Source organism: Labrys sp. (in: a-proteobacteria), assembly GCF_047605565.1.
Lineage (GTDB): Bacteria > Pseudomonadota > Alphaproteobacteria > Rhizobiales > Labraceae > Labrys > Labrys neptuniae.
On sequence record NZ_JASGFM010000003.1, the window covers coordinates 229,155 to 343,109 of the forward strand.

Sequence of the window (113,955 nt, forward strand, 5' to 3'; positions counted from 1 at the left end):
TGGACGACCTTTCCTATGGCGCGCGCAACAAGCGCGGCGACTGGGCTCCGAACGAGCCGGCCTCAACGGCGCCCGTCTTCACATTCCCGCCGCAGCCGCTGAAGTTCCTGAAGTGGCTTCCGCACTATTTTCTTCCCTACAACGTCCTGTTCGCGCTCTCGGCCGTTGCCTGGTGGTATTTTGTCCTGCCGGAGCCCGAGGTGATGAAGGCCTTGGCCTGGGGCTGGGTGTTGAAGCTCTTCGCCGCCAACGCCATCGCCGTCTTCCTGTTCTTCGGCGCCTTCGAACTGAAGCTCTATATTCTGCGTTCGCAGGGCAACCGCTTCAAATATAACGGGAAATTTCCGGCCGAGCAGCGTTCGAAAGCCTTCTTCTTCGAGCGCCAGAATGTCGACAACATGCTGCGCACCTTCGGAACCGGGCTGCCGATCTGGACGGGCATCGAGGTGTTCGTGCTCATGGCCTTCGCCAATGGCTGGGTGCCGTGGCTCGCCTTCGCGCAGAACCCGGTCTATCTGTTCGTGCTCGCGCTCCTGGTGCCGATCATTCACGAGACCCATTTCTTCCTGCTGCATCGGGCGATCCATTGGGGACCGCTCTACAAATGGGTGCACTCCGTCCACCACAATTCGGTGAATCCCTCGCCGTGGTCGTCCCTCTCGATGCATCCCGTCGAGCAGTTCTTCTATCTCGGCACCATGTTCTGGCACCTGATCATCCCATCCAACCCGATCATGGCGCTCTACCAGCTGCATTTCGCCGGATTTGGTGCCATTCCCGGCCATGTCGGCTTCGACAAGGTGGAACTGGGCGAGGACACCGCCGTCGATAGCCACGCCTATATCCACTACCTCCACCACAAATATTTCGAGGTGAACTATGGCGACGGGCTGATCCCCTTCGACAAGTGGTTCGGCACGTTCCACGACGGCAGCAAGGAGGGGGAGAAGCAGATGCAGGTCCGCTACGAAAAGAAGAAGGCCCGCCTCAATGCGAAGGCCGAGGCCAAGAAATCCGATGAAACCGACCGGGCGGGAGCATAGAGATGGCCGACTGGATCACCGCCTGCAAGCTGGCCGACATCGAAACCGAGGGTGTCATTCGCTTCGACCATGGCGGCAGGACCTACGCGATCTATCGCTCGCCCAGTGACGAGGTCTTCTGCACCGACGGGCTCTGCACCCATGAGGCCATTCATCTGGCCGATGGCCTGGTCATGGACTACGAGATCGAATGTCCGAAGCATTCGGGCGCCTTCGACTATCGAACCGGCGAGGCGTTGCGCATGCCGCCCTGCGTCAATCTCAAGACATACCGGGCCGAGACGGATGGCACCGATGTGAGGGTGTGCCTGTAGGGTCGGCAGCGCCTCGCACCTTTCCGTCGAACGATGACGGGCCGGCACCTTGCGTGACCGGCCCTTTTCAATGGCGCCGTCCCTTGCCCGCCGTCGGAACCTCCGGCAGTCATCCGGGCAAGATCAAATTTGATCAAATCATGCGTTGAGCAGCCTTGGAGCCCCTCTAAACTGAACAACAGAGCGCGGCTCCACACGGAACACAAGGCGAGCCGGCTGATCCAAGGGAGGGTTCAATGAAGGCATGGCTCAAGGCCACTCTCGGCGCTTGCGCGCTGTTGATGTCGACCGCATCCGGTTTTGCCGCGGAACGGATCGTGTTCGTCGGCCACTGGTCGGAATCGGATTCGTTCTTCAACGTCATCCGGAACTCGGCCCAGCTGGCCGCGGATCAGCTCGGTGTGAAGATCGAGTTTCGCAATCCGACCGGCGGCGATCTCTCCGAAATGGGGCGGCTGATCGATCAGGCGGCGGCATCGAAGCCGACGGCCATCATCGCCACGGTTCCCGACGAGAATATCGTCAACGATCCGCTTTCCAATGCCGTTGCGGCCGGCATTCCCGTGGTGATCGTGAATTCCGGCTCGGCCGAGATCGCCAAGAAGATCGGTGCGCTGCGCTATATCGGCCAGGCCGAATATGACGCGGGCAAGGCTGCCGGCGAGCAGGCCAAGGCCGCGCAGGTCAAGAGCTTCCTGTGCGTGAACCATTTCTACCAGCACCCGGTCTCGCACCAGCGCTGCAAGGGCTTCGCAGACGGGCTCGGCGTGCCGCTGGGCGACCAGGAGATCGATTCCGGCACCGATCCCAACGATGTCGTCAATCGTTCGGCGGCCTTCCTCAAGGCACATCCCGACACCCAGGCCATCCTGACACTCGGCCCGACCAGTGCCGATCCGATGATCAAATGGGTGAAGGACCAGGGCGCCGGCGACAAGTATTTCTTCGCAAGCTTCGATCTCAGCAAGGACATCGTCGCGGCCATGAAGGATGGCACGGTCAAGGTCGCCATCGACCAGCAACCCTTCCTGCAGGGCTATGATGCGGTCACCGTGCTGACCAACTATGCGCGCTATGGCGTGCTGCAGGCGAACGACGTCGCCTCGGGCCCCGGCCTGATCACCAAGGCCAATATCGACCAGGTCCTGGCGCTGGCCGGCAAGTATCGCTGACAAGCCATCGCTGACAAGCCATCGCTGACAAACCATCGCGCAAAGAGCGGGGGCGCGTGATGCCCCCGTTTGATTTCGACCTCGCTCCACGCCTGGCGCTAAAGGTTCTCGGCAGTGATCGTATAGAAGCGCACGGGTTCGGAGCTGACCTCGACCGTGATGAAGCCGATCTTCCTCAGGACCGTATCGATGGCGCGCCGGGCCTGCGTCTCCGGGGCCTGATCCAGGACGATATCCATCAAGCCCGATCGCAGCCAAAGCCGGGATTCATCCGTCAGCTCATGGCCGACCCACATCAGGGGTTGGCCGGATTTGCGCCGTTCCAGGACGGAGGCCACGCCGGCATTGGCGCCGCCCGCATTGTAGAGGCCGATGATCCCAGGATCGCGCTTCAACGCCGTATCGAGAACCTCGGCCGATCGCTGGTCCTGGTCGAGCCCGAACAGCGTCTGCGAGAACAGCAGGCCATCTCCCGCATGCTCGGCAAGGTAGTCCGAGAAACCGCGGATGCGCTCCCGGTGCACTTCGTAGACGCCGCTGTGGCAAAGCGCGGCCAAATGCCCGGACGCGCCTCTCAGCATTCTCGCCATCAGCATGGCGGCCGTCCGGCCCGCCGCATAATTGTCGATGCCGACGAAGGCATCGTGGGAGCCGTCGATCCGGGACACGATCTGGACGATGGCGACGCCCTTTTCGCGCTCCTGGGCGAGCCTGGCCCTGACCTCGGGATGGTCGGGAGCGACGATGATCAGCCCGACCCGGCGAAAGCCGGGCTCGGCGATCCGCTGGGCCACGCTGGCAGGGGCGTTCTCGTCCACGAAGGTGCGGTGTAGCAGGATGCTCGGATCGAGCGACTCCGAGATGCGGATGAAAGCTTCGTTCAACCGCGTGAAGAAGGGCGTTTCGCGACGCACCATCAGGACCTCGACACGCAGGACACCGCTATATTTCTGCGGGAGGGCCCGGGTGCTGCCGAGCTGGCGCATGGCCTGCACGACTTTTTCAATGGTGGCAGGCGTGACATTGCCGCGCGAGTTCAGGACGCGCTCGACCGTCGCGGTTCCGACCCCGGCTTCGCGCGCAATGTCCGCCAACGTCGCCTTTTTCATCGCAGCTCCCGGATTGACGGGCTGTTCCGTGTCTCTTGATCAAATATGATCATAATTGTTGTCGCCTGGGAAGGGGCCTCTCCCTACCATGATCCCATGCCCGGACAGGAAGATCTCAGCAGGCAAACTGCAGCGAACCGGGCATCCATGGTGGGATGCGAGGATCCTGGAAGATGTTTCGGGCTGACGTTCCGTACAGCTCCAAAGCAAACTCGACTGATTACAGCCGAACGCCGTTCCGACCGGCAAAAATTACAAGGCTGAACTTTCGAAGGTTCAGACGGCTCGTCCGCCTGACGGATCAGGGAGGAAGGAATGAACGACCCCAAGGGGGCCACGCCGCTCATGGCCGATGCCCGACTGCGTCGCGTCTCGCCATTTCGCAGGGCCTTGATCAGGCCCGAACTCGGAGCGATCTGCGGCACGATCGCCGTGTTCTTGTTCTTTCTGATTCTCGCGCCTGCCTCCGGAATGTTCTCCCTGGAAGGGGTGATGAATTGGGGCACGGTCTCGGCTCAGTTCATGATCATTGCCGTCGGCGCTTGTCTCTTGATGATTGCGGGCGAGTTCGATCTTTCCGTCGGCTCGATGATCGGCTTCTCTGGCATCGTGATCGCCTTGCTGTCGACCTCGTTCGGCTTTCCGATGTGGCTGGCAATTCTCGCGGCCTTCGCCGTTTCGCTGGCGATCGGGGCGCTCAACGGCTTCCTGATCCTGCGCACGGGACTGCCCTCCTTCATCGTCACCCTGGCAGCACTTTTCATCCTGCGCGGCCTGACGACCTACATCCCGATCCTGACCAACGGCTCGACCATCATCGGCGGGCTCAAGGCCGCATCCGCCGGCGACTGGCTGGCGCCGGTCTTCGGAGGCAAGATCTTGCAAGGCCTGTTTGTTTGGCTGGCCGAGCATGGCGCGATCGGCACCTTCAAGGCAGGCCCCAAGGCCGGCCAACCGATCGTTGACGGCATCCCGATGCTGATGGTCTGGGCGCTTGGCCTGGCCATCGTCGCCCATGTCGTTCTCACCCGCACCGTGTTCGGAAGCTGGATCTTTGCCGCCGGCGGTGATGCCAATGCCGCGCGCAATGTCGGTGTTCCCGTCGGGCGCGTGAAGATCTGCATGTTCATGCTCACGGCCTTCTGCGCCACGGTTCTGGCGGCCTGCCAGGTGCTCGAATTCGGGTCCGCGGCGGCCGATCGCGGGCTTCTCAAGGAATTCGAGGCCATCATCGCCGCAGTGATCGGCGGCACGCTGCTGACAGGTGGCTACGGCACCGTGGCCGGTGCGGCCCTGGGCGCCATCATCTTCGGCGTCGTTCAGCAGGGGCTTTTCTTTGCGGGCGTCGAAAGCTCCCTGTTCCGGGTTTTCCTGGGGCTCATCCTGTTGGTGGCGGTCGTCCTCAACACCTATATCCGCCGCATCATCACCGGGGAGCGCTGAATATGGCGAACACGATCCTCGAGCTGAAGAACATCGAGAAGCATTTCGGTATGGTGATCGCGCTGGCCGGTGTCAGCATCGCCATCAAGGAAGGCGAGGTGCATTGCCTGCTCGGCGACAATGGCGCAGGCAAATCGACACTGATCAAGACGATGTCCGGCGTGCACAGGCCGACAAAGGGAGAGATCCTGCTCGACGGCAAGTCCGTTGCCTTCGCCGGTGCCCGCGATGCCATCGATGGGGGCATTGCCACCGTTTTCCAGGACCTGGCGATGATCCCCCTGATGTCCGTGACCCGCAATTTCTTCCTGGGCCGGGAACCCAGGAAGAGGTTCGGCCCGTTTCGCTTCTATGATTTCGAGACGGCCAATCGCGTCACCATGGAGGAAATGACGCGGATGGGCATTCGTCTGCGCGAGCCGGGGCAGGCGGTCGGGACGCTCTCGGGAGGCGAACGGCAATCGGTTGCAATCGCCAGGGCGGTCTATTTCGGTGCCCGTGTCCTGATCCTGGACGAGCCCACCTCCGCATTGGGCGTAAGGCAGACCGCGAACGTCCTGGCGACCATCGACAGGGTGCGGTCCAAGGGGGTGGGCGTGGTGTTCATCACCCATAACGTCCGCCATGCCCTGGCGATCGGCGACCGCTTTACGGTGCTCAATCACGGCAAGACCTTGGGTACCGCCCTTCGCGGCGAGGTCAGCCACGACGAATTGCAGAACCTGATGGCCGGGGGGCAGGAACTCGTCGAGCTCGAGAGCTCCCTGCGGGGCCGCGTCTGAGCGGGATCGATGTCGCTGCGCTTCCCTCGATCGCAAGCAAATAGCCAATTCGCGGGGCAGGACATGGAACGACCTGAGCATCCAAGAGACCTTGCCGAACTGTGCCAGCGGTTTGCGGAGATGCGCGTCGGGTTGAAACCCTGGGCGCAAACGGCCATGGACTATGCCCTCGACAATCGCCTTCAGGTCGCCTTGGGGTCGGCGTGCGACATGGCAAAGGCTTGCGGCATCCCGACCTCGGCCGTCAGCCGCTTGGTGAAACTGTTCGGATTCCGCTGCTTTGCGGATTTCCGCGACGTCTTCAAGCAGGAGATCCGCTTCCATCTCCGTCTTCGACGCCGATGTTTTGTCGAACGTTCCTGATCAGTCTCCGTCCGTCGACATCGATGGCCGGCAGGAGAATGCGTAAACAGGTACTTGGGTCGAGTTTGGGTGCCGGTGATGGCGTGCCCGCTTCGTTGCCGCTGCTCAGACCGCTCGACCTCCGCCGTCTAGGCCCGTGTTTCTGCTGCCAGGGGAAAGTCTCTCGGGCCTCGCCAGCGCAGCGCTTCGATAAAAAGGGTAAAAGCAGCCGAGTGTTGCCGCCGGCTCGGATAATAAAGGTGATAGCCGGGAAAGGGAGGACACCAGTCTTCGAGGACCCGGATAAGCTGTCCGGCACAGATGGGGTCTTTCACCATGTCATCCGGCAGGCAGGCAAGCCCAAGCCCATTCGATGCTGCGTTGATGATCAACAGAACGTCGTTACAGGTGAATTGCCCCTCCACCCTGACATTGAGCGGCCTGCCATTCTTTTCGAATTCCCAGGCATAGAGCCCGCCTTTGGTGGGCAAGCGCAGGTTGATGCAGTTGTGGCCGGTCAGGTCATGGGGTGTTTTGGGTTTGGGGTGCACCTCAAAATAACCCGGCGACCCCACGACCGCCATCCGCAAGTCCGGCGAGATCCGCACGGCAATCATGTCCTTCTCGACCTGCTCGCCCAGGCGGATGCCGGCATCGAAACCGTCCCCGACAATGTCCGTCAGCCTTTGGTCGATTGAAATCTCGATGTTGAGGTCGGGGTAATCCGCCATCAGCTTGCGCGCCGCAGGCATCAGGATGGCATCGGAGGCACTTCGACTCGAGGTGATGCGGATCGTGCCGGCCGGCTTCTCACGCAATTCGTCCAAGGCGGCCAAGCTGCCGCGAATATCGTCGAAGGCGGGAGCCAATGCGGCATATAGCTTGGCCCCGGCCTCGGTCATCGAAATATTCCGGGTGGTTCGACTGAGGAGGCGCAGCCCCAGCCGTTCCTCCAAGCGCCGAACGGTATGGCTCAGCGCAGACTGGGACGTGCCCAATTGTGCAGCCGCGCGAGTGAAACTGCCTTCCTCGGCGACGGTCAGGAAAGCGGCAAGATCGCCGTATTCGCTGCGATGCATTCATGAAAATCCGATATAGACCTATGCACAATTTTGCATCTAACGGAGGCAATGCACCAGTCCTATTCTTGGAGAAACGGGAACGTGCTTCCACCTGCTGGCGCCGAGCGGGCTCTTGCCATCGCGGCGGCCGAGCGCGGGCCAATGGCGCGTTCCCTTTCGAAAAGGAGAAAAGACATGCAAAAGCGGATGCTTGGCAAAAGCGGCCTTGAGGTTTCGGCTCTCGGCTATGGCTGCATGGGGTTGGATTTCGGCTACGCCCACAAGCTCGGCAAGCAGGAGGGCATCACCTTGATCCGCCAGGCGGTGGATCGCGGCGTCACCTTCTTCGACACGGCGGAGGTTTACGGACCATTCACAAACGAGGAAATGGTCGGCGAAGCGCTGCGTGCGGTTCGCGACCAGGTCGTGATCGCCACGAAGTTCGGCTTCAACATCGTCGATGGCAAGCAGTCGGGGCTGAACAGCAGGCCCGACCACATCAAGGCGGTCGCCGATGCATCCCTCAAGCGACTTGGCGTCGAACAGATCGACCTCTTCTACCAGCATCGGGTCGATCCGGGCGTGCCGATCGAAGACGTGGCGGGCGCGGTGAAGGAACTGATCGCAGCCGGCAAGGTGAAGCACTTCGGACTGTCGGAACCGGGTGCGCAGACGGCTCGTCGCGCCCATGCGGTTCAGCCTGTGAGCGCCTTGCAGAACGAATATTCCCTCTGGACGCGGGGCGTCGAAACGAACGGCATCCTGGAGATCTGCCAGGAGTTGGGGATTGGCCTCGTGCCCTATAGCCCGCTCGGCAAGGGCTTCCTGACGGGAGCGATGGATAAGGACACCAAGCTCGCTGATGGCGATTTTCGCAGTATTTTGCCGCGCTTCACGCCCGATGCGATGGCAAAGAACCAAGCTTTGGTGGATCTTCTGAAACGGATCGCAGCCGACAAGAACGCCACGCCCGCGCAGGTTGCGCTTTCGTGGCTGCTGGCACAAAGGCCCTGGATCGTGCCGATCCCCGGTACCACCAAGCTCAATCGTCTCGAAGAGAATCTCGGTGCTGTCGATGTCGATCTGACGGCGGCAGACCTTTCCGAAATCCAGGCTGCCGCAGCCGCAATCCGGATCGAAGGCGAGCGCTATCCCGAGCAGCTTCTCAAGACGACGGGTCTTTGAGGGGCACCCTGCACAATCGAGCGGAGAACGGTCGTCGTCATCACGGGCGCTGCGAGCGGCCTTGGGAACAAGACCGCGCTCCACCCGCCAGGGCGGGCGTCGAGGTCGGCGTAGCCGGTACTCCGCATTGGATAACAACGAGGTCCTTCCATGAAGAAGATCGCCGCATCCATCGCAATTTCAACGCTGGCCGCGACCGGTGCCGAGGCCCAGGAACCTCGTCGTGAGCGTGTTGCACCTGCAGCCGTTTACGAGGTCGCCCCAGGCCTTGGTCATTTCACGGACGACGTGTTGTTCGGCGAGGTCTGGAAACGTGGCGAACTGCCCCCGCGTGATCGTAGCCTGATTACGGTCGCGGCCCTGGTTTCGACTGGGAAGGCGGCGCAGATCGGCAGCCATGTCGCTCGCGCGCTGGACAATGGCGTGAAGCCGGAGGAGATCGGCGAACTCATCACCCAGCTCGCCTTCTATTCCGGCTGGCCGAATGCGATATCGGCCGTCGGCGAGGCAAAGAAGGTTTTCGACGCGCGCGGGATCGGCGCTGTCGCCAACAGCCACGCCGCACGGATTGAGCTCGATGCAGCGGCGGAAGCGGCTCGTGTCGGCACGGTGAACAGCGCGGTGGGACCGACGTCTCCAATCTTGGCTGAGTTGACCAACCGCGTCCTGTTCGGCGATCTGTGGCGGCGGCCCGATCTATCGCCGCGCGATCGCAGCCTCGTCACCATTGCCGCGCTCATCGCCATCGGGCAACCCGAACAGCTTCCCTTCCACGCCAATCGCGCCATGGACAATGGCCTGACACAGGCGGAAACCGCCGAGATACCTGCGCATCTCGGTTTCTACGCTGGCTGGCCTCGCGCCATGTCAGCCATTCCCGTGCTGGAAAAGGTGTTTGCTTCCCGCCGGAAAGAGCAGCGCTGAGCGGCAGGGAAGGGCCTGCCGCATTTTGCCGGACAGGCGGGATGCCGGATCTCATCGAGGCCGCAGGCCTGCGATATCTGCCCTGCCTCCCTTGATATCGCCGCCGACACGGGCGTGCCGCAAAAATAATCCGCATTGCTTGTTGACAATCTGTATTTTTTGCAATGATCATTGCAAAAAATCAGGGAGGATTTCCGTGCTCAGGATTGCCGTATTGGGATGCGGGCGTATCGGACGGATGCATGCTGCCAACATCGGGGCTCATCCCCGGACCCGGCTCGCCGGTGTCTTCGACGTTTCGAGAGAAGCTGCCGCCGAGGTCGGAGCCCGAGAGGCGACGCCCGTCTTCGCGACCGATGAGGAGGTCTTCGCCTCCAGGGAAGTCGACGCCGTGCTCATCGCCAGTTCCACCAGCACGCATGCCGACTATATCGAAAAGGCCGTGGCGGCCGGCAAGCCGGTGTTGTGCGAGAAGCCGATCGACCTGAGCCTGGAAAGGGTCGATCGCTGTGCCAGCACGATCGGCAAGACGTCCCTGCCCATCATGCTCGGCTTCGTCAGGCGTTTCGACCCCACGCACAGGGCGACCAAGGCTGCCATCGCGAATGGCGATATCGGTGACGTACACCAGATCGTCATCACCTCCCGCGACCCGGGAATGGCGCCGGCCGCCTATATGGAGGTGTCGGGCGGTATTTTCCGCGACATGACGATCCACGATTTCGACATGGCCCGCTTCCTGCTGGGCGAGGAACCGCAAACGGTGAGCGCGGTCGGAAGCCGGCTGGTCAATCCGGCTCTGATGGCCCGCTGCGAGGACTGGGATACCGTCTCGGTGGTTCTGACCACGCCGTCGGGGAAGCAGTGCGTGATCTTGAATTCCAGGCAGGCTGCCTATGGCTACGACCAACGCGTCGAGGTGTTCGGCAACAGGGGCATGGCCATCTCGGAAAACCGCAGGACGCATGACTGCGTGCGTTTTGCCGCGGAGTTCACATCCCGCGGGGCGCCTTACCTCAATTTCTTCATCGAACGCTATGCGGAGGCCTTCAACGCCGAGATCGGCGCCTTCGTCGACGCGGTCGAAAACGGCACGACGCCGGAGGTCGGCTTTGCCGATGGCCGTGCGGCCCTGGTCCTGGCCGAAGCGGCCGGCCGGTCGATCCGCGAAGGACGGCCGGTAAACGCCGGCGAGGTCGGGTGAGCATGTATCAGGATTTCGGCCTTTTCATCGACGGCCAATGGCGCCAGGCCTCCGACAAGGGCAGCTCTCCAGTCATCAGCCCCGTGCACGAGCGCGCGCTGGGTGAAGTCCCGCTGGCGACCCTCGCCGATACGGAAGAGGCCCTGGACAGCGCCGCCAAGGGTTTTGCGCTGTGGCGATCGAAGACGGCATTCGAGCGCGCAGATGCCCTGCATCGGATCGCCGATGAGATGCGCCGCCGCAAGGACGATGCCGTTCGCATGATCTCGAGCGAAACCGGAAAGCCCCTTGGGCAGGCCGAGCGTGAATGGGGCCTCGCCACCGACCAGTTCCGCTGGTACGCCGAAGAGGCGCGCCGCATCTATGGCCGCATCATCGAGAGTCGGGTCCCTGGTGGACGCTTCGAGGTTCTGCACGAGCCTGTCGGCATCGCTGCCGCCTTCACGGCCTGGAACTTCCCGGCGGCCCTGGTCGCGCGCAAGGCCGCACCGGCACTTGCCGCTGGCTGTTCGATCATCGTCAGGCCTTCCAGCCAGACGCCGGGGACGGCCATGCTCATGGTCGACTGCACCCGGGCGGCGGGTATCCCCGCCGGCGTGGTGAGCCTCGTCGTCGGCCCGACCGCCACGACCTATGGTCCGATCATGGCCTCCTCGGCGGTGCGCAAGGTCTCGCTGACGGGCTCGACGCGCGTCGGGCAGCAGATGATCAGGGATGCCGCCGAAACGGTGAAGAAGGTCTCGATGGAGCTCGGCGGCAACGCACCCCTGATCATCTATGAGGATGCCGACCTCGAACTGGCCCTCAACACCTCGGTGCCGACCAAATACGCCAATGCTGGCCAGGTCTGCGTGACTCCCGATCGCTTCTTCGTCCATGAAAGCCTGCATGATGCCTTTGTGCGGGGCTTCGTGGCCAGGGCGAGTGCCCTCAGGCTCGGCGACGGTCTCGACGGCGAGACGCAGATGGGGCCGCTCATCAATGCAAGGCGTCGTGGCGAGATCGAGGCCATCGTCGCCGAGGCCGAGAAGGCCGGCGCCAGGCTGGTTTGCGGCGGGCGCGCGCCTCCTTCCTTCAACGCCGGCTTTTTCTTCGAGCCGACGGTGCTTACCGAGGTCGAGGACGGCATGCGCGTGTTCGCCGAGGAGAATTTCGGGCCGATCGCCGCCATAGCCTCGTTTGCCACCGATGACGAGGTTATTGCGCGGGCCAATGCCAGCGACATGGGATTGTCCGCCTATGCCTTCACGCGCAGCCCTGCGCGCGCCAGGCGGACCGTCGCCGAGCTGAAGGCGGGCATGGTCGGTATCAACAGCTTCGCCCTGGCCGCCGCCGAGGCCCCTTTTGGCGGCACCCGGTATTCGGGCATGGGCCGCGAGGGGGGCACCGAGGGCATTGCCGATTATCTCGATACCAAGCTGGCCCAGATCGTATTTTGAGGAGGCGCCGTTGATCAGGAACAAGCTGAAGCAGAGCTGGGCCGAAGGGCGGCCCACCATCAACGGATGGCTCTCGATCGGCAACCCGTTCACTGCGGAAATCATGGCGGCGCAAGGCTATGACAGCCTTACGGTGGACGTGCAGCACGGGGCTCTCGACTATTCCATGCTGCTGCCGATGCTGCAGGCCATGCGCGCATCGGGTGTCGTGCCGATGGCGCGCGTGCCCTGGCTCGAACCCGGCATCATCATGAAGGCGCTGGACGCCGGCGCCTATGGCATCATCTGCCCGATGGTGAACACGGCCGAACAGGCGGCCGAGTTCGTCAGCTATATCCGCTATCCACCGCACGGCCAGCGCAGCTTCGGCCCGACGCGGGCCAACTTCTCGGCCGGCGCCAACTATGCGGCCGAAGCCAATGACGAGATCCTCGGTTTCGCCATGGTCGAAACCGCCCAGGCCATGGCCAATCTTGAGGCGATCGCCGCCACGCCCGGACTGGACGGTATCTATGTCGGGCCGGCCGATCTCACCTTCAGCCTGCACCAGGGGCGCCTGGCGCCGGGTTTCGACCGCGAGGAGCCGGAGATGATCGAGGCGCTGCAGGCGATCGTCGCGGCATGCAAGAAATCGGGCAAGATCGCCGCCCTGCATTGCGGCACGCCCGACTATGCCACGCGCGCCATCGCCTGGGGCTTCGACATGACCACGGTGTCGGGCGATTCCAGGCTGCTCGCCGCTGCCGCGCAGGCCAGCGTCTCCCGCTTTCGCGAGCTCAACGGCAAACCGGCCACGGCATCCCCGGCGGTGAAATCGGCCTATTGATCGCGTGCCTGCAAAGGTCTCATGCCAGGGCACATAAAGGCTGACCCCTCATTGCGAGCGAAGCGAAGCAATCCAGGGACTTGAAGGCACAAAGTCTACGGCCCTTGGATTGCTTCGCTTCGCTCGCAATGACAGAGGTGGTGAGCGAGGCTCTATGCAAGTTGGTATCAGCCATAGAGGCCGGGCATGGGCGTAGTGGATATCTCTTCCCGACGCCCGGATCCGAGCGACCGCAGTCCCGCCTCGGCCACGAGGGTGGCGGCATATCCGTCCCAGGCACTCGCACCGGTGGGCTTGCCGTCCCTGATGCCGTCGATCCACCCCTGCGCCTGCAGGCGATAGGCATCCTGGAAGCGCGGGCGCCAGTCCAGCGGATAGCTCGCCCCCTGCGACAAGGCGTGGTTGACGAGCGCATGCACCGGCCGCTGCAGCTCGATCGTGCCCTTCTCGCACACGAGTTCGCCCCTGACGTCGTAGCCATAGACGGCATCGTTGAAGACCTCGATGGTCGCCAGGGTGCCACCCGGCCCGTCCAGCACCAGAAAGACGGGCGCGCCGGGCGTTTGGGTGGAAACTTCGCCGGGCCGGAACACCGAAATGGCGGTCAGGTCGCCGGCAAGCATCCAGCGTATGATGTCGAATTCGTGCACGGCCGAATTGGCAAGGGCCATGCCGCCATCGAACCAGGGTGGCGCGGCGACATTGCGATGGATGCAATGAAACAGCAGAGGCTTGCCGAGCCTGCCCGCCAGGAGTTGCTCCTTCATCGCGACATAGGCGGGATCGAACCGGCGCATATAGCCCACCTGGACCAGACGCACGCCTGCCGCTATCTCGGCATCGATCAGTTCGAGGCATTCCTGCGAGGTCGAGGCCAGAGGCTTTTCGCACAGCACCGGCTTGCGGGCCATGATGCAGGCAAGGGACAGCTCCTTGTGGGTGCTGTCCGGCGAGGCGATCAGCACGGCATCGACCTGAGGATCGCCAATGAGACGGAGAGGGTCGCCGGCAACATCGGTAGCGCCGACCTCGTCGGCAATCTGCCTGGCGCGCTCGGCATTGGCATCGTAGATGCTGCGAATGCTGGCGCCGGCCACCTGCGATGCGATCGTGCGGGCATGATCGGCGCCCATCACGCCAACGCCGACGATCCCCAATTTGACGCTCATTTCTTCCTCCCGATTTTCGATAGCAGGGCGCTAGGTCAGCCAGCACGGCGTCCAGACACCGCCCTTTTCATGGGATTCCACCGCGGCCTGAATGAAGTTCACGCCGCGCGCGCCATCCTGCACTGTAGGAAATTCGAGCATGCCCGCCGGCAGGGAACGCCTGGCGGCTCTCGCTTCGATCGCCACGGCGAATTCGGTGTAGAGATTGGCCCAGGCATTGCTGAGCGCCTCGCCATGCCCGCTCGGCAGCGTGGACATTTTCCCGACGCCAGGCAGCATCACGCCTTTCTTGCCGCGGACGATCACCTCGTCCGGTTGCCCGAGATAACTGACCCGAAGATATTCGGGCTTTTCCTGGTCCCATTCGATGCCGCCGCGCTCGCCATAGACCCGCAAGCGCAGGGCGCAATAATTGCCGGGCGCGACCTGCGTGACCAGGAGCGTGCCGGGGGCGCCGCCGGCAAGGCGGATATTGATGAAGGCTGTGTCCTCCAGGCCGCGCGCGGGGCCGCAGACATGCAGATCTGCTCTCAGCTCGACGATCGGTTCGGCCGTGACATAGCTCGCCAGATGAAAGGCGTGCGTACCGATGTCGCTGATCGCCGACGCCTTGCCGACCCTTGCCGGATCCTGGCGCCAGGGCAGCTCTCCGCCAGCCGGCTTTTCTTCCAGGCAGGACCATTCCTGGAAATACTCGACATGGACCTGGCGGACCCGCCCGATCCGGCCTGCGAGGATCATGTGCCGCGCCTGCCGTACCATGGCGTGAAACGCGAAGGCATAAGTCACGCCGAAGACCAATCCCGTATCCCTCTCGAGGGTCATCAGGGCCTTGGCTTCGTCCAGGCTCGTCGTCAGGGGCTTGTCGCAGATGACGTTGACGCCCGCCTCGAGGAAGGCACGGGCGATCTCGTAGTGGGTGTGGTTGGGCGTACAGATCGAAACTGCATCGATGCCATCAGGGCGGGCGGCTTCGTGCCGCGCCATGATGCGATAATCGTCGTAGATGCGGTCGTCGGCCAGGAACCAGTCCCGGCCCGATGCCCGGGCCGTGGCCGGATCGGCCGAGAGCGCTCCTGCGACGATGTCCCACCGGTTGGAGAGACGAGCGCCGGCGGCGTGCCAAGCGCCGACCTGGCCACCGCGCCCGCCGCCGACGAAGCCAAGCCTCAGTCGACGATCGGCCCTGGGATAGGCCTCCATCCGAGATTGCCTGGCTGTCATGACTTCCTCTCCCTGCACCTACCGGTGCGATTTTTTGCAATGATTATTGATAAAAATAATTTTAGTCAATTATCATTTCAATAGCCCTTGACGGCCGCGCCGGCTTTGCAATAATTGTTGCAATCACAATGAAAATGAAATAGAAATTGCAAAAAAGAAGCAAGCACCAGCGGCAGGACGGGGAAATTCGCAATGCGTGCCAGGCGTCACGAAAGCATCCTTGCTTGCAGCAGGATCGCCGGGCGACGGATCTTTCGATCCCAATGAAGTCGATGCTCTTCCAGCGCGGGCGGCCGCCTTTTTTCCGGTGGCATCTGCCGGCTGATGCGTCATGAATAGAGCAACAAGAAAAGAAAGAGGGAGCGAGGCATGACATTGCTGCAGCTGAAGTCAGTCTCAAAGAGCTTCGGCGCCATCAAGGCATTGACAGACGTCGAATTGACGATTGGCAGGGCCGAGATCGTCGGCTTGATGGGCGACAACGGCGCCGGCAAATCCACCTTGGTCAAACTGATCGCCGGCAACTTCCCTCCCACTTCCGGTGAAATCAAGCTCGACGACGAGGTGGTGCATTTCCACAAGCCGGTGGAGGCCCGGGCCAAGGGGATCGAGGTCGTCTATCAGGACCTTGCCCTGTGCAACAACCTCTCGGCCGCCGCCAACGTATTCCTCGGCCGCGAGATCAAGAAGGGCGTCGGTCCTTTGCGCTGGCTCGATCACGGGGCGATGATCAAGAAGGCCGGTGAGCTCTTCGCCGAGCTCAAATCGGAAACCCGCCCCCGCGACCTGGTCCGACAGATGTCGGGAGGGCAGCGCCAGGCGGTGGCCATTGCACGCACGCGCCTGTCGCAGGCCAAGATCGTGTTGATGGACGAACCCACCGCCGCCATCAGCGTGCGGCAGGTTGCCGAGGTCCTGGGGCTGATCCATCGCCTGCGCGACGCCGGCATTTCGGTGGTGCTGATTTCCCATCGCATGCCCGACGTCTTCGAAGTCTGCGACCGCGTCGTCGTCATGCGGCGCGGCCATAAAGTGGCGGACAAGCCCATAGCCGCAACCTCGCCCGAAGAGGTTACGGGTCTCATCACCGGCGCAATCCAGGCAGCGTGAGGTTGCGATGACGGATGCTTCCAACCATTCCAAGCAGGCCAATGCGCCTGTGTCCGCCAATGTTTCCATCGAGTCGGTCCTGACGACGAAGGAAAAATCATTGTGGCAGTCGCTCGTCTCCAGCCAGGCCTTCTGGGTGACGGTCGCACTGCTCGTCATCTGCATCGTGATGTCGATCCGCGAGCCGCGCTTCGCCACCGAGGACAATTTCTACAACATCACCCGCAACTTCGCCTTTATCGGCATCATGGCGCTCGGTGCCACCGCCGTGATCGTCACCGGCGGTATCGATTTGTCCGTCGGCTCGATCATGGGCCTGGTCGCAGTCGTCTGCGGATTGACGCTGGAGGCGGGTAATCCCTGGTATGCGGCCGTGCTGGCCGGCCTCGTCGCCGGCGGCATAGCCGGTGCCGTGAATGGCGGGCTCATCGCCTATGTCGGCCTGTCCCCCTTCGTGGTGACGCTCGGCATGCTCTCGGCCGCCCGCTCGGTCGCCGTCGTCCTGTCCGGCAACAAGATGCTCTACAATTTCGGTCCCGGCGGCCCGACCTTCAAGGCCATCGGCGCCGGCGCGATTTTCGGTATCGCCAATCCCGTCTGGGTGCTGCTCGTACTCACTTTCGCGCTCTTCGTGGTCATGCGCATGACGACATGGGGCCGGCATCTGATCGCCATAGGCGGCAATGAACAGGCCGCCAACCTTACAGGCGTCCCGGTCAAGCGCATCAAGCTGCAGGCCTATGTCGTTTCCGGCGTCAGCGGTGCCATCGCCGCGATTCTGAGCGTCGGCTGGGCCGGTTCGGCCATCAACTCCCTGGGCACGGGTTATGAACTGCGCGCCATCGCCTCCACGGTGATCGGCGGCGCCAATCTCATGGGCGGGGAGGGCGGTGCCTTCGGTGCGCTGATCGGCTCGGCTTTGCTCGAAGTGATCCGCAATTCCCTGCTCATGGCCGGCGTCGATTCCAACTGGCAGGGCGTTTTCGTCGGCAGCTTCCTGGTTCTTGCGGTCCTGCTCGAGCGGATCCGCGGCAAGAGACGCGAATGACCGGTCGAACCGGCATCGTGTGAACGCCCCAAGGGCGTGTCGCGGACACGTCCCGGAGGGCACAACATCCGGAGGAGACAATGCTCAAATATCTGCTGACCTCGGCGGCCCTTGCCGTTGGTCTTGCCGCGACGGCCGGTGGCGCCCATGCCGCCGACAAGCTGACCTTCGCGCTCGTCCCCAAGAACACCAACAATCCCTTCTTCGACCAGGCGCAGGCCGGCTGCAAGAAGGCGGAGAAGGAACTCAACGGCGCCATCGAATGCCTCTATGTCGGCCCGGGCGAACATGGCGGCGGCGACGAACAGGCGCAGATGGTGCAGGACCTCATCACCAAGGGCGTCGACGGCATCGCCGTCTCGGTGGCCAATGCACCGGCGATCGCCGCTGCGCTGCAGGGCGCGGCCGGGGCCAAGATTCCGGTGCTGACCTGGGACTCCGACTTGCTTCCCGACGCCAAGGGCGAGCGTGTCGCCTATGTCGGTACGCACAATTACGAGATCGGCGTGAATCTCGCCAAGATTGCCATGAAGATCAAGCCGAAGGGCGGCAAGATCTGCATCCAGTCCGGCGGTGCGGCAGCCGCCAACCACAATGAACGCATGCAGGGAATTCGCGATACTCTTGCCGGCAAGCCGAGCGCCCAGTCGCCGGGCGATCGCCTGACCGGCCAGAACGGCTGGACCGAAGTCGACGGGTGCCCGCTCTATACCGATGACGATTTCCCGAAATCGGTGCAGCAGCTCGAAGACACGCTCGGCAAATATCCCGATCTCGATGCGTTCATCCCGACGGGCGGCTTCCCCGAATTCCTGCCCGACGCCTATCGGCAGGTGGCGACCAAATATAAGAGCAAGATCGCCTCCGGCGCCCTTGCCCTGGTGGTTGCCGATACGCTGCCCGTGCAGATCGACCTTCTCAAGGAAGGCCTGGCTTCCGGCAATGTCGGCCAGCGTCCCTTCGAGATGGGCTATAAGGCGATGTATTTCCTCAAGGACATCAAGGACGGCAAGGCCCCGCCCAAGGATCCCAGCTATACCGGCCTGGACGTCTGCACACCCGAAAACGTCGCCACCTGCATCGGCGGTGGCAACTGACGGAGCCAGGTCGCTCCATACAGCCTGCAAGGCCCGTCGATCTTCCGGGCCATCCTGCGGGCAGTCCGGACATGCCGCGTGGCTAACGCTGCGCGGCATACCTGTGATAAAGCGCGATTTGCATGCGGCATTTTCCCAAGCTGCCGGTGATTGGAGAAGGATATATTCATGGGCGCCGACAGTGTCCCGCAAGACTACGAGGACCTAATTCGGGTCATCCACGACAAGTATGACGGGATGAGCAAGGCCTATCAGAATATAGCCGTTTACCTGACCCAAAATCCCAATGATGTCGCGGTGATGTCGCTCAACGCCATCGCGGACACCTGCGGCATCCATGCCTCCAGTTTCGTTCGTTTCGCCCAGATGCTGGGCTATAAGGGCTTCAAGGAGGTGCAGGCGGTCTTCCAGCGACGCCTGTCGACGGCCGCCCCTGGCTTCCAGGCCAGAATCAAAGCCCTGGAGTCGGAGCTGAGCGACCGGGAGAATGTCGGCGGCTGGGGCTTCCTGCACGATCTGGTCCTGCGCGACATCGACGCCTTGCAGGAGCTGCTGAACCTGACGACGGGAGAGACCATCGAAAAGGCCGTCGACCTGATGGAGAAGGCCGACACCATCTATCTGGTCGGCCAGCTTCGCTCGGCGCCGATCGTCGATCTCACCCGCTACATCCTGACCATGCTGGGAAAGCGCACCGTTCTCCTCGATGCGAGCGGCGGCCTTTCCACCCATATCGCCGGCACCATGCGGCCCACGGATCTGCTCTTTGCCGTCTCTTTCCGGTTTTATGCGACCGAAGTCGTCAATATCGTCGAGCAGGCGGCTGCCCGGGACATGCCCATCCTGGCGATAACGGATTCAACCCTTTCGCCCCTCGCCAAGAACGCAACCGTTCTGTTCGCGGTGCCCGAGCATCAATATACGTTTTCACGATCGCTGGCGGCTCCCATGTGTCTGGCGCAGTCCCTGACGGCGGCGCTGGCGGCACGCCTGCAGAAGGCTCCCGACCCCCGCATCCCGATCGTGACGCAACCCTAGGCGAGTGTTTGCACAGAGCAGCGGCCCACGAGGGGCCGCTTCCGGTCGCCCATACACCTCCGCGTGGGGCGATCATGCCAGGGAAAGGGCTTCATTGGGTACCGGCATCATGCCGGCTGATCCGCCCCACACCGTCTGGTCATAGTTGATGACGGCACCCGTCATCAGCCCGGCATCGTCGGAGACGATGAAGTTGACAGCCCTGGCCGCCTCGGCGGGATCGACGAGCCGCCCGAAAGGAAGGGCTGCCGCGGCCTTGGCCTCCCAGTCGGGATCGCCGCTGGAAGCCGCCTGCAGTTCGCGCTCATGATCGGACGACATCCAGCCGACATTGAGCTGGTTCACGCGGATGCGGTTCTTCATCACCGAAAAGGCGGTATTGCGGGTCAGCGTCGCCAGGGCGCCCTTGGAAGCGCAATAGGCGTTGATGAAAGGCTGTCCCGCATGTTCGGAAATCGAACCGATATTGCAGACCGATCCGGCGATGCTGTCGCGGATCATCAGCTTCATCGCCTCCTGCATCAGGAAGTAGGGCCCGCGGACATTGGTGGCAAAGAGCTGGTCGAACAACTCGGGCGAGGTATCGAGGATCGTGCCGCGATCGGTGCAGGCGGCGGCATTCACGAGGACATCCACCCGGCCATAGACGCGGTCGGCCTCGGCAATGGCGTGCCGGCACTGTCCGACATCGGCGACATCGGCCTTGACGAAGTGAACGGGAACGCCGGTCCGCGCCCTGATTTCATCGGCCACCGCCTGGCCCTTGGCGGCATTGCGGCCGAGCGTGACCAGGCCGGCGGCCCCGGCGGCGGCGAGCTCATGCGCGATCGCAGCCCCCAGCCCCTGCGTCGAGCCGGTCACGACGCAGATCTTTCCATCCATGCGGTTCATGGCATCAATTCTCCACCGAATAGCCGGCTGCGGCCATCACCCGCAGCAATTCCTTGTGCCCGATCCTGGCCATCTGCAGCGGCGGGCTCTTGACGGGGTCCTGCTCCGCCTCGACGACGAACCATCCTTCATAGCCGTGGGCGGCCAGCCGCTTCACGATCGCCTCGAAATCGAGGGATCCGTCTCCGGGAACGGTAAAGGCCCCCTTCACCACGGCATCGAGAAAGCTCTCTTTGGTGCGATCGAGGCCTTCGACCACCGCGGCGCGGATATCCTTGGTGTGGACATGGGAAATGCGGGCATGGTGCTTGTCGATCACCCGCAGCACGTCGCCGCCGGCGAAAGCCATGTGACCGGCATCGTAGAGCAGGGGCAAGGCGTCTCCCGAGTGCTTCATCAGGAGATCGAGTTCGGCTTCGGTCTCGATCGGCGCCGCCATGTGATGATGGTAGCTGATCGGCATGCCCTGTCCGGCGCACCATTCGGCGAAGATCGTCATCTTGCGCCCATAGGCCTTGATCTCTTCCTCGCTCAACCGCCGTTTGGTCGACAGGGGCGCCGAGCGATTGCCCTGGATGGTACCGGCGGTTTCGCCATAGACGATGCACGGTGCTCCAACCGCCTTGAAGAGGGCCATCTGTCCGGCGATGCGTTCCTTTTCCACCTCGAGATCGCCGTCAAGCAGCAGGCCCGAGAACCAGCCGCCGCAAACGCTCATGCCGTGTTTGTCCAGGACGGGCTTGAGCGCCGCGGGATCCATCGGAAAACGACGGCCCGTCTCCATTCCTGTAAAGCCCGCCTCGCGGGCCTGACGCAGGCACTCGTCGAGCGACACGTCGTCACTGAGTTCGGGCAGGTCATCATTCCACCAGGCAATCGGTGCGATGCCAAGTCGGGCTTTCATGAGGTTCTCCAAATCTGCATCGATGGAAATCGAGGTCGATCACATCCAAAGGACAGCCCTGGGAAGCAGGATAGTCCCGGCTGCTCGCAATATGCGTCCGTCATACCCCGACACGCTGGCGCTTGCGCCCGTCAAGCTGAGAGGCATGCGCCTCGCGTACCTCGCTCCTCTCGCTCGTGGCGGGAACCCCGACATCCCACCAGGCATCGCCCGGCGTCCAGGTGAAGGCGTCCGAAACGATGGAGATGACCGTGGTCCGGTCGTTGTTCTGCGCCCATTCGATGGCGGGGCCGAGATCGGCAAGGCTGTCCACCTGCCGGGTCAGGGCGCCCATCGCCTCGGCGTGCTTGGCGAAGTCGACCGCAAAGGGCTCCTTCACCCGGCAATCCTTGATCAGATTGTTGAAGGAAGCTCCGCCCTTGGCATTCTGCAGCCGGTTGATCACGGCATAGCCGCCATTGTCGCAGACGATCACAATGATCTTGTGGCCGCTCAGAACGGTCGAATAGATGTCCGAGTTCATCATCATGTAGGTGCCGTCGCCGACCATGACGATCGGCGTGCGCGTCGGATCGGCCATTGCCGCGCCCCAGCCCGCGGCGATCTCATAGCCCATGCAGGAAAAGCCGAACTCGCAGTCGAAGGTGTTGGGCTCCTTGACCCGCCAGTTCTTCATGACTTCGCCGGGCAGGCCGCCGGCAGCGGTGATGAGCAGGTCCCGGTTGCCGGCCTTGGCATTCACCACCCCGACGACCTGTGCGTAGGTGGGGACCGGCTCGTTGGTAGGCTTTTGGAAGCCATCGAGCATGGCATTCCATTTGGCGAATTCCGCCACGCCCTTCTGCGTCCAGGCCGCCGGCGCCGTCCAATCGCCAAGTGCATCCGCCAATTCCCCGACGGTTTCCAGGGCATCGCCGACCACCGCCAGCGCCCGATGCTTGGTGGCATCCCAGCGCGCCGCGTTGATCGAGATGAATTTCGCCGTCTGCGAGAAGGCGGTCCAGGAGCCGGTGGTGAAATCCATCAGGCGCGTGCCGATGGCGAGGATCACATCGGCCTCGCTGGCCAGGGCATTGGCGGAAGTCGAACCGACGATGCCGATCGGCCCGACATGGGCGGGATGGTCATGGGTGAGCGCGCCCTTGCCGGCAATGGTCTCGGCGAGCGGAATGCCCCGCTTCGCGGCAAACTCGGCCAGGGCCTTTTCGGCGCCGGAATAGCGCACGCCGCCGCCTGAAATGATGAGCGGCCGCTTTGCCTGTTGCAGGATCTTCACGGCTTCCTGGAGGCGATCGCGATCCGGGCGCGGCCTTGGGATCTTGTGCACGGCAGGCTCGAAGAACGCTTCCGGATAGTCCCAGGCCATTTCCTGGACGTCCTGCGGCAGCGCGACAAAGGCGGGCCCGCAATCGGCCGGATCCAGCAGCACGCCGACGGCCTGCGGCAGCGAGGAGATGATCTGCTCGGGATGGACGATGCGGTCCCAATAGCGCGTCACGGCCTTGAAGGCGTCGTTGACGTTGATGGTGGGGTCACCGAAATGCTCCACCTGCTGCATGACGGGATCGGGGCGGCGATTGACGAAAGTGTCGCCGGAGAGCAGCAGCACCGGCAGGCGGTTGGAATGGGCGACGCCGGCCGCGGTGACCATGTTGAGCGCACCGGGGCCGATCGAGCTCGCCGCCACCATGATCTGGCGTCGGCGTTTGGCCTTGGCGAAGCCGATTGCCGCCAGGGCCATCGATTGCTCGTTCTGGCCGCGCCAGGTCGGCAAAGTGTCCTTGACCGCCTCCAGGGCCTCCGACAGGCAGGTGACGTTGCCATGCCCGAAGATCGCGAAAACACCTGGAAAGAGCGGAACTTTCGCGCCCTCTACGACTGTAAACTGATTGCACAGATAACGGACCAGGGCCTGGGCCATGGTGAGGCGGAGTGTTGCCGGCATCGTGTTCCTCCCACGCAACCGCGATTTTTCCATTGCTTACGAAATGATTATTGACAATGCAACATATTTGCAATCACCATTGCGAAATGCCTTGCAGGAGGCAGGCTCCCGCTCATGAGCGAGCATGATGGCGCTCCCCCCATCGCGGGCATGAAACGTTCGACAGAACCAGCCACCAGCGCTGGGCCGGAGGAAACGATGCCGCACGTACTCGTCGCCGGCAAATTGCATCCGAGCGGAATCGCATTGCTGCGTGATGCTCCCGAGGTGACGTTCGACTATGTCGAAGAGGTCTCGGAGGAAAGCTACGCCCCTTTCATCGCCGCTGCGGACGGCCTGGTCATTCGCACGCAACCTCTCTCGGCCCCCATCATCGCGCAGGCCGACAGGCTCAAGATCGTTTCGCGGCACGGCGTCGGCTATGACGCCGTCGACCTGCCCGCACTGAACGGCAGGGGCATCGCGCTTGCGATCGTGGGCGATGTCAATTCGGTCTCGGTGGCCGAGCACGCGATGCTGCTGCTGCTCGCCTGCGCCAAGAAGCTGCTGCGGGCCGATGCCAGCGTGCGCGAAGGCAACTGGACCTGGCGCAACAGGCTCGAAGCGACCGAACTATCCGGAAAACGCCTTCTCATCATGGGATTTGGCCGGACGGGGCGCCAGCTTGCCCGATATGCCGGAGTCTTCGGCATGGAGATCAGGGCATATGACCCGTACCTGCAGGCCGCCGGCTGGCCGGAGGGGCCGGTTGCTCCCGTCGATGACCTTGCCGTCGGATTGGGCTGGGCCGACGCCATATCGGTGCATGTGCCCAAGGCCGCCTGCCCGACGATCGGTGCCGGGGAACTCGCGGCAATGAAACCCTCCGCAATTGTCGTCAATACTGCGCGCGGAGGCGTGGTTGACGAGGCGGCCCTGCTGGAGGCACTGCGCCAGGGAAGGATTTCGGCCGCCGGTCTTGATGTTTTCGATGACGAACCTCCTCTTGCCGATCACCCCTTGTTCGGGCTCGATGAGGTCATCCTGACGCCGCACATCGCCGGCCTGACGGCTGAGTGCGCCGAGCGGATGGCCATTTCTTCGGTGCAGAACGTGCTCGATTTCTTTTCCGGCACCATCGACCCGGCCCTTGTCGTCAACAAAGAACAGCTCAATGCCAACTCCTAAGCAGCAACTCAGAATCGGCCTCATCGGCACGGGTTTCATGGGCAAGACCCATGTTTTCGGCTTTGCAGCCGCACAGCGGGTCTTCGACCTCGACTATGACATCGTGCTGCACACGGTCGCCGACCGCAGCGAGGAACTGGCCGCCGCTGCGGCGCAGACGCTCGGCTTCAGCACGTCGTCGGGCGACTGGAAAACCCTGATCGCCGATCCCGATATCGACGTGATCGACATCACCGCTCCCAATGCGCTGCACAAGCGGATGGCGCTCGCCGCGTTGGCGGCCGGCAAGCACGTCTATTGCGAAAAACCCCTTGCCACCACCGCGGCCGATGCCGCCGAGATGGCGCAGGCCGCACAAGCTGCCGGTGTCCGTACCCAGGTCGGCTTCAACTATCTGTGCAATCCCTTGTTCTCGCTCGCCCGCGAGATGATCCGTGGCGGTGAGTTGGGCGAGATCCGCAGCTATCGGGGCATTCACGCCGAGGACTACATGGCCGACGCCGAAAGCCCTTTCACCTTCCGGCACGATCCGGCCGGCGGCGGAGCCCTGGCGGATCTGGGCAGTCATGCGTTGGCGACGGCGGAGTTCCTGCTCGGACCGATCGAACGTGTGCAGGGCGACAGCGTTACCGTGATCGCCAGCCGGCCCGATGGCAAGGGAGGCCGACGGAATGTCGAGGTCGACGATCTCGGCCGCGCCTTCCTGCGGTTCGCCAGCGGCGCGTCCGGCAGTCTGGAGGCGAGCTGGATCGCCACGGGCCGCAAGATGCAGCATGACTTCGAAGTCTATGGCACCAAAGGAGCCCTGATTTTCAGCCAGGAGCGCTTCAACGAGCTCCATTTCTTCGATACGTCCGACCGGCAGGGGCGCCGTGGCTTCCGCCGCATCGAGGCCGGCCCAGACCACGCCCCCTATGGAGCGTTCTGCGTTGCTCCTGGCCACCAGCTCGGCTTCAACGACCTCAAGGCGATCGAGATCGCGGGCTTCGTCGACGCCATTGCCGGCAAACGGCCCGAGCCCTTCGGTTTCAAGGCCGGCCATCGCATCCAGTCGCTGGTCGAGGCGATACAAAGATCCGGCGTCGAAGGGCGCTGGATCGATACGTCCCAATGATTGCGGGCGGAATGGCCTAGGCCGGGCTTGGTTGCCTTCCTCCCGTGAGCCATCCAGCAGCTGTTCCGGCGGAGAAGCGATACCATCGTGATTGCAGTTGAAATGTTACGACTGTTTCATCAAAATGAGCTCCATGGTTTCGCTTTCCTGGTTGTTGCTAACGTACAAGGTGCCACCCGAGCCGGCTGCCCGGCGTATCGCGCTCTGGCGGCGGCTCAAGGGGATGGGGGCGGTCTATCTGCAGAACGGCGTGTGTCTCCTGCCCAAGACCAATGACCACATCCGCCGCCTGAAGATGATCGAGAACGATATCGCCGACCTGTCGGGGGATTGCGTGATCCTGGAGACGGTTGCGCTCGATCAAGGGCAGGAAGAGAAAGTCGTAAGCCGCTTCAAGGACGATCGGGACGAGCAATATCGCGAATTCCTGGGGCGATGCGCCGATTTCGAAAAGGAAATCGCCAAGGAAATTGCGATCAACAAGTTCACCTATGCCGAACTGGAGGAAGAGGACACCGACCTCAAGAAGCTCCAGGGGTGGCTCGAGAAGATCAGGAAACTCGATTTCTACGGTGCGTCGCTCGCCGGGGAGGCGGCCGAGCGCCTGCATGCCTGCGAGGCGCTGCTCGACAGCTACGCCCAGCGCGTCTTCGAGGCACAGGACGAGAACCGCTGAGATGGCCGATCGGAGGACAGCCCAAACCATGACGCCTTCTCCGCCGCGCAGCGGTATTCCAGCCGGCATCTGGGCGCTCGGCTTCGTGTCGCTGCTGATGGATGTCTCGTCCGAGATGATCCACGCGCTCCTGCCGGTCTACATGGTCACGGTGCTCGGCGCGTCCACGCTTGCCGTCGGCCTCATCGAGGGCATCGCGGAAGCGACGGCCTCGATCACCAAGGTGTTCTCGGGCGCTCTCAGCGACTGGCTGGGAAAGCGAAAATTCCTGGCTGCTCTCGGCTATGGTCTGGCCGCTCTCACCAAGCCGGTCTTTCCCCTGGCGAATTCGATCGACTGGCTGGTCGCGGCGCGGTTCGTCGATCGTATCGGCAAGGGTATCCGGGGTGCACCCCGCGATGCCCTGGTCGCCGATCTTGCGCCGCCGCATCTGCGCGGCGCGAGCTTCGGTCTGCGCCAATCACTGGATACCATCGGCGCCTTTGCAGGCCCGCTCCTGGCGATCGGCCTGATGTGGATGACGGCCAATCACTTCCAGCTCGTGTTCTGGATTGCCGTCGTGCCGGCGTTCCTGTCCGTCGGCCTCCTCTTGGTCGTGGTCAAAGAGCCCGAGCGACCGCAGGACCTGCGCCGTGTCCGCATGCCACTGCGGCGCGACGAGGTGCGCCGCCTCGGAACGGCTTATTGGTGGGTGGTTGCCGTCGCGGCGATCTTCACGCTTGCCCGCTTTTCCGAAGCGTTTCTCGTCCTGCGCGCCCAGTCGGCCGGTCTGCCCCTGGCGCTTGTGCCGATTGTGCTGGTGATCATGGCCTTTGCCTATTCGCTCTCGGCCTATCCGGCCGGCATCCTTTCCGATCGGATGGACCGGGTGGCGATCCTCGCCATCGGCCTCGTGCTGCTGGTTGTTGCCGACCTAGTGCTCGCCTTCGCTTCCGGCGTCATGGGCGTGTGCCTGGGTGTGGCGCTCTGGGGGCTGCATATGGGGTTCACTCAGGGGCTGCTGGCCACCTTGATTGCCGAAGCCGCGCCCGCCGAACTGCGCGGCACCGCCTTCGGCCTGTTCAATCTGGTTACCGGCCTCGCGCTGCTCGTCGCCAGCGTGATAGCAGGAGCCCTATGGGACCTGGCCGGACCGCAAGCCACTTTTCTCGCAGGAGCTGTTTTCTCGCTTGTGACCCTCATCGTCTTGCTGCCGGTTCGCGCGCAGCTCTCCGGGACGCGTGAATGATCGGAGCTTTATTGGGTGGGCATATGGCGACGCATGAGACGGTATTCGTGCCAGATCAGCCCCATCACCACGACGTCCAGGATGGTGAGGACGATCAGCCCGGCACCATGCGTGTAGGAGAAACGATAGAGCTGGTAGACGATGAAAAGCCCGAGCACGATCAGCGATGCCGGATACGACCAAAGCTTGCCCTTCAACAAGCCGATGACCAGCGCCAGTTTCACCACGCCATGGCCCAGTAGATAGAATGCGTAGAAATGCTTCGTCTCGATGGAAAAATTCTGGGCGAAGGCGGATAGGTGGCCCGCGATGAAGTCATGCGGGTTTTCGATCAGCTCCTCTTGCGTGACCCAGTTGACGAAAGCCCGAATTGTATTGGTGCTGATCAGAGCAAGGGCGATGCCGCCGACGCATTCTATCAGTGCATGTGCCCCTTTCAGGAGAATGCCGATCTGGAAGATCTTGTGAACCTGATGTTCATTCATGAGATGGTCTAGCCAGCATCAGCAGGGAGAATACGAACAGACACATGCGAGCTGCAATTCGAGCCTTGTCGTTGGCGGTCGTGTGGATCACCAGCTCTGTCGTGCACGAGGCGGCAGCATCGCCTTGTTGTAGTCCTCGATCATGGCGGCGGATAGAGGATTGGCATCTGCGCGCGTGGCGGGTCCAGGAGACCGGCGCTCTTGAGGTTAGCGCTCTCGCTGCTCATCTTGCGGATCGATTGGTGGTGGCCTGGAGCAACGTTCGCAGTCTTGGCGAGGCGGGGGACCGCGCATAGTTAGGCTCGATGGGTCAGGTCGCGCAGCAAGCGGGCAAGACCTGGTTCGGCGACGAGAAGCGCCGCTTCCTCCAGCGGCACCCATTGAACCTCGCGTTGGCCCTGCTCCTTCCATTTCTTCAAGGTCGCCTTGACCTCGACGCGATAGACGGTGGTTTCGACCAGGGCAAAATGGGTATCGAGGCGTTTCCAGTAGGGATAGGTGCCGATCGGCTTTTTGTCGGCCTTGCCGACAAGGCCGGCTTCCTGCTTTGCTTCGATCCTTGCCGCCTGGGGATCCTTGCGCCCTTTGATCGGCCAGCCCTTCGGCAAGGTCCACCGCCTTGTCGTGCGGGTCGTCACAAGGCAGGTCTCCAGGCGTCCGGCCTTGATCCGGACGGGCAGGGCCGCCACCTGGCGCAATGAGGGCGAGGGCCTTGCAAGGTCCTGCGTCACCTCGACATCACCCTGCTCGAGATACGCGTCAAGGTGATCAGCACGATCAGGGTCGCGGCACCCAAGATCGTCGTCAGCGTGGCAGCATCAAAGATCGCGCCGCGGTCCGATAGCGAGAAGATGCGAACCGGCAGGGTGACCCAGCCCGGCGGATAGACCATGACGGTTGCCCCGAGCTCTCCCATCGACAGGGCGAAGGAGAGGCTGAAGGCGGCGATCAGATAGGGCGTGAGCAAGGGCAGCGTCACGCGCCGCAGTCGGTAGAAGGGGCGGGCGCCCAGGCTCTCGGCAACCTGTTCGCAGTCGATCGGAAGGCGGGCAAGGCCGGCAGTGACCGTGCCGTAGGTGAAGGCCGCAATCAGCATGAAATGTGCGATCAGGACGATCAGCCGCGTGCCGTTGAGCAGGAAGGGCGGCTGGCTGAAGGCGACCAGCAGGCCGAGGCCGATGGAGACGGAGGGAACCGCGCTCGGCACGAAGAAGAAGAGGTCGAGCACGCGCTTGGGCAAGGGCTTGAAACGGCGAAGCGCCAGGGCCGCCCAGGTGCCGCAGACGAGCGCCGCCAGGCTGGCGATGATGCCTGTGAGGATGCTGGCCTTGAGCGAAGCGAAGGATGCCGTGCGAAAGGCGTCGGCATAATGCTGGGTGGTCAGGTGCGAGGGCAGGATGTCGTTCCACTGCCCGCTGAAGCTGGCGAGGACGATCACTCCGATCGGCAGGCCGTAGACGAGGAGGAAGAGCGGCACCACGGCCGCCCAAACGGCCCCACGCTCGGCTTTAGACCACACCAGCATTGCTGCCTCCGAAGTGAGCGACGATGATGCGATAGAGCGTGTAGAGGCCGAGCGAGAGCGCGATGTTCACCACGGCAATGACGCAGGCGGTCGCATAGTCGAACTCCTGGATCGCCTTGCTGTAGATCAGCAGCGGCAGGGTGATGACGTCCTTGGCGCCGATGAACAGCACGATGCCGAATTCATTGACGGTGAGCAGCAGGCATAGGCTCCCGCCGGCGACCAGGGCCGGCAGGGCGGCCGGGAAGATGACCTTCCGCACGATGCGCAGGGGCCGGGCGCCGAGGCTGCTTGCCACCTCGATCTGGGCATGATCGATCTGCGAGAAGGTGGCGAGGAGCGGGCGCATGACGAAGGGCGTGTAAACAGTCACCTCCGCCAGCACGACCCCCCATTGCGAATAGAGAAAGTCGATGGGGGGCAGCTGCAGGGCGAAGGCGTGCATCAGCGTTTCGTTGAGAATGCCGGCCGAGCCATATATGAAGGTGAAGGCAAGGGTAACGAGGAAGGTCGGCAGTGCGATCACCGTGTCGATCAGACGGCCTGCAAGTTTGGCGCCGGGAAAGGGCACGAAGGCGAACACCACCGACAGGACGAAGCCCAGCAGCAGGCAGCCGATGGTGGAGCAGATCGCGATGACGATGGTGTGGTAGAGCCCGTCGACGAACTGGCGCGAGCCGAGGACCTGCTCGAAGGTGGCGAGCGAGGGCGGACCGTCCCCGAGCGAGGCGCGGATGATGAGGGCGAGGGGGTAGAAGAACAGCAGCGCCAGCACGAGAAGAGGCGGCAGGATCCAGAACCCGTCGAGATTGCGCCGCGCCGGGGCCGCGCCGAGCGCAATGTCAGCCATGGGCGGGATCCTCTGGAACCAGCGTGACGTCACCGGGCTCGAAATGGATGCGCACGCTCTCGCCGGCCTGCGGCGGATCGGCCATCGGCGGCGTCGTCATGCGAACCGTGTGCCCGCCCGTTTCGAAGGTGATGTTCTGGACATCGCCCTGCCATTGCACGCTCAGTACGGTAGCCTTGAGGGCATTGGGCTCGGAGGTCGCCCGGGTAAAGCGGAAATCGTGCGGCCGGACGCAGAGCAGGCAGTCGCTACCGCCGGCGAGACGGTGATGGTTGCGGGCGAAGAGAAAGGTGTCGCCGAAACTCACCCGGGCATGCCCGTTCTCGGTCGGCTGCAGGTCCTTGACCGGCATCAGATTCGCCCGGCCCAGGAATTCCGCCGCAAAACGGTTCGGGGGATTGCGGAACAGGGACTGGGACGTGCCGAAGGCGCGCAATTTGCCGTCCCGCATGATGCCGATATGGTTGGCCAGCGTAAGGGCTTCGGACTGGTCATGCGTGACGTAGAGCACCGTCAGGTTGGGCAGGCTGGTATGAAGCTTGGCGATTTCGTCGATCATGGCGCGGCGGATCTGGGCATCGAGGGCCGAAAGCGGCTCGTCGAGCAGCAGGACCTGCGGCCGTGGCGCCAGGGCACGGGCGATGGCGACACGCTGCTGCTGCCCGCCCGAAAGCTCGCGCGGAAAGCGCCGCGCATAGGCGGACATGCCCACCATCGCCAGGCATTCGGGCACGCGCTGGCGGATGACGTCTTCGCGGGCGCCATGGGCCCGCAGGCCGAAGGCGACGTTCTCGTCGACGCGCATATGCGGGAACAGGGCATAGTTCTGCACCACCATGCCGATCTTGCGATCATAGGGGGCGAGATGCGTCACGTTGCGCTCGCCGATCATGATCCGGCCCGAGGAGGGCCGTACGAAGCCTGCAACGGCGCGCAGCGCCGTTGTCTTGCCTGAGCCCGAGGGGCCGATCAGGGCGACGACCTCGCCCGGATTCACGGTCAGCGTGAGGGAATGCAGAACCGTCAGATTACCATAGGTAACCGAGACGTCCTCGAAGCCGATGCGACTGCCGCCGGGAGCGGCGGTCTTGGCTTCGGTGCCCGGACCGGTTTTCAACTGCGCGCTCGCCATCGCCCTGTCGGCTCTCAATTGCTCGAAATGGCTGAATTGTAGGCAGCGACATTGTCCTTCAATCCGGACAGCACGCCCACCCAGTCCGGGCTCCAGATCTCGACACCCTGCAGCATGGCCTGGAGCTTCTTGTAGTTCTCGTCCTCGGGCTTGACGTCATTGCGCACGGGCAGGCCCTTGGCGACGACGCTGACCTGCTTCTGCGCTTCCGCGGACAGCAGGAAGTCGATGAGTTTCTTGCCATTTTCCGAGTTGGGCGCGCCCTTCACCAAGGCGATGTAATAGGGCAGGGCGAACAACGTCTTCTTGCCGTCGGGGCCTGCCGGCACGAAGATCTGGATGTTGGGATTGTCAGCCTGCTGGGACAGGTTCATCTGCATGTCGCCATTGGCGACGTAGAGCTCGCCCTTGTTGACCAGCGCAGTCAATTTGCCGGTCGAGGCGGAAGGGCCGAGATTGTTGGCCTGGAGCTTCTTGAGAAAGTCGAGCCCCTTCTCCTTGCTGCCGAAGGCATGAAAGGTCTGCAGCATGAAGGCCGTGCCGTCACCGGCCTGTCCCGGTGTCGAATATTGCAGCTTCTGCTTGAATTTGGGATCGAGGAGATCCTCATATTTCGCCGGAGGCTGCTTGAGGACCTCGGCGTTGTAGATGAAGTTGGGGTAGTTGTTCACCAGGGCATAGAAGCGGCCGCCGGCGTCCTTGTCGCGGGCCTCGATCTTGTCGGCTCCGGCCGGGTTATAGGCTTCGATCAGGCTGTCGGCAGCGGCCTTCTGCATGAAGGGCGGCAGCGTCACCAGCACGTCGGCCTGGGTGTTGGACTTTTCCTTGGCCAGGCGATCGACCACGCCGCTCGATCCCGCTTCGACATATTGGACCTCGATGCCGGTCGCCTTGGTGAAGGCTTCGAACTGATCGCCGAACCAGCTCGGCGTGCCGTCGTGCAGCCCATCGGCGCTGTAGATGGTGACCACGCCATCGGCATGGGCCGGAACGGCCATGCCGGCTAACATCAGGGCTGCAATCAGGGCGAACCTGGATTTCATGACGTTCTCCTCTCGGGACGGATGTGAGCGTTTGGCGGCTTTCTTCGCTTTTGCCTGTCTCTTGCCGCGGCCGGAGCCGAACGCCTTAGCGAAATGTGTTTTCAAGCGTCCGATAAGTAAAATCTATTTATCTTATGCAATGAAAGGTCAGGCTTATGGTTGGGTCGAGGCCGCAATTTCACGCGTTTCCACGAGCAAGGCACGCCCCAGCACGAGCGTGCTCTTGCCCCCAACTCTTTGTTTCGACAGGTCTTTGCGATTGCCGCCGGATCGCAAAATGCTTCAGGCAAACCGAATGCCGGCGCGCTGTGCTCGCAGGCGGGGGTCGTTGGAACGAACCGTCACCGGCCGGCCCTGAAGGATCTCCTCGCAGCGGGTCAAGGTGTCCGCTTCCAGGCGCTGCATGGCTTCGACCGTGAAGAAAGCAAGATGCGGAAGCAGGATGACGTTGTCATGACGATAGAGCGGGCTCATCGGGTGGCCGGCCTTGCGCAAGGGTTCGAGCGAATAGGTATCGAGGCCGACGCCGCCCAGGCGCTCTTCCATCACCGCATCGACCAGGGCTGCTTCGTCGACCAGTGCGCCGCGCGACACGTTGATCAGGATGGCGGTCCGCTTCATGCAGGCGAGTTCCGCCGCTCCGATCATGCCCCGCGTGCTCTGGTTGAGCACGGTGTGGATCGAGATGAAATCGCTTGCGGCCAACAGGTCAGGCAAGGCATCGACCTTTTCGATACCGGCCCCGCGCATGGCTGCGGCGTCGAGATAGGGATCATAGCCGAGGACGCGGGCGCGAAAGCCGGCCCCGGCCATGCGGGCAAGGCTGCGGCCGATCCTGCCGCAGCCGACCAGGCCCAGCGTCGCGCCGGCGATATCGCGCCCGAGCCAGCGCGCCTCCGGCCAGACCCAGCCTTGTTCGGCAACCGCATGGGTGATGGCCGGCAAGCGTCTGGCGAGCGCGATCATCAGGGCGAAGGCGGCTTCGGCCACCGTTTCCTCGGCATAATCGGGTATGTTGACCACGGGGATGCCCCGCGCCATGGCCGCCGGGATGTCGATCGCATCGATGCCGACGCCATATTTGACGATGCCCTTCAGCCGGGGCGCGGCTTCGATCACCCGGGCGGTGATCGGCGTGTAGCACATCAGCAAGAGGTCGGCGTCGGCAATGGCCGCGCATAGATCGCCTTCCGAAATGCCTTCCGGCAGGATGGCGAGCTCGACGCCATGAGCCCTGAGCCCCGCATCGACGGCGGGGCATTCGAGTTCCCCGTCGGTCCTGACCGCCTTCACCATCGCGCCCTCATCCCGCCAGGACCGCCTCTTCGACGATGCCGAGCGCGCGGTCGAGGTCTGCCCTGGCGATGGTCAGCGGCGGCGACAGCGTCAGCACATTGCCCTGGCTGATCTTGAAAGAGAGGCCGTTTTCCAGGCAGCGATAATAGACCCGCTCGGCCAGGGCGTGATTGGGCTGAAGCCCCTGCCGGTCCTCGACGAGCTCGACGCCGAAGATCAATCCTCGGCCGCGCACGTCGCCGACATGCGGGGAGCGGGCGATCAGCTCGCGCATGCGGTTCATGGCGTGATCGCCCAGTTCCCTGGCGCGTTCGGGGAGGCCCTCCTCGCGGATGATGGCGATGGTGGTCAGCGCGGCCCGGGTGGTGACCGGGTTCTTTTCATGGGTGTAGTGGCCGATCGCATAGTCGCCGGCGACATCGAGGCCGCGACGGGCGATGACGGCGGCGATGGGCAGGATGCCGCCACCCAGCGACTTGCCGAGCACCAGGATGTCGGGGGTGACGCCGTCATGTTCGGAGGCGAAGAATTTGCCGGTCTTGCCGAGGCCGGTCGGAATCTCGTCGAAGATCAGCAGCGTGCCATGCCGGTCGCAGGCTTCGCGCACGCTTTTCCAGAACCCCGGCGCGGGAACGAGCGGGGTCGCGCGCATGGGTTCGGCGATGAAGGCGGCGATGTCGCCTTCGCGGGCCAGGACATAGGAGATCATGCTGGCGCAGGCGCGGGCCGACTCCTCCAGCGAATTCGTGCCATAGGGGCAGTGATGCAGGGCCCACGGCGCGACATGTTCGCTGCCCGGCAGGAGGGGCCCGGCAATACCCGAACGGAACGTCGCCTCGCCGCCGACGCTGGAGGCACCGAAACCGGCGCCGTGGAATGCATCCCAGAAGGACAAGGTCTTGAACCGGCCGGTCGCGGCACGTGCCAGCTTGAGCGCGACCTCGATGGCATCCGAGCCGCCCGTGGTGAACAGCACCTTGCCGAGATCGCCCGGCGTGAGTTCGGCCAGCGTTTCGGCCAGTTCGACCGCCGTCTCGCAGGTAAAGCGCCGGGGGGCGAAGGGCAGCTCATCCATCTGCGCCCGGATCGCTTCCTTGAGGCGCGGATGCCCATAGCCGACGTGATGGACGCTGTTGCCGTGGAAATCCATGTAGCGCCGGCCGGCGAGGTCCTCGATCCAGATGCCCTCGGCCTTGGCGATGGTCGACACGCAGGGGCTGGACAGGCTCTGATGCAGGAAGACGTCGGCATCGCGCTGCAGCAGCGCGGCCGAGGCAGCGTGATGCTGCCGGGCGTTCCAGTCATGCCGCGCCTGGGCGGTATTGGATTCGCCCTCGGTATGGATCAGGGTCATGGCGCTTCACAGCCGGGCCGAGCCCGCTCCCTCTTCAGTCTCCAAAAAGCTCGGCAATCGTCTCCTCGCCGAGAGCAAAACCGGTGCTCGCACCCGTGCCGCTGGTCACGATCACCAGCCTTACGCCGTCGCAGGGGTTCAGGCGCAGCGCCTCGTCTTTCGACGAGGACGCGTAGGTGCCGACCCAATGGGCGGTGACACGGGGAGGCGACGCGCGGAACAGAGCCTCGTATTCGGCCAGGATCAGGGCGTCGACTTCGGTGGAGGCGAAGGGATCCGGCGTGGTGCCGTAATGATGTGAATCGCCCACGACCAGGGAGCCATCGGCCGATTGGGTGACGATGAGATGAACGCCATTCTCCAGGGCGCTTGCCCGCTCGCTTTCGAGCCGCCGGCGCAGCGCCGCCGTTTCCGGCATTGCGGCAAAGGCACCGTAGCGCAGGAGGCTGAGATCGGACATCAGCGCCGAATTGAGCCTGAAGCCGGGATCGGCGAGGCGCAGCATCTGCAGCTTGCAGCGCCGCACCCTGTATTCTGCGATCGTCTCGCTGAAAAGGGTGGCAAGATCATCGCCCGGGCAGATCGCGATGCGCGAGGCCGCAATATCCCCCACGCTGGTGCGAAGCCGGCCGGGTTCGACCCCCCGTACCGCCGTGCCGAAGCGGAAGCTGACGTCGTGACGCGTCCGGAGCCATTCGACGAGGCGGGGCAAGGCGAGGGAGGATTCGACCCGCAATTCATGCGGGCTGAAGAAGCCGCCGATTGCGCCGGAACCGGCGAGGGAGGGCTCGCGCTCCGCCAGTTCGGCTGCCGTCAAGGCCTGGCATGAGGCGCCTTCGGGCGTGGTGCAGAACGCCGCGATGGCGTCGAGCGCCTCGGGGCGCTGGGCGGCGATCACCATGCCGCGATGGAGGATGTCGATCCCGGCCTCGGCCGCCGTCGCAAGCCAGACCTCCCGGCTGCGCCGGGCGCGTCGATAGGAAAGACCCGGCGTCTGGCCGCTGACGACGACCAGGCCGAAATTGCGGATGGAGGCACCATTGGCCGCGCTGTCGCGATCGACGACCACGACCCGCAGCCCGCGCCGGGCGGCTGCCAGCGCATGGCCGAGGCCGACAATGCCGGCCCCGACCACGGCAAGATCAAAGGTCTCGGGCATGAAGCGCTACCACGGCAATGAGAAGGTCTTGACGTTGGTGAAGGACTTCATCGCCTCGATCACGCCTTCCTTGTAGCCGTTGCCCGAATCCTTGATGCCGCCGAAGGGGCTCATCTCGATGCGATAGCCCGGCACTTCCCAGATATTGACGGTGCCGACCCGGAGGCCGGTGATGAAGGCCTGCATGCGCCGGAAGTCGTTGGTGCATACGCCCGAGGACAGGCCGAAGGCCGTCGAGTTCGACAGTGCGATCAAGGCCTCGTCGTCATCGGGGGCGCGAATGATCGGGACGATCGGGCCAAAGGTTTCCTCCATGACGAGCTCGCTCGCATGCGGCACCCTGTCGACGACGATCGGCGGCAGCAGTGCGCCCTGGCGGCCGGGATCGTAAAGGATCTCGGCGCCGGCCTCAGCCGCCATATGGACGCGCTTTTCGAACAGGGCGGCCGCCTTCTCATGCACCACCGTGCCGAGCTGGGTGGCTGGATCGAAGGGGTCGCCGAAGCGGATGGCCTTGGCGCGTTCGAGCACCAGGGGCACGAAGCGATCGGCGACCTTCTCCTGCACCAGGATGCGCTTGACGGCGGTGCAGCGCTGGCCGGAATTCTTGGTGGCGCCGGCGACGGCGAGATCCGCCGCCCTGGCGAGGTCGGCGTCATCGAGATCGTTGAGGACGATCAGCGGGTCGTTGCCGCCGAGCTCCAGGACCTGGCGCTTGTAGCCGGCCTTGGAGGCGATCATCTTGCCGACGGGCACGCCGCCGGTGAAGGTGATCAGGTCGATATGGGGATTGGTGATCATTTCATCACCGATCTCGGCGGGCCATCCCGTCACCACCGAGAGCATCTGCGGCGGCAGGCCGGCCTCGTAGAGAATGTCCGCCAGGACCAGCGCCGTCATCGGCGTGAGTTCCGTCGGCTTCACCACCACGCAATTGTTGGTGGCGATGGCCGGTGCCACCTTGTGCGCAACCATGTTGAGCGGGTGGTTGAAGGGCGTGATCGCCGAAATCGCCGTGAGGGGCTCGCGCTGGGTGAAGATCCGCCGTTGCTTGCCATGCGGGGTGAGGTCGCAGGAGAAGATCTGGCCATCGTCGTGGATGCACATCTGGCCGGCGAGGGTGAAGACATCGAAGGCGCGCCCGACCTCATAGAGCGAGTCCTGCTTGGAAATGCCGAGTTCGCTGGTGACGAGATCGGAAATCTCGTCCTTGCGGGCGTTGATGAGCTCGGCCGTCTTCAACAGGATCTTCTGGCGGTCGTAGCGCGTCAGCTTCGACTGGTAGCCGGCTGCGATCTCGAAGGCCTGGCTGGCATGTTCGGCCCGCCCGGCCGGCACGGTGCCGACGACCGTATCGGTATAGGGATAGCGCACCTCGAGGATTGCCTCGGCCTCGACCAGGCCGCCGGCGATCCGCATCGGTTCATGGCGGACCTTGATGGTTTTCTCGGGTGTGTTCATTTTGGCTGAGCCGCTGCGAGGGTGGCGTAGTAGAAGGCGTCGAAATTGCGCAGGGCCGGCGCCTGCGGCAGGTCGGGCAGGGGGCGGTTCACGATGAAGGGTACCGCCTGCTCGGTCAGGCCGCCATGCGAGCGTAGCGGTTCGTCGAGCGCGGCAAGGTCGTGGCGGTGCTCGGACGTGCCGATCGTCTTGTTCTCGCCCGAGACCATGACGATGTCGCCGATGCGGTCCTCCGGCAGTTCGAAGCGCCGGCAGCCCTCCTCGCGCCCGAGCACCAGCGTCATGTCCTGGATAGCACGCAGCCTGGCGATGATGGCCTCCCGGTCCGCGCCCTTGGGCAGATAGGCGGTGGCGAACGAGCCCAGTGCGCCGTGATGCACCACATAGGGGTCGGTGATCGGCAGGATGACGCGGGCGGCATCCTTGCCGAGCCATTCATCCAGCAGGTCCTGGACATAGACCACGTTGGGCGAGCCGTCCGCATGATGCTTCGGCTTCATGCCGTGGTCGGCAGTTACGACGATGGCGGCACCCAACGCGTCGAGCTCGGCGAGATATCTGTCAAACATGGCGTAGAAGGCGTTCGCCTGCGGCACGCCGGGGGCGTATTTGTGCTGAATGTAGTCTGTCGTCGTCAGATACATGACGTCGGGGCGGAATTCGCGCAGAAGCTTGACGCCGGCGGCGAACACGAATTCCGACAGTTCCGCCGAATAGACGTCCGGCACCGGGCGCCCCAGCCATTTGGAGGCATCCTCGATGCCGTTGGCAGCCTTGGTGGTGGTGCTGGCCTTTTCCGAGGAGAAGCAGATGGCACGGTCGTCGTCATAGGACAGGCCGTGGCCCAGGAGGGCGCGCAACTTGTCCTTGGCGGTGACCACGGCAACCTTGGCCCCGGCATCGTAGAATGCCTTGAACACCGTCGGCGCGCGCAGGAATTTGGGATCGTTCATCATCACCTCCTCGCCCGTTTCGGGGTTGTAGAGGTAGTTGCCGCAGATGCCGTGCACGGCGGGCGGGCGCCCGGTGACGATCGACAAATTGTTGGGGTTGGTGAAGCTGGGAATGACGCTGTGCGCGGTGCTGGCCGTTCCCTTCCGCAGGATGCGCTCGAGGGCCGGCATCAAGCCGGCCTTGATGGCTTCGTCGAGATAGGCTGGCTCGCAGCCGTCGAGACAGATGGCGATGGCCGGCACGCGCGGCCAGGCGTAATTGCGCTCGTTGGCGGAGACCGAGACGGGGGACATTTGGTTCATCGAGGATCGATCCTTCAATAAGGGCCGCCTCAGGCGGCGAGCTTTGCGCGTTCGGCAATGGCGTCGGCGGGCGGGGCGGCGGAAGCAACCTTCATCTCGGCGAGGGACTGGCGGGCCGCCTCGACCACCTTGCGCATGACATGCTCATCCATCCGTCCGATGCAGCCGACGCGGAAGGACTCGACCACCGTCAGCTTGCCGGGATAGATGATGAACCCCTTTTGTTTCATCTGTTCGTAGAAGCGGCCGAAAACGAAATTCGGATCGGCGGGGCAGAAGAAGGTCACGATGATGGGCGAGAGCCAGGTGTCGGAGAGCAGCGTCTCGAAGCCGAGCTCGCGCATGCCGGCTACCATCACATCGCGGTTCCTGATATAGCGGGCACCCCGCCCTGCCACGCCGCCCTCGGCGGTATGCATGCGCAGGGCCTGGAGGAAGGCCGCGACCACATGGGTGGGTGGCGTATAGCGCCACTGCCCGGTCTTTTCCATCGTGGCCCATTGCGCGTGGACGTCGAGGCTGAGCGAGTGGCTGTTGCCCTCAGCCGCCTTCAGCGCATCCTTGCGGGCAATCACGAAGCCGAAGCCCGGCACGCCCTCGATGCATTTGTTGGCGGAGGACACCATGGCCTCGAAGGCGATCTCGTTGACGTCGAGGCGGATGGCGCCGAAGGCACTCATGGAATCGATGAGGAGTTTGCGTCCCTTGCTCTCGACCACGGCGGCGATCTCGGCCACCGGGTTGAGAATGCCGGAGGAGGTTTCGCAATGGATGGCGAGGACGTGGGTGATCCCCGGATCCGCGTCGAGCGCGGCCGCAACTTCCTCGCCGCGCGGAGGCAGGTAGTCGCCCTTGTCGATCAGGGTGTAGGGGCGGCCAATATAGCGCATGGTTTCGGCGGCCCGCAGACCATAGGCGCCATTGGCCAGGACAAGGACCTTGCCGTCCTTGGGGACGAATGAACCGAGCATGGCCTCGACGCAGAACGAGCCGGACCCCTGCATGGGCACGCAATCATAGTCGCCCCTGCGGTCGCCGGTCAAAGCGAGCAGGCCCCGCCGAAGCTCGACGGTCATGGCACGGAAATCGGCATCCCAGGAGCCCCAGTCGCGCAGCATGGCCTGTTTCACCTCGGCTGAAGTGGTCAGCGGGCCGGGGGTCAGCAGATAGGGCTCACCGAGCAGGGGAGGGGCAAAAGCTTGCGTCGACGCACCATCGTGCATGGGCCGGTCCTCATCAGATGCCGTTCGTTCGGCGACCATATAGGACCGGCACAATCTATTCTAAAAATCGTTATTTTGTATCCGTATATAAGCTGTGATTATATGTGGACGATATCGAGCCCTGGGGATGATTGCCGATGCGCTATGTTCAACTCCGCGCCTTTCACTATGTGGCGATCTCGGGCGGCTTTTCGCGGGCCGCCAGCGAATTGCTGCTGACCCAGCCGGCGATCTCCGACCAGGTTCGCAAGCTGGAGGAGGAATATGACACGCTTCTGTTCAATCGGCAGCGCAAGCAGGTCGTGCTGACGGAGGCCGGAGAACGACTTCTGGCTGTGACGCGGCGCATGTTCGAAATGGAGAATCAGGCTCTCGAGCTCTTGTCGGAATCCCGTTCTCTTCGGGCCGGGACGCTGCGCATCGTCGCCGATGCGGCCCACCACGTGCTGCATATCATGGGCGAGTTCCGCCGGCGTTATCAGGGGGTCCACGTCACCGTCCGGTCCGGCAACACCGAAACGGTCATCAAGAGCCTGTTCAACTATGAAGCGGATATCGGTGTCGTGGGGGAGGTGCCGGCGGGCCGCGACTTCGAGATCATCGCCCTCAACGCCACGCCGATCGTCGCCTTTGCCGCGGCAGATTTCGACCTTGGTGGACGCAAGAGCCTTTCCTTTGCCGATCTGGCCACGATGCCCCTCGTCATTCGCGAGCGTGGCTCCAAGACCCGCAAGCGCCTGGAGGACGGGGCGGCCGATGCCGGCATCAGGCTGAAATATGCCATCGAGGCGGAGGGACGCGAAGCTGTCCGTGAGATCGTGGCTTCGGGCGCCGGCCTTGGTTTCGTTTCCGAGGCCGAGTTCGGCAACGACGGCCGGCTCATGAGAATCCCGATCTCGGGCCCTCCAATGCTGATGGAAGAGGCGCTGGTCTGCCTGAGCGAGCGAAGCGATGCCAAAGCCATCCGCGCTTTTCTGGGCATTGCGAGGGAACTTGCCAACCGGATCCCAATGAGCGGTTAGGCCCTCCTTCTTCTCGACAGCGGCATTGGCCGGCCGCGACGAGGCATCGCTCCGGGGACGCGTCAGGAAAATCGCTGTCGCAGAGCCAACTCGACGTTTTCCGGCAATCGGACGGTGCGGTGGCAGGTGGCCCGGTCGCTGAGGTTTGGGTGGGGCGACCGGGCCTGTTGACCAAGCGTTGCGGGGCTCGGTCGATTTGGCTTCCGCTGGGGGCAGCAGAAGCAGGGAACACGCTAGGCCGGCTTCTTGCTGATCAGAAGTTTTGTTATGTTAAATGTTGTTTCGCGAGGCCAGGAAGCGAGGCTTCTTGTGGTCGTGGAGCGTGATTCAGTCGGCCTGTCGTCGAGCGCTGTCTCGATGGAGAATGGCAGCATGAATGCGCGGCGGGATCAGGTTGACTTCGCCGCAAGCCGCCAAAGCAGGCGAGACTGCCTCGGCCGTCCATCAAGCCCATGACCAGGATCGAAATGACGCGCGTGCGAGGAGTTGGCGGGATGACCAAACGATTTGAGATCGGCGATCACGTGACCTGGAATTCCGAGGCAGGCCGCGTATCGGGGACAATTATCGCGATCCACACACGTGATTTCGACTATAAGGGACATACCCACCGTGCGACGGAAGACGATCCCCAATATGAGATCAAGAGCGACAAGACCGACCATGTCGCCGCTCACAAGGGCAGTGCCCTCGACCATGTGTGAAGCAGGCGCGTGAAGCCGCCCTTCTTCACCATCGGCCATTCCAACCGGCGCATCGAAGAGTTTGTCGACCTTCTGCGTCAGGCGCAGGTTGAGCTGCTCGTCGATATCAGGAAGATCCCGATGTCGAGAGCCAACCCGCAATTCAATCAGGATCGCTTGCCCGGCTCCCTCTCGGCTTTCCAGATTTCATACGATTACATTGCTGCGCTTGGTGGCCTTCGCGGCAAGTTCGGAGCATTCCCTCGGGATCGCAATGGCTTTTGGACAAACGAGAGCTTCCACAATTACGCCGACTATGCACTTTCGGGTGAGTTTCACGAAGGCTTGGAGCGCCTGCGCAGCGAGGGACACAAGAAGCGCTCGGCGATCATGTGTTCGGAAGCGGTGTGGTGGCGATGTCACCGCCGCATCGTGGCGGACTATTTGATCGCCGAGGGAGAGATCGTTTTCCACATCATGGGAGAGGGGCGCCTTGAGCGTGCGCAACTCACGACGGGTGCCATGGTCGAAGCAGACGCGACGATTATCTATCCGGCACCCCGCAATAGCCCAGCCGCGGAGCAGCCATGAAGGCCGTGCGGTGACCATTCAATGAAATCAGTGACGCCCCTCGAGCCCCACGTTTCAAAGACGAGCGACCAGGCCTCCCCGTTTGAGGCACTGCTGAGCAGTATCCGCGCCTGCCGCATCTGCCGCGATGACCCCCGGTACGGCATGCCGCTGGCTCATGAGCCAAGGCCGGTCATTCAGGCATCGCAAGATGCGCGTATCTGCATAGCCGGCCAGGCACCGGGAACCAGAGTGTACAAGAGCGGTCGTCCCTTCGACGACCCGTCCGGCGTGCGTTTGAGGCGGTGGCTGGGAGTTGACGAAGCGAGCTTCTACGATCCGTCGAAGGTTGCCATTCTGCCGATGGGATTTTGCTTTCCGGGATTGACGTCGAACGGCGGCGATCTGCCGCCCCGCCGGGAGTGCGCAGAGCTCTGGCGCTCCCGGCTGTTCTCTCAAATGCCGAATGTGAGGCTGTTGCTGGTCATCGGTTCCTATGCCCAGCGTTGGCACCTCGGACCGGAAGCCGGACGATGGGGTGTCAATGAAACGGTCAGGCGGTGGCGCGAGGTCTATCAAAGCGACCCGCGGATGCGCAGGTTTCCGTTGCCTCATCCGTCCTGGCACAACAACAAATGGCTGAGCCAGAATCCGTGGTTCGAGACCGATGTGTTGCCTGTGCTGCAGGCGGACATACGGGATGTTCTGCTGTGATGATGGAATACCGTGACCCAAAATGGATACGGGCTTCCAGCAGCAAGCGAAGCGATAGCGGGGACTCTTACGGCATCAGGCCTGATTTGGAGGCCAGCCTCAGCTCACCTCAAGCTTCGTCATGAACGCCTTCAATTCATCTGGCGGCATATGCACGATGTGCCGTTCCTGCGGATAGGCATTGGCGCCCACATCCGACACATATTCGCGGAAGGCCGCAACGCGCTCGGCCTGCAGGCGATCATACTCGGCAGCGAAATTGCGATAGACCTTGGAGTGCCTGGGCATGTGGCCGCGGTTCATGCCGAGGATATCCTCGGCGAACAGATATTGCGCGTCACAGCCGGCGCCGGCCCCCATCGACAGCATGAAGAGGCCGGTGCGCTGCGCGATCGCCTCGGCGACCTCCACCGGCACCACCTCGATCTCGGCTCCGAAGGCGCCGGCCACTTCGAGCTGCTTGACGGCCTCGAAAATTTGCAGGGCGCTGTCGGCCGTCTTGCCGACGGCCTTGAAGCCGCCTGTCCAGGTCTTGCGCGAGGGGATCAGGCCGACATGGCCGATGACGGGGACCGCCTCGTCCGCCATGCGCTTGATCGTGGCATAGGAGGCGCTGCAATAGACCGCATCGGCGGAGGCCTTGATCATGCGGAACGACCAGCGCACGAAGTCGTCGGCCGTGCCGATCTCGTAGAAGTTCTCGCCCGGCATGGAGAACAGGCTCGGCGCGGCATCGCGATAGCGCGGGTCGAGGATCAGCTCGGGCGGAATGGAGACGATGTCCACGCCCGCCCGCTCGGCGGCCTCGGCTTCCTCCAGCGTGGTGACGCGGAGCATGGTCAGCTGCTTCCGGCCCTTGAGGGCGCGCAGGTCGGCAATCGTGGGTCTGGTGCGGGTCATTGCGTGGTTCTCACTCGGCGGCCGCGGCCACGGCCAATTCATGGAATTCGGCGCGATAGGGCCGGGCGGTGGGCGGCAGCTCCCGCAGCAGGAAATAATCCTCGTTGCGAAGCTGGCGCAGCACGACCGGAAACACCTCGCGATAGGCGTGCCACATCGACGGGTTCGGTGCGGGCAGGTCATGCTTGATCAGGTCATGCAGCCTGGGCAGGGCATGATAGGGCACCATCGGGAACATGTGGTGTTCCACATGGTAGTTCATGTTCCAGTAGATGAAGCGGCTGATCGGGTTCATGTAGACGGTGCGGGTGTTGAGCCGGTGGTCCGTCACATTGTCGGCAAGGCCGATATGCTGAAGCAGGCCGGTCATCACCATGTGCCAGCAGCCATAGAGGCGCGGCAGGCCGATCAGCATCAGCGGCAGCCAGGACCAGGCGGCGAGCGCAGCGACGATGGCGGCAAGATAGATCGCCATATGCCAGCGTGCCGCCGTCACGGCCTTGTGCCGCTCCATCTCGGGAATGAAACTCTGCTCGTCGGGCGTCAGGATGCCCAGCGCGTTGCGGCCGAGGGCGATCAGCGAATACCAGGCGTCGATGATGCCGATGAAGTTCAGCACCAGCCGGATCAGGTCCGGCGGCCTCATCACGGCGATCTCGGCATCGCGCCCGACGATGATGGTGTCGGTGTGGTGGCGGGCGTGGCTCCAGCGCCAGGTGACGGGATTGCGCATCAGCATGAAGCTGGCGATCTGGTAGACCACATCGTTCATCCAGCGGGTGCGAAAGGCGGTACCGTGACCGCATTCGTGCCAGCGCGAGTCGCTGGAGGAACCGTAGAGCACGCCATAGACGAAGAAGAAGGGCAGGCACCACCAGCTGCCCCAGAACCAGATGCCGCCGGCCGCGGATAGGAGGATGGCGGCAATCCAGATCACGGTGTCGCGGATGGCAGGTCCATCGGAGCGCTGCATCAACTCCTTCATGACCTTGCGGGGGATGTCGGTGTGGTACCACTCCGCGGATGCCAATCCCGTCTCGATGGCCTGGCGCGTGCTGTCGCCGACCAGGCTGTAATCCCGTTTCCTATGCATCGTCGCCATGGCCATGCCGTTCATTTCGTGTGGTTTTCCGGGCCTCGGCCCACATCTTTCCCGCTTGATCCCCTCGTCACGAGCGTCCCTCCAGGTGCGGGAACAGTCCGGATGGCGGGGGGAAGTCCTCCGAGGGTTGGCGGGCGATACCGGTGATGAGGCCTTCCGCCGCCACGATCTCGGCGCTGCCGTCGAGGACCTTGAAGGTCGCCTGGTAGCGGCGCTCCTCGCCATGCTCCAGCCAGATCATCTCGCCGCGCTCGCGCGCGGCGAGATCGCCGAGAACGTGATGCGTCGAGGGTTCGATGCCGAGGACATATTCGCCGGGCTGGAAGTTCTGCCATTGATAGAGGCAGGGCAGTTGGTCCTGCCGCGTCACCACCATCAGCCCTAGGCCGATGCGGTCATTGACGAGGGCCACCGGTTGTTCGCCAGCGGCATTGGCAGCGAGCCTGTGCTGCCAGACCTGCTCGCGGAAGCCGGCCTGGGGGGCGGGGGCCACGCGATAGCCGATCTCCTGTTGGCGATAGGCCTCGCCGTCATGGGCAGCCCAGGCGACATCCTCGATGGGGGCGAGGTAGCGCGAGCCCTGGTCGAGCACGGGATGGCCAATATTGATATGATAGAAATACATATGCGGCGTGCGCCGGAAGCCGTGATTGACCACGCGGTCGCGGATGCGGATCTCGTTGCCGCCGAGATCGGCCTCGATGCGCCGCAGGAGATGCAGGTCCTCGCCGAACACGGCCGATTGCTGCACGATGCCCTCCGCCCAGAGCACGCAGTGCTCGCCGTTCCAGCTCTCGCCATAGCCAGTCAGGCGGGCGGGAATGGTGCCGATGCGGCCATGCAGCGAATGCTTGATGCTCTTCTTGCCGGGATAATTGTAGCTGTCGGCCGGCGTTTCCTCGGGACCGAGGATATGGTCGAGGCCGCAGGTCACCGTGAGGCCGGAGAAGGAACGGGCCCAGGCAAGGCCGTTCTCCCCCTCATATTCATGCAGGCCCGGATGCCTGAAACCGGTCGGGGAATGCCAGCCGATGGATTGCCCCCGATACTCGCAGTCGGCGATGTCGAGCGCGCGGTCGACCAGCACGGTGAAACGCAGGCCCGTGCCGGTGCGGAACTCCAGCAGGCGGATGCCGCGCTCGACGCCGTCGCCCAATGTCATCAGCCGCACGCCGGCGAATTGCGACAGCATGCCGGCCCGTTCGCCGATCTGGCGGCGCGTGAGGGAGCGTCCGAACAGTTCGACCATTCTCAATGCGCCTTCGCATCCTTGAGCAGCGCCTTGATGTCGACGCCCATGATGATGCCCTCGACCGTGAGGAGATCGGTCTCCGCCACCGTCTTCTCCGCGACGACCTCGCCGCGACGCATCACCACCAGGCGGTCGCAGACTTCGAAGACGTGGTGGATGTTGTGGGTGATGAACAGCACGCTGTGGCCTGCATCGCGCATCTCCCGCACGAAGCGCAGCACGCCATGGGTCTCCTCCACGCCGAGATTGTTGGTCGGCTCGTCGAGGATGATCACCTTGGCGGCGAACTGCATGGCGCGGGAAATGGCGATGGACTGGCGCTCGCCGCCGGAGAGCGTGGAGACCAGGGCATCGGCGTCGAGCTTCTTGGAAATGCCGACGCGCTTCAGCAAGGCCGCCGCCACGCGGCGCAACTCGCCGAAATCAATCGGGGCGAATACGCCGAGCCAGCTCAGCTTCACCGGCTCCCGGCCGAGGAAGAGGTTGCGTGCAATGCTGAGATCCGGGGCGAGGGAGGTGTCCTGATGGATCGTCTCGATACCGAGATCCATGGCATCGCGCGCCGAGCGGATGGAGGCCTTGTCGCCGCGCACATAGATGGCGCCGCCATCGCTCGGATGGACGCCGGAGATCGCCTTGATCAGGGTGGACTTGCCGGCGCCATTGTCCCCGAGCAGGGCGACGACCTCGCTTTCGCGCAATGTCAGCGAGGCACCCTTGAGGGCCTGCACGCTGCCGAAGGACTTCCGCAGGTTTTCGAGCCGCAGCACTTCTCTCGTCATCGGCGCCTCCCGCCATTCTTCTGCAGCAAGGCGTGCAGGATCAGCATCACCAGGATGATGCCGCCGAGAAAGATGTTGTAGGCGAGGCCCGGCACGCCGATCAGTACGATGCCGTTGCGGATGGCGCGCAGCATGAGCACGCCGACCACGGTGCCGAAGATGGTGCCTCGTCCGCCGGTGAGGGCGGTGCCGCCCACCACGACCATCGCGATGACCTCGAGTTCATAGCCGGTGCCGGCCACCGGGGAAGCGGCGGAGATGCGGAAGGCGCTGATCATGCCGGCAAGCCCGGCGAGCACCGAGGTCAGGATGAACAGCCAGATCTTCACGGCATCGGCCGGCACGCCGCGGGCAAGCGCGGCATTGCGGTTCGAGCCGATGGCGCTGATCCAGTTGCCGAGCTTGGCGTAGTTCAGCAGATAGATGCACAGGCCGGTGAGGCCGATGAACCACCATAGCGAGGTGTAGAGTTTGAAGGCTCCGGCCTGGAAGCTGCCGGCCAGCAGCGTCACCCAGGGACCGGGCTGGTCCCACGATTTCAGGGGGAAGCCCTGGGTGATGTAGAGGGCCACGCCCCGCAGGATCAGCAGCATGGAAAGCGTGACGAGGAAGGAGGAGATGCCGATCTTCGTCACGATCACGCCGTTGACCCAGCCGATCGCGACGCAGAGGAGGAGACCGACCAGCAGGGCGGGACCGATATCCATCACGCCCTGCTGCACCAGCAGCATCACCAGCACCGGCGCCAGTGCGAAGACGGCGCCGACCGAAAGGTCGAACTCGCCTGCCGTCAGCAGCAGCGTCATGCCGAGCGCGATGATGCCGAGCTCGGGCAGGAACGCCATCATGTTGGTGATGTTGAGCGGGGAAAGGAAATTGGCGTCGGCCACGGCGAAGCCCGCCAGGGCCACGAGGAGGATGACGAGCGATGCCATCTGGGGCGAGCGCGGCAGGCTCGCCCGCAGGCTCCTTCCGGGAGTGTTGTTTTCCACGACCAAAGCCATGACGGTCCCATTCGCTGCGAAAAGGAGGGTTCCGGCCGAGGCCGGCCCCTTCGGTTACTTGCCGGCGTAGAGCTTCAGGATCGGCTCGACGCTGGAAGCGTCGTAGAGGCTGAAGGTGTGCACGTCGTAGCCGATGGGCTGGCCCGAGGCGGCAAGGTTGAGGAGAGCGACGGGCATGAAGCCTTGCGCCGAGGGGTATTGCCAGGCGGCGGCGTTGACATAGCCTGCCTTGACCGCCTCGGCCGTCTCCCTCGAATTGCCCCAGCCGACCACCGGGATCTGGCCGGCCGAAACGCCGGCGCCCTCGAAGACGCGCTTGACGCTGGCGGCGACGGAATCGCCAAGGGCGATGATCGCCGGCGGCTTGTTGGCGATCATATAGTCCGTCATCTTGGCGATGATGCCGGCTGGATCGGTACCGCAATCGACCACGTCATATTTGATGCCGAGCGGATCGAAGACGCTGGCGATGCCCGCCGTCTCCAGCTGCTGGTAGCTGGCGCCGGGCACCTCGACGGGCAGGAAGACCTTGTCGCCCTGCTTCACCAGCTTCTTGTCGACCAGATATTTCGCCCAGGTGACGCCGGCCTCCTTGAGATCGGCGCCGACATAGGCCTGGCGGCCGGTGGCGACGTCATCGGTGTTGTAGAAGATGATGGGGATGCCGGCTGCCTTGGCCGCCTTCACCTCCTCCGTCCACAGGCCCGGCTGCGCCGAAGTGGTGGCGATGCCATCCGGCTTGGCGGCGATGGCCGAGTTGAAGGCCTCCTTCTGGGCGGCCATGTCGCCGCCGCTGAAGGAAATCTTGCAAGTGACCTTGAGCTGGTCGCAGGCCTTGGCGGCGCCGGCGTTCCAGTCGATCCAGAACGCGTCGGACGGTCCGCCATGGGAGAGAAGGTAGAAGGTCTTCTGTTGCTCCTGCGCCTGCGGCGCGGTGATCGCCATGGCCAGCAAGGCGGCTGCGGCGGCAAGCTTCAGTCCGAATTTCAACATGTTCGCCTCCCTCGACCTTCAAAGACCGTTGTCGCGGAACTTGCCGTCGAGGAATTTTTTGGCGCGGGGCACGTCCTCCTCGGACAGATGCTCGATGATCACCGGAATGTTGGGGTGCTTCTGGGCAAGACGCTGCAAATAGAGATCGTAATTGAGGGAGCCGAGGCCGGGGGCGGGCAGTTCGATCTCGCCGACACCACGGAAGGTATGGCTTTCGAGGGCATCCGCGTCGCCGATATCGGCATGTTTCTCGCTCTTGTCGTCGCCCGAACGCTTCACGTCCTTGGCATGGGCGATCCGGATCTTGTCACTGAGCGTGTCGAAGACCTGGTTGAGGATCTGGTCCATCCGGTCGATGTTGTGGGTCTCGAAATAATTGGTCGGATCCATCAGCAGGCCGAGGCCGGGATGGTCGACCTGGGCGAACATGCGCACGGTTTCCTCGACCGAGCCGACGACATTGTTCACATAGGTTTCGAGCAGGAAGACCGCGCCGTGGTCATAGGCCGTCTGGGCGAGGTCGGCGATCACCTTGCGGCATTCCTCGAAGCCTTCCTCGGTCTTGTTCCTGGGATGATGCACCCAGTCGGATTCGGTGTTGAAGGTTCCCGTTTCGGAGATCACATAGGGCGAGCCGAAATGGCGGGCGTTGCGGATGATCTCCTTGAGATAGCCGACGCGCTTCTCGCGCTCGGCTTTGTCGGGATGGATGATGTTGGTGTAGCCGGAGATGCAGCAGATCGGCAGGTGGTGGTCGCGGAAGGTATCGCGCACCTTCTTCGCCTTGTCCTTGGTGATCTGGCCGGCGGAGAGGTCGACATCCTTGAAATGCAGGTCGAGCTGCACGGTGTTGAAGTCGAGCGAACGGATCTTCTTCGCCGTTTCCTCCAGGCTATAGGGAAAATAGCCGGTGAAGATACCTGCCTGCATCATGGTCGATTTCCTTCCCGTATCGATATTTCTTGATTTTCAATGGATGGGTATTTCGCTGAGCCTGACGGTGCGGCTTTCCGTGATGGAGCGATATCCCGCCTCCACCAGCGCCATCGTCCTGACATTGTCGGCGACCGAAAGGGCCGGGGCGGTTCCGGTTTCCACCGCATGCTGAAGCTGCTCCATCACGCCGATGAAGGCGTGCGGGAACCACATGGTCTGCCATTGCGGCGTGACCCACTCGCCGCCCGTGGCCTTGGCCGATGCATAGCTGAAGGTGGACGGGGCGCCTGTGGGCCAGCCGATGCTGCCCTTGGCCACGCCTTCGGTTCCCTCCACGCGCCAGGTGATGTGCTGGTCGTCGCGATAGCCTTCCTGCCTCGGGCCCGACCAGACGTCTTCGAGCGACAGCGCCAGCACCCCCGAGGCAAAGCGTAGGGTCGAGACCGTGATGCCGTCGCGATGGTCGAAGGCGGTGCGGGGGTCCTTGCGGGTGAGGGTGGTGATCTCGTCGGGATCGCCGAACAGGAAGCGCAGCACGTCAAGGTGATGCACGCTCATATTGGCGAGCGTCAGCCGGTCGTAATTGCGCAGGAAGGGCTGCCAATGGGGGATTGCATGCATGTCGATCTGGGCGAACACCACCTGCCCGAGGTCGCCGGCGTCGAGGACCTGCTTGAGCACGCGCATCGACTGGTCGTAGCGCATGTTCTGGTTGACGGAGAGGATCTTGCCGGCGGCCTCGGCCTCGTCCCGCAGCTTGATGGCTTCCGACAAGGACAGGGCAAGCGGCTTTTGGGCGAGGATCGCCTTGACGTGCCTTTGCTTGAGGGCATGGCGGATGAGGGCCGGCTGCTGGTCCGGCGGAAAGGCAAGATCGAGGATCTCGACGTCGGTATCCTCGATCAGGGCCTCGGGCGTGTCATGTACGGTCGGGATCTGCCAGCGGGCGGCAACCTTTTCGGCATTCGTCTTGGTGCGGGACGCGATGGCGACGACGGGGAAGCCCACCTCCTTGTAGGCCGCCAGATGGCATTCGGCCATGATCATGCCGGCACCGATGCAGCCGATCGCGTAGCGCCTGGTGCGCACCGGGGCATCCGGCGCGAAATGCCTGGGTTCGTTCATGCATCCTCCCTAGGTCTGTTTGTCCGACCTTTCGGGCGATATTGATGTTGATGGATTTTGATGTCAACATCATTTGAAATCATTGTAAATCATCCGGCTTGGAAGACTTGAAGAAGATGTCGAAAACACAAGCTAAAACAGGTGGATAAATAGCGGCCGGCAATTTCCGGGGCCTGGGTGTCGCTTGCACTCGGCCCGCAAAAAATCCATCATTTTCAATCAGAATCACAAAAGGCGGCATCCGTGCCGCATTCGGAAGGCGAGTCCCAGATTGCGTGCCACCCTGTCAGACGTTGCGCGAGAGGCCGGTTTCTCGTCGGCAACGGTCGATCGTGTCCTGAACGGGCGTCCCGGCGTACGCGGCCGGACCCGCGAGATCATTCTGCAGACCGCCCAGCGCCTCGGCTATGTGCTCGAGGATGGCGCGGTGCAGGATGCGGGAAGCGGGCGCAGTCTGCGCCTCGATTTCGTGCTGCCCTCCCGTTCCAACGCCTTCATGCGCAAGCTGTGCGAGCAGATTGGAGAGCAGGCGGCCTATCGCGCCGGTGTCGACGCGCGGATCCACACGGTCGACGACTTCACGCCGGACAGGCTCGCCCGGGCGCTCTACGACCTGCAGGGGGAAACCGACGGAGTAGGGGTGATCGCGCTGGATCATCCCACCGTGCGCGAGGCGATCCGGTCGCTGGCGGCCACCGGCGTCAGGATCGTGACGATCGTTTCCGACATCCAGTCCGTGCCGCGCGTCGCCTATGTCGGCATCGACAACCGGGCGGCGGGCCGCCTTGCCGGCTATCTCGCCGGCCGCTTCATGGGTGCCGGCAGGACGGGCAAGGTCGGGCTGCTGGCCGGGTCATTGTCCTATCGCGGCCATGAGGAACGAGAGATGGGCTTTCGCCACATCCTCGCCGAGGAGAATCCCGGGCTGCGCATCGTGGAGCTTCGCGAAATGGGTGACGACAACGAACGCGCCTATGCGGAAACCAAGGCGCTGCTGCAACATCATCCGGACCTCGCCGCCATCTACAATATCGGTGCCGGCATTCCCGGCATCGCCCGTGCCCTGAAAGAATGCGGCCGTGCGAACTCGGTCGTCTTCGTCGGGCATGAGGTCACCGAGGACACCAAGCCGTTGCTGCTGGACGGTACGCTCGATGCGGTCATCGACCAGAACCCGCGCGTGGAGGCGCGCGAAGCGCTGAATACGCTGATCCACTCCTTGCGAGATCAGCCGATCATTGCCCATCCGCCGCGCCTGCAAGTGGTGTTCAAAGAGAATATTCCGGAGGTCTGAGAGGCGCAGCCACCCGGAAAGCCGGCCAAATCAGAGCATGCCATATTGGCGCAGGAGGTTGGCGACTTGCGCATCCTGCTCGTCATTGGGCAGCAACGCCGGCTGGCGGCTGGCGCCAACCGAGGCGTCCTGCAGATAGAGCGCGCGCTTGACCATGGCGGGAGCAAATCCGAGCGCGTAGAGGTCGGTGCGAAAAGCGGCGAAAATAGCCTGCTGTCTTTCCGCCTCGGCAACATTGCCGGAGTTGAAGGCGCTCAAAATGCCGGCCAGGACATGCGGCATCGCATTGCCCAGGCCCGATATGCAGCCGGCTGCGCCATTCTGGAGCGCCCACAGCACCAGATGATCGGGCCCGGAATAGACCTGGAAGCCATCGACTTCCTTGGAAACCTGAAGGTAGGCCTCCAGCGTCTCCTTCGCGCCCCCCGAGTCCTTGATGCCGGCAATGTTGCCGTGGCGGGCCAGGGTTCGAGCGGTCTGGGGCTCGATGTGGTTCTGCGTGCGCGCCGGGATGTCGTAGAGATAGACTGGCGTCTGCACGGCATCGGCGACGGTCGAGAAATGGCGAATGAGGCCGTCCTGCGTGCAGGCGATGAAGAAGGGCGTGATCACGGCGATGCCATCGACGCCGATGCGGTCAAATTCGCGCGCCAGCTTGATCGTTTCGAAGGTCGCCGGCATGCCGGCATTGACGATCACCCTGACGCGGCCGCCGACCTCATCGACCACTTCTTCGGTCAATCGGACCTTTTCCTCGAAAGTGAGCGCCGTGAAATCGCCGTTGGTGCCGGCGCACATGATGTTGTTGCCGGCCTCGACCTGGCGGCGAACCTGGGCGCGCGTCGCCTGGTAGTTGACGGTTTCGTCCTCGTTGAAGCAGGTCACGAGGGCCACGAAGGCTTGTCTGGACATGGGGTCTTCCTTGGATGGGACCGGTGTTTCAGGAGGCTGTCCGCAGACGGGCGGCGCGATGGGCGGCCTGGGTGTCCGGATCGGGGTCGAGCGCCGCTGCAAGAAGGGCGCGGGTATAGTCCTGGCGCGGGGCCTCGAACACCTCGCGGACCGTTCCGAGTTCCACGATGCTGCCCTTCTGCATGACCATGACGTGGTCGGCAAAGTCGCGCACTACCGGCAGGTCATGGGCTATGAAGATGAAGGCGATCCCCAGCCGTTGGCGCAGCCTGTCGAGCAGCGCGATGACCTGGGCCTGCACCGAGACGTCGAGAGCCGACACAGCCTCGTCGCAGATGATGAGCTGGGGTTCGAGCGCAAGGGCCCTGGCGATGGCGATACGCTGGCGCTGGCCGCCGGAGAACTGGTGGGGGTAGCGGCTCATATGCTCGGCGCTGAGACCCACCTGCATCAGAAGCTCAGCCACGCGCTCGCGCCATCTCGCCCTGGGGAGAATATCGGGATGGATGGCCCATGCTTCGGAGATGAGCTGGTATACGGTCATGCGCGCATTGAGCGACTGGGTCGGGTCCTGGAATACCATCTGCAGGTCACGGCGCAGCCTGTAGAGATCGGCGGGCGACATCGTGAACAGATCGCGTCCCTTCCATAGCGCGCTGCCGCTATCGGGCTCGTCGAGGCGCAGCAAGATGCGGGCAAGCGTGGACTTGCCCGACCCGCTCTCGCCGACGACAGCCATGGTTTCGCCGGGCATGAGATCGAAAGAAACGCCCTTCAGGGCCTCGAAGGCGCCATAGCGCTTGCGCACGTCGCGCACCGAAAGCACGGGTTCGGCGCGGGCGACCGGTTCGTGCATCTGGCCCCTGCCGGGTGCGGCGGCGATGAGTTTCCGCGTGTAGGGGTGCTGGGGGTTCTTGTAGACTTGGCTGACGGTGCCGGCCTCGACCAGTTCGCCCTTTTCCATCACCACGACCCGGTCGGCGATTTCGGCGACGACACCGAGATCATGCGTGATGATCAGGATCGCCATGCCGGTTTCCCGCTGCAACTCCTCCAGCAGGGCAAGGACTTCCGCCTGAACCGTGACGTCGAGCGCGGTGGTCGGTTCGTCGGCGATCAGAAGGTCCGGCCGAAGTGCCAGCGCCATGGCGATCATCACGCGCTGGCGCTGGCCACCCGAGAATTCATGCGGGTATTTGCCGAGCGAGAACTCGGGATCGGGGATGCCGACCCGCGTCAGCAGGCGCAGCGTTTCGGCCCGGGCAGTGGCTGCGTCGGTGCCATGGGTGGTGAGCGCTTCGCGGATCTGCCAGCCAACCGTGTAGACCGGGTTGAGGTGGCTGAGAGGATCCTGGAAGATCATGGCGATGCGGCGTCCGTTCACCTCGCGCCTTTCACGCGCCGGCATCTTCAGGAGGTCGACGCCATCGAGCAGGATTTCGCCCGAGGCAATGCGTCCCGGCGGCATGTCGATCAGGTTCATGATGGCGGACGAGGAGACCGACTTGCCCGAACCGCTCTCGCCGAGGATCGCCAGCGTCTCGCCACGGTCGAGATGGTAGGAGACGTTGCGAACCGCCTTGACCACACCCATCGCCGTATGAAACTCGACGGAGAGGCCGCGCACGTCCAGGAGATGATCAGCCATTCTTGCGAACCTTCATTTCGAGGCGCCAGCGCTGCGTCGGATCGAGCGCGATGCGCAGCCAGTTCGACAAAAGGTTCAGCGACAGGGTCGTCACTATGATCGCAAGGCCGGGCCAGAAGGACAGCCACCAGGCATTGGTCAGATATTGCCGGCCCTGCGAGATCATCAGGCCCCAGGTGATCTCGGGCGGCTGAATGCCGATGCCGAGGAAGGACAAGGCACTTTCGGCCAGCATGACATAGGCAAAATCCAGCGTGGCGAGCGTGGTCAGCGTCGGCAGGACGACGGGCAGGATATGGCGGAAGAGGATGCGCGTCCTGGACGCCCCCATCACCCTGGCCGCCTGCACGAACATGCGTTCGCGGATCTCGAGCACTTCGGCCCGCGTGGTTCTGAGGTAGACCGGAATGCGGGTGATGGCCAGCACCAGCATCAGGTTCAGGATCGATGGCCCCAGAATGTAGAGCACGATCACGGCGATCAGCAGCGACGGGAAGGACATGATGACGTCCGCAAGCCGCATGATCACCTGGTTGACGCGAGGGGAGGAAAAGCCGGCCAGAAGCCCAAGCAGAGTGCCGACACTAGCCGACAGGACAACGGCGCCGGCGGCCACCAACAGCGTGTTGCGCGTGGCGACGACGATGCGCGCGAGCAGGGGGCGACCGAGCGCGTCTGCGCCCATCCACCATACCCAGCCGCGTTCCCAGTCAAAGGGAGCTGCGTTGCGGCCGCGGAGGTTTTGCTTGGTCGCCAGTTCGCCGAGCCAACTCGGTCCTATGATGGCGAGGACTACGAACAGGAGCAGCAGGATGGCGGCGCAAAGGGCGAATTTGTCGGCCAGCAACATGCGCGCCATGCGCGTCGCGAAAGAAGGCTCGGCTGCGATCGTGGTATCGGCCGTGGGGTGGGTCATGGCCGCTGTCCTCAGTGACGGATTCGCGGATCGAGCAGTGCGTAGGCAAAGTCGATCAGGAGATTCATGAGGAAGATCGCCAGCGCCGTGACGAGGATCGCCGCCAGCACGACATTGAAGTCACGCTGCAGGATGGAATCGATCATCAGCTTGCCGATGCCCGGGAAACCGAAAATGGTCTCGACGATGACGGCGCCATTGAGCAGGCTCGCGGCCTGGTCGCCGATCACGGTGATGACCGGGAGCATGGCGTTGCGCAGGGCATGGATGAAGATGATCGGGCCCGATTTGACGCCCTTGGCGCGGGCGGTCTTCACATAGGCGGAGGAGAGGGCGCCGATCATCGATCCGCGTACCACCTGCACGATGATGCCGAAGGGGCGGATGAACAGCACGCAGATCGGCAGGATCCAGTGGAGAAGGGAACCTGTGCCCGAGGTCGGCAGCCAGGACAGCTTTACCGAAAACACGACGATCGCCACGATCGCGATCCAGAAATCGGGCACCGAGGCACCGAGCAGCGAAATGAGGGAGGAGAGCCGGTCGAAGAAGCCGCCGACGCGGAAGGCGGCAAGCGAACCCACGACGATGGCGGCAGTGGTAACCAGCGTCATCGTGATGGCAGCCAGCCATAGCGTCCACACGAAGGCTTCGAGCACGACGTCGAGGGCGGGGCGGGCCTTGCGCAGGGACTCGCCGAAATCGCCGACCGCCACGTCCCCGACATAGCGCAGGAACTGGACCAGCTGAGGATCGTTCAAGCCGTGCAACTGGCGGAACTGCTCCTTCATTTCAGCCGAAGCCTCGACCGGGAGGAACAGGGCGGCAGGGTCGCCGGTCAGGCGCGACAGGAAGAAGACCATGACGATCAGTCCGACCAGGGAGATCAGACTGGCCATGGCGCGTTTTCGAATGAAGCTCAGCATGGCGTCCTCAAGGCGGCAGGCGGCAGGATGACCCACCGCCTCGATGGCTGTTGCGACTGGCAAGCCTGTCGTTCGAGCGGACAAGTCTACTTGATCTTGATCTCGGAGAGCTGGAGCATGGAATTGGTCGCCATGGTCGGCTTGTAGTCCAGGCGCTCGGAAACGCGCGAGAAGCCGACCATGTGGAACAGCAGCACGTCGGCGACGACGTCGTCATGCAGATAGGCGAACAGCTCCGACCATAGCTTGGCCCGCTCCTCGCCGACTGCAGCGGAAGCACGCTTGATCAGGTCGTCGACCTTCGGATCGGAAAAGCCGGACTGGGTGCCGTTTGTCGCGTATTTGAAGAACATCGAGAAGGAAGGGTCGCCTTTGGCATTGTCATGCATGGCGGCGACGATCTGGGGCCCGCGGCCTTCCTTGAAGGGTTTGGAATAATACTGCTCGTGCTCGGCGACCTCGACGAATTTCAGGTCGACCTTGAAGCCCACATCCTGCAATTGGGCCTGGATGGCCTCCATGATCTCGGTGACATTGGGAAAATTGGCAGAGCGGGCGATGATGGTGATCGGCGTGTCGAGGTTGACGCCATCGGCCTTGGCCTCTGCCAGCAATTTCTTGGCGCCATCGGGGTCGTAAGGGAAGACCTTGACGTTCGGATTCCAGCCGAGCGTCGGCGGGGGGACGATCGCGGTGGCGAGCAGGGCATCCTTGGGAACCAGCGTGCCGAGGAAGGCCTGGCGGTCGATGGCCAGATTGAGCGCGCGGCGGATGCGGACGTCGTTCAGCGGCGGGATATTGTGGTCGATGCGCAGATAGACCGTCTCGCTGTCGAGATAGGAGAAATCGGTGGCCGGATTGGTGGCGTCGAGCTGCGAGATCGACGGCGACAGATCCGCTTCGCCGGTCTGGACCATGGCGGCACGCACCGAGGGATCGGCGCGGAACAGATAGGTCGCCTGCGTCACTTCCGGCTTGGTGCCCCAGTAGTCGTCGCGGCTGGTGAGGACGATCTGCTGGCCCGGCGTCCAGTTGGTCAATTTATAGGGACCCGTGCCGACCGGCTCGCGTACGAATTCGAGTGGCGTCTCCTCGGGCACGATGGTGACGAGAGACATCAGCAGCGGCAGGATCGGCTGGGCAGGATCGGCCTTGAAGTCGATGGTGTAGTCGTCGACGATGGCGGGGGTCACGGTCATGCCGCCGAAATAGCGACGTGATTCACAGGCGTTCTTGTCGCTCATGATGCGATCGAAGCTGTGCTTGACGTCCTTGGCGTCGAAAGCCGTGCCGTCGGAGAATTTGACGCCGTGGCGCAGATGAAAGCGCCAGCTGCCATCGGGATTCTGTTCCCATTTTTCGGCGAGGCGCGGCATCAGGCCCTTATGGTTGCGAACATCGAGCTCGGTGAGTGTCTCGCTGACGTTCTGCATGATGACGCGGCCGATATTGGAGCGGGTTGCCATGCAGGGCTCCAGCAGATCCGCTTCCTCGGCGAGCACGATCTTGATGGGCCCAGATCCGGCGAAGGCGGGCGAGAGGGCCGAGCCCAGCATCAGCGCCCCCAAGACAAGCATTTTCTTCACGGCAGTCCTCCCTCCGACGTCCTTTCGCCGGTTGCCCAAACCATCGCCTTTTCCTATAAATTTGTCAATTTATTTCACAATGTAAATTCAATTGCCGGTATTTTGAAAAAATTTTTCATTTAAAATCAATTAGTTAATAAAAAAATCTGCATTCTTTAATCGGAATCGTGACATTAGAAAACTTGACAACTTTGTGTTTTTTGCGATGGTGGCCTCAGATGGGAGGGAACGAATGGACCCCGAGGAAATAGCCCGGAACATGAATGGCCGGCTCCAAGGCGTGTCGCCGGGGCGCCAGGAGGCTTTGCTGCCTTCGCCCATGATCCAGAATCATGCGGCCTATCTGCACCTGCTTCACGATGGCACCCTGCTCTGCGCCTGGTTCGGGGGCACGCTCGAAGGCAAATCGGATATTTCCATTTTCGCCTCGGTGCTGCCCAAGGGCGCGCCGTGCTGGGGCTTGCCCCAAAAATTGAGCTTCGACCCTGCTCATTCGGAGCAAAATCCCGTGTTCTTCACGGCACCGGACGGAAGGCTGTGGCTCTTCCACACTTCGCAGCCTTCCGGCAATCAGGACGAATGCAGGATCCGCATGGCCGAGATCCGCCGCGGCATCTCGGAACCGCCGGCACTTACGGCCGAGGAGGGCCGTTATCTCGATCTGCCACGTGGCTGTTTCGTGCGGGCGCCGGCGACGGTGCGCGATGACGGGGCCTGGCTGTTGCCCATCTTTCGTTGCGTCCAACGGCCCGGCCAGAAATGGAACGGCAGCCATGACACGGCCGCCGTCGGCATCAGCCTCGACCAGGGGAGAAGCTGGCAGCTTGAAGATCTCGACCAGTCGATCGGCTGCGTGCACATGTCGCCGGTCCGGCTGGGCGCGGATCGTCTTGCCGCCTTCTTCCGCCGGCGGCAGGCGGATTGGGTCTTCAGGACCCAGAGCATGGATGGGGGCAGGTCCTGGTCCGTGCCGCAGGCGACCGATGTGCCGAACAACAATTCCTCCATTGCGGCGATACGCCTCGACGATGGCAGGGTTGCGATGATCTGCAATCCCGTGAATGCGGCGCAGTCTGCGGACCGGCGCGCCTCGCTCTATGACGAACTCGGCGAGGACGATCGTCGCCCGGATGCGGATCCAGCCGGCGGCTGCACGCCCATCTGGGGCGTGCCGCGGGCACCGGTCTGCCTGTGCCTGTCGGAGGATGGCGGCGAGACGTTTCCGGTTCGTCTTGTCATCGAGGATGGTCCCGGTACCTGTCTCTCCAACGACTCGACCGACGGCCGCAACAAGGAAATGTCGTATCCCTGGCTGTTGGAGGAACCTGACGGTACCATGCATCTGGCCTACACCTATCATCGGCGCGCCATCAAATATGTCCGGCTGGCTCCAGGCTGGGACAAGGCTGCCGTTCGGAGTCCTTCATGAGCAACATCATCGGCATAACCATGGGCGACCCCTGCGGCGTCGGCCCCGAAATTTCGATCCGGGCACTCGCCGGCATGTCGCCCCAGGAGCGCGACACGATTCGCATCTACGGCAATTTGCCGACGCTGGAGGCTGCACGGGCGGCCGTCGGCCTCGATGTCGACCTCGCCGCTCATGTCGTGGATCTGCCGGTCGAGGGGGCGCCGCTGCCCTGGGGGAAGCTGAGCCCGGTCGCCGGCGATGCTGCGTTCCGCTTCATCGAGAAGGCGGTGCGGGATGCCGAAGCCGGAACGATCGGTTGCATCGTCACCGCACCGATCAGCAAGGAGGCCTTGAACCTCGCCGGCCATCACTATGATGGACATACCGGCATGCTGCGCAGCCTGACCGGGTCGAAGGCGGCCTACATGCTGCTGGCCTCCGAGCGTTTGAAGGTCATTCACGTCTCGACGCATGTGTCGCTGCAGGAGGCGATCCGTCGTTCCACCACCGAGCGCGTGCTGGCAACCATCCGCGCCGGCGACGCCCATCTCAGGCGCATCGGTTATGCCGCACCCAAGATCGCGGTGGCCGGCATCAACCCGCATTGCGGGGAGAACGGCTTGTTCGGCACCGAGGATGACGATCAGATCGCACCCGCGGTCAGAGCGGCTCGGGCCGAAGGCATCGATGCCCATGGTCCGATTTCCGCCGATACGGTGTTCCACCGCGCCTATTCGGGTGTGTTCGACCTGGTCGTCGCCCAATACCACGATCAGGGGCACATTCCGGTCAAGCTCGTCGCCTTCGACACGGCCGTAAACGTTTCGGTGGAATTGCCGATCGATCGCACCTCCGTCGATCACGGTACGGCCTTCGACATTGCCGGCAAGGGCATTGCCAATCACGGCAACATGATTTCGGCCATTGCCTACGCCCGCAAGCTGGTGTCCGGCGCGGCCAGGCGGGGATGACGCATGACCATCGCTCCAATCATTCTTCATCAGCCTCGCCGTCTTGCCGTCGGTGCCGGCACGGTGGCTGAGGTCGGCAACTGGGCCGGTGATGCCAGGTCGGTGCTCGTGATCGCGACACCGATTACGGCGGGTTTTGCCGATCGTCTGAAACCGCCCGGCCGCGTCACCGTGTTCGATGCCATTCCCGGCGAGCCTGATACGAAAACTCTGGATGCCGCTCTCGAAGCCGCGCGCCGCAGCGAGCCGGACCTGATCGTCGGTCTTGGCGGTGGTTCGGTTCTCGATGTCGCCAAGCTGGTGGCCGCGCTCTGGGATTCACAGCAGACGCTCGCCGATGTTGCCGGGCCGAACCGGGTCGCGGGCCGCCGGACGCGCCTCGCGCAGGTCGCCACCACGGCGGGCACGGGCTCGGAGGCGGGCATTCGTTCCTTGATCACCGATCCCGGCAAGGGCAACAAGATTGCGGTCGAAAGTCCGCATATGATCGCCGATCTCGCCGTACTGGATCCGGAACTGACCTATTCCGTGCCACCGGCGGTGACGGCGGCAACCGGTGTCGACGCTATGGCGCACTGCGTCGAAGCCTTCACCAATCGCCGCGCCCATCCGATGATCGACGGTTTTGCCCGCATGGGCTTCCAACTCGTCGGCAAATATCTCGCGCGCGCCGTCAGGGACGGCAGCGATACCGAGGCGCGCGAAGGGTTGATGCTCGGCTCCTATTATGGCGGCATCTGCCTGGGACCGGTGAACACCGCTGCCGGGCATGCCATCGCCTATCCGCTCGGTACGCGGCTCGGCCTGCCCCATGGCTTGGCGAACGCGATCATCTTCCCGCATGTGCTGGCCTTCAACCAGCCGGCAGCGGCCGGTAAGACGGCCGAAGTGGCGCATGCCCTCGGATTGGGACAGGATCTCTCCAGCACCGAACTGGTCGAGGCCGCCCATGATTTCTGCCGAGGCCTCGGCATCGAGATGTCGCTTACCGCCCATGGTGCCAAGACGGACGACCTGCCGCTCTATGCGAGCGAGGCGCATGCCAATCGTCGCCTGATGGACAACAATCCGATCGACATGAATGTCGATGACGTGCTCGGAATCTACCGGGCTGCCCTTTAGGGCATCACGCAAGAAAGCCGCCGGTTTTCGGCGAGGGCAATGAGGAAACCCCGGACCTTGCCGGGGTTTTTGCATTCGGGCGGCTTATTTGCTCGCCTGGAACAGGCGGTCGCGAGACCCGGTCAGATGATCATGCATGAGCTGTCTCGCCTTCGCCCCATTGCGGGTGGCAATGGCTTTGGCGATGGCTTCATGCTCGGCGAAGACTCGCGTGAGGCCGGTTGCCTCGCGCTTGACCGAGGCGCCGTGAAAGCGCATCCCGACGGCGATGTGGTCCTTCAGGGCTTCCATGGCGGTGAAGAAATAACTGTTCTGGGCCGCTCGCGCGATGGCGAGATGGAACTGGAAATCGGCATCTTCCCGATGGGATTGCCGGTTGGTGGCATCGCGCATGAGTTCCAGGGCCTGATGAATGGCGGCCAGATTGGCTGCGTCGTGGCGCTCCGCCGCCGCGGCCGCCGCTGCCGGCTCGACGGTGAGCCTGAACTCGTAGCAGTTCAGCAGGTCGGCAACGTTTTCCAATTGTCCGAAACCGAGCGGTTCCCGCATGCCGACGGCGCGGACGAAGCTGCCTGCCCCTCGCCGCGAATAGATGAAGCCCTGCTCGCGAAGCCGGCGCAGCGCCTCCCGAATGATCGGGCGCGAGACCTCGAATTCGATGGCGAGGTCATGTTCGGTCGGCAGGCGCTCGTCCGGCTTGTATGCGCCGGACTTGATGGCACGATGCATGCGCTCGAAGACGAGATCGCCGAGGCTCCTGCGCGCTGTTCCGTTTTGCAAACCCATCTGTCATCCCGTCCTGCGGAGGATCTGGCCGGCGATCCTGCTCAGCGCATCCGGCTGCCCGAACCCCCCTGATTTTGCAATGATGCAATGGCCCTGGGCGTGGGCCAAGCCCAGTCCCGGCAGGCATTCGCCCAGGAGCCGAAAACGTCTGATCTGCATTTTTTCCAGCACGGCCTGCGCCGTTTCTCCACCTGACAGCAGCAGTGTCGATGCCCTTGCAAGGCCCGAAAATACACTGTGTGCGAGGGCATGGGAGACCTCCTGCGAGGTCGCGGCCTCCGTGCCCGGCACCGCCTGCACGAGAGTGATGGCGCTGCCGTCGACGATGGCTTCCGCCAGGCGGCCATTGGGCGCCGGCAGGTAATGGGGATCGAAGGCAGCCTTGAGCGCATCGACCTGGGCGAGCGTGATCGGATCGCGAGATCCAATCACGAACAGGGCGGGTCCCTCAGCAATCTCGACCGTGCTCCCGGAGGCGCGCCGGCTGAGCCGTTCGGCAAGCGCTTCCGCCAGGCCTCGTGCGCCGATCAGAAGGTCCACGCCGGCCTCTTCCGACCGGGCGAGCCAGGCGCGCATCTCGTCCTGATCCGAAATGTCCGGAATTGTGGCACGTGTGGCATGCCGCCCAAGCGCCTCGGCCAGGCAGATCGGTGCGTCCACGCCGAACCCGTGGACATGGCCGGCTTTCACCACCCGTCCGAAATCGGGAATCGCTGGGGCCGCCAGTGCGGCGCGGAAGGGCAGGGCATCGAGTTCGGCGGCGATATGTCCCTTGAGGCGCGAGTCCACCTTCTTGAACAGGCGGGCCCCGGCCGGCAAGGCGGCCAAGGCCGCGGCGGTCAGACACCGCGCTGCATCGGCGGTCAGTTCGCGGGAGGCGAGATTGATCGAGACGACATCCGGCCCTTCCCGGACGGCTTCCTCAATGGCATCGATCGTCAATGCCACCTGCGCATGCATGCCCCGCGCCGCGAATGGTGCGGCGGTGTCCAGCGCTCCTGTCAAATCGTCGGCAAGAATGGCCAGCATCGCGTTTCTCAAATTGTTGTTATCTTTTTTCCTCTATTTATCATTGAAATGTCAATGTTTTTTGTAAAAATATTACAAATATAACCAGGCGGGAGCTTGGCGGGGTGGGTTTGAGACATGCCGCCGGAGACAAGCCCGATCGGATCGCCCGTGCTGCCTGGTGCGGACATCACAAGATCCTTCGCCGGGGGGCTGTTTGGATTGCCGGCAGCCACGCGCGGACCCGTTTCCAACGATCAGGATTCCAGGCCGGCGACGTACGAATTCATCTTCTGCGGACAGCTGGACGGTCCGAAGAGGCTCGCTCGATCAACGTGCATCCGATCTTGTGAATGCGGCGAGCCGACGATGCGGACTTCCTTGCAAGTTGCTCAATGGCCCAGGCACCCATGGCTCGATGCGGAAGCTCGAGCGTCGTCAACTGGGGCCGCAAGTGACGTGATAGCTCGTCATCATCATATCCGACGACGGACAGATCCGCCGGTATCCTCAGGCCAGTTTCGACGATCGCGTTAAAGCATCCCATTGCCATCTTGTCGTTCTGGCAGAAAATGGCGGTCGGCGGCTCCTCGAGCGACAGGAGCCTTTGCGTCGCCTCGAAGCCGGAGGTCGGCGTCCAGTTCCCCTCGGCGACCAGATGATCGTCATAGGGAATGCCAGCCTCCATCAGCGCCTGCCTGTAGCCGGCGAGCCGGTCCTGGGCCGCCTCCATGAAGCTTTCTCCCACGATCGTGCCGATGCGCCTGTGACCCTTTCTTATGAGGGAGACGGTCGCCATTCGCCCACCTGTCGCCTCGTCGGGGACCACCGCTGGAAAGCGGTCATCGCTCGTATAGCAATTGAGCAAGACCAGGGGGACAGGAAGGTTGTCGAAAGTTGGATCCAGTGAAACGCGGCGGGTGAAGATCGACATATAGACGATACCTTGTGCGCCCGCCTGGAGAAGCCGGGCCACCGCCTTGCGTTCGTGCTCGGCACGGCCTTGGGTCTGCGCCACTAGAATGGTGACGTCGTTTTCCCAGGATGCCTGTCGGGCGCCGTCAATGGCATTGACGGCTTCCGGCGTCGTCGCCAACTGGTCCACGATGAAGCCGATGCAACTGCCCCGCAGTTCTTCGAGGTTCGCTCGCCGAATTGGACTTCCCATTCCATAACCGAGGGAACGCGCCGCATTCTGCACCCGCATGCGCAGGTCGGGAGAGATCTTGATATCCGTGATGCCGTTCAGGACGACGGACACCGTAGCCTGCGAGCAGCCCGCTGCCTTCGCTACGTCCATCATCGTCACGCGCTTCTTGGTTTTCCGGCTGTTCACATGTCCCCCATTCGGGATCCGACCCTACGCAAGCTACACAAGCTAATAAAATTCGACCATTGACTAATAATTATTAGCTGCGATAGCGTCTCCGCAAAAGGGAGGAGACGGCCGGATGACCACGCACCCCTCGTTCAATTACGATATCGCCTCCCAGGTGGCGCAACTCGTCGAGGATGGCATCATTGGATTGAAAGGCGCCTTCAGCCCTGAATGGGCCGACGACATGCGCGAAGATATGATGACGGCTTTCTGGGCAGCCATTCAAAGGCCCGGCGGCGCCGTCGGTCGTGGTCCGCGCCGCTGGTATGTCGAAATACATCCGCAGGCCTTTCGCGGTTTCGTGGACCTCATTACCCATCCCTGGGTCGTGGATGTCTGCGCCCATGTACTCGGACCCGATTACCAGATCGTGGAAATCGGCTTCGACGTGCCGTTCCAGGGTGCGAAATACCAGCCCTGGCATCGCGATTTCCCGTCACCGGCCGACACTTATCGCGATCGGAAAATTACCTCGCTCGCCTTCAATCTCACCGGCGTCGATGTCACCGAGGACATGGGGCCTTTCGAAATCGCGCCCGGCACGCAGTATGACGACGGCCGCGAATGGAAGCATGAGATGTTTCCGGACAAGCCGTTCTGGGGCCGCTTCCAGGAGCGGGCGACCCGCAAATATCCGCAGCGTGGTGATATTTCCTGCCGGTCTGCCCTGACGGTCCATCGAGGAACGGAGCATCAATCGCCGATCGCGCGGCCCGTCATGGTCCTTGGCGTCGATGCGCCCGGGGCAGGGCATGCCGATCTGCACGACATGATGGTCACGCATGACTGGTACGAAGCCTTGCCTGATATTGCGAAACGGCATCTTGTTTGCAGGGTCGTGGACGAACTGGTGCCGATCAGCCAGAAGCACGACATCGAAGGTCTCGTGATGGGCGCCGACCCGACCTGAGGATGGCTCTCCATGGATCGGCGCTAGGCCAGGCCCTCGGCGACCGCATAGGCATGAAGAGCGTCCGCGAGGCTGTCTTTCCGGGGCAACAAGGCGCGCGTCGTGATCGAGTCGAGGTGGTGTGTCATCAGGGCGACCGCCTCGTCGGTCTTGCCGGCGATCAGCTTGTCCAGCAGTTCCCGATGCTCCGATACGGCGCATTCGGAGGAGTGCGGCCTGCCGTAGAGGGCGAGGATCAACGAACTGCGCGCGACCAGTTCGTTCACATAGCGTATGAGACTGGCATTGCCGGTCATCTGGGCCAACAGTGTGTGGAATTCGCCGGCCAGGCGTATCGACGCCGCGTGCTCGGTCCTGGCAGCCTCCTCGGCGGCGATATGGGTCGATAGCGTGTCTATCTGTTCCTGCGTCAGGCTTCCCGAAAGGGTCTCGACGACCAGGCGTTCCAGTGCGATGCGCGTGAGATACAGGTTCCGGCCTTCCTCCAGGCTGGGATGGGAGACCACGGCTCCCTTGTTGGGTCGCAGTTCGACAAGCCCTTCCTGGCTCAGGCGGACGAGCGCCTCACGGACCAGCGTGCGGCTGACGCCCAGCCGCTCGCCGATCGAGTCCTCCGGCAGTTTCGATCCGGGCGGCAGCGCTTGGTCGAGGATGGCTCGCTTCAAGGCTCGGTGAACGGCCTGGGAGCGGCCACCGCCGATGTCGCTCACCTTCTTTGCCATTCGAGATCTCCGGCTCCAACGCTTCTCTCTTGGAATTGCATGCGAATATTGTGGGTGTCCAGTCGCTTGTCATCGCCGTGAACATGCATTTGCCATCGCGAGGGTTTGCCAACTCGTTTGATGGATGCCTGATCCTGCGGCCCGGGCATGCGAGGTGCGTCCTTGAGGATAATTATGTACGCATATTTCCTATGTTTTACATACAATAATTGCATTCGAAAATCGAAAGTGATTTTCGATAGGAGTGCCATTCAAAAGATATGTGAATTTTTCCAGCCTGATCGCATGTGGTTGCCTTTCATAAGCGGCGCGACAGTGCAATCGAGCGCCCGGGGTCTCTCCCCTGGCTTGACTCGGGCGTGTCATATAAGTATGCAATTTATTATAAATAATGCATACAATTAGTGAGCGCGGCTCGCTGGCTCGGGAGGGCAGGAAATATGAATGGCTCACAAGTGGAACTGTCTCGACGCGGCTTTATGGCGGGAGCCGGTGCCGGCAGTTTGGCGCTGGGTCTTGGCCTGGCGGCGGGCGCGAAGGCGGCAGACGGGAGATCCATGATCGATGTCGGTGCCGTCACGACACCCGTCAGCGATGTGACGAAATTGCCGGATGCCTATCACCTGCTCAACGTCCGCCTCGAGACGGGCTTTGTCGAGGAGAAGAAGTCGTGGCTCGATGCTCCGGTCATCGCCCACACCGGCACCGAGTTGAAGACGCTGCGCATCGCCGGCGGCAAGATCGCCGAGATCTTCGACAGCAAGGCCGCCATCCCGGCGGGCACGGCGGCCTATGACGCGCAGGGCCAGTTGCTCTTGCCGACCTTCCGCGACATGCACATCCACCTGGACAAGACCTTCTATGGCGGTCCGTGGGAAGCGACGCTGCCAAGAGAGCATGGCCGAGCCGATCGCATCGCCCAGGAACGCGAGATTCTGCCCAAGCTTCTACCGCTGGCCGAGGAACGTACCGCCGCGATGGTGCGCCTGATGCATTCGCACGGCACTACGGTCTGCCGCAGCCATTGCAATGTCGATCCTGTCAGCAAGCTCGGCAATCTCGAGCACCTCAAGGCGTCGTTCGAGCGCTTCAAGGATACGCTGGACTCCAAGATCATCATTTTTCCCCAGCACGGCCTGCTCGCCTCCAACAGTGTCGAACTGATGCGCGAAGCGCTGAAATCAGGCGGTGTCAGCTATGTCGGCGGCGTCGATCCTTCCGCCTTCGACAATGCCATGGAAAAATCGGTCGACACGACGGTCCAGCTCGCGATCGATTTCAACGTCGGGATCGATATCCACATCCATGAGCCGCGTCAGACGGCCATTCCCGCCTTCAATCGCATCATGGATCACATGGAGAAGAACAAGCAGCTGCAGGGTAACGTGACCTTCAGCCACGCTTATTCGCTGGCCGAACTCTCCAAGGAAGAGCTCAGCGACATTGCTGCCCGCATGAAGGCGCTGGGCGTTACCCTCGCCAGTGCAGTTCCCCTGGGCAAGGATGCGATGCCGCTGCGTGAACTGCACGAAGCCGGCATCAAGGTGATCTGCGGTACCGACAGCACCATGGATTGGTGGGATTCGTTCGGCAATTGCGACATGCTGCAGAAAGCCAACGAAATCGCCCGCATCCAGTATCGCAGCACGGAGTTCGAGATCAATCGCACGCTCGGATATGCGACCGGCTTTGTCACCCCGCTCAACGACAAGGGCGAGCAGATCTGGCCGAAGGTGGGTGACGAAGCGAGCATGAATCTCCTCCCCGCCAGCTGCTCGGCCGAGGCCGTCGCGCGCTTGCCTGCCCGTAATGCCGTGTTCCACAAGGGCAAGCTCGCCTACGGCACGCTCCCCAAGGCCGGCTGACCTTGTCCGTATAGGCAAGCGCCGCGTTCTCGTGAGATCGGCCCGGCTATTCGGCAAGGCCGATTTGCTACCCGTTATGGGCTTCGTCGAGAGACTTTAGGAAGTGGCGCAGAGCTTCGCCGATCTCCATCGGCGAATCTTCCTGGAGGTAGTGGATACCCTTGACCGTCACTTCGCGCTGGTGGGGCCAGCTGCGGCATGTTTCGCGTGCCCGGCCGGTAAGGATTGCGCCTGGCTCGGCATTGACGAACAGCTTCGGGATAGCTGCCCTTGCCAGCCAGGCGCTGTATTGCCGGACAATGGCCAGCACATCCGCCGGCTCGCCCTCGATCGGCAGTTCACGCGGCCATATGAGGGTTGGCAACCGGGCCTGGCGTTGCACGAATGGCTTGCGATAGGCGTCCATTTCGGTCTCGCCCAAGGGGCGGATGATGCTCTTGGGCAGGACGGTTTCGATAAAGAAGTTCTGGTCGAGCACCAGCGCCTCGCCCTGTTCCGAGCGCAGGGCGCGAAAGAATTCGTCGCGCCCTGCAGGGAAATCCGCCCAATGGCGTTCGGCGACGATCGCCTCCATGTAGACGATGGCGCGTATCTGTTCGCTATGCCGGAAAGCGCGATAGAAGCCGAGCGCCGACCCCCAGTCATGCAGCACCAGAGTGACATTGGCGGTAAGGCCGAGTTGCTCGAACCATGCATCGAGATAGCGCGACTGATCGATGAAGCGATAGGCGCCGGATGGTGACGGGCTTGATTGTCCCATGCCGACGAGGTCGGGAGCCAGGCAGCGTCCAAGCCCGCTGGCATGGGGAATGACGTTACGCCAGAGGTAGGATGAGGTCGGGTTGCCGTGCAGAAAAACGATCGGGTCGCCCGTGCCGACGGCCACGTAGCTCATTTCGCTGTCGAGTACCTTGATCCGTTCGCGCGGATGGGGATCTTCCGGATTGATCATCATATTCAAGGTCTTGCTCCCTGTCTGGAGAGGCCGAAGCGCCTGTTGGCGCCATTCGGCATCGCTCTCATGGGGGCAAATTAGGCCGTCGCAGCCTCTGCGAAAATTCGCTAATATTGCGCAATGCATGATCATTTTCGCACAGGCCGGATCGATTGGGAGGATGTGCGCTTCTTTGCGGCGCTGGCACGCCATGGCAGCTTGTCGGCAACCGCTCGCACCTTGCGGGTCAATCACGCCACGGTCTCGCGCCGCATTGCCGCCCTCGAAGCCGCCGTCCAGGTCAAGCTCTTCAAACGCGATCCGAATGGCTACCAGCTGACCGATGCCGGCCGGCAGGCGTTGCAGGCTGCCGATACCATGGAAAGCGCGGCGGCCGCCCTGTCGCGGCTGGAGCCCGAAACCGCGCTGACCGGTCTCGTCCGCGTCACCACGACGCCTAGCCTGGCCGAGAGCTTCGTCATTCCCAAGCTGGCTGCCTTGCAACGACAGCACCCGCTCCTCGAACTCGAGATCAACGCGGAACGCCGGCCGCTCAGTCTCAGACGGCATCAATCCGATATTGCGCTGCGCATCGGTCGGCCGGAAAAGGGGGAACTGAGGGCACGCCGGGCCGTCAGCCTTGCCTATCGGTTCTATGGAACGCCGGTATGGCGCGAACAGATCTTCGCCGGTGCCTCTCCGCGTTTCATTGGATTCGACGAGGCGGGCACCGATTTTCCCGAGGCACAATGGCTCGCGGCACAGTTCGAAAACGCGCCAATGGCTTTGCGCTGCAATAATATAACGGGACAGATCGTTGCCGCGCGTGCGGGCTTCGGCATCGCCTTGCTGCCGCATTTTCTCGCAGCGGATGATCCCGATCTTGTAGAGATAGATTTACCCCGCACGCCCCCATTGCGTGAGCTGTGGCTGTTGACCCGTCATGGCGCGCAACCGCCGCAGCGCATCCGGGTCGTGGCCGATTTCCTGTTCGATGCCATCCGACAGGAACGCCTGCGCTTCGAAGGCGTATAGAAGCGGTAAAGCAGTCCTGGCGCTATGGGCTGCAACCCGGCCCCTGCGGATCTGCAAGCCGCGACCCGGTATTCGTCAGGCGATGCCCAGGATTTCGGGGCGCACGGCCAAGGCCGGGAAACGATAGCCGGCCGGTTTTGTTTGGTGTTACGCTCGACACAACAGATCCAATAATTCGCCCGTAAGGTAATCAAGGTCCTATTTCGGTTCTGCCGGAATGATCTGACAGTCGAGCCAACCATTAGCGATCACTCCCAAAGGGAGCAGCGCGATGGAAGACGATCCGAGATCTGCCTTTTCAGAAAATCGACCGCATCGAATCCGCGGGTTGTTGGCCGCCGGCGTTACGACTTGGATGGTGCTGACGGGCTTTTCCTTGCTGGTGCCTTTGCTCCTGGGATGGGCCAGGGAGCTGGCGGCCGGCCGCGGGCTTTCCCTTCCCGCCTATGAGGCGTTTACCATCGTTTTCCTGGCAGTCTACGTCATCCCGATCGCCGCGGTGGTTTGCCTTGTCGTGGGCTATCCCCTGTGGAGCCTCGCGGGTGCGGCCGGATTGACCCGGCGGCGACACGCATTGGGGTTCGGCGCGGCCGCCGGCGGCATCATCGCGCTCCTGATGCTGCAATCACACAGTCTGGCAGGGTTCCTCATCGGCTTCTTCCTGGTGCCTCATCTGGCAATGGGGGCCGCTTTCCGCCTGCCGGATTGGCTGAAGGGTCTATCGATGCCCTACATCGTCCTGGCCTTTGCTTTTGCCGGCGCAGTCGCGGGTCTCACGGCCCTGTGCATCGGCCGCCGTGGTGCTGCAGGCCTTCGCTGCCTGTTTTGCCGGCCGGCTTGAGCGAGACGTTCCGGACGTTCCTGACATTTGTTTGGAGATCGCCATGATCAAGCAACTCGCCCTTGCCGCTTCGTGCTGTGTCGCTGCTGCCGTGAGTGGCCTTCCGGCGCCCGCCATCGCCGCCAGGATCGGGAAAGGAGCGAACGAGGATCTTCCGACCTATTGCGCACGGGTCGGCACCGACGACACCGTCCGCGCATACACACCGGACCTGCGCGATCGGACGCTGCGTGCCTATGAGACATTCCGGGGCGGAGGCGACGCGGCCCGGGAGAATCCGAGCGAACTCGACGCCCATTTGAAGGTCGACGCGAATTATCGCTGCATGGATGGCAAGGTGATGGTCTGTTCCATCGGCGCCAACCTGCCCTGCGTGAAGATCAACATGGCGCGCAACATTCCGCAGATCACAAAGTACTGCCTGGAGAATCCGGGCGCCGACGACGGCCACGACCTGGCTCTTGCGATCACGGGTCATGACACCGGGCATAGTTTCCAATGCCGTCATGGGCGCGCCGTCGTGACCGGCACGACCTGGGCACTCGACAAGCGCGGCTTCGCCAAGAAGATATGGTACGTTCTTCCCGACTAGAGCAAAGCGCGTTCACGACTGAACGCTTGTTTGCTCTAGCTCTTTGGTTCGACGCGTCTTTGCGATTCCAGATACCCCCGTCGAATCGCAAAACGCTGTAGGAGCCGTCCCACAGCTGGGAATTCGGGCGCGCACCAGTCTTTGCAAACCACGGACGAAACAACGAGGCGGGCCGCCAGATCCTCGTTGCCTCCTCACCGCCCGACGGCATCAAGTCCAGGCAGGTCTCGGAAAAGGGCTGCGGGTTTGAAGAAGAACATCCTCCGAATGTAGTCGGCGCACAGTCTAGAATCTGTATAAATTATTGTTATTGCGAGAGAATTCAGAGAGTGGCAAAGGGGATTGAGTTGTCCTCTTTCATTGGCTGCCGTCGTGCCTCAAGTCCTGTGCTTCTTCCTCCTCCGCTCCAGGACAGCCTGCCGGGGCGCATGCAAACGGGTGTCCTCGCCGACCATGGCGCGTGGCCCGATCGCAGCCAGGCAATTCGGCCTCGTGGAGGATTGCTAGATGGTGCTGGACATCCACGCGCTGTTTCTGCGCCACGCCAAGGAGATCTCCAATACGCTGCGGCGTAGGGGGGTTACGGCCGACAACGCCGCCGATTTGACGCAGGAGACTTTTCTCAGGCTGCTTTCGGCGGACTCGCATGCCGAGGTGCATCACGCCAATCCGCGAGCCTTGCTCCATCGCATCGCGCGCAATCTACGCATCGACCAGCAGCGTCGTGAGCGCTTGGTGCTCAAGGACGACCTCGCCGACGAGGCCTTCGCCGCGATCTCGGACGACAAACCATTACCCGAGACGATCGTCATCGATCGCCAACGCCTTGCGATCGTCACGGCCGCGCTCGCGGACTTGCCGGACCGCACGCGCCAGGCTTTCCAGATGCATCGCCTGGGCGAAAGGACCATCAGCGAGATTGCCCAGGAACTCGGCCTGTCGACGACCAGGACCTGGACGCTGATCCGGGAAGCCTACCTTCATGTCCGGGCTCGGCTGCACGAGAAGGCCTAGGCAGGCCGAAAAGGTGTTGCGGTCGCAAAGTATGGCCGGGCATCGGCATGCAACCCTTTGAACGTTTGGAAAAATGTTTCCGCTCATCCGTTTGATTGATGTAGTCAGGGTGGCTGGCAGGTGCCCGGTCGCCTGCCCAAGGAACGTCGATGAACGAAACTTCGCCACAGGAAGATCGGCTGTTCGAAGAAGCGGCCGATCTCATGATCCGTCTTCAGAATGATCCGGGCAATCCGGTGTCCAGGGAGATGGTGAAGCGCTGGCGTGCCAGGGGCCCGGCCTATGAGAGGGCGTGGCTCGAAGCCTTGGAAATCCATGGCTTGACAGGCAGGGTTCTTGCTCCCGCCGATCAGGTCGAACCGCGCCCCAAGCAGGGGTTGACCCGTCGTAGCCTCGTGGCCGCGGGAGTGGTTGGAGCAGGGGCCATGGCCGGTGGTTATCTTGCGTTGCCGGGCCTGATCCTCCGCGCCCAGGCGGATCATCTGACCGGAACGGCCGAAATCCGCCGTGTCACGCTTCCCGATGGCGGCACGGCGACACTGGGCCCGGACAGTGCCATTGCCCTGCATTTCGACGATCGCCGGAGGGCGGTTGCCTTGCTGGCCGGCATGGCATTTTTCGAGGTTGCCAAGGATCCTTCGCGCCCCTTCCGGGCTACGACGTCCGAACTGGCTGCGACCGCCCTTGGCACGGCCTTCGACATCAGCAACGATGCCGGCCTCGTTTCGGTTTCCGTCGAACATGGGTTGGTCGAGATCGATGTTCCCGGTTCAGCTTCCGTCGATGGCGCCCGGCTGGCGGCCGGGCAATGGGCGACCTTTGACGAGGGCACCCGCCTTACCACCCGCGGCAACCGGGATGCCCGCCAGATCGGCGCTTGGCGTAGTGGCCAGATCCTGGTCGAAAACGAGCCGGTGCGAGCCGTCGTGGCGAAGATCGCACGCTGGCAGCCGGGGCGCGTGATGATCGCCGATGCAGGTCTTGGCGCCAACCGCATCAGCGGTGTTTTCGATCCCGGCAATCCCCTGCGTGCTTTGGAAGCCGTGGTTCATCCCTTCGGGGCCCGCGTTCGTTCGCTCGGTCCCTACCTCACCGTGATTTCGTCGCTGTAAAAAAGCTTCGCAGAAGGGAGAAATTTCGCGGCTCCCATTCGTCTTCACTCAAGGGGCAGGCTTGCGATGCAGTCATCGAGCCCTGCAGCCCCGCGGTGTCGGTGAGTGAGGAGGATTGTCGATGGAATTGGCTCGAGGCTTTCGTGGGAGCCTGTCTGGCTGGGCGCTGAGTTCGGCCCTGATGGCTTCGAGCGTTGTCGCCTCCATGCCGCTCCTTGTCCCGTCAAGCGCGCAGGCCGCGCAGGTCCAGTTCTCCATTCCAAGGGGACCGCTCAGTCAGGCCTTGGCGGCGTTTGGACGTCAAAGCGGCCTGCAGATCACCTATCTGCCCGCAGTCGCGCAAGGCAAGTCATCGCCCGGTATTGCCGGTTCGGCCACGCCGCAACAGGCGCTGTCGCGCCTGCTGCGCGGCACCGGCCTGTCCTACAGCTTCACCAATTCGAGCACGGTTGCGATCACGGCGCCCATCATCCGCGACGGGACGGCCAGTATCTCGGGTGCCATCGAACTCGATCCGGTCGTGGTCGAGGGCAATGGCGACGGCAGCACCGGTTATGTTGCCACGCGCAGCGCGACAGGCACGAAGACCAACACGCCCCTGATCGAGACCCCGCAATCGGTGACGGTGCTCACCCGCAAGGAACTGAACGATCGCAATGTGCAATCCTTGACGCAGGCCGTGGCCTACACCCCCGGCGTGCGCACGGAGTCCGCCGGGTTCGACTCCCGTTACGATTCTTTCTCCATCCGCGGCTTCGACGTCACCTATAACGGCATTTATCGCGACGGGCTGCGCTTTCCGGGCGCCAACATGGCGGTCTTCAAGATCGATCCCTACAATGTCGAGAACATCTCGGTGCTGCGCGGTCCGAGTTCGGCTCTCTACGGATTGGGATCGCCGGGCGGACTGGTCGACGTCACTTCCAAGCTTCCTGTCGACAAGTCTTTTGGCGAAGTGGCACTGGAAGGCGGCAACAGGAACCACATCCAGGGCAATTTCGATGTCGGGGGACCGATCGATGCCGATGGAACCTTGCTCTATCGCCTGACCGGAACCCTACGGGACGGCAAGACGGCCAACGTCCTGGGCGGCGGCGACGACAAGCTTGCCAGCCTGGCGCCGGCCTTCACCTGGCGCCCGAACGACCGGACGACGCTGACCATCCTCGGCGAATATCTTCAGGCCAAGACACCGGCCGCCTTCCCATATTACGAGTGGTTGGGTTCGCCCTCCAACCAGTATTCGCAAAGCGATCCCGACTATAACAGCCTGGAGCAGAAGCAATATCGCATCGGCTATCAGTTCGAGCACAAGTTCGACGACATTTTTACTTTCAGGCAGAAGCTTCGCTACGGCGGCGTCGACACGAAGGTGCGCTTCACCGGTGTCAGCGACATCGACGCAAATGCGATGATCGCCAAGCGCTATACCGGCTACGTCCATGACAGGTTGAAGGCCCTGGCGATCGACAACCAGCTGCAGGCCGACTTTTCGACCGGCCCCATCCAGCACAAGACCCTGGTGGGCCTGGACTATTCCAACCTCACGCTGCGCAGCGGCCTCGGCTATGGAACGGCGCCCGATCTCGACCTCACCACGGGCGCCTCGCTCGGGGCATTCACCGATCCGCCCTTCAATACCTCCAACATGTCCCAAAGGCAGAACCAGCTCGGGCTCTATGTGCAGGAGCAGGCCAAATATGACAACTGGATCCTGACCCTGACCGGCCGGCAGGACTGGGTCCAGACCAAGACCTATGAGCGCGTTGGCGAAACCACCGAGCGCGCTTCCGACAATGCCTTCACCGGGCGTGTGGGCCTGACCTATCTGTTCGACAATGGCCTTGCCCCCTATGTGAGCTATTCGACCTCCTTCAATCCCAATCTCGGTTCCGCCGATGGCGTTGCCTTCAAGCCCACGACCGGCCGGCAGATCGAGGGTGGCGTCAAATACGCCCCCACTTGGTTCGACGGCATGTTCACCGCTTCCGTCTTCGACGTCATGCAGGATGGCGGCATCGTGTCGATCCAAAATGTCTCGGTGCAGCGCGGCAAGATCCGCGGGCGCGGTGTCGAATTGGAGGCCGTGGCCAATCTCGGCGCCGGCTTCAGCCTGCGCGGCGCCTATACCTTGCTGGATCTGAAGACCATCACCGGCGATGTCGGCACCGTCGGCAAGGTGCCGACCGCGACGCCGCGCAACAGCTTCTCGACCTGGGTCGACTACCAGGCACCCGGGGACATTGCCCTGGCAGGCTTCGGCGCCGGCTTCGGCTTGCGCTATATCGGCGAAAGCTACGGTGACGCCAAGAACACCTTCAAGAACGATGCGGTCGCGCTGGTGGATGCCAAGCTCAGCTACGACCTCGGACAGATTCGGCAAGGGTTGAAAGGCTGGGACGTGCAAGCCAATGCCCGCAACCTGTTCGACAAGAAATATGTCACCTGCGAGTCTGGTTTTTGCTATCAGGGCGCTCGCAGGGTGATGACCGCCAGCTTGCGTTATCGCTGGTGACGCCTTGGAATCCGGCAAAGCTTTCTGTCTCTCGCCCAGCCGGCGGATCGTCCTGACCGGCGGGCTGGCCGCGCTCGCATCTGGCCTCGGTTCCGCCTCGGCAGCGCCAACGGGTTTGCAATCGGCTCCCTATCCCACGCGCATTGTTTCGCTCGACGATGGCTTGACCGAAACCCTGCTCGGCCTGGGCGTGACGCCGGTCGCCATGCCGCAGGTCGAAGCCTGGAACGATTGGGTGGTCGAACCACGCCTGCCCGCGGGCATCACCGATCTGGGGACCGACCGAGAGCCCAATCTCGAGTTGTTGGTGCGGCTTGCGCCGGACCTCATCATCACGACGCCTTACCTGGCTGCGATCGAACCCGTGATGGCGCGTATTGCCCCCACACAGACTTTCTCCATCTACGCCCCGCCGGGGGGGCACCCCTATGAACTGAGCATCAAGGAGACGCTCCGGCTTGGCGCCGTGCTCGGACGCGACAGCCAGGCACAAGCCCTGGTTGCCAGGGGGGCGGCGACAATGGCGCAACTGCGTTCCCGTCTTCGCAAGGCTGCCGACAGGCCGGTGCTGATCGTCAACTTCCTCGACGAGGGGCATCTGCGCATCTACGGCCAGCGCAGCCTGTTCCAGGATGTGATCGACCGTTGCGGCCTTGCCAATGGCTGGACACGGCCGACCAATTATTGGGGCTTTTCCACCATCGGGCTGGAGGATCTGGCCGCCAGTCCCGAAAGCCGATTTTTCTATTTCGAACCGGTTGCTCCGGGCATCCTCCAAAGCCTCGAAACCAACCCCGTATGGAACAGCCTGCCGTTCGTTCGCGCCGGGCACATCCATCGTCTGCCTGCCGCATCGGCTTTCGGAATGCTGCCTTCCGCGATGCGCTTCGGCACGTTGCTGAGCAGCCATCTTGCAGATGTCGAAAACACCAATGGGTGAGGTCGCACGGCGGGCAGGCCCTGCCACCCTTACCGCCAGCCTGCTTGCGGCAGCAGCAGCCTTGAGCTGGTGGCGCGCGGCCGAGTACTTGCCTTTGGGGGCCTGGCTCGATGCCTTGTCGATGCGCAACGTCACCGATACCTCCCAGATGCTGTTTGCCTACAGCTTCCTGCCGCGCCTGGTTGTCAGCCTCCTGTGCGGGGCTGCCCTGGGCTTGGCCGGCGCGCTGTGCCAGCTTTCCCTGCGCAATCCCATCGCCTCTCCCACCACGCTCGGCATCGAGGCCGGGGCGAGCCTCGCCCTGAGCGTGGCGATGCTATGGGCCCCCTGGCTGTTCGCTTTCGGGCGGGTCTGGCCCGCTTTGGCTGGCGGCGCGCTGGCGGCGGCAGGCGTTCTGGCCCTGTCGTGGCGACGGGGCCTGGCGCCGATTTCCGTCATTCTGGCCGGGCTTGTGACAGGGCTCTTCTGCGCGGCCTTCGCGGCCATGCTGACCCTGTTCAAGACCGAGTATCTCGCCGGGCTCTTCATCTGGGGCAGTGGCTCGCTCAGCCAGCAGGGTTGGACGGCGGCTGCCAAGCTCGCCCCTGTCCTCGTGGCTGCCGCGCTGGCTGCCGGTATGCTCGCACGTCCCCTGGCATTGCTGGGACTGGATGACGCCAAGGCGCGAAGTCTCGGGCTTTCCGTCGCCACGGCAAGGCTGGCTGCCCTGTCGCTTGCCGTCGTGCTCAGCGTCAATGTCGTCAGCGCGGTCGGTGTCATCGGTTTCGTCAGCCTCGCGGCTCCCGTGCTCGCCCGCGCTCTCGGTGCCCGGCGCGCGGGCCATCAACTGGCCTGGTCGACGGCGCTGGGGGCGGGCCTGCTGTGGCTCGTGGACCAGGCCGTGCAGTCGGCGGATGCTTTATCGGGCCTCAGCCTGCCGACGGGAGCCGTCACGGCCCTGCTCGGCGCGCCTCTGCTCATCGTCCTGCTCATGCAGCAAAGGAGCGTTCCGCTGGTGCCCCCGCCTGCCGCGGTGGAAAAGGCTCTGCTGACGTCCACGACCAGAGGCCGTCTCCTCGTCCTCGCGCTCCTCGTGGTCATCCTCCTGGCGCTGTCCACGACGGTTGGGCGCGACGGCGATGGATGGCATCTGAGCCTGGGGCAGGAGCTCGACAGGCTTGTGGCGCTGCGCCTGCCGCGCGCGATTGCAGCCCTGGCCGCAGGCGTGATGCTGGGCCTGGCAGGGTGCCTGCTTCAGCGCCTGACGGGCAACCCCATGGCCGGCCCCGAGGTTCTGGGCGTCAGCGCGGGTGCGGCCTTCGGCCTTGCCATTGCCCTGTTTTCCCTGCCCGCGGTCGGGCCGGGCCTGCAATTGCTTGCAGCCTCGATCGGCGCCTTTGCCGCATTGGCCGCCATCCTGGCGCTCGATCGCAAGGCAAGCCCCGACAGGGCCCTGATCGCGGGCATCGCGTTCGGCGCCATGTTCGATGCCGTGATCAACGTGCTGATGGCCGGCGGAGACCCGCGTGCGATGCTGCTGTTGAACTGGATGATGGGTTCGACCTATGCGGTGGATGCCACGGCGGCTCTCGTGAGCATCACGGCGGCGCTCCTCCTCTTTGGCGGATTGTTGCTGACGGCGAGAATGCTGACCATCCTGCCCCTTGGCAGGGGCATGTCGTCCGCTCTCGGTCTCAATCCCACGCACAGCCATATCCTCACCCTGGCCCTGAGCGCCCTCCTTGCCGCCGCGGCGACCCTGATCGTCGGGCCACTGAGCTTCGTAGGGCTGATGGCGCCGCATCTGGCGCGCCGTCTTGGCATGCGCCAGGTCTTGGCCGAATTGGTGGGGGCAGCCATCCTGGGTGGGCTGGTCATGGTCGCCGCCGACTGGTTCGGCCGCACCATCGTATTCCCACGGCAGATTCCAGCCGGTCTGGCAGCCTCCCTGATCGGAGGCCCCTGTCTGATCTGGCTCCTAGCGCGAAGGCCATCCTCATGAGCTCACCAGCCCTTATCGCAGACACCATCCATTTCGATCTGGTTCCGGCGTCGAAAATGCCGCCCTATCGCATTTTCCTGCGCATTCCCAAGGAAACGCCGCCGCCGCAGGGCTGGCCGATCCTCTATTTCCTCGATGCCAATGCCATTGTCGGGACGGCGGTCGATATCCTGCGTGTCCAGTCGAGCTATCCGCGCGGCACCGGCATCATGCCCGGGGTCCTCGTCGGTATCGGCTATCCGACGCCGGAAGCCTATGACAGCGTGCGTCGATCCTGGGACATGGGGCCGCCACCCGGCAAGACCTACCCGCCCCACACCGAGGGCGGCCCGGACGTGCGAACCGGCGGCGCCGACGAGTTCCTGGCGTTCATCGAGGACGAACTCAAGCCCCAGATCGCGTCCCGCGCGCCCATTGACGGTAAGAGACAGGCTGTGTTCGGGCACTCCTTCGGCGGCCTGTTCGTCCTGCATGCTTTGTTTCGCAAGCCGGAAGCCTTCTCGGCCTGGATCGCGGCAAGTCCAGCGATCTGGTGGGAAGGGGCGGGTATCGTGGCTGAAGCGGAACGTTTCGCGGCGGGCGCGGATGCGAAACCTCCGGGGCGCGTGCTGGTGATGGCGGGCGAGTACGAACAGCGCCTGGCACCATTCCAGGTCGGCGCGAGCGACGCGGCCGAACGCGCGCGAAGCTATGAGGAAAGCCGGATTGTCGACAATGCGCGAGCCATGGCCGAGCGCCTGGCGAGCGTGCCGGGCCTCGCAGCCTCCTTCCACCTGCTGGAAGGTGAAAATCACATGTCAGTCCTGCCTGGCTCCGTCAATCAAGCGATCCGCCTGGCGTTCGGTCCATCCTGAGCCCTGCGGAACGTGCAACGGGGCCTTTGGTCTCCAGGCTCCCCAGTCGCAACGGGGCGGAGCCTGCCGCGGGCCTGTCGTCGTCATGGAAGAGAATGCGCTCGCCGGCCCCATCGAGATCCTCGTACTGGTCGCTGCTCATCGACCAGAAGAAGGCGCCCAACGCGGCTGCGCCGAGGATGAGCGCGATCGGGACGAGGAAGACGAGGCTGTTCATTTTGCTGCCACCATGCGCAGGCGTTCGGCGCTCGACGCGGCCTCCGCTTCGATCGTGTGGCCGGCAGGGCGAAGACGAAGCGCATTGGCAACGACGATGACCGACGAAACCGACATGGCGAGCGCGGCCAGCAAAGGCGTGACATAGCCGGCCATTGCGACGGGGATGGCGAGTGCGTTGTAGCCGATGGCGATCGCGAAATTCTGCCGGACCAGGCGGCCGGCCTTGTGCGCGATGTCGAGGGCCGCGGGAATGGCGGCGAGGCTGTCGTAGAGAAAGACGAAATCGGCTGCGCTGCGTCCGATGTCGGCCGCGGTTGCGGGGGCCATCGAAACATGAGCAGCCGACAGGGCAGGGGCATCGTTGAGACCATCCCCCACCATCAGCGTGCGGCGCCCCTCGGCCTTTGCCTGGGCGAGACGGGCCACCTTGTCACCCGGCAGCAGGCCGGCAGCGAAATCCTCGATGTCCAGGGCCTTGGCGATACCGGCAACGGCACTCGATCTGTCGCCGGACAGGATCGTGACGGACAGTCCCGCATGGCGCAGGAGCTTCACCGTTTCGACGGCTCCCGGGCGCAAGGTTTCCGCGATCGCGAAGCGGGCGATCTCCTTGCCATTGCACGAAAGGACCGTGCCATCAGTGGCGCTCTGTGCATCGAGAGCCCAGCTGGCCCGGCCCAGTCGATAGCGCTGGCCGTCGAGATGGGCTTCGAGGCCGAGCCCGGCCTGCTCGCTCACCTCCGAGAGATCGGCGTGCCGTCCTGCGGCGCCGGGGGCTGCCATCGCGATGGCCTGGGACACCGGATGGCTCGAATGCCGCGCCAGCAGGCCTGCGATCTCCAGGGCCTCGGGAGCGACGCCGCGAAGATCGACGCGGGGCGTGCCGATGGTCAAGGTCCCGGTCTTGTCGAAGCAGACGGCCTCGACCTCGGCGAGGCGTTCGATGGCCGATCCGTCCTTCATCATGATGCCGGCGTCGAACAGACGCCGCGCGGCGACGACCTGGACGATGGGAACGGCAAGGCCGAGCGCGCAGGGGCAGGTGATGATCAGTACGGCGATGGCGATGCTGGTAGCATTGTGCCAGTCCCCGTTCACGGCCATCCAGCCAAGGAAGGTGAGGAAGGCAGCAAGATGCACCACCGGCGAGTAGAGGCGGGCGGCCCGGTCCGCGATCCTGCGATAGCGGGCCCGCCCGTCTTCGGCGGCTTCCATCAGGCGTGTCATTTCGGCGAGGAAGGAGTCTCGCGCACGCGCCGCTGCGACGAGCCTGACGGGCGCACTCAGATTGAGCGCGCCGGCCTGGACGAAGGAGCCGGTCGTCACGGCCACCGGCATGCTTTCTCCTGTCGCCAGGGCACAATCCAGGCTGGAGGTTCCGGACACGACCCGCCCGTCCACCGGGACGCGGTCGCCAACGGCGAGGATGATCGCCATGCCCGGCTCGATCTCGCCGATCGGCAGATAATCCCGGCTTCCGTCGGAACGCTCCACGGTCGCGCCGCGGGGAGAGAGCCGTATCAGGGAGCCTATCACCCCCCGCGCGCGTTGGCGCATGGCATGGTCCAGGGTACGGCCGATCAGCAGGAAGAAGATCAGGCTGGTGGCTGCGTCGAAATAGGCCTGGTGGCCATGGTGAAGTGTGTCGTAGAGGCTGAGCCCGAAGGCGAGCGTGATGCCGATGCTGATCGGCACGTCCATATTGGTGCGGCCACGCCTCAGCGCGGCCCAGGCCGAGCGGTAGAAGATGCCGCCGGAATAGATCAGGGTGGGCAAGGCCAAGGCCGCCGATATCCAGTGGAAGGCCTGCCGGGTTTCCGCCTCGGCCCCGGACCAGATCGAGACCGACAGCATCATGATGTTCATGGCCGCAAAGCCCGAGACGGCCAGGGCACGGATCAGGCGGGCCATTTCCGGATCGAAGGTCCGTTCCTCGGCCTCGTCGAGATGCGCCTTGTAACCCACGGCCGCCAGGGCGGCGATCATGTCGGGCGGCGCCGTGCCGCGCCAGGTGACGGCAACGCGGCGGGTGGTCAGGTTGGCGCGGGCGCGTTCGACTTGGGGAAGCCGCGAAAGGGCCTCTTCGACGCTTTGGATGCAGGTGCCGCAATGCATGCCGGGAACGGACAGGCTGGTCTGCCAGGATCCGTTGCCCAGATCACGGCTGGCCAGCGCGATCTCGTCCTGGGAACTCGCCCGCCCGATGGCCGCGGTGAGCTCGACGCCATGGGCACAGCAGCTCATTCGATGGCCCGGTAGCTGTGCCAGGTCGCGTGGCCGAGCAGGGGGAAGATCACGATCAGCCCCAGCATTCCCGTCGCGAGGCTGACGAGAAAGAGGACCAGCACAATGGCGCCCCACATCAGCATGACCGGCAGGTTGCGGAACACCATGGAGATCGACGTGCCCATGGCCGTGAAGGCGTCGACCGGTTTGTCGAGCAGCATGGGAATGGAGAAGGTACTGATGGCGAAGGCGAAGGCGGCGAAGAGGCCGCCGACGGCAGTACCGGTCAGCAGCATGGCCCAGCCGATGGGCGTGGTGAACAGCATTTCGGCGACGTGGTCGAGACCCGGGAAGGGGCGATAGCCGAAGAACAGGGCGTAGATGATCACCGCCGCTCGCATCCAGACCAGCATGAGCAGGCACAGGATCGCTCCGGTATAGAGCACCTGGCCGCCGGAGCGGGCCTTGACGAACATCATGCGGGAGAGCGTGAACGGGCTTCCGGTTTCGATGGCGCGGCTCTTCTCATAAAGACCGATGGCGAGCAGCGGGCCGAGCACCATGAAGCCCGCCAGCGCCGGGAAGAGGATGTAATCGAGGCCGAGCGCGCCGAGTGCCCATACGATGGCGATCGAAACGGCGAAGACGACAAGGCCATAGGCCAGGCTGGGGCCGGGCCGTTGGATGAGGTCGCGCCAGCCGGCGACGAGCCAGCCGAACGCCGCCGATGCCGGCAGATGCCGCCGGCGCCTTTCCGCCGCCGAGGGCAGGAGGGTTTCGAGCTGGCCGTTGGAACGTATCATGGAATCCCCCTCAGCATGAGGATTGGGCGGCGCCGAACGAGCCGGCATCGCGTGCTTCGCCCGTTGCCCTGTCATGGGCGACGCAATCCGGCCGCGAGGCGAAGGCCACGTAGATCAGATGCGCATTGGCGCCGACGAACACGGCGACGATCAGGGCGCTCAGCATGATTGCTGCCAAGCGCCAGGGGCGGGTATCCAGGCGGGACTGCGGGCCGGTCGATCGTCCGGTCATGGCTTGGCCGCCTCGAGCGTCGAGACATAGAGCGCCAGGATCTTGCGATTGGTCTCCGACAGGCGGCCTTCCCACTGCGGCATATATCCCTGCCGGCCGGCATAGATCGTGGTGTAGAGGGCCTGGCTGTCGCCGCCATAGATCCAGAACCGATCGGTCAGATCCGGCGCTCCCACATCCGTCTTGCCTTTGGCGTTGGCGCCGTGGCAGGCGACGCAGTTGGCGGCGAACACCTCTTGCCCTGCCTTGATTTGCGTGCTGTCGCCTTGCTTGCTGGAAAGGGACTGCACATAGGCGACGACATCCTCGATCTTCGCCGCATCGAGGACGTGCTGGCGGCCGAAGGCCAGCATCTGGGAAACCCTTGTGTCGGGGTGGCCCGAATTGATGCCGATGCGAATGGTCTCGGCGATGGTTTCGGGCGAGCCGCCCCACAGCCAGCTCTTCGAGGTCAGATTGGGAAAGCCGGGGCCGCCGGTCGCCTTGGCGCCATGGCAGGCCGCGCAATTGTCGCGAAAGAGAGTCTGGCCGGTTTCCCTGACCTTTTGCATCAGGGTGGGATCAGCCTCGATTGTGGCGAAGTCCCTGGAGGCGATCTCCGCCTCCCAGCTGCTGCGCTCGACGGCTGCCTGCTTGACCTGGTCGGTCACCAATTGCTGCTGGTCGATGCCGAGCAGGCCCTTGGTATAGGTCGTGACCAGCGGAAAGGCCGGATAGAGCAGCCAGCAGATCAGCGAAAACACAAAACCGAGGGCGAGAAAGACGAGCACCACCTTCGGCACAGGGGTGTCGAGTTCCTCGATGCCGTTCCATTCATGGCCGGTGGTCATGCGGCCGGTGACGCCGTCGCGTTTGCCTTCCTGCATGGCTTACCGTCCCGGCTGATCGGTCGTATCGAGGATGCTGTTTGCGGCCCTGTCGAATTCCGCCTTCTTGCCCGGCCACAGGGCGTAGATCGTGACCGCGACGGAAAGCCCGACCAGGTAGAAAAGGCCCCAGCTTTTGGAAAAGGCGACGACGCTCTGGTGATCGAAATCCATCTCACTTCTCCGCGACGGTCGGCGCCGGCTGCTTCGCGCCAGCCGCCGGCTTGTAGGGAATGTCGGTCTGCCGGCCGAGGATCTGCAGATAGGCGACCAGCGCGTCCATTTCGGTCAGCTCGCCCGGATTGCCGTCGAAATCCCGGACATTGGTGGCCTCGCCATAGCGCTCCTTCACGCCGGTGGAAGCATCGGCATCCGGTGAGGCCTGGCCATAGGCATCCGCCGTGGCGTTCTTGACCATGGCGTCGGTATAGGGAACGCCCACCGTGCGCTGGGCGGCGAGATTGAGCGACAGACCGTCGATCTTCAAGGCGTTGGCTGCCAGCCAGCCATATCTAGGCATGACCGACTCCGGCACCACGGCCCGAGGGTTGATGAGATGGGCCACGTGCCAGGCATCCGAATATTTGCCGCCGAGACGCGCGATATCGGGACCGGTGCGCTTGGATCCCCACAGCATCGGGTGGTCGTATTTCGACTCCACCGCAAGAGAATAGGGGCCGTAGCGCTCGACTTCGTCGCGCAGGGTGCGGATCATCTGGGAATGGCAGGCATAGCAGCCTTCGCGGATGTAGATATCGCGCCCTGCCAGTTCCAGCGGCGTGTAGAGGCGCATGTCCGGCGCCTTCTCGACCGTCTGATCGATGGTGAAAAGGGGAGCGATCTCGATGAAGCCGCCGATCGATGAGACGACGAGGATGGCAGCCAGGAAGGCGATGGAGTTGCGCTCGAGCTTGCGGTGAATTTCAGGCATGTCGTTACTCCGCCGGCATCGAGGCAAGGCTCGGCACATCTTGGGCTGGCACGTCTTGGGCCGGCACGTCCTGTTCGCCGCTGCGCCCGGCTTCGGCCTGGCTTGCGCGAATGGTCATCCAGACATTGAGGGAGCCCACCACCGCACCGGCCAGGAAGAACAAGCCGCCGATTGTGCGTGCGATGTAGTAGGGATGCATCGCAACCAGGCTTTCGACGAAGGAATATTGCAGCGTGCCGCTGTCATTGTAGGTGCGCCACATCAGGCCCTGGATGATGCCCGAATTCCACATGGCGAAGACGTAGATGATGGTGCCGGAGAGGGCGAGCCAGAAGTGCAGCTCGATGAGCCTGGGCGACCACATGGCCTCGCGCTTCCACATCCAGGGCACCAGGGCGTAGATCGAGCCGAAGGTGATCATCGCCACCCAGCCGAGAGCCCCGGCATGGACATGGCCGATGGTCCAGTCCGTATAGTGCGACAGCGCGTTGACGGGGCGGATGGCCATGAACGAGCCTTCGAAGGTCGACAGGCCGTAGAAGACGGCGGCGACCATCATGAAGCGCAGCGTGGCGTCGTCGCGGACCTTGTGCCAGGCCCCGTTCAGCGTGGCGAGCGCATTGCCGGCAGACGCCCAGGAGGGGACCAGCAGCATCACCGAAAAGGTCATGCCGAGGGTCTGCACCCAATGGGGAAGGGCGGTGTAGTGCAGGTGGTGCGACCCCGCCCACATATAGAGGAAGGTGATGCCCCAGAAGCTGATGATCGAGAGGCGGTAGGAGAAGATCGGCCGGCCCGCACGCTTGGGCAGATAATAATACATCATGCCCAGGAAACCGGAGGTCAGGAAGAAGGCTACCGCGTTATGGCCATACCACCATTGCGTCATGGCATCCTGAACGCCGGAGAACAGCGAATAGCTCTTGGTCGAGCCGAGCGAAAGAGGCACGGCGAGGTTGTTGACGATATGCAGGACCGCCACGACCAGGATGAAGGCCATGTAGTACCAGTTGGCGACGTAGATATGCGGTTCCTTGCGGCGCGCCAGCGTGCGGATGAAGATCGAGAAGTAGACGACCCACACGACGACCAGCCAGAGATCGGCATACCATTCCGGCTCGGCATATTCCTTCGATTGGGTCACGCCCATCAGGTAGCCGCTGGCGGCGACGATGCAGAACAGATTGTAGCCGAGCAGCACGAACCAGGGGCTGACCTGATCGGGCAGCCGGGCACGCGAGGTGCGCTGCAGGACGTGGAAGGAGGTCGCGATCAGAGCATTGCCGCCGAAGCCGAAGATGACCCCGCTGGTATGGACGGGGCGAAGCCGGCCGAAGCTCGCCCAGGCGGCATCGAAGGTCAGGTCCGGCCAGGCCAGGAGTGCCGCCACCCACACCCCGACGAACATGCCGACGACGGCCCAGATCATGGTGAGGACGATGCCGACCCGGGTGGGATCGTCATAATATTCCTCCAGCTGCGAAGCCGGCGGCTCGGGATCGAAGTAATGCCCGATCAATGCGAAGATGAAGCCCAGGGCCGCGACCAGCACGATGAAGCCGTGGACCCCCAGCGGCTCGCCGCGACCGCCGATCGACATCGCCAGGCCGAAGACGCCAAGCAGGACTACAATCGCCAGGGAAAACTGGCGTTCGCTCAAGGTGAGGCGGGAGATCATGCCATCGGCTCCATCGGCCTTCCACTCCGTTGCCGGACCGGTGGGTCAGGCTCGAGGATTGACGCTTGGCAGATCGCCGGCAGTTCTCCCTTGATGTAGATCAAGGTCGAGGCGAGGAAGTGCGCCGGTTCACAGGATTGCAGCTTGATCGCGGCGTTGATCGGTGGTCCGAGAAGGGGCGGCTGGAACACGCGGTTCAATTCCGGCTATAGAACGTCGGGGGCCTCATCTGATCGATCGACTGCAGAAAATGCCCAACCTGTTCATCCGCCTGTGCCTGCTTGTATGGATCCCGCTCCAATTCGGCGTCATCGCGGGGGCACACGCTGCCATGCCCGAGGCCGGCGTTTGCCGTGAGATTCCGGCGGGCCGCGACAGCGGCGACAAGCGCGTGGCGCTGATCGTGGGCAATGCGGCCTATCGGCATGGCCTGCCGGCGCTCGCCAACCCCGCCAACGATGCCGCCGCGGTCGCCGCGACGTTGAGTAGGCTCGGCTTCGAGGTCCTCCTCGTCACGGATGCCTCGGACCGGCAATTGCAGGCCTGCCTGACGCGCGCCAGCGCCCGGATGTCGCAGGCAGCGATCGGCCTGTTCTATTATTCGGGCCATGGCATCCAGGTCGATGACGAGAATTATCTCGTCGCTGTCAATGCGCGGGCGGGAAACCTCAAGACGGGCTTTGTGCCCGTGCAGCCGATCGTCGAGGAGATCCAGCGTCGGGCCGCCGCGACACTCGTGTTCCTCGACGCTTGCCGAAACAATCCGCTGGCGCCCAGGGGCCGGGAAGGCCTGTCGGTATCCACCGGCCGCGGCATCCAGATCGTGGCAAGCAAGGCGCCCGTCCCGAAGCCCGCTGCGCCGCAGGCCCGCGGCCTGATGGTCGCCTATTCGACCTCGCCCAATTCGGTCGCCGTGGACGGCGACGGCGATCTCAGCCCCTTTACGGATGCTTTCATTCACAGGGTCCTTTCGCCGGGCTATTCGATCCAGCGGGTGATGAGCGAGGTGACGAACGCCGTGGGCGAGCAGACGACATGGGCCCAGACTCCCTGGATGAAGTCCTCGCTCACCCGCGAGCTCAAGCTCGACGGCGAGCAGACTTTGGCCGAGGCCCAGGCAGTGTCGCAAAACTGGGCGAACCTGTCGCTGAAGCTCCTATGGACGCATGAGGGCCGGCAAGCTGCGCTGGCTGCCGCCTTGAAGGGATTGCCGGCCGAGCCCAGCGAGGCGACGCTCAGGGCATTTCCGGATGCCTATCTCGCCGTCTTCTCCGCCATGCATGCCAGCATGTCGAAACTGCCGGTGAACGGCTTGCCCCTTGGCGACATCAACGGTGATCAGGTCGCTGTGTTTCGCCTGCTCGAGAACGGTGCCTCGAGCCTGGAGCTCTGGTCCCAGTCACGTCAGGTTCTGCTGCGCCCGGTGGCGGAATATCCCGCAAACGAGGCCCATGGCGCTAGGTTCAGTCCTGACGGCACCCTCCTTTTGAGCTTCGGCAATGGAACGGTTGCCGGATGGGATATGGCCACGGGCGTCAAGCGTTTCGAGACCGTGGTTGCGCATGAGGCCGCCGGCGGCCTGCTCGGCCAGCGCAAATGGGTCTTCGATGTCGGCTTCAGTCCCGATGGGCGCTTCTTTTATGTAACCGCAACGGACAAGAAGATTCTTCAGATCCTCGATGCCCGCACGGGCAATGTCGTCGAAGCCTTCGACGGTGCCGCGTTCGCGCCCGTTGCGGACGTCGCTCAGTCTCCGGCGGTGAAGTATATCGGTGACGACAAGCTGCTCCTGCTGCTCTCATCGAGCCAGCAGCCCGAAGGGCCGGTGATTGCGACCTATGATCTGAAAGAGCATCAGTTGACGCTGATCGATCGGGTTTCCGCGAAGTCGGTGACACATTTGGGTTATGACCCCGCGGGGCGTTACGTCGCTCTGACGCTCATGCCCGACAATGGCTTCAGCGGACAGGCCGACTTCATGGTCTGGGATATTCGTTCCAAGAAGAAGGTCTTGTCCGCCAAGGGCATGGTGATGGACGCCTCCTTCGATCCGACGGGGCGTTTCGTGCTTGCGAGCGCCGGAACATCATCGACGGTGTATGACCTTTCCGACGGCAAGGAGACCAGCCTGGCGGCGATACCATCCGGGTTTCGGGCCATGCCCGGCTATATTGCCTCGTCCACGGGGCTGTCGCCCGTGGTGATGCCGTCCGGTCCCTGGTTTTCCTGGGATTTGCCGCATGGGCGGGCGCTCGTCGATCTGGCCTTTTCGACGCTGCCTGGGGAACAGCAGGCCCGCGTGGCCCAGGAGCGCGTTTCATACGTTGGAAATGACTGATCGAAGCGCATTCGGGTGCGAATGCCCATCGGCTTCGCGAACCGGCCCGATCCGCCTTGTGCTCGGAAGACTTGCGTTCGGAAGACTTGCGCTCAGAAGAAAGGCAGCGGTCCCGGGAAGTTTCCGATCGGCACCCAATGGGTCAGCAGGCCATGCCCGGGCCGCCAATGATGCAACAGGAAGGCCGGTGGCTCGACATAGGAGGCCGGTATGGAATCCGCCGCAAGGCGGAGGGCAATGGAGGTTGCGGTGCTCGGCGCGGTCATGAGCATGGTTCCGGCGAACCGCGCCTGCGCGAAACGATGAACATGCCCGCACAGGACGCGTTCGATATGGCCGTGGCGAAGCAAGAGCTCGGCAAGCCGCTCGCCGCGAAGGCATTTATAGGCGTCGATGAAATGGATGCCGATGTCGATCGGGGGCTGGTGCATCAGGATGACGGTCGGCTGGTCCGGGTATTCTGACAGTGTCTGTTCGAGCCAGAGCATCGCTGCGTCATCGATGTCGCCGTGATGCTGGCCGGGGACAGTGACATCGAAGCCGATCACACGCACCGGCCATCGGGTGCCCGTGTCGAAATGAAGGGGGCCGGCCGCCGTCAGGCTTCCGGTTTCACCAAGACAGGTCCTGAAGGCTTCCCGCTCGTCGTGGTTTCCAGGGATGGCGAAAACGGGTTGCCGCAACCTGGAGAGCGCGTGCCGGGCGGTCTCATATTCGGCCTCGGATGCTTCATCGACCAGATCGCCGCCGATGATCACGATGTCCGGCTCCGGCCTGAGCGCCTCGAGCGTTTCCATCGCCAGGTCGAACATGGCATTGGAGTCCACCAGTCCCTGATAGAGATGGCCTTTTTCCCGCAGATGGGGATCCGACAAATGGGCGATCAGCACTCAATAACCTCATCTAAAGCCGCGGTACGCCCTGGAAGGTCGGGCCCTTCTCAGCCGGCCAGGAAACCACCATCCGCACCGAGCACATGGCCGACGATATAGCTCGCCTCGCCTGAAAGCAGCCAGACGACCGCTGCCGCAATTTCCTCCGGGTGCCCCATGCGGCGGAGCGGCAATCCCGCTGCGACACTCCGCATGTCCGCGATGCCCGAGGACAGCATCATGTCCGTGACGACCCGGCCCGGCGCGATGGCGTTTATCCGAATGCCCTTGGAAGCATATTCCATGGCCGCGGCACGCGTCAGCGCAATGGCGGCCGCCTTGGAGGCCCCATAGAGCGCCAGACCCGGATTGGGATTTCGGATGCCGCTGACGCTGGTGTTGTTGACGATCGCCCCGCCACCCGAGGCCAGGAGCGCCGGGATTTCGTGCCGCATGGCGTGGAACATGGCCCGTACATTGGTATCGAATACCTGCGCGTAGACGCCGTCGCTCTGTTCCGCCAGCGGCGCCCGTCTCTCCTGGAAACCCGCATTGTTGAACACGGCATCGAGACGGCCGAACCGTCGCATCGTCTGTTCCGTCAGCCTGGCGAGATCGTCTTCCTGCGTGACGTCGGCAGGGATGAACAGGCTCCTCGCGCCTGAGCGCTGCAGTTCTTCCTCGAGCCTGGCGCCGAGCGTCTGCCGGCGGCCGGCGATCACGACGATGGCGGCGCCTTCCCGGGCCATGCGCAGGGCGGTGGCACGACCGATGCCGCTGGTCGCACCGAGGACGAGGCAGGTGCGCCCGTCAAGCCGTTCGGCCGGCAGGTGGATCGGAGCGGGACCGGCAAGGTCCGAGAGGGTGGGGGGCGGTGCCACTGCGGACGTCATGGGCGGGGCCTCATGAAGCGCTGCTCCAATACTTCGCTGCCCCATTGCCGGCCGGGGCGCTCTTCGACGCAGACGAAGCCATGTCTTTCATAGAGGTGCCGCGCCGCCGCAAGGCCGGCAAAGGTCCATAGATGGGTCTCCTCGAACCGATTCCGGTCCACGAAGTCGAGCGCGGTCGAGAGCAATCGACGGCCGGTACCCCCGCCACGAACCGACCCTTCCACGATGAACCAGCGCAGATGCGCGATGCCGGATCCAAGGTCCTCGCCGTCGATGGCGATGGAGCCGATGATCCTGTCGCCATGGATAGCGCTCCAGATATTGTTGGCGGGCCTGTCGAGACGATCGCAGAAAGCGGCCAGACCACCGGCGACGACGGATTCGAAAGCCTGGCCGAAACCGGACGCATCCGCGTAGTGAAGCGCGTGCATTTCGGTGATGCGGGCTATCAGTCCAGGTCGATAGCCGGAGGCGATGCGAAGCGGCGGCGCGGGGTCGGGCCCATCTGCGGCGAGGGACCCGGCGTAGAGGCGAAGGCCGTCCAGGACGACATTGCATTGGTCGGGAGACAGACGATCCAAGGCAGATACGACCTGCTCCCGCGCGAAGGCGTGAATGGCCGTAACCCGGCTTCGGCCAGCCGCAGTCAAGGAGAGCCTTCTTTCCCGGGCATCCTGCTCCCCCGGCTCTTCCAGGACGTCGCCGGAGAGGATGAGCTTGCGCAGCATGCGGCTGACACTGGACTTTTCCAGGCGAAGGATTGCGCTGAGCGTCCGGGCTGTGATGCCCTCATGCTTTTCGATTTCGATCAGGGCGTGGACGGCGGAGGGCGACAGGTCCGTTCCGGCCAGAGACTCGTGCATGAAGCCGAGTTCGCGGACGAGTTGCCGAGAAGCCTCGCGCACCAGTTCGATGATAGGCGGGGAGCCGGACATGGCGAAGCGTCCAATTTAGTTGTACGATACAACCATAGCTGCTTCTCGCCTTTTGTCGAGCCTCATCGTGTTCATCGCGGTGACCTTGGGCCCGCGGATACGCCGTCACGTCGTCGGGCGTTCGAGATCCTCGTCAGGCTGCATGATGAAGATCAGCACGAGGAGAATGGTGACATAGAACCGGAAGGCGGGATTCTGGCCATTCCAGGTCGAAGACTGCCACATGGCAAACCACTCCCCGCCGATCACCATGAAGCCGAAGAACCAGACGAGAAACCCGATCGTGGAGGCCATGACGGCATGGTTCTTGGCAGCATGGAAGCTTCTTGCCGGCGCGTGACGGGCTTTCCAGAGCGCAGCGCTGGCAAATAAGTACAAAATGCAGGTAATTGCTTCGCCGGCTATGATTAGAATGTAGGAAGCATTCCACAGGATCGGGCTGCTGATCGACCTATACATCAAACTATTGCCCGGAAACGTGCTGTCCATGGACAGGACATGCTTTACGAATTCGTAGTTCGAGCCATAGTCGGTGATGTTGCCGAAGGTCACGAGAAAGGCGAAGGCCGCAAGGCAGAGGCACATGACGATCTTGGCGTAGCGGGTGGACATATGCTGTACTTCCTCGGTTGAGACGGATGGGCCCGTGACTTGAGCAGTTCTCCAGCCAGCCTGCCTCGGGGAGGCAGGATCGTTCTCACGGCCAGTGCGAAGGCCTTTGCCGACAGGGCGGGGATACTGGCAGCCCTTGTCGGCGTGGCACTGCCTCTGGAATGCATGGTCGGCGATTGGGTGACCGTCTCCGGCAGCGATTTTGCCGTCATGCGTCGCCGCTGGGTTCTGGTAGACGAGGTCGTCAGCCTGGAAATCACGCTCGACCATCCCGCGGGGCGCGGCCTGCGCTGACAGAGCCTTTGTAGCCTGGGGCCTTCGGCGGAACCCTCAGACATCCGGGCACCTCACATGGCGATATTGCGCCGGCGATCGGGATCGCGAAGTCGTTGAATGCAGGTCAAGGCGAGGGCCAGCGATGCGTCGATCACCAGCATGCCCTCCGGCACCACCTCTTCTGCCGCGATGGGAAGCTCGGTGCAGGCGAGAATGGCCGCTTCGGAGCCGTCTTGCCTGCAGAGCTCGAAAGCCGCTGCACAGGCAAGTCGCGCCTGCCTCAGTTCACCGAGCTTGACCTGCAGGATTGCATCGTCGACGGCGTGCTGGAAGGCTGGCCCGATCGGGTTGCGGCAATCGAAGCCCGCTTCCCGCAGACGTTTCTGGTAGAAACCCGAACGCAGGGTCCCTCGCGTTGCCATCACGGCTGCCCGGTTCCCCTCGTACCGGCGATGCAATTCGCCGATGGCCGCGTCCGCGATATGGATGATCTCGGCCCTGGAGGCCGCAGACAGGGCGTCGTACCAGTGATGGGCCGTATTGCAGGCGATCGCGATGATCTCGACATCGAGGCTGTTGAGCATGTCGATCGCCTCGATCAGCCAGGGAAGGGGCTTGTCGCTGCCCTCGCGGATGGCGCCTGAACGGTCCGGTATCTGCGGCACGCTCAAGATCGCCATGGAGATATGGTCGGCATCGTTCTCGGCTGGAACCGCGTCGATGGTCTTGCGATAGAAATCCGCGGTGGCAAGCGGGCCAAGACCGCCGACCACACCGAGACGCGGTCGCAGGAGCCGGCCGGTCATGCCGCTGCTTCCGCCTTGGGAACGTTGAGCGCGAACCCCTCGCTCTCATCGACCGGATGCTGGGCCGAGTCCTTGGGCGCGATCGCGGCTGTCGCCGCGGCGATCGTCGATACGACCGTCAGCGTTCGCATGGTGTCGGTCAGCGCATCGATGGTGAGAAACAGCACGAAGGGTGCTTCGAAGGGCAGGTTCAGGTGCGCGCACAGGATCGCCATCTGCGACAGCGTGACGGCACCGCTCATCCCGGCCGTGGTCATGCCCACCAGGATCGAAGCGCCGGCGATGTAGACATAGTCGTTCATGCTGAGCGAACGGCCGTAAAGCTGGGCAATGAACAGCGAGCCGCACACGAACAGCATGATCGGCCCGGCGCGCAGCATGGTGACGTGAAGCGGCACCAGCATCTCCACGACGATACGGTTGAAGCGCAGGCGCTCGCCGACGAGGCTGATGATCCAGGGAATGCTCGCCGTGCTGGAGCGGGTGGCGATGGCGATCATGAACAAGGGCTGATGGGCCTTGAAGGTCGCCCACAGGCTTTCGCCGCTGCGAAACCACACCACAAGCAGCGACAATATCATGATAGTGCCGGTTGCGACGGCGAAAGTGGCGATGAAGCCGACCATCAGCAACAGTGGTTCGACGCCGGTCAAGGCGGTCTGGCTGGCGATGATCGCGAAGGAGGCGAGAGGCAGCAGGACGTTGAACCACCCTGTCATGATCAGGCAGGCACGATAGACCGTCTCGAGGGCGTTGGCGAAGCTGAGGGAGGTGGCGGCGGGCACCCGGCCGATGCCGATGCCGAACAATATGCAGAAGACCAGCACCTGCATGGTGTTGCCGACCGACAGCGAGTTGAAGATGTTGCTGGGGATCAGCTCCAGCAGACCTGAGAACACGCCCTCGTTCGTGGGGGGCTGGCTGGGTGGCGCCAGCGTCATCTGCAAATCCGTACCGATGGTTCCCCGGTTGTTGAGCACGGTGCCGAGCTCGATGCGATCCTGCACGTCGGTGATCACCCCCGGCTGCAGCACCAATGTCACGGCTCCTGTGATGGCGACGGCTGCCACGGATACCAATGCGATCGCCATGACGACCTTGGAAAGATAAGCGGCCGTTTGCGGATCCCGGGTCATCGATTTGATCGCGAAAACCGTCGCCGACACGATCAAGGGCAGGACGACCATCTTCAGCAGATTGAGGTAGGCGTCGCTGATCGGCGCGAGGGACTTGGCGAAATCCGGCAGGTAGGCGCCGCAGAGGGCCCCGAGCACCACCGACGCGATCACCGTCCAGGGCGATTGGGAGATGCGCCGCAGGCCCGCATTCCAGGTGGCCGATTTGTGCTCGCTTGGAACGGACACGGAGCTCATGGGGTCAGGCCTTGCGCAAATAGCGGTTCACCAGTTCGTCGGCCGTCATGGGCTTGTCGCGCCCCGACAGCTCGAGGAACAGATTGACGAATTCCAGGAGGTGGGGAGAACCGCGGCGCACGCCGATCGCAATGGTGTCGGTCAGATCGGTCAGGGTAACGGATCGCGCCACGATGGTGAGCGACGGGTCCTCGTGCAGCAAGCGCTTGATTTCCAGATCGTCGCGATAGGCCGCGTCCACATGGCCCTCCCGCACCGCTGCGACCAATTCCTGCCAGGTGAGGAAAGTCCGTACCTTCGCCTTGGTGAAATTGTTTCGCGCATAATATTCGAATGATGATCCGGCGATCACGCCCAGTTCGCCGTCGAATGCACGTACGACTTCCTCGGGTTGCCGCCCATTGGCAAGGATCGCGAAGCGGACCCGATTGATGATCAGGGCATGGCTCAGCTGGGCATAGGGACGCGAATAGCTGATGTTTCGCGCGCGACTGAGGGTACGGCTCAGCTTGGCGACGACGATGTCGGCGCGGCCCTGCTCGATCAGCGCAACCGCGCCATCGAAAGTGGGGGAACTGCGGTCGAGGACCAGCTTGACGCCGAGGGCGTCGGCAAGCTGCTGGCTGGTGTCGGCATCGATGCCCTGCAGCGTGTCGCTGCTCCCCCCAAAGAAGGGCGGCGATGCGAAGCCGGGCATGGCGACGACCAGCGATTTGCGCGCGAGAATCTCTTCGACATCCCCGACCAATGGCGTTGTTGCGAGAGACTCGTCGGGCTGGGTTGCTGCCACAACGGGCGATGCGGCAAGAGCAGGTGCTGCTAGAAAAAGAATTCGCCTGGTGATCATGATGTTGTGCAATCCCGAAAACAAACAAGACTCACATGCAATCCGAATAGGCAGCGCAATCAGGAGATGACCTGCAGAACAACGTGCTACCCTTTCGCTCTACACTGCATCCTCGCTCGGAGATCGGACACTTGAGGCGGGTGGGTCATAGGGCTTGCACAATGAATTCCCATCCGGTCAGGTCATACCGGCGGAAAGGTGTCGGCCCCATCTTCCAGGTGCTGATGTCATCCCCTCAATCCGAATTTCTCAAACCTCGGAAACACTGCGGCTGAACGCATTCGGCAAATTTATATCTAGTCTAGCGATAGGTTAGCTTAGATGGTGCCTGGATTTTTACAAGGTACCGCAGTGGCGAAAATTCCATCAGTTATGGCTATCCATGACCTTTTACACTTTATCCCGGAGATGCACACGTTCACGCTCCTCCGTCGTGTCGGTGATGATGGCTTATCGCTACGATATGGAAGTTTAATTATTTAAATTCAATATATAAAATTCCCATAATAAATGAATAATTTCAATTATACAAAATAATATTTGAGGATTTTTCTTATATAAATTGGTATTATCTGCAATTTTTTCAAAAAAATTCATATTTGCAAAATTTTCAAGTGGAGAATTACTTCGAATATCCACGGCTCCGGCTCGAAGGGCGCCGCCGTATAATCCTGGGACAAAAGATATCGGCTTTGTCGCAAATTGTGCGATGCAGCAAAGTCGGTACATCCTTCGACAAACTGCGCCTTCCAACGGCACACTTTCGAGACAGGCCTCGATCAGTCTGACCCGCGACAAGGGCGCTCCGACGACAGGCGGAACGCTGATAGACGCATGGCGCGGAGCACGGACTTGAAAAACGCAAAGGCAATCATGGGGCTGGCCGGCCTGGCAATCCTCGCTGGCATGACGGCTGCGGGTTGGACTCTCTTTCAGGCACGGGCGGCGGTGACGCCGGCGCCCATCCGTCCCGCACCCTCGGTCGTCGTGTCCCAGCCCCTGCAGATGCGCGTCGTCGATACGCAGGAATTCGCAGGTCGCTTCCAGGCCAGCGCCATGGTCGAAATCAGGGCGCGGGTGCCGGGCTATCTCGACGCCATCAATTTCGAGGACGGACAATTGGTCGAAAAAGGCCGTGTGCTCTTCGTCGTCGATCAGCGTACCTATCAGGCCTCGCTCGACATGGCCAAGGCCCAGCTCAAGAGCGCGGGGGCACAGGCGGATCTGGCCGGTCAGGAACTGGAGCGGGCCCGCCAGCTCGCCGGCACGGCGGCCGTCTCGCGTTCCACGCTCGATCAGCGCCTGCAGCAAAAGGCGGCGGCCGATGCTGCGATCGAGACGGCGCAGGCCACCTTGCGACGGGCCGAACTGGATCTCGAATTTGCGACGATCCGTGCCCCGATTGCCGGGCGAGTTTCCAATCGCCGGCTCGATGTCGGCAGCCTCGTCTCCGACAGCGGCACGGTTCTCACCACCATCGTGGCGCTCGATCCGATCGACTTCGTCTTCGACATGAGCGAACGGGACTTCCTGCGCCATGAGCGCGCCATGAAGGCGGGAGCCATGCCGTCCATGCGCGACAAGGGTGTTGCCGTGCAGGCTCGGCCGGATGGCGAGACAGGTTGGTCCAATGACGGCGTCCTCAGTTTCGTCGACAATCGGCTGGAGCCGGGCGCCGGTACCATCCGCGCCCGCGCCACGCTCGCCAATCCGAGCCTTGCCATTACTCCCGGCCAGTTCGGCCGGGTTCGCATGGCCGCCTCCGGCGACTATCCGGCCTTGCTGATCCCGGAGACGGCCGTCCTCACCGACCAGGCAAGCCGCATCGTACTCAAGCTGGGAGCCGACAGCACACTGCAGGCCGCGACGGTCGGTCTTGGTCCCAGCCGGCCGGATGGGTTGAGGGTGGTGACCAGCGGGCTAGGCCCGGACGATCGCATCGTCGTCAACGGCCTGCTGCGGGCCCGGCCGGGCCAGAAGGTCGCGCCCCAACCGGGCAGCATCACCACACAGACGGCCGGCCTCGCGGAGTAGACGATGCGCATCGCCCATCTTTCGATCGATCGCCCGATCCTGGCGACGGTCATGTCCGTCCTCGTCGTGATCATCGGCGTGGCTGCCTATTTCACCCTGCCTCTGGCGCAATATCCCGAAATTGCCCCGCCGACGGTCGTGGTCCAGGCCCAATATCCCGGCGCGTCGGCCGAGACTGTGGGCGATACGGTCGCCGTGCCGCTCGAGCAGGAAATCAACGGTGTCGAGAACATGCTCTACATGTCCTCGCAGGCCACCGGTGACGGCCAGCTAACCCTCACCGTGACCTTCCAGCTCGGCACCGACCTGAACGAGGCTCAAGTGCTGGTGCAGAACCGCGTGGCGGTGGCGGAGCCTCGTCTGCCCGAGGAGGTCCGTCGCCTCGGCGTCACCGTGCGCAAGACCTCACCGGACCTTTTGATGGTCGTGCAGCTCTTCTCCCCGGACGGGTCGCGCGATCCCCTCTACATGGCCAATTATGCCACGCTGCGTATCCGCGATGCCTTGCTGCGCCTGGACGGCGTCGGCGATGTCCGTCTTGCGGCGTCCCGCGATTACGCCATGGTCGTGTGGCTCGATCCGGACAAGGTCTCGGCGCACAATCTTTCGGCGGGGGAGGTGGTAGCGGCCCTGCGGGCGCAGAATGTCCAGGTCTCGGCGGGGGTGATGAACCTGTCGCCGGTGCCGCGCCAGGGGGCCTTCGAACTCAATGTCGAAACGCTCGGGCGATTGACCGACAAGGAGCAATTCGAAAACGTCGTCATCCGCACCGATGCCGAAGGACGCGTCATCCGCATCCGGGATGTCGCCCGCGTCGAGCTGACGGCGCAGAGCTTTCGTGGCACCGCCTATCTCAACGGGCAGCCGGCCCAGCCGATCCAGATATTCCAGCAGCCCGGGTCCAACGCCATCGAGACGGCCGCGCGCGTGACGGCGACCATGACGCGTCTCGGTGCGGAGATGCCTGATGGCCTGAGCTACGCCATTCCCTTCAATCCCACAGAGTTCGTCGCGGAGTCGGTTCGCGAAGTCTACAAGACGATCTTCGAGGCCATCGGCCTGGTCGTCCTGGTGGTGCTCCTCTTCCTGCAGACCTGGCGCGCTGCCATCATTCCCATCCTGGCGATCCCGATATCCCTGGTCGGTACCTTTGCCGTCATGGCGGCGCTGGGCTACTCCCTCAACAATATCTCCCTGCTGGGCCTGGTGCTTGCCATCGGCATCGTGGTCGATGACGCCATCGTCGTCGTCGAGAATGTCGAGCGCCATCTGGCCGCCGGCCTTTCGGCGCGAGAGGCCGCCCACCGCTCCATGGACGAGATCGGCGGCGCCCTGATCGCCATCACTCTGGTCCTGTGCGCCGTCTTCGTGCCCGCCGCCATGATGTCGGGCATTTCGGGGCAGTTCTTCCGGCAATTCGCCGTCGTCGTCGCGGCGGCCACGGCCATTTCAGCCTTCGTTTCGCTGACGCTCAGTCCGGCTCTGTGCGCGCTGCTGCTGAAGCCGCATGCGGCCGAAGGGCAGAAGCGCCGGGGCTTCCTGCCGATGCGCCTGATCCATGGCTTCTTCGGTCTCTTCAACCGTGGCTTCGACCGCCTCTCCATTGCCTATGGCAGCATGACAAGGCGGCTCCTGCGTGTCAGCGTTCTCATCCTCGTCGCCTATGCCGGCCTGGTCGGTCTCTCCGGCTGGCAATTTGCCCGCGCACCCACCGGCTTCATCCCGGTGATGGACCAGGGCTACATCATCAATGCCGTGCAGCTGCCGCCGGGCTCGGCCCTGAGCCGGACCGATGCGGTGATGAAGGAGGTCTCGCGCCGGCTCCTCGCCACTGAAGGGGTGGCAAATGTCGTGGCCATTGCCGGGCTGGACGGCGCCACCTTCACCAACGCCTCCAGCAGTGGCGTCGCCTTCACCATCCTGAAGCCTTACGCCGAACGCGAGCGCCAGGGGCTGACCACCGACCGGATCATCGCCTCGCTGCAAGCGCGCTTCGCCGATCTCTACGAAGCGCGCATCATTCCGATCAAGCCGCCCTCGGTACGCGGGATGGGCAATGCCGGCGGCTTCAAGCTGATGGTGCAGGACCGCAACGGCCAGTCGCCCCAGGCGCTGGAGGCGGCGGCCCAGCAGGTGCTGGCCGCTGCTTCGCAAGCCCCCGGGATTGCCAATGCCTTCTCGCCGTTCAACACGGCGACCCCGCGGGTCTATGCCGATGTCGATCGCATCAAGGCGCAGATGCTGGGGGTGCCCGCCGCAAGCGTCTTCGAAGCGCTCGAAGTCTATCTGGGTTCGGCCTATGTCAACGATTTCAACATGCTCGGGCGAACCTTCCAGGTGCGGGCCCAGGCCGACGGGCGCTACCGCACGGATCTTGCCTCGATCGGCAATTTCAAGATGCGCGGCGATGGAGGGGCCATGGTGCCGTTGAGCGCGGTGGCGACCTTCCAGGAGAAGTCCGGCCCCTATCGCATTCCGCGCTTCAACCAATATCCGGCGGCCGAGATACAGGGGGCTGCGGCGGCGGGGACCTCGACCGGCGCTGCCCTCGACCGTATGGAGCAGATCGCGCGCGACAACCTGCCCGAAGGCTTTGGCTTCGAATGGACCGAAGTGGCCCTGCAGGAGCGGCTTGCCGGCAATACCGGCCTTCTGATCTTCGGTGCCTCCGTCGTCTTCGTGTTTCTCCTGCTGGCGGCCCAGTACGAGAGCTGGACGCTGCCGCTCGCCGTCCTGCTGATCGTGCCCGTATGCCTGCTGTCGGCGGTGAGCGGATTGCTGATCTTTGCCATGGACGTCAACATCCTGGCCCAGATCGGCTTCGTCATCCTGATCGGGCTGGCGGCCAAGAATGCCATCCTCATCGTCGAATTCGCTCGCCAGGCCGAAGCGGAGGGGCTCGGCCGCGTCGAAGCGGTGGTGCAGGGTGCCCGCATCCGCCTGCGACCGATCCTGATGACCTCGCTCGCCTTCATTCTCGGCGTGCTGCCGCTGTTCCTGGCCAGCGGTGCCGGCGCCGAGATGCGGCAGTCGCTGGGCACGGCCGTCTTCTTCGGCATGATCGGCGTCACGGCCTTCGGCCTCGTCTGCACGCCGGTCTTCTATGTGCTGTGCCGCATGCTTGAAGGGGGAGCTCGTCGAAAACCCGTCTCGGCCGCGATCGAAGCTTCCTAGTCAAAGCAGCGGGATCTGCAGGATTACGCCGGTCACAGGAAAAATGTCGCAAGCTATGGCGCGATATCCGCAGGATACAATTGGATACAGTTCAGGCTGGTTTGTCCCGACAGCCGGTCTACCCAGCCCGCTGCGACGCCATTACAATAGAACGTGGAAGAGACGGCGGTGGGCATGGTGCGAAGAGCCTGCTTTGCCCTGGTCGCCCTAGGTCGGAGTGTCATGCATGGAATCGGTGCCCCATATCGCGGTGGTCGACGACCACCGTGACATTCGCGACCTCGTCGGCAAATACCTCACCCAGCATGGCTATCGTGTCAGCGTGGCCGAGAATGCGGCGGCGTTGCGGCGGCTGCTCGAGCGCAACGCGCCCGACCTCATCATCCTCGACGTGATGATGCCGGGCGAGGATGGCCTGAGCGTCTGCCGCCATCTGCGCAGCACCACGGTGGTGCCGATCATTTTCCTCACCGCCATGGTCGATGACACTGACAGGATCATCGGCCTCGAAATGGGGGCGGACGACTATCTCACCAAGCCGTTCAATCCGCGCGAATTGCTGGCGCGGATCAAGGCGGTGCTGCGACGGGTCAACAGCCTGCCGCCGCAGCGCGGTGCGGTGAAGGCCAAGACGCTGCGCTTCGACCGCTGGCAACTCAATGTCGGCCGCCGCGAGCTTGCTGGCTCGGACGGTGTCGCCATCCCCCTCAGCACAGCCGAGTTCCGGCTGCTGACGGCCTTCCTCGACCATGCCGGCCTGGTGTTGAGTCGCGATCAATTGCTCGACCTCACGGTCGGGCGGGCCGCCGACACCTTCGACCGCAGCATCGACAACCAGGTCAGCCGTCTGCGCAAGAAGATCGAGTTCGATCCAAAAAACCCCATGCTCATCAAGACCCATTGGGGCGGCGGCTACAGCTTCACCGCGGAGGTCGAGCAGGCATGATGGCCTTGTGGCGGCGCAGCCTGGCTGCGCAGATCATCACATTCATGCTGCTGGCGCTGGCGGTCTCGCAGGGCATCGGTTTCTGCGTTTCCTGGGACGAGCGCGGCCAGGCCATGCGCGCGGCGGCCAAGGGGGAGTTCTTCAGCCGTGCGGCTTCGCTCGCTCTGTCGTTGAATGCGACGCCGGATGCGGTGCATGACGACATTCTCGCCGTCAGCGGCACGATCTATTCGCGCTTCTGGCTGTCCGACCGGGAGCCGGTCGATGCGACGGCCTGGGCCAAGGACGCTTGGATGCGCCTTCACCAGCCACTCCCGCCCGGCAAGGTGCCCGTCCATCCCAAGCCGTCCGGCGGCCCGCCGGTGGCTGCCGTACCGGAAATACCAACCGGCGCCGCCTTCGCCAGCGAACCTGCCCGCTGGGTGGAGATCGCGCCGCAGTCCTGGCTGCTTGCCCGTCCCGCGAAGTTTCAATATCTCAACACCGCGATCGGCATGGGTCTGGCCGTCCAGCTCGATCGGGGCATGTGGCTCAATGCGGCCTATGCCAAGAATTATCACAACGCCTTCTGGACCTCGCAATCGACCCTCTCGCTCGGCATCACCGCCCTGGTGCTTTCGGTCATCGCCATATGGGTGGCACGCAGCATAGCCCGGCCGATGCGCCGCCTGGCTACCGCGGCCGAACTGCTCGGGCGCGGCGAGGCCGTGCCGCTCCTGCCGGAATCCGGGCCTGACGACATCCGGCAGACCGCCGAGGCCTTCAACCGCATGCAGGCCCGGCTGCAGCGCTTCGTCGAAGACCGCACCCGCATGCTCGCGGCCATCGGACACGATTTGCGCACCCCGCTGACTTCCCTGCGCCTTCGGGCCGAGTTCGTTTCGGACCCGGAGATCCAGGACAAGATGCTCAAGACCATTGCCGAGATCCAGACCATGACGGAATCGGCGTTGGCTTTCGCGCGCGAACAGGCAACGGCCGAGACCACCCGCACGGTCGATCTTTCAGCGCTGGTGGAGAGCCTGTGCGATGATCTGGTCGATATCGGCCAGAACGTTGCCTTCCTTGACGGCCCGAAGATCAGCTATCGCTGCCGTCCCGATGCGCTGCGCCGCGCCGTCCGCAATCTGGTCGAAAACGCCGTGCGCTATGGCGAGCGTGCCAGGGTTACGCTCGCGCGCACGGCCGAGAGTATCGACATCGTCATCGAAGATGATGGGCCAGGTATTCCGGAGAATGTCGGCGACCAGGTGTTCGCCCCCTTCTTCCGCCTCGAGCACTCGCGCAACCGTGAGACAGGCGGGGTCGGTCTTGGCCTCTCGATCGCCCGCGCCATTGCCCGCCATCATGGCGGCGACATCCGGCTCTTCAATCAGGCCAAGGGGTTGCGGGCGGTGATCGGTCTGCCGCTCGTCACCGGCCGCACTGCCCGGGTCCGGGCGTGACGCCAAGGCCGTAGCCGCCTCTGATGGCACCCCTGCGGGGACTCAAGGCATGAGCGGCATTGCCAGCCCTTTCGACCGACCGGATAGGCTTGTCTTGCGGCCATCAAGGCGCCCTGCAATTTGACGACGTCCCTTCAAATCGCAAGGGCGCATGGAGCGCTTGCCGCCTCAGTCGATGGCAGACTGATTGGGCGCGGCGTTGTCGTCGGCGGCGATGAGGCGGTGATTGCGGCGACCGACGTGAAACCTGTCGTGTCTTTGGCATGAGGGGCTGGCGAGACCAGCAGGTTCAAGGCGATGATCGCGGGAATCGAAGCGATGACGAGGATATCGAAAAACACGCCGCCGGCGCGGCGATAGGCGATGGCAGCGGGGCCATCCAGCGTCTCATAGGCGGGGTCGCCGACGAAAGGCACTTCATCGTCGACGATTTTCGATCGCGTGGAAAAACCAGCAAAGGATGTCATGGCCTTGCCTCCAGTTGCAGGGCGTGACCGTAAGCATCCTTTGTCGCGGGACTTCGCCGCCAGGGCGGAGATTTGTCGAAAAGCGTGTAACGGCGCCCCCTGTGACATTTGGATACCGTTGAGAGCCCCCCGCAGGGACGCTTGGCAGGGCTGGATCCGTTGGCGGCATCGCCATTGCCTTCACCGTCCGGCATGGCCCGGGCCAGGATTCGTTTCAGACGGTACTTGTTCCCTGAAACCGGCAAAAGCCCGGGGCCCGTACTCGCTCTGGTTTCAATCTGGGCCTGTGACACTTTCTTACAAAACAACCTGCTTCCGGACAAACTTGTGAGGCAGGTGCCGGCTATTATCAAAACAACGGCGATAAGGAATGTAGCGTCCGATCGATGATGGCCGAAGACAAGGGCAGGCTTGTGCTTTTCTTCAATCTAGCGATGCGGGTGGGCACTATCTGAATCGCAGGATTACTTTCAAACTCGCTCTTTGAATTTACAGGAATCTGCGTTTCTGTTGGAGCGAAAACCTATCTGTGAGGCAATATGAGCGATCAGATCATTAACGCCATTCTTCCTGCTGCAAAATATATCTATATCGTTTCTGTATTAACTTTTCTTTCGGTCCAGACTTTAATCACCTATCGCTATTATAAGAGTTGAATAAGGTATTATTTCACTCTTCTGGTGAATTTGAGCAGAAGACATTTCTCGGCCCGTATCAGTGATACGGGCCGAGTGTGTTCCTGAAGCTTTCATGCCCATCGCCTTTTCGCCGTCCTCGCGGGCAACATCCTTCGAGGCGGTTTTCCGGGGAGGGAGTTAGAATCTTTCCGGTTTTGACGGAGGCGTAGCTGCGGCCGGAGGAAGAGCGAAAAGCGCGTTGGAGACACAGAACATCTCGCCTTCGGCAACGACATAGTCGTTGTAGGACGCGACGAAGCGATAGCCATGGGGCCGCAGCAGCGTATCGATGGAGATCAGGTCGCCCCCCACCGCCTTCTCCTTGGGCTGCAAATCGTTGAACTCCACATAGATGAATTTGATGGCCCGCCGTTCCAGCATGGCGCGGCCGCCCTCGAGAACCATGCGGTCGAAGCCCTCGGTGTCGAGCTTGAGAATGTCGACCGCTTCGAAGCCGTTTTGCTGGCAATAGGCATCGAGGGTCATCGACCGAACACTGATCTGCGTGGCACCTTGCGGGTAGCGCAGCGCATATTGCGCGCGGTCGCTGAGGCTGTTGATCTTGGAGGAGGGGTACTCGAACATGTCGACTGTGCCGGTCTGCGTGCCGAGCGCCGTATTGACGCCGGTAAAACGGGGCTCCTGGCCGAGCCGTTGCATCAGGACGGCGAATGTATCCGGGTGCGGCTCGAAGCTGACGATTCTCGCGCCTGGGAATTTGCGCAGGGCGAGGGCGGCCGTCTCGCCATCATTGGCACCGACATCGAAGACGGTCACAATGGGATAGCGCCAATCCTCGGCAAGATGCCGAATATCGGCCCAGGGGTCATGGCCGAATTTGGCCCCGGTCCTGATCAGGAGCAGTCCGTGCCGGGCCAGCGCCCGTTTCACCAGCCTGGAGATTTGTGCGCGAAGAACGCCCATCGCCGTGCTGCACTCCAAGCTCGCCCGCTTTGACTGCGGGGCGGGGGATTCGACGAAGGCTTATTAAGTCATTTCACCTGTTAAGTCATTTTACCTGGCATGACAGCCCTGTTGAGCCATGGCCTGGATGTCCGGGAGGCAAAAGGGGAGGGTTGTGCCGGCAAGTGACAGGCGTGGTTCCCCATCGAATTTGACGACTCCCCAAAAATCGATAGTTTTCTTGGTCATGAAGGTCTTGAATTGCGGCATCGGACTCGCAGGACGAACAGGAATGCGGCTTTGAGCAGCGTCTTGGTGACGGGTGGCGCCGGATTTCTCGGTTCGCATCTGTGCGAGCGCCTGCTGAAGGAAAATAAAGAAGTTATCTGCGTCGATAATTTCTTCACCGGGGCTCGCCGCAACGTCGATCAACTTCTTGGCGATCCTTCCTTCAGGCTGTTGCAACACGACATTACGACGCCGCTCAATCTCGAAGCCGACGAGATCTACAATCTGGCCTGTCCGGCTTCGCCCAAGCATTATCAGTTCGATCCGGTGCAGACGACCAAGACGAACGTGCTGGGCGCTATCAATGTGCTGGATCTGGCGCGGCGCCTGAAGATCAAAGTCCTGCAGGCCTCCACCTCCGAAATCTATGGTGATCCGCACACCCATCCCCAGGCGGAAGATTATTGGGGGAATGTCAATCCGATAGGGGCACGTTCCTGCTACGACGAGGGCAAGCGCTGCGCCGAGACCTTGTTCTTCGATTATGTCCGCCAGTACCACGTACCCGCCAAGGTCGTGCGGATCTTCAATACTTATGGCCCGCGCATGCAGCCCGATGATGGGCGGGTGGTGTCGAACTTCATCGTCCAGGCCCTGTGCAACCAGGACATCACGATCTATGGCGATGGCGGGCAGACGCGTTCCTTCTGCTATGTCGACGATTTGATCGAAGCGCTGGTCCGCATGATGGCAACGCCGGCCGATGTTCACGGACCGGTCAATATCGGCAATCCCGTGGAGATAACCGTCCGGCACCTCGCCGAGCTCATCATCGAATTGACGGGTTCGTCGTCGCGGCTCAGATTCCGACCCCTGCCGGCGGATGATCCGCGCCAGCGCCAGCCCGATATCGCCAAGGCGCGTGCGCTTTTGGGCTGGGCGCCGTCTGTCGGCCTTCGCGACGGCCTCGCCAGGACGATTGCCTATTTCGAGGACCTGTTGAGATCGGACGAACATGGGGTGCTGCGTAGCCTCACTCCGGCCCAGTGAGTTCCTGAGGCCATGCGGGCAGCGCTGGCGGGAAGTTCAATGCGATTGTTGATTGGCCGGGCATGATCTATCTTGCCAAGCTAACCTGACGTGGGGACTGGCGCCGGGAGAGTGGCATGCAATTTCTGCTCAAGGCATGGGGGCCGTTGCTTCTGGCATTCGCCCTCGTTGTTTCGCCAATTCTGCTTGCACAGGCCCGCGCCCAGATCATCACCAATGGCGGCTTCGAGACGACGACCGGGTGGACGTATGCCGGAGGGTCTGGCCGAACACAAGAAGGCACAATACTTCTCAATCCTCCGGCGCACAGTGGGAGTTTTTATGGTACGATTGCCACGGGCGGCGGGACGATTTCACAGTCCATCACTATTCCTACCGCTGGCACTTATCAGTTGAGCTTCTATCTCGCGCCGCAGATTTCTCTTTCTCTTGGAACTTTGAATTTTAGCGTGCAGATAGGTGGAACAACTTATAATTTGACCTATGGCATTACAGTTATTGGCTTGGGTGGGTACAATCTTTATACGCTTACCGTCAACTTGCCTGCGGGTCTGACAAATCTCGTTTTCACCAATCTGCCCGGTCTGCTGACGGCCCCGTTGCGCGTGGATGACGTGTCCCTCGTGCAAATTCCTGGGCCTGTGCCGGGGACGAGCACGATTTCCTATCTGGTGGTAGCCCTTCTGGCTCTGGTGCTGGGACGCCGGCAAATGCGAGATGGGTTGAGATGGCTCCGAAGCCTGTTATCGACTGGTTGTTCATAGTCTCAGCTTGGTAGTCGCGCTCCATTTCCACGTCTTGCGTTAGGGCAAATCCATATGCCTTCTCTGCCCATCGAGGTTTCACTGATCATTTTCGTGATCCTGGTGGCTATCGGCATCGCCGGCTTCTTCGCGTCCTCGCGGCCCTACAATATTTTTGCCGAAAGCTGGCGCCAGGCATGCGTGATGATCATACGCCAGCCAGGTCTGTTCTTGGCAGCCTGGTTGATCTTCGCCGTCCAGGAGGTGGTGCCACCGCTGTCCTTCCTGGTGGCGTGGCCGTCGGGGTTGGTTCAGATTGGGGCGCTCGTCGCCTTTCATGCCCTGACGACCTATCTGCTTGCCCGCGTTGCGCTGCGCCTGCACCGGGGGCTCATCCATGGCGAATGGCGCCCCGTCATACCCACTGGGGCGCGGGCACGGCGCATGGGTTTCTACGTGCTGTCGTGCTGGGCCGTCATCGGGCTGCTCAAGCATCCGCCCTTGCCGGGTTCGCCGGTGCCACATGAGCAACTCGTGCGTGGGGCCGTCCTGCTGTCCTATGCGCTCGGCTTCATGGCGACGGCCGGCCTGGCGCTGGTGGGGCCTGCCGCCTCCCTGGACGAGCCTCGCCCGATATGGACTTCGCTGAGGACGGCGTGGCGCGAACCGATATCCATCCTGGTGATCATTATCGGCATCGGCCTGCAGATCGGCTTCGTGATGGAGGGGGCCAATCTGCTCCTCGGTCACTATCCCCAGATCGGCGAGTTGCGGCTGGTCGCAGCGCCGGTCGTCTGGGCGTTCATGGCGCTCATCCTGTTCATGTCGGAATTCGCACTGGTGATCTTCCTTACGCGGGTGTGGGAGGATCGCTACGAGGAGGACACGCGCAGCGCGGCTCACAATTTCAATTGGACCTGAGCGCGGCTCAGGGATTGGTGAGCAGAGCTGACCAATCGGGCTTGTCACTCCGGCATCGATGGGGCGAGAAGACGGCGAGGCCGATGGAGTCCCAGGCGCTCGAGCGGGAAAGGCCGAGCGCGACGCCGAGCTTGCGCTGCAACCACGGCCAGGCGAGATCTCGCAGATGCAGGCTGGGCACGGCCGCGCCGCCATAGACGGTGGTCAGCTCTTCATCGGCACCGGACATATCCGCGAGAATCCGGGTGGCATCGCGGTGGATGGTCTGTGTCAGCACCGCCCGCGTCGGCGTGGTGCAGTCGGGCCGTGCGAAGGAGAACTCGGGGCCGAGCGGGGTCTTGCGCTGGGCCGAGAGCGAATAGCCGGCTTTTGCAAATGCCAATGCGATCTGGGTTTCCGGGGCGGGCTGCGGCGGAAGACGAGCCTGGCGGATCGCCAGACCCAGTGAACAGACCACCAGCGCAGCGGCCAGGAGATGAAACAGGCGCGTCATACCGGAGCTTGCGTCTGCCCGGGCCTGGCCCGGCAATAGGCGAGGACGACGATCAAGACGGCATAGAACGCTGCCAGGAAACTCGCGCCCGTGCCTTCATGCCAGGCCAGATACCCCTCCTTCGAGGCGCAGATCAGCACCAGGCGCAGCCAGTTCAAGGCGAAGGTGGCGCCGATCACGATGAGGAACGCCGCGCGGTCGAAACGGCGGAGCGGTCCCCCGAGGCCGACGGCGATGATGGCGTAGGCCGTGAGGTTCTGGACCAAAGTGGTCGAGGTGGCGCAGCCCCACATCACGTCGAAGCCGATATTGTCAGCCGGGCGGAGGATATAGGTGCCATAGCCCGATACGTCCTGGCCTGCCATCTGGAGCAAGGTTCGCACGATGGTGGCATCGAGCAGGCCGACGACATTGTGAAGAACGAGGAAGGGCCAGCCCAGAAGCACGAACTGGGCGATGAAGGCCAGCAAAGCAAGGGCCGAGGCGCGGCAGGACGGGCGCTTTCGCAGGCGCCACGCCGCAAGGACGGCAAGCGCCAGCGCGGCGGCGAGCGGTATCTGGCGCAGCACGAGCACGCAGAAGGCCATTGCTGTAAGGATGAGGACCGCTTCGCCGATCTGGAAGGGGGCGTCACGACGCTCGCGGCCGATCAGCCGGACAATCATGGCGATCTCGATCACTTCCAGGACAGAGATCACGTTTGGCAGGTCGCCGATCTGCCGCAAGGGCTGCTGGCCCAGCCGATAATACAGCCATTCCAGGCAAGCGAGGACGAGGCACCAGCCATAGACGGCCCGGCAGGAGACGGCGCGCGAGGACGCCGTGGCTTCAGGAACCGCCGACATGGCTATCGGAGACGTGGTTATCGGCGGCGTACCGACTGTCGGGCAGGCCAAGGGGCCCTGTGTCCTGCCGGCGTCGGATCATCACATGCCCGAGCACGAGAATGTCCATGCGCGTGCGCAGGAAGCAGTCGAGCGCCTCGCGCGGGGTGCAGACGATGGGCTCGTTTTCGTTGAAGGAGGTGTTGAGCACCATGGGGATGCCGGTCCGCACGAAGAAGGCGGAAATCAAGGCATGATAGGCGGGGTTGGCCTTTTGCTGCACCGTCTGGGGCCGCCCCGTGCCGTCCACATGGATGATGGCGGGCACGAGGGCATGCTTGTCGGGCCGGACCGGGAGGACCTCGGTCATGAACGGCACGTCGTCGATACCCTCGAACCAAGCGGCGGCATGCTCGGCGAGAATGGAGGGCGCGAAAGGCCGGAACGACTCGCGGCGCTTTATCTTGTGGTTGAGAAGCTCTTTGATGTCGGCCCGGCGGGGGTCGCACAGGATGGAGCGGCTGCCGAGCGCGCGCGGTCCCCATTCCAGGCGCCCATCGAACCAGCCGACGACATGACCGGCCGCGATGGCGGATGCCGTCTCCCGGCAAAGCTCGGCATCATCGTCGAAATGCCCGATCTCACAGCCCATGGCGGCGAGATTGGCGGCCTCCGCCATCACCAGCCGATCGATGTCTGCGGAGGCAAAACCTGGTCCCCAATAGGCGTGATCCATCGGGGGCATACGATCGCCGCCGAGCTTGTGCCAGACGGCCAGGGCGGAGCCGAGAGCACCGCCGGCATCACCGGCGGCAGGCTGCACATAGAGGTGCCGGAAGGCGGTGGTTTGCCTGATCTTGCCATTGGCCACCGAGTTGAGGGCGCAGCCGCCGGCCATAGCGAGGTTGGGCAGGCGATAATTGTCCCAGACAGCCTGCAGGATGTGGCCGAGGACCTCCTCATAAAGGGCCTGGGCCGAGGACGCGATATCACGATGGCGCTCGGTCAGTGCCTCGTTCGGCGCTCTCGCCGGGCCGAGCAAGTCCTCCAGCCCATCCGAATAGAGCGGGGCGAAGACTGGGGCACCGCCCTGCCAGTCGAAGGCGATCCTCTCGCGGTGATGCCGGAAATAGCCGAGATCGAGGCTGAAGCCACCCGCCGCTTCCAGCCTGATGACACGCCGCAGCCTGTCGAGGAAGAGCGGCCTGCCATAGGACGCCAGGCCCATGACTTTGTACTCGTCGCCATAATGCGGAAAGCCGAGATATTGGGTGAGCGCCTGGTAGAACAGGCCGATGGAATGGGGGAACAGGACCCGTCTTTCGACGGCGATGTTCTTGCCTTGCCCGCTTCCCCAGGCAGTGGAGGAAAAGTCGCCGAAGCCATCGAGGGAGAGGATGGCCGCTTCCTGGAAGGGGGAGGCGAAGAAGGCCGATGCCAGATGGGCCAGGTGATGCTCGATCCGATGCACCGTGCCCTTGAAAAGCTGCCCGGGAAAGGCGGCAACCAGTTCATCGGATACGGACAGGCGCTTGCGCCTGTTCCGGAGACGGTCGAGAACGAGGGCAGGATCGGGCCTGTGGCGCATCATATGGGCCAGACGCTCAAGACGATGCACCTTCGGGTCGCTGTTGAGGGCGACATGGTCGACGTCTCCAAGCCCGATACCGGCCTCCTGCAGACAATAGGCGATGGCCTGGCTCGGAAACCCCGCCCAGTGCTTGATGCGGCGGAAGCGTTCTTCCTCGGCGGCGGCGATGATTTGCCCGTCCCTGAGAAGGCAGGCTGCGGCATCGGCGTGGTAGGCGTTGAGGCCGAGGATAATCAAGCCGGAACCCCTCCCGTCATTTTGCCAGGCGCCGATCGATCAGGGTCAAGGCAATCAGGCATTCGGCGATCAGGCGCTGCAGGGTGTAGTACCAGCCCGCCCAGCCGTCGAGAAACGCGCCCTTCCACAGCAAGGTGTAGAAGAACACCAGAAGCGGGGCCGGCCATGCCTTCAGCCTGAGACGGTCGACCCGGCTCAGTGCCTCCTTCGGGCTGGCAAGCAGATGGTCCGCCTCGATCTGCGCATAGCGCTTTTGGGAATCGACCCATCTGAGAAGGGGCTTGCGGTCGTCGTGATAGAGGGGAGCGGCCAGGCTGCCGACCTCGCCGGCCACGGTCACGCGATGGCCATGGCCCTCGTCGCGATAGCGTGCCGCCTGCCGGCGATAGAGCACGGTGCGGGCCGGATAGAGCGTCCCGCGCAGGGGCTTGCCATGGATGCGATAGATGAAGGCGGCCGAATAACCCTGCGCAGTTCCTTCACGGAGCGACAGGATTTCGCCAACGAGGCTCTTGCTCAATTCATAATCGGCGTCGAGGGAGAGCACCCAGGGGGTCTCGATGAGGCCCAGGCCGAAATTGCACTGGCCCGCGAAACTGTCGAAGGGGCGATGCACGACCTCGACATTGGCGTATCGGCCGGCGATCTCGAGGGTCTCGTCCGTGCTGCCGCTGTCCACCAGCAGGATGCGCGGCGCCCAGTCCAGCCTGTCGAGGCAGCGCGCCAGATTGGGAGCCTCGTTGAAGCTCAGGACCAGGACCGTCGTCTGCGGCGCGATCAACTCAGACATGCACGGCTCTTCCGGCGAGGGCGGTTTGACCCGCCTGGGCGAGGATTGCCTCCTGGTAGACATCGAGCATGGCTGTTGCAATGCCCGGCCAGGAGAATTGCTCGCGTGCCGTCTTCTCGCCCGCCTGTCCCAGCCGCGCGGCAAGATCCGGGTCTGCCAGCAGTGAAGAAAGCGCTGCGCCAAGTGCCGCAGGAGTGCCTTCGACCACCAGGCCACAGCCGGCGCCGGTGACCACATCGGCCAGCCCGACTTCGGGGGTGACGACGACGGGGCGGGCACAGGCCATCGCCTCCAGGACGGCGTTGCCGAAATTCTCCGAATGGGAGGCCAGCGCGAAGGCGGCACAGTTGCGCAGCAGGGACCATTTCTTTTCGCCGTGCACGGGACCAACGAAGCGGATGCGGGCATCGAGGCCCAACGCTGTTGCTCGTGCCTTCAACCGGGCGGTTTCGCCCTCGTCGTCATTGCCGGCGATGACGAGATCGGCGTCGGGTACCAACCGCATGGCATCGATCAGGCGCTCGATGCCCTTCTTCCAGCTGATCCGCCCCAGAAAGAGGACATAGGGCCGGACGTAACTGGGCTGCATGAGGTCAGCACCGGCAGGCGGCATGTCGATGCCATTGGGCACCAGGGCGAAAGCCTGGGCCGGCAGTCCCAGCTTCTCGATTTCGAGGCGTTCGGATCGGCTGGTCACATGAACGGCCGCAGCCCCGGCGAGGTTGGCCCGGTCGAAAGCCTGTATCCAGGCCGATTTCAGCAGCCGGCTCTTGCGCTGGATCAGCGGGCCGACGAGCATGCCTCGTGGTGCCAGCAGATAGGGAACGCCGTTTCGCCCTGCATGTCTTGCCGCGGCCGTGGTCGGCCATAGGAAAACGGAATGGAGATGAACGATGTCGAAGGAGCAGACGTGCTTTGCCAGGGCGCGGC

The 113,955-nt window shown here is 63.2% G+C and carries 106 protein-coding genes and 2 pseudogenes (2 of these 108 running past the window's edge); 47 read left to right on the forward strand and 61 right to left on the reverse strand.

All coding sequences use genetic code 11. The features are described from left to right. The 3 genes from QM672_RS04860 to QM672_RS04870 all read left to right on the forward strand — a co-directional run. Positions 1-1,043 carry the 3' portion of a sterol desaturase family protein gene (locus tag QM672_RS04860; protein ID WP_415080977.1) on the forward strand. 1 nt of this gene lie to the left of the window's left edge, so the window shows 1,043 of its 1,044 coding nt (coding positions 2-1,044); only part of the start codon is in view: it crosses the left edge, with 2 bases visible at positions 1-2; the stop codon is at positions 1,041-1,043. A 2-nt stretch (positions 1,044-1,045) separates the two neighbouring features. Further along, complete coding sequence (locus QM672_RS04865) at positions 1,046-1,357, forward strand: MocE family 2Fe-2S type ferredoxin (protein WP_415080979.1); 312 nt, start codon at positions 1,046-1,048, stop codon at positions 1,355-1,357. A 236-nt stretch (positions 1,358-1,593) separates the two neighbouring features. Then, positions 1,594-2,529: a sugar ABC transporter substrate-binding protein gene (locus tag QM672_RS04870; protein ID WP_311936956.1), complete on the forward strand. Its 936-nt coding sequence runs from the start codon at positions 1,594-1,596 to the stop codon at positions 2,527-2,529. 98 nt (positions 2,530-2,627) lie between these two features. Here QM672_RS04870 and QM672_RS04875 read toward each other — a convergent pair whose 3' ends face one another. Beyond that, positions 2,628-3,638, reverse strand: coding sequence for a LacI family DNA-binding transcriptional regulator (locus tag QM672_RS04875; protein WP_415080981.1), 1,011 nt, complete (start codon positions 3,636-3,638; stop codon positions 2,628-2,630). Between the two features lie 345 nt (positions 3,639-3,983). On the opposite strand from QM672_RS04875, the gene QM672_RS04880 reads away from it, so the two are divergent. From QM672_RS04880 to QM672_RS04890, 3 genes are read left to right on the forward strand one after another with little or no spacing between them, the layout of a single operon-like run. Next, complete coding sequence (locus tag QM672_RS04880; RefSeq protein WP_415081148.1) at positions 3,984-5,081, forward strand: ABC transporter permease; 1,098 nt, start codon at positions 3,984-3,986, stop codon at positions 5,079-5,081. A gap of 2 nt (positions 5,082-5,083) precedes the next feature. Next, complete coding sequence (locus QM672_RS04885; protein ID WP_415080983.1) at positions 5,084-5,863, forward strand: ATP-binding cassette domain-containing protein; 780 nt, start codon at positions 5,084-5,086, stop codon at positions 5,861-5,863. 9 nt (positions 5,864-5,872) lie between these two features. After that, positions 5,873-6,226: a hypothetical protein gene (locus QM672_RS04890; protein WP_415080985.1), complete on the forward strand. Its 354-nt coding sequence runs from the start codon at positions 5,873-5,875 to the stop codon at positions 6,224-6,226. Positions 6,227-6,354: 128 nt separating this feature from the next. Here QM672_RS04890 and QM672_RS04895 read toward each other — a convergent pair whose 3' ends face one another. Further along, positions 6,355-7,284: a LysR family transcriptional regulator gene (locus QM672_RS04895; protein WP_415080987.1), complete on the reverse strand. Its 930-nt coding sequence runs from the start codon at positions 7,282-7,284 to the stop codon at positions 6,355-6,357. A gap of 177 nt (positions 7,285-7,461) precedes the next feature. On the opposite strand from QM672_RS04895, the gene QM672_RS04900 reads away from it, so the two are divergent. The 5 genes and pseudogenes from QM672_RS04900 (at position 7,462) to QM672_RS04920 (ending at position 12,844) form a co-directional block, all read left to right on the forward strand. Next, positions 7,462-8,451 carry an aldo/keto reductase gene (locus QM672_RS04900; RefSeq protein WP_367624742.1) on the forward strand — a complete coding sequence of 330 codons (990 nt, stop codon included), beginning with the start codon at positions 7,462-7,464 and terminating at the stop codon, positions 8,449-8,451. Positions 8,452-8,601: 150 nt separating this feature from the next. Beyond that, positions 8,602-9,360, forward strand: a pseudogene (locus tag QM672_RS04905) (carboxymuconolactone decarboxylase family protein); the annotation flags it as partial. 211 nt (positions 9,361-9,571) lie between these two features. Then, entirely contained in the window at positions 9,572-10,579 is a 1,008-nt protein-coding gene (iolG, locus tag QM672_RS04910; protein ID WP_415080990.1) for an inositol 2-dehydrogenase, read from the forward strand. 2 nt (positions 10,580-10,581) lie between these two features. Next, positions 10,582-12,018 carry an NAD-dependent succinate-semialdehyde dehydrogenase gene (locus tag QM672_RS04915; RefSeq protein ID WP_415081150.1) on the forward strand — a complete coding sequence of 479 codons (1,437 nt, stop codon included), beginning with the start codon at positions 10,582-10,584 and terminating at the stop codon, positions 12,016-12,018. A gap of 10 nt (positions 12,019-12,028) precedes the next feature. Next, positions 12,029-12,844 (forward strand): HpcH/HpaI aldolase family protein, encoded by an 816-nt coding sequence (locus QM672_RS04920; protein WP_415080992.1) that lies wholly within the window; start codon positions 12,029-12,031, stop codon positions 12,842-12,844. Between the two features lie 167 nt (positions 12,845-13,011). On the opposite strand, the gene QM672_RS04925 is transcribed toward QM672_RS04920, so the two are convergent. Both QM672_RS04925 and QM672_RS04930 read right to left on the reverse strand, forming a co-directional pair. Further along, positions 13,012-14,013 (reverse strand): Gfo/Idh/MocA family protein, encoded by a 1,002-nt coding sequence (locus QM672_RS04925; RefSeq protein WP_415080994.1) that lies wholly within the window; start codon positions 14,011-14,013, stop codon positions 13,012-13,014. 30 nt (positions 14,014-14,043) lie between these two features. Next, entirely contained in the window at positions 14,044-15,237 is a 1,194-nt protein-coding gene (locus QM672_RS04930; protein WP_415080996.1) for a Gfo/Idh/MocA family protein, read from the reverse strand. 369 nt (positions 15,238-15,606) lie between these two features. Here QM672_RS04930 and QM672_RS04935 point away from each other — a divergent pair, with 369 nt between their 5' ends. The 4 genes from QM672_RS04935 to QM672_RS04950 all read left to right on the forward strand — a co-directional run bounded on the left by QM672_RS04935 (position 15,607) and on the right by QM672_RS04950 (position 19,530). After that, a complete protein-coding gene (locus QM672_RS04935; protein WP_311936928.1) occupies positions 15,607-16,347 on the forward strand; it encodes an ATP-binding cassette domain-containing protein in 741 nt (246 codons plus the stop codon). Between the two features lie 7 nt (positions 16,348-16,354). Continuing rightward, complete coding sequence (locus tag QM672_RS04940) at positions 16,355-17,395, forward strand: ABC transporter permease (RefSeq protein ID WP_311936926.1); 1,041 nt, start codon at positions 16,355-16,357, stop codon at positions 17,393-17,395. 80 nt (positions 17,396-17,475) lie between these two features. After that, positions 17,476-18,492: a sugar-binding protein gene (locus tag QM672_RS04945; RefSeq protein ID WP_367624735.1), complete on the forward strand. Its 1,017-nt coding sequence runs from the start codon at positions 17,476-17,478 to the stop codon at positions 18,490-18,492. A gap of 168 nt (positions 18,493-18,660) precedes the next feature. Continuing rightward, positions 18,661-19,530: a MurR/RpiR family transcriptional regulator gene (locus tag QM672_RS04950; RefSeq protein ID WP_415080999.1), complete on the forward strand. Its 870-nt coding sequence runs from the start codon at positions 18,661-18,663 to the stop codon at positions 19,528-19,530. A 72-nt stretch (positions 19,531-19,602) separates the two neighbouring features. On the opposite strand, the gene QM672_RS04955 is transcribed toward QM672_RS04950, so the two are convergent. From QM672_RS04955 to iolD, 3 genes are all read right to left on the reverse strand, one after another. Beyond that, positions 19,603-20,421, reverse strand: coding sequence for an SDR family oxidoreductase (locus QM672_RS04955; protein ID WP_415081001.1), 819 nt, complete (start codon positions 20,419-20,421; stop codon positions 19,603-19,605). Between the two features lie 4 nt (positions 20,422-20,425). Then, on the reverse strand, positions 20,426-21,325 hold the full coding sequence (gene iolE, locus QM672_RS04960) for a myo-inosose-2 dehydratase (RefSeq protein WP_415081003.1): 900 nt from the start codon (positions 21,323-21,325) through the stop codon (positions 20,426-20,428). A 100-nt stretch (positions 21,326-21,425) separates the two neighbouring features. Further along, a complete protein-coding gene (iolD, locus tag QM672_RS04965; RefSeq protein ID WP_415081005.1) occupies positions 21,426-23,270 on the reverse strand; it encodes a 3D-(3,5/4)-trihydroxycyclohexane-1,2-dione acylhydrolase (decyclizing) in 1,845 nt (614 codons plus the stop codon). A gap of 114 nt (positions 23,271-23,384) precedes the next feature. Between iolD and QM672_RS04970 the strand changes: the two genes are divergently transcribed. The 4 genes from QM672_RS04970 (at position 23,385) to QM672_RS04985 (ending at position 27,455) form a co-directional block, all read left to right on the forward strand. Next, positions 23,385-24,437, forward strand: a complete 1,053-nt coding sequence (locus QM672_RS04970) for a hydroxyacid dehydrogenase (protein WP_415081007.1) — start codon at positions 23,385-23,387, stop codon at positions 24,435-24,437. Then, on the forward strand, positions 24,424-25,551 hold the full coding sequence (locus QM672_RS04975; RefSeq protein ID WP_415081009.1) for a Gfo/Idh/MocA family protein: 1,128 nt from the start codon (positions 24,424-24,426) through the stop codon (positions 25,549-25,551). The genes QM672_RS04970 and QM672_RS04975 overlap by 14 nt, the downstream gene beginning before the upstream one ends. A 133-nt stretch (positions 25,552-25,684) precedes the next feature. Beyond that, positions 25,685-26,227 (forward strand): Chromate resistance protein ChrB, encoded by a 543-nt coding sequence (locus QM672_RS04980; RefSeq protein ID WP_394311492.1) that lies wholly within the window; start codon positions 25,685-25,687, stop codon positions 26,225-26,227. Between the two features lie 28 nt (positions 26,228-26,255). Beyond that, entirely contained in the window at positions 26,256-27,455 is a 1,200-nt protein-coding gene (locus QM672_RS04985) for an MFS transporter (protein WP_415081012.1), read from the forward strand. 8 nt (positions 27,456-27,463) lie between these two features. Here QM672_RS04985 and QM672_RS04990 read toward each other — a convergent pair whose 3' ends face one another. The 12 genes from QM672_RS04990 to QM672_RS05045 form a co-directional block, all read right to left on the reverse strand. Beyond that, positions 27,464-27,940, reverse strand: coding sequence for a DUF2127 domain-containing protein (locus QM672_RS04990; RefSeq protein ID WP_311936904.1), 477 nt, complete (start codon positions 27,938-27,940; stop codon positions 27,464-27,466). Between the two features lie 296 nt (positions 27,941-28,236). Beyond that, the gene (locus QM672_RS04995; RefSeq protein WP_311936902.1) at positions 28,237-28,671 is read right to left on the reverse strand and encodes an NUDIX hydrolase; all 435 of its coding nucleotides are present in this window, start codon (positions 28,669-28,671) and stop codon (positions 28,237-28,239) included. Then, positions 28,668-29,465, reverse strand: a complete 798-nt coding sequence (locus QM672_RS05000) for an ABC transporter permease subunit (RefSeq protein WP_311936900.1) — start codon at positions 29,463-29,465, stop codon at positions 28,668-28,670. The genes QM672_RS04995 and QM672_RS05000 overlap by 4 nt, the downstream gene beginning before the upstream one ends. Next, on the reverse strand, positions 29,449-30,315 hold the full coding sequence (locus QM672_RS05005) for a 2-aminoethylphosphonate ABC transporter permease subunit (RefSeq protein ID WP_311936897.1): 867 nt from the start codon (positions 30,313-30,315) through the stop codon (positions 29,449-29,451). The genes QM672_RS05000 and QM672_RS05005 overlap by 17 nt, the downstream gene beginning before the upstream one ends. Further along, positions 30,308-31,432, reverse strand: a complete 1,125-nt coding sequence (locus tag QM672_RS05010) for an ABC transporter ATP-binding protein (RefSeq protein WP_311936894.1) — start codon at positions 31,430-31,432, stop codon at positions 30,308-30,310. Before QM672_RS05010 ends, QM672_RS05005 begins: the two co-directional genes overlap by 8 nt. 29 nt (positions 31,433-31,461) lie before the next feature. Beyond that, positions 31,462-32,490: a 2-aminoethylphosphonate ABC transporter substrate-binding protein gene (locus QM672_RS05015; RefSeq protein WP_311936891.1), complete on the reverse strand. Its 1,029-nt coding sequence runs from the start codon at positions 32,488-32,490 to the stop codon at positions 31,462-31,464. Positions 32,491-32,772: 282 nt separating this feature from the next. Beyond that, positions 32,773-33,786: a C-terminal binding protein gene (locus QM672_RS05020; RefSeq protein ID WP_415081016.1), complete on the reverse strand. Its 1,014-nt coding sequence runs from the start codon at positions 33,784-33,786 to the stop codon at positions 32,773-32,775. A gap of 7 nt (positions 33,787-33,793) precedes the next feature. Continuing rightward, complete coding sequence (locus QM672_RS05025; RefSeq protein WP_415081018.1) at positions 33,794-35,140, reverse strand: aspartate aminotransferase family protein; 1,347 nt, start codon at positions 35,138-35,140, stop codon at positions 33,794-33,796. 34 nt (positions 35,141-35,174) lie between these two features. After that, complete coding sequence (locus QM672_RS05030) at positions 35,175-36,299, reverse strand: TIGR03364 family FAD-dependent oxidoreductase (RefSeq protein ID WP_367624725.1); 1,125 nt, start codon at positions 36,297-36,299, stop codon at positions 35,175-35,177. 6 nt (positions 36,300-36,305) lie between these two features. Next, complete coding sequence (gene phnY / locus QM672_RS05035; RefSeq protein WP_415081020.1) at positions 36,306-37,760, reverse strand: phosphonoacetaldehyde dehydrogenase; 1,455 nt, start codon at positions 37,758-37,760, stop codon at positions 36,306-36,308. After that, entirely contained in the window at positions 37,757-39,016 is a 1,260-nt protein-coding gene (gene phnA, locus QM672_RS05040; RefSeq protein WP_415081022.1) for a phosphonoacetate hydrolase, read from the reverse strand. The genes phnY and phnA overlap by 4 nt, the downstream gene beginning before the upstream one ends. Before the next feature lie 29 nt (positions 39,017-39,045). Further along, the gene (locus QM672_RS05045) at positions 39,046-40,239 is read right to left on the reverse strand and encodes a 2-aminoethylphosphonate--pyruvate transaminase (RefSeq protein ID WP_415081024.1); all 1,194 of its coding nucleotides are present in this window, start codon (positions 40,237-40,239) and stop codon (positions 39,046-39,048) included. Between the two features lie 137 nt (positions 40,240-40,376). On the opposite strand from QM672_RS05045, the gene QM672_RS05050 reads away from it, so the two are divergent. The 4 genes from QM672_RS05050 to QM672_RS05065 all read left to right on the forward strand — a co-directional run bounded on the left by QM672_RS05050 (position 40,377) and on the right by QM672_RS05065 (position 43,228). Then, on the forward strand, positions 40,377-41,261 hold the full coding sequence (locus tag QM672_RS05050) for a LysR substrate-binding domain-containing protein (RefSeq protein WP_367624722.1): 885 nt from the start codon (positions 40,377-40,379) through the stop codon (positions 41,259-41,261). A 494-nt stretch (positions 41,262-41,755) separates the two neighbouring features. Then, entirely contained in the window at positions 41,756-41,965 is a 210-nt protein-coding gene (locus tag QM672_RS05055) for a DUF2945 domain-containing protein (RefSeq protein ID WP_311936865.1), read from the forward strand. Between the two features lie 9 nt (positions 41,966-41,974). Beyond that, positions 41,975-42,535, forward strand: a complete 561-nt coding sequence (locus QM672_RS05060) for a DUF488 family protein (RefSeq protein ID WP_415081027.1) — start codon at positions 41,975-41,977, stop codon at positions 42,533-42,535. A gap of 21 nt (positions 42,536-42,556) precedes the next feature. Further along, entirely contained in the window at positions 42,557-43,228 is a 672-nt protein-coding gene (locus QM672_RS05065) for a uracil-DNA glycosylase family protein (RefSeq protein WP_311936859.1), read from the forward strand. Between the two features lie 99 nt (positions 43,229-43,327). Here the strand turns inward: QM672_RS05065 and QM672_RS05070 are convergent, their stop codons facing one another. Genes QM672_RS05070 through QM672_RS05105 form a run of 8 tightly spaced genes read right to left on the reverse strand, consistent with a single transcriptional unit; the run spans position 43,328 to position 51,322 of the window. After that, the gene (locus QM672_RS05070; protein WP_415081029.1) at positions 43,328-44,128 is read right to left on the reverse strand and encodes a 3-methyl-2-oxobutanoate hydroxymethyltransferase; all 801 of its coding nucleotides are present in this window, start codon (positions 44,126-44,128) and stop codon (positions 43,328-43,330) included. A gap of 10 nt (positions 44,129-44,138) precedes the next feature. Then, positions 44,139-45,245 carry a fatty acid desaturase family protein gene (locus tag QM672_RS05075; protein ID WP_415081031.1) on the reverse strand — a complete coding sequence of 369 codons (1,107 nt, stop codon included), beginning with the start codon at positions 45,243-45,245 and terminating at the stop codon, positions 44,139-44,141. A gap of 52 nt (positions 45,246-45,297) precedes the next feature. Continuing rightward, positions 45,298-46,479: an aldose 1-epimerase family protein gene (locus tag QM672_RS05080; RefSeq protein ID WP_415081033.1), complete on the reverse strand. Its 1,182-nt coding sequence runs from the start codon at positions 46,477-46,479 to the stop codon at positions 45,298-45,300. A gap of 2 nt (positions 46,480-46,481) precedes the next feature. Then, entirely contained in the window at positions 46,482-47,264 is a 783-nt protein-coding gene (locus tag QM672_RS05085) for an ATP-binding cassette domain-containing protein (RefSeq protein ID WP_394311467.1), read from the reverse strand. Continuing rightward, entirely contained in the window at positions 47,261-48,268 is a 1,008-nt protein-coding gene (locus QM672_RS05090) for an ABC transporter permease (RefSeq protein WP_415081035.1), read from the reverse strand. The genes QM672_RS05085 and QM672_RS05090 overlap by 4 nt, the downstream gene beginning before the upstream one ends. Before the next feature lie 54 nt (positions 48,269-48,322). Beyond that, positions 48,323-49,261 carry a substrate-binding domain-containing protein gene (locus QM672_RS05095; protein ID WP_415081037.1) on the reverse strand — a complete coding sequence of 313 codons (939 nt, stop codon included), beginning with the start codon at positions 49,259-49,261 and terminating at the stop codon, positions 48,323-48,325. Between the two features lie 18 nt (positions 49,262-49,279). After that, the gene (locus QM672_RS05100; protein WP_367624714.1) at positions 49,280-50,194 is read right to left on the reverse strand and encodes a sugar phosphate isomerase/epimerase family protein; all 915 of its coding nucleotides are present in this window, start codon (positions 50,192-50,194) and stop codon (positions 49,280-49,282) included. Between the two features lie 36 nt (positions 50,195-50,230). Then, entirely contained in the window at positions 50,231-51,322 is a 1,092-nt protein-coding gene (locus tag QM672_RS05105; RefSeq protein WP_415081039.1) for a Gfo/Idh/MocA family protein, read from the reverse strand. A 271-nt stretch (positions 51,323-51,593) separates the two neighbouring features. Here QM672_RS05105 and QM672_RS05110 point away from each other — a divergent pair, with 271 nt between their 5' ends. After that, positions 51,594-52,616, forward strand: coding sequence for a LacI family DNA-binding transcriptional regulator (locus QM672_RS05110; RefSeq protein ID WP_415081041.1), 1,023 nt, complete (start codon positions 51,594-51,596; stop codon positions 52,614-52,616). Between the two features lie 30 nt (positions 52,617-52,646). On the opposite strand, the gene QM672_RS05115 is transcribed toward QM672_RS05110, so the two are convergent. The 5 genes from QM672_RS05115 to QM672_RS05135 form a co-directional block, all read right to left on the reverse strand. Then, a complete protein-coding gene (locus QM672_RS05115; RefSeq protein WP_415081043.1) occupies positions 52,647-53,528 on the reverse strand; it encodes a dihydrodipicolinate synthase family protein in 882 nt (293 codons plus the stop codon). A 28-nt stretch (positions 53,529-53,556) separates the two neighbouring features. Further along, positions 53,557-55,176 carry an ABC transporter ATP-binding protein gene (locus QM672_RS05120; RefSeq protein WP_415081045.1) on the reverse strand — a complete coding sequence of 540 codons (1,620 nt, stop codon included), beginning with the start codon at positions 55,174-55,176 and terminating at the stop codon, positions 53,557-53,559. Beyond that, positions 55,169-56,092: an ABC transporter permease gene (locus tag QM672_RS05125; protein WP_311936829.1), complete on the reverse strand. Its 924-nt coding sequence runs from the start codon at positions 56,090-56,092 to the stop codon at positions 55,169-55,171. Before QM672_RS05125 ends, QM672_RS05120 begins: the two co-directional genes overlap by 8 nt. An 11-nt stretch (positions 56,093-56,103) precedes the next feature. Then, positions 56,104-57,018, reverse strand: coding sequence for an ABC transporter permease (locus tag QM672_RS05130; RefSeq protein ID WP_415081152.1), 915 nt, complete (start codon positions 57,016-57,018; stop codon positions 56,104-56,106). A gap of 86 nt (positions 57,019-57,104) precedes the next feature. Beyond that, positions 57,105-58,595 carry an ABC transporter substrate-binding protein gene (locus tag QM672_RS05135; RefSeq protein WP_376717678.1) on the reverse strand — a complete coding sequence of 497 codons (1,491 nt, stop codon included), beginning with the start codon at positions 58,593-58,595 and terminating at the stop codon, positions 57,105-57,107. A gap of 241 nt (positions 58,596-58,836) precedes the next feature. Between QM672_RS05135 and QM672_RS05140 the strand changes: the two genes are divergently transcribed. The 3 genes from QM672_RS05140 to QM672_RS05150 are packed head-to-tail and all read left to right on the forward strand — an operon-like array spanning position 58,837 to position 62,108. Beyond that, a complete protein-coding gene (locus QM672_RS05140) occupies positions 58,837-60,033 on the forward strand; it encodes a sialidase family protein (protein ID WP_415081048.1) in 1,197 nt (398 codons plus the stop codon). Continuing rightward, positions 60,030-60,986, forward strand: a complete 957-nt coding sequence (pdxA, locus tag QM672_RS05145) for a 4-hydroxythreonine-4-phosphate dehydrogenase PdxA (RefSeq protein ID WP_311936821.1) — start codon at positions 60,030-60,032, stop codon at positions 60,984-60,986. Before QM672_RS05140 ends, pdxA begins: the two co-directional genes overlap by 4 nt. Before the next feature lie 3 nt (positions 60,987-60,989). Next, positions 60,990-62,108 (forward strand): iron-containing alcohol dehydrogenase, encoded by a 1,119-nt coding sequence (locus tag QM672_RS05150; protein WP_415081050.1) that lies wholly within the window; start codon positions 60,990-60,992, stop codon positions 62,106-62,108. 84 nt (positions 62,109-62,192) lie between these two features. Here the strand turns inward: QM672_RS05150 and QM672_RS05155 are convergent, their stop codons facing one another. From QM672_RS05155 to QM672_RS05170, 4 genes are all read right to left on the reverse strand, one after another. Continuing rightward, positions 62,193-62,894: a FadR/GntR family transcriptional regulator gene (locus QM672_RS05155; RefSeq protein ID WP_311936817.1), complete on the reverse strand. Its 702-nt coding sequence runs from the start codon at positions 62,892-62,894 to the stop codon at positions 62,193-62,195. Between the two features lie 3 nt (positions 62,895-62,897). Then, complete coding sequence (locus tag QM672_RS05160) at positions 62,898-63,923, reverse strand: four-carbon acid sugar kinase family protein (RefSeq protein WP_311936814.1); 1,026 nt, start codon at positions 63,921-63,923, stop codon at positions 62,898-62,900. An 8-nt stretch (positions 63,924-63,931) separates the two neighbouring features. Next, complete coding sequence (locus QM672_RS05165; protein WP_415081053.1) at positions 63,932-64,093, reverse strand: hypothetical protein; 162 nt, start codon at positions 64,091-64,093, stop codon at positions 63,932-63,934. 95 nt (positions 64,094-64,188) lie between these two features. Next, entirely contained in the window at positions 64,189-65,238 is a 1,050-nt protein-coding gene (locus QM672_RS05170) for a LacI family DNA-binding transcriptional regulator (RefSeq protein WP_415081055.1), read from the reverse strand. A gap of 115 nt (positions 65,239-65,353) precedes the next feature. On the opposite strand from QM672_RS05170, the gene QM672_RS05175 reads away from it, so the two are divergent. Then, a complete protein-coding gene (locus QM672_RS05175; RefSeq protein ID WP_415081057.1) occupies positions 65,354-66,190 on the forward strand; it encodes a phytanoyl-CoA dioxygenase family protein in 837 nt (278 codons plus the stop codon). Positions 66,191-66,213: 23 nt separating this feature from the next. On the opposite strand, the gene QM672_RS05180 is transcribed toward QM672_RS05175, so the two are convergent. Further along, positions 66,214-66,912 carry a GntR family transcriptional regulator gene (locus QM672_RS05180; protein ID WP_311936804.1) on the reverse strand — a complete coding sequence of 233 codons (699 nt, stop codon included), beginning with the start codon at positions 66,910-66,912 and terminating at the stop codon, positions 66,214-66,216. A gap of 440 nt (positions 66,913-67,352) precedes the next feature. Here QM672_RS05180 and QM672_RS05185 point away from each other — a divergent pair, with 440 nt between their 5' ends. Continuing rightward, entirely contained in the window at positions 67,353-68,777 is a 1,425-nt protein-coding gene (locus QM672_RS05185) for an amidohydrolase (protein ID WP_415081059.1), read from the forward strand. A gap of 67 nt (positions 68,778-68,844) precedes the next feature. Here the strand turns inward: QM672_RS05185 and QM672_RS05190 are convergent, their stop codons facing one another. Beyond that, entirely contained in the window at positions 68,845-69,732 is an 888-nt protein-coding gene (locus tag QM672_RS05190) for a haloalkane dehalogenase (protein ID WP_415081154.1), read from the reverse strand. Between the two features lie 120 nt (positions 69,733-69,852). On the opposite strand from QM672_RS05190, the gene QM672_RS05195 reads away from it, so the two are divergent. The 9 genes from QM672_RS05195 (at position 69,853) to QM672_RS05235 (ending at position 80,595) form a co-directional block, all read left to right on the forward strand. Further along, positions 69,853-70,746: a LysR family transcriptional regulator gene (locus QM672_RS05195; protein ID WP_415081061.1), complete on the forward strand. Its 894-nt coding sequence runs from the start codon at positions 69,853-69,855 to the stop codon at positions 70,744-70,746. Between the two features lie 331 nt (positions 70,747-71,077). After that, positions 71,078-71,587, forward strand: a complete 510-nt coding sequence (locus QM672_RS05200; protein WP_415081063.1) for a hypothetical protein — start codon at positions 71,078-71,080, stop codon at positions 71,585-71,587. 43 nt (positions 71,588-71,630) lie between these two features. Then, a complete protein-coding gene (locus QM672_RS05205) occupies positions 71,631-72,179 on the forward strand; it encodes a hypothetical protein (protein WP_415081065.1) in 549 nt (182 codons plus the stop codon). A 507-nt stretch (positions 72,180-72,686) separates the two neighbouring features. Further along, entirely contained in the window at positions 72,687-73,193 is a 507-nt protein-coding gene (locus QM672_RS05210) for an RNA polymerase sigma factor (protein ID WP_367624695.1), read from the forward strand. Between the two features lie 149 nt (positions 73,194-73,342). After that, positions 73,343-74,305, forward strand: coding sequence for a FecR family protein (locus QM672_RS05215; protein WP_415081067.1), 963 nt, complete (start codon positions 73,343-73,345; stop codon positions 74,303-74,305). 121 nt (positions 74,306-74,426) lie between these two features. Next, positions 74,427-76,820, forward strand: a complete 2,394-nt coding sequence (locus QM672_RS05220; RefSeq protein WP_415081069.1) for a TonB-dependent siderophore receptor — start codon at positions 74,427-74,429, stop codon at positions 76,818-76,820. Between the two features lie 4 nt (positions 76,821-76,824). Then, complete coding sequence (locus QM672_RS05225) at positions 76,825-77,760, forward strand: ABC transporter substrate-binding protein (protein WP_415081071.1); 936 nt, start codon at positions 76,825-76,827, stop codon at positions 77,758-77,760. Next, positions 77,753-79,741 carry a Fe(3+)-hydroxamate ABC transporter permease FhuB gene (gene fhuB, locus QM672_RS05230; protein ID WP_415081073.1) on the forward strand — a complete coding sequence of 663 codons (1,989 nt, stop codon included), beginning with the start codon at positions 77,753-77,755 and terminating at the stop codon, positions 79,739-79,741. The genes QM672_RS05225 and fhuB overlap by 8 nt, the downstream gene beginning before the upstream one ends. After that, positions 79,738-80,595, forward strand: coding sequence for an alpha/beta hydrolase (locus tag QM672_RS05235; RefSeq protein WP_415081075.1), 858 nt, complete (start codon positions 79,738-79,740; stop codon positions 80,593-80,595). The genes fhuB and QM672_RS05235 overlap by 4 nt, the downstream gene beginning before the upstream one ends. Positions 80,596-80,656: 61 nt before the next feature. Here the strand turns inward: QM672_RS05235 and ccoS are convergent. From ccoS to ccoN, 8 genes and pseudogenes are all read right to left on the reverse strand, one after another. Next, a pseudogene (gene ccoS, locus QM672_RS05240) lies at positions 80,657-80,812 on the reverse strand (cbb3-type cytochrome oxidase assembly protein CcoS); the annotation flags it as partial. Then, entirely contained in the window at positions 80,809-83,058 is a 2,250-nt protein-coding gene (locus QM672_RS05245; protein WP_415081077.1) for a heavy metal translocating P-type ATPase, read from the reverse strand. The gene QM672_RS05245 and the pseudogene ccoS, both read right to left, overlap by 4 nt. Beyond that, on the reverse strand, positions 83,055-83,843 hold the full coding sequence (locus QM672_RS05250; RefSeq protein WP_415081079.1) for a DUF2189 domain-containing protein: 789 nt from the start codon (positions 83,841-83,843) through the stop codon (positions 83,055-83,057). Before QM672_RS05250 ends, QM672_RS05245 begins: the two co-directional genes overlap by 4 nt. Before the next feature lie 10 nt (positions 83,844-83,853). Then, positions 83,854-84,075 (reverse strand): hypothetical protein, encoded by a 222-nt coding sequence (locus QM672_RS05255; RefSeq protein ID WP_367624687.1) that lies wholly within the window; start codon positions 84,073-84,075, stop codon positions 83,854-83,856. Further along, a complete protein-coding gene (gene ccoP / locus QM672_RS05260; RefSeq protein WP_415081082.1) occupies positions 84,072-84,941 on the reverse strand; it encodes a cytochrome-c oxidase, cbb3-type subunit III in 870 nt (289 codons plus the stop codon). Before ccoP ends, QM672_RS05255 begins: the two co-directional genes overlap by 4 nt. A gap of 3 nt (positions 84,942-84,944) precedes the next feature. Continuing rightward, positions 84,945-85,115, reverse strand: coding sequence for a cbb3-type cytochrome c oxidase subunit 3 (locus tag QM672_RS05265; protein WP_415081084.1), 171 nt, complete (start codon positions 85,113-85,115; stop codon positions 84,945-84,947). 1 nt (position 85,116) lies between these two features. Then, positions 85,117-85,872 (reverse strand): cytochrome-c oxidase, cbb3-type subunit II, encoded by a 756-nt coding sequence (gene ccoO / locus QM672_RS05270; RefSeq protein ID WP_415081086.1) that lies wholly within the window; start codon positions 85,870-85,872, stop codon positions 85,117-85,119. A 4-nt stretch (positions 85,873-85,876) separates the two neighbouring features. Then, positions 85,877-87,550: a cytochrome-c oxidase, cbb3-type subunit I gene (ccoN, locus tag QM672_RS05275; protein ID WP_415081088.1), complete on the reverse strand. Its 1,674-nt coding sequence runs from the start codon at positions 87,548-87,550 to the stop codon at positions 85,877-85,879. Between the two features lie 250 nt (positions 87,551-87,800). Here ccoN and QM672_RS05280 point away from each other — a divergent pair, with 250 nt between their 5' ends. After that, positions 87,801-89,888 (forward strand): caspase family protein, encoded by a 2,088-nt coding sequence (locus QM672_RS05280; RefSeq protein ID WP_415081090.1) that lies wholly within the window; start codon positions 87,801-87,803, stop codon positions 89,886-89,888. 92 nt (positions 89,889-89,980) lie between these two features. On the opposite strand, the gene QM672_RS05285 is transcribed toward QM672_RS05280, so the two are convergent. The 4 genes from QM672_RS05285 to QM672_RS05300 form a co-directional block, all read right to left on the reverse strand. Next, the gene (locus QM672_RS05285; RefSeq protein ID WP_367624683.1) at positions 89,981-90,778 is read right to left on the reverse strand and encodes a phosphodiesterase; all 798 of its coding nucleotides are present in this window, start codon (positions 90,776-90,778) and stop codon (positions 89,981-89,983) included. 50 nt (positions 90,779-90,828) lie between these two features. Further along, positions 90,829-91,653, reverse strand: a complete 825-nt coding sequence (locus QM672_RS05290; protein WP_415081092.1) for an SDR family NAD(P)-dependent oxidoreductase — start codon at positions 91,651-91,653, stop codon at positions 90,829-90,831. After that, positions 91,650-92,588, reverse strand: a complete 939-nt coding sequence (locus QM672_RS05295) for a bifunctional helix-turn-helix transcriptional regulator/GNAT family N-acetyltransferase (RefSeq protein WP_415081094.1) — start codon at positions 92,586-92,588, stop codon at positions 91,650-91,652. Before QM672_RS05295 ends, QM672_RS05290 begins: the two co-directional genes overlap by 4 nt. A gap of 105 nt (positions 92,589-92,693) precedes the next feature. Next, positions 92,694-93,200: a DUF2165 family protein gene (locus QM672_RS05300; protein ID WP_415081096.1), complete on the reverse strand. Its 507-nt coding sequence runs from the start codon at positions 93,198-93,200 to the stop codon at positions 92,694-92,696. A gap of 39 nt (positions 93,201-93,239) precedes the next feature. On the opposite strand from QM672_RS05300, the gene QM672_RS05305 reads away from it, so the two are divergent. Continuing rightward, positions 93,240-93,494, forward strand: a complete 255-nt coding sequence (locus QM672_RS05305; RefSeq protein ID WP_367624680.1) for a hypothetical protein — start codon at positions 93,240-93,242, stop codon at positions 93,492-93,494. A gap of 53 nt (positions 93,495-93,547) precedes the next feature. Here the strand turns inward: QM672_RS05305 and QM672_RS05310 are convergent, their stop codons facing one another. From QM672_RS05310 to QM672_RS05320, 3 genes are read right to left on the reverse strand one after another with little or no spacing between them, the layout of a single operon-like run. Then, complete coding sequence (locus tag QM672_RS05310) at positions 93,548-94,282, reverse strand: aspartate/glutamate racemase family protein (RefSeq protein WP_311936739.1); 735 nt, start codon at positions 94,280-94,282, stop codon at positions 93,548-93,550. Next, on the reverse strand, positions 94,279-95,655 hold the full coding sequence (locus QM672_RS05315) for a dicarboxylate/amino acid:cation symporter (protein WP_367624679.1): 1,377 nt from the start codon (positions 95,653-95,655) through the stop codon (positions 94,279-94,281). The genes QM672_RS05310 and QM672_RS05315 overlap by 4 nt, the downstream gene beginning before the upstream one ends. A 4-nt stretch (positions 95,656-95,659) precedes the next feature. Beyond that, positions 95,660-96,445, reverse strand: coding sequence for a substrate-binding periplasmic protein (locus tag QM672_RS05320; RefSeq protein WP_367624678.1), 786 nt, complete (start codon positions 96,443-96,445; stop codon positions 95,660-95,662). A 909-nt stretch (positions 96,446-97,354) separates the two neighbouring features. On the opposite strand from QM672_RS05320, the gene QM672_RS05325 reads away from it, so the two are divergent. From QM672_RS05325 to QM672_RS05340, 4 genes are all read left to right on the forward strand, one after another. Then, the gene (locus QM672_RS05325; protein WP_367624677.1) at positions 97,355-98,536 is read left to right on the forward strand and encodes an efflux RND transporter periplasmic adaptor subunit; all 1,182 of its coding nucleotides are present in this window, start codon (positions 97,355-97,357) and stop codon (positions 98,534-98,536) included. Positions 98,537-98,539: 3 nt separating this feature from the next. After that, positions 98,540-101,710 (forward strand): efflux RND transporter permease subunit, encoded by a 3,171-nt coding sequence (locus QM672_RS05330; RefSeq protein ID WP_367624676.1) that lies wholly within the window; start codon positions 98,540-98,542, stop codon positions 101,708-101,710. A gap of 226 nt (positions 101,711-101,936) precedes the next feature. Continuing rightward, positions 101,937-102,656, forward strand: a complete 720-nt coding sequence (locus QM672_RS05335) for a response regulator (protein ID WP_311936725.1) — start codon at positions 101,937-101,939, stop codon at positions 102,654-102,656. Continuing rightward, complete coding sequence (locus tag QM672_RS05340) at positions 102,653-104,101, forward strand: ATP-binding protein (protein ID WP_415081101.1); 1,449 nt, start codon at positions 102,653-102,655, stop codon at positions 104,099-104,101. The genes QM672_RS05335 and QM672_RS05340 overlap by 4 nt, the downstream gene beginning before the upstream one ends. Before the next feature lie 134 nt (positions 104,102-104,235). On the opposite strand, the gene QM672_RS05345 is transcribed toward QM672_RS05340, so the two are convergent. The 3 genes from QM672_RS05345 to QM672_RS05355 form a co-directional block, all read right to left on the reverse strand. Further along, positions 104,236-104,568, reverse strand: a complete 333-nt coding sequence (locus QM672_RS05345) for a hypothetical protein (protein WP_415081103.1) — start codon at positions 104,566-104,568, stop codon at positions 104,236-104,238. Between the two features lie 815 nt (positions 104,569-105,383). Beyond that, complete coding sequence (locus QM672_RS05350) at positions 105,384-106,169, reverse strand: FkbM family methyltransferase (RefSeq protein ID WP_415081105.1); 786 nt, start codon at positions 106,167-106,169, stop codon at positions 105,384-105,386. Between the two features lie 90 nt (positions 106,170-106,259). Further along, entirely contained in the window at positions 106,260-106,580 is a 321-nt protein-coding gene (locus QM672_RS05355) for a hypothetical protein (RefSeq protein WP_415081158.1), read from the reverse strand. Between QM672_RS05355 and QM672_RS05360 the strand changes: the two genes are divergently transcribed. The 3 genes from QM672_RS05360 (at position 106,461) to QM672_RS05370 (ending at position 109,090) form a co-directional block, all read left to right on the forward strand. Beyond that, entirely contained in the window at positions 106,461-107,426 is a 966-nt protein-coding gene (locus tag QM672_RS05360) for a UDP-glucuronic acid decarboxylase family protein (RefSeq protein WP_415081156.1), read from the forward strand. The two genes, QM672_RS05355 and QM672_RS05360, sit on opposite strands and share 120 nt — an antisense overlap. Before the next feature lie 116 nt (positions 107,427-107,542). Then, the gene (locus QM672_RS05365; protein WP_311936711.1) at positions 107,543-108,190 is read left to right on the forward strand and encodes a hypothetical protein; all 648 of its coding nucleotides are present in this window, start codon (positions 107,543-107,545) and stop codon (positions 108,188-108,190) included. A gap of 54 nt (positions 108,191-108,244) precedes the next feature. Then, positions 108,245-109,090: a hypothetical protein gene (locus QM672_RS05370; RefSeq protein ID WP_415081107.1), complete on the forward strand. Its 846-nt coding sequence runs from the start codon at positions 108,245-108,247 to the stop codon at positions 109,088-109,090. Positions 109,091-109,097: 7 nt separating this feature from the next. Here QM672_RS05370 and QM672_RS05375 read toward each other — a convergent pair whose 3' ends face one another. The 5 genes in view from QM672_RS05375 to QM672_RS05395 are tightly spaced (at most 16 nt apart) and all read right to left on the reverse strand, a layout consistent with a single transcriptional unit that may run on beyond the window. Continuing rightward, positions 109,098-109,583 carry a hypothetical protein gene (locus QM672_RS05375; RefSeq protein ID WP_311936706.1) on the reverse strand — a complete coding sequence of 162 codons (486 nt, stop codon included), beginning with the start codon at positions 109,581-109,583 and terminating at the stop codon, positions 109,098-109,100. Further along, positions 109,580-110,428, reverse strand: a complete 849-nt coding sequence (locus QM672_RS05380; RefSeq protein WP_415081109.1) for a hypothetical protein — start codon at positions 110,426-110,428, stop codon at positions 109,580-109,582. Before QM672_RS05380 ends, QM672_RS05375 begins: the two co-directional genes overlap by 4 nt. After that, a complete protein-coding gene (locus tag QM672_RS05385; RefSeq protein WP_415081111.1) occupies positions 110,412-112,235 on the reverse strand; it encodes a carbamoyltransferase in 1,824 nt (607 codons plus the stop codon). Before QM672_RS05385 ends, QM672_RS05380 begins: the two co-directional genes overlap by 17 nt. A gap of 16 nt (positions 112,236-112,251) precedes the next feature. Further along, the gene (locus tag QM672_RS05390) at positions 112,252-113,025 is read right to left on the reverse strand and encodes a glycosyltransferase family 2 protein (protein ID WP_415081113.1); all 774 of its coding nucleotides are present in this window, start codon (positions 113,023-113,025) and stop codon (positions 112,252-112,254) included. Beyond that, positions 113,018-113,955: the 3' portion of a glycosyltransferase gene (locus QM672_RS05395; RefSeq protein ID WP_415081115.1), read on the reverse strand. It continues 253 nt past the right edge of the window; the window shows 938 of its 1,191 coding nt (coding positions 254-1,191); its start codon lies beyond the right edge, outside the window — the gene reads right to left on this strand; its stop codon occupies positions 113,018-113,020. Before QM672_RS05395 ends, QM672_RS05390 begins: the two co-directional genes overlap by 8 nt.

Excerpts from the sequence above, each read along its gene's own strand:
- QM672_RS04865 (WP_415080979.1), top strand. The coding sequence starts at position 1,046 with ATGGCCGACTGGATCACCGCCTGCAAGCTGGCCGACATCGAAACCGAG.
- QM672_RS04870 (WP_311936956.1), top strand. The coding sequence starts at position 1,594 with ATGAAGGCATGGCTCAAGGCCACTCTCGGCGCTTGCGCGCTGTTGATG.
- QM672_RS04875 (WP_415080981.1), bottom strand. The coding sequence starts at position 3,638 with ATGAAAAAGGCGACGTTGGCGGACATTGCGCGCGAAGCCGGGGTCGGA.
- QM672_RS04880 (WP_415081148.1), top strand. The coding sequence starts at position 3,984 with ATGGCCGATGCCCGACTGCGTCGCGTCTCGCCATTTCGCAGGGCCTTG.
- QM672_RS04885 (WP_415080983.1), top strand. The coding sequence starts at position 5,084 with ATGGCGAACACGATCCTCGAGCTGAAGAACATCGAGAAGCATTTCGGT.
- QM672_RS04890 (WP_415080985.1), top strand. The coding sequence starts at position 5,873 with ATGTCGCTGCGCTTCCCTCGATCGCAAGCAAATAGCCAATTCGCGGGG.
- QM672_RS04895 (WP_415080987.1), bottom strand. The coding sequence starts at position 7,284 with ATGCATCGCAGCGAATACGGCGATCTTGCCGCTTTCCTGACCGTCGCC.
- QM672_RS04900 (WP_367624742.1), top strand. The coding sequence starts at position 7,462 with ATGCAAAAGCGGATGCTTGGCAAAAGCGGCCTTGAGGTTTCGGCTCTC.
- QM672_RS04915 (WP_415081150.1), top strand. The coding sequence starts at position 10,582 with ATGTATCAGGATTTCGGCCTTTTCATCGACGGCCAATGGCGCCAGGCC.
- QM672_RS04925 (WP_415080994.1), bottom strand. The coding sequence starts at position 14,013 with ATGAGCGTCAAATTGGGGATCGTCGGCGTTGGCGTGATGGGCGCCGAT.
- QM672_RS04930 (WP_415080996.1), bottom strand. The coding sequence starts at position 15,237 with ATGACAGCCAGGCAATCTCGGATGGAGGCCTATCCCAGGGCCGATCGT.
- QM672_RS04935 (WP_311936928.1), top strand. The coding sequence starts at position 15,607 with ATGACATTGCTGCAGCTGAAGTCAGTCTCAAAGAGCTTCGGCGCCATC.
- QM672_RS04940 (WP_311936926.1), top strand. The coding sequence starts at position 16,355 with ATGACGGATGCTTCCAACCATTCCAAGCAGGCCAATGCGCCTGTGTCC.
- QM672_RS04945 (WP_367624735.1), top strand. The coding sequence starts at position 17,476 with ATGCTCAAATATCTGCTGACCTCGGCGGCCCTTGCCGTTGGTCTTGCC.
- QM672_RS04950 (WP_415080999.1), top strand. The coding sequence starts at position 18,661 with ATGGGCGCCGACAGTGTCCCGCAAGACTACGAGGACCTAATTCGGGTC.
- QM672_RS04955 (WP_415081001.1), bottom strand. The coding sequence starts at position 20,421 with ATGAACCGCATGGATGGAAAGATCTGCGTCGTGACCGGCTCGACGCAG.
- iolE (WP_415081003.1), bottom strand. The coding sequence starts at position 21,325 with ATGAAAGCCCGACTTGGCATCGCACCGATTGCCTGGTGGAATGATGAC.
- iolD (WP_415081005.1), bottom strand. The coding sequence starts at position 23,270 with ATGCCGGCAACACTCCGCCTCACCATGGCCCAGGCCCTGGTCCGTTAT.
- QM672_RS04970 (WP_415081007.1), top strand. The coding sequence starts at position 23,385 with ATGAGCGAGCATGATGGCGCTCCCCCCATCGCGGGCATGAAACGTTCG.
- QM672_RS04975 (WP_415081009.1), top strand. The coding sequence starts at position 24,424 with ATGCCAACTCCTAAGCAGCAACTCAGAATCGGCCTCATCGGCACGGGT.
- QM672_RS04980 (WP_394311492.1), top strand. The coding sequence starts at position 25,685 with ATGGTTTCGCTTTCCTGGTTGTTGCTAACGTACAAGGTGCCACCCGAG.
- QM672_RS04985 (WP_415081012.1), top strand. The coding sequence starts at position 26,256 with ATGACGCCTTCTCCGCCGCGCAGCGGTATTCCAGCCGGCATCTGGGCG.
- QM672_RS04990 (WP_311936904.1), bottom strand. The coding sequence starts at position 27,940 with ATGAATGAACATCAGGTTCACAAGATCTTCCAGATCGGCATTCTCCTG.
- QM672_RS05000 (WP_311936900.1), bottom strand. The coding sequence starts at position 29,465 with ATGCTGGTGTGGTCTAAAGCCGAGCGTGGGGCCGTTTGGGCGGCCGTG.
- QM672_RS05005 (WP_311936897.1), bottom strand. The coding sequence starts at position 30,315 with ATGGCTGACATTGCGCTCGGCGCGGCCCCGGCGCGGCGCAATCTCGAC.
- QM672_RS05015 (WP_311936891.1), bottom strand. The coding sequence starts at position 32,490 with ATGAAATCCAGGTTCGCCCTGATTGCAGCCCTGATGTTAGCCGGCATG.
- QM672_RS05020 (WP_415081016.1), bottom strand. The coding sequence starts at position 33,786 with ATGGTGAAGGCGGTCAGGACCGACGGGGAACTCGAATGCCCCGCCGTC.
- QM672_RS05025 (WP_415081018.1), bottom strand. The coding sequence starts at position 35,140 with ATGACCCTGATCCATACCGAGGGCGAATCCAATACCGCCCAGGCGCGG.
- QM672_RS05030 (WP_367624725.1), bottom strand. The coding sequence starts at position 36,299 with ATGCCCGAGACCTTTGATCTTGCCGTGGTCGGGGCCGGCATTGTCGGC.
- phnY (WP_415081020.1), bottom strand. The coding sequence starts at position 37,760 with ATGAACACACCCGAGAAAACCATCAAGGTCCGCCATGAACCGATGCGG.
- phnA (WP_415081022.1), bottom strand. The coding sequence starts at position 39,016 with ATGAACCAAATGTCCCCCGTCTCGGTCTCCGCCAACGAGCGCAATTAC.
- QM672_RS05045 (WP_415081024.1), bottom strand. The coding sequence starts at position 40,239 with ATGCACGATGGTGCGTCGACGCAAGCTTTTGCCCCTCCCCTGCTCGGT.
- QM672_RS05050 (WP_367624722.1), top strand. The coding sequence starts at position 40,377 with ATGCGCTATGTTCAACTCCGCGCCTTTCACTATGTGGCGATCTCGGGC.
- QM672_RS05055 (WP_311936865.1), top strand. The coding sequence starts at position 41,756 with ATGACCAAACGATTTGAGATCGGCGATCACGTGACCTGGAATTCCGAG.
- QM672_RS05065 (WP_311936859.1), top strand. The coding sequence starts at position 42,557 with ATGAAATCAGTGACGCCCCTCGAGCCCCACGTTTCAAAGACGAGCGAC.
- QM672_RS05070 (WP_415081029.1), bottom strand. The coding sequence starts at position 44,128 with ATGACCCGCACCAGACCCACGATTGCCGACCTGCGCGCCCTCAAGGGC.
- QM672_RS05075 (WP_415081031.1), bottom strand. The coding sequence starts at position 45,245 with ATGAACGGCATGGCCATGGCGACGATGCATAGGAAACGGGATTACAGC.
- QM672_RS05080 (WP_415081033.1), bottom strand. The coding sequence starts at position 46,479 with ATGGTCGAACTGTTCGGACGCTCCCTCACGCGCCGCCAGATCGGCGAA.
- QM672_RS05085 (WP_394311467.1), bottom strand. The coding sequence starts at position 47,264 with ATGACGAGAGAAGTGCTGCGGCTCGAAAACCTGCGGAAGTCCTTCGGC.
- QM672_RS05090 (WP_415081035.1), bottom strand. The coding sequence starts at position 48,268 with ATGGCTTTGGTCGTGGAAAACAACACTCCCGGAAGGAGCCTGCGGGCG.
- QM672_RS05095 (WP_415081037.1), bottom strand. The coding sequence starts at position 49,261 with ATGTTGAAATTCGGACTGAAGCTTGCCGCCGCAGCCGCCTTGCTGGCC.
- QM672_RS05100 (WP_367624714.1), bottom strand. The coding sequence starts at position 50,194 with ATGATGCAGGCAGGTATCTTCACCGGCTATTTTCCCTATAGCCTGGAG.
- QM672_RS05105 (WP_415081039.1), bottom strand. The coding sequence starts at position 51,322 with ATGAACGAACCCAGGCATTTCGCGCCGGATGCCCCGGTGCGCACCAGG.
- QM672_RS05115 (WP_415081043.1), bottom strand. The coding sequence starts at position 53,528 with ATGTCCAGACAAGCCTTCGTGGCCCTCGTGACCTGCTTCAACGAGGAC.
- QM672_RS05120 (WP_415081045.1), bottom strand. The coding sequence starts at position 55,176 with ATGGCTGATCATCTCCTGGACGTGCGCGGCCTCTCCGTCGAGTTTCAT.
- QM672_RS05125 (WP_311936829.1), bottom strand. The coding sequence starts at position 56,092 with ATGACCCACCCCACGGCCGATACCACGATCGCAGCCGAGCCTTCTTTC.
- QM672_RS05130 (WP_415081152.1), bottom strand. The coding sequence starts at position 57,018 with ATGCTGAGCTTCATTCGAAAACGCGCCATGGCCAGTCTGATCTCCCTG.
- QM672_RS05135 (WP_376717678.1), bottom strand. The coding sequence starts at position 58,595 with ATGCTTGTCTTGGGGGCGCTGATGCTGGGCTCGGCCCTCTCGCCCGCC.
- QM672_RS05140 (WP_415081048.1), top strand. The coding sequence starts at position 58,837 with ATGGACCCCGAGGAAATAGCCCGGAACATGAATGGCCGGCTCCAAGGC.
- pdxA (WP_311936821.1), top strand. The coding sequence starts at position 60,030 with ATGAGCAACATCATCGGCATAACCATGGGCGACCCCTGCGGCGTCGGC.
- QM672_RS05150 (WP_415081050.1), top strand. The coding sequence starts at position 60,990 with ATGACCATCGCTCCAATCATTCTTCATCAGCCTCGCCGTCTTGCCGTC.
- QM672_RS05155 (WP_311936817.1), bottom strand. The coding sequence starts at position 62,894 with ATGGGTTTGCAAAACGGAACAGCGCGCAGGAGCCTCGGCGATCTCGTC.
- QM672_RS05160 (WP_311936814.1), bottom strand. The coding sequence starts at position 63,923 with ATGCTGGCCATTCTTGCCGACGATTTGACAGGAGCGCTGGACACCGCC.
- QM672_RS05165 (WP_415081053.1), bottom strand. The coding sequence starts at position 64,093 with ATGTCCGCACCAGGCAGCACGGGCGATCCGATCGGGCTTGTCTCCGGC.
- QM672_RS05175 (WP_415081057.1), top strand. The coding sequence starts at position 65,354 with ATGACCACGCACCCCTCGTTCAATTACGATATCGCCTCCCAGGTGGCG.
- QM672_RS05180 (WP_311936804.1), bottom strand. The coding sequence starts at position 66,912 with ATGGCAAAGAAGGTGAGCGACATCGGCGGTGGCCGCTCCCAGGCCGTT.
- QM672_RS05185 (WP_415081059.1), top strand. The coding sequence starts at position 67,353 with ATGAATGGCTCACAAGTGGAACTGTCTCGACGCGGCTTTATGGCGGGA.
- QM672_RS05190 (WP_415081154.1), bottom strand. The coding sequence starts at position 69,732 with ATGATGATCAATCCGGAAGATCCCCATCCGCGCGAACGGATCAAGGTA.
- QM672_RS05195 (WP_415081061.1), top strand. The coding sequence starts at position 69,853 with ATGCATGATCATTTTCGCACAGGCCGGATCGATTGGGAGGATGTGCGC.
- QM672_RS05205 (WP_415081065.1), top strand. The coding sequence starts at position 71,631 with ATGATCAAGCAACTCGCCCTTGCCGCTTCGTGCTGTGTCGCTGCTGCC.
- QM672_RS05210 (WP_367624695.1), top strand. The coding sequence starts at position 72,687 with ATGGTGCTGGACATCCACGCGCTGTTTCTGCGCCACGCCAAGGAGATC.
- QM672_RS05215 (WP_415081067.1), top strand. The coding sequence starts at position 73,343 with ATGAACGAAACTTCGCCACAGGAAGATCGGCTGTTCGAAGAAGCGGCC.
- QM672_RS05220 (WP_415081069.1), top strand. The coding sequence starts at position 74,427 with ATGGAATTGGCTCGAGGCTTTCGTGGGAGCCTGTCTGGCTGGGCGCTG.
- fhuB (WP_415081073.1), top strand. The coding sequence starts at position 77,753 with ATGGGTGAGGTCGCACGGCGGGCAGGCCCTGCCACCCTTACCGCCAGC.
- QM672_RS05235 (WP_415081075.1), top strand. The coding sequence starts at position 79,738 with ATGAGCTCACCAGCCCTTATCGCAGACACCATCCATTTCGATCTGGTT.
- QM672_RS05245 (WP_415081077.1), bottom strand. The coding sequence starts at position 83,058 with ATGAGCTGCTGTGCCCATGGCGTCGAGCTCACCGCGGCCATCGGGCGG.
- QM672_RS05250 (WP_415081079.1), bottom strand. The coding sequence starts at position 83,843 with ATGATACGTTCCAACGGCCAGCTCGAAACCCTCCTGCCCTCGGCGGCG.
- QM672_RS05255 (WP_367624687.1), bottom strand. The coding sequence starts at position 84,075 with ATGACCGGACGATCGACCGGCCCGCAGTCCCGCCTGGATACCCGCCCC.
- ccoP (WP_415081082.1), bottom strand. The coding sequence starts at position 84,941 with ATGCAGGAAGGCAAACGCGACGGCGTCACCGGCCGCATGACCACCGGC.
- QM672_RS05265 (WP_415081084.1), bottom strand. The coding sequence starts at position 85,115 with ATGGATTTCGATCACCAGAGCGTCGTCGCCTTTTCCAAAAGCTGGGGC.
- ccoO (WP_415081086.1), bottom strand. The coding sequence starts at position 85,872 with ATGCCTGAAATTCACCGCAAGCTCGAGCGCAACTCCATCGCCTTCCTG.
- ccoN (WP_415081088.1), bottom strand. The coding sequence starts at position 87,550 with ATGATCTCCCGCCTCACCTTGAGCGAACGCCAGTTTTCCCTGGCGATT.
- QM672_RS05280 (WP_415081090.1), top strand. The coding sequence starts at position 87,801 with ATGCCCAACCTGTTCATCCGCCTGTGCCTGCTTGTATGGATCCCGCTC.
- QM672_RS05290 (WP_415081092.1), bottom strand. The coding sequence starts at position 91,653 with ATGACGTCCGCAGTGGCACCGCCCCCCACCCTCTCGGACCTTGCCGGT.
- QM672_RS05295 (WP_415081094.1), bottom strand. The coding sequence starts at position 92,588 with ATGTCCGGCTCCCCGCCTATCATCGAACTGGTGCGCGAGGCTTCTCGG.
- QM672_RS05300 (WP_415081096.1), bottom strand. The coding sequence starts at position 93,200 with ATGTCCACCCGCTACGCCAAGATCGTCATGTGCCTCTGCCTTGCGGCC.
- QM672_RS05310 (WP_311936739.1), bottom strand. The coding sequence starts at position 94,282 with ATGACCGGCCGGCTCCTGCGACCGCGTCTCGGTGTGGTCGGCGGTCTT.
- QM672_RS05315 (WP_367624679.1), bottom strand. The coding sequence starts at position 95,655 with ATGAGCTCCGTGTCCGTTCCAAGCGAGCACAAATCGGCCACCTGGAAT.
- QM672_RS05330 (WP_367624676.1), top strand. The coding sequence starts at position 98,540 with ATGCGCATCGCCCATCTTTCGATCGATCGCCCGATCCTGGCGACGGTC.
- QM672_RS05335 (WP_311936725.1), top strand. The coding sequence starts at position 101,937 with ATGGAATCGGTGCCCCATATCGCGGTGGTCGACGACCACCGTGACATT.
- QM672_RS05340 (WP_415081101.1), top strand. The coding sequence starts at position 102,653 with ATGATGGCCTTGTGGCGGCGCAGCCTGGCTGCGCAGATCATCACATTC.
- QM672_RS05345 (WP_415081103.1), bottom strand. The coding sequence starts at position 104,568 with ATGACATCCTTTGCTGGTTTTTCCACGCGATCGAAAATCGTCGACGAT.
- QM672_RS05350 (WP_415081105.1), bottom strand. The coding sequence starts at position 106,169 with ATGGGCGTTCTTCGCGCACAAATCTCCAGGCTGGTGAAACGGGCGCTG.
- QM672_RS05365 (WP_311936711.1), top strand. The coding sequence starts at position 107,543 with ATGCAATTTCTGCTCAAGGCATGGGGGCCGTTGCTTCTGGCATTCGCC.
- QM672_RS05370 (WP_415081107.1), top strand. The coding sequence starts at position 108,245 with ATGCCTTCTCTGCCCATCGAGGTTTCACTGATCATTTTCGTGATCCTG.
- QM672_RS05375 (WP_311936706.1), bottom strand. The coding sequence starts at position 109,583 with ATGACGCGCCTGTTTCATCTCCTGGCCGCTGCGCTGGTGGTCTGTTCA.
- QM672_RS05380 (WP_415081109.1), bottom strand. The coding sequence starts at position 110,428 with ATGTCGGCGGTTCCTGAAGCCACGGCGTCCTCGCGCGCCGTCTCCTGC.
- QM672_RS05390 (WP_415081113.1), bottom strand. The coding sequence starts at position 113,025 with ATGTCTGAGTTGATCGCGCCGCAGACGACGGTCCTGGTCCTGAGCTTC.